General features: G+C 43.5%; 88 protein-coding genes, 2 tRNA genes, 3 pseudogenes and 2 riboswitches (2 of these 95 running past the window's edge). Of the genes and pseudogenes, 16 read left to right on the forward strand and 77 right to left on the reverse strand.

From position 1 onward, the window contains the following. Both CCC70_RS12180 and eutJ read left to right on the forward strand, forming a co-directional pair. On the forward strand, positions 1-945 hold the 3' portion of the coding sequence (locus CCC70_RS12180; protein WP_287084943.1) for a glycogen debranching protein. 1,188 nt of this gene lie to the left of the window's left edge; 945 of the gene's 2,133 nt are visible here — the last part of the coding sequence; its start codon lies beyond the left edge, outside the window; its stop codon occupies positions 943-945. Between the two features lie 59 nt (positions 946-1,004). Then, positions 1,005-1,829, forward strand: a complete 825-nt coding sequence (eutJ, locus tag CCC70_RS12185; RefSeq protein ID WP_015524418.1) for an ethanolamine utilization protein EutJ — start codon at positions 1,005-1,007, stop codon at positions 1,827-1,829. Here the strand turns inward: eutJ and rlmD (CCC70_RS12190) are convergent. From rlmD (CCC70_RS12190) to eno, 19 genes are all read right to left on the reverse strand, one after another. After that, positions 1,826-2,998: a 23S rRNA (uracil(1939)-C(5))-methyltransferase RlmD gene (gene rlmD / locus CCC70_RS12190; protein ID WP_278603326.1), complete on the reverse strand. Its 1,173-nt coding sequence runs from the start codon at positions 2,996-2,998 to the stop codon at positions 1,826-1,828. The two genes, eutJ and rlmD (CCC70_RS12190), sit on opposite strands and share 4 nt — an antisense overlap. A 102-nt stretch (positions 2,999-3,100) precedes the next feature. After that, on the reverse strand, positions 3,101-3,946 hold the full coding sequence (locus tag CCC70_RS12195; protein ID WP_278603325.1) for a class II fructose-bisphosphate aldolase: 846 nt from the start codon (positions 3,944-3,946) through the stop codon (positions 3,101-3,103). Positions 3,947-4,106: 160 nt separating this feature from the next. After that, a complete protein-coding gene (gene iolE / locus CCC70_RS12200; RefSeq protein ID WP_021650721.1) occupies positions 4,107-5,006 on the reverse strand; it encodes a myo-inosose-2 dehydratase in 900 nt (299 codons plus the stop codon). A gap of 26 nt (positions 5,007-5,032) precedes the next feature. Continuing rightward, complete coding sequence (iolG, locus tag CCC70_RS12205) at positions 5,033-6,046, reverse strand: inositol 2-dehydrogenase (RefSeq protein WP_015524414.1); 1,014 nt, start codon at positions 6,044-6,046, stop codon at positions 5,033-5,035. Between the two features lie 675 nt (positions 6,047-6,721). Next, the gene (locus tag CCC70_RS12210; RefSeq protein WP_173753273.1) at positions 6,722-7,765 is read right to left on the reverse strand and encodes a LacI family DNA-binding transcriptional regulator; all 1,044 of its coding nucleotides are present in this window, start codon (positions 7,763-7,765) and stop codon (positions 6,722-6,724) included. A 15-nt stretch (positions 7,766-7,780) separates the two neighbouring features. Further along, entirely contained in the window at positions 7,781-9,367 is a 1,587-nt protein-coding gene (locus CCC70_RS12215; RefSeq protein WP_287084944.1) for a response regulator transcription factor, read from the reverse strand. Continuing rightward, positions 9,367-11,106, reverse strand: coding sequence for a cache domain-containing sensor histidine kinase (locus tag CCC70_RS12220; RefSeq protein WP_287084945.1), 1,740 nt, complete (start codon positions 11,104-11,106; stop codon positions 9,367-9,369). The genes CCC70_RS12215 and CCC70_RS12220 overlap by 1 nt, the downstream gene beginning before the upstream one ends. Positions 11,107-11,241: 135 nt before the next feature. Next, positions 11,242-12,630 (reverse strand): MFS transporter, encoded by a 1,389-nt coding sequence (locus CCC70_RS12225; RefSeq protein WP_442859730.1) that lies wholly within the window; start codon positions 12,628-12,630, stop codon positions 11,242-11,244. Between the two features lie 216 nt (positions 12,631-12,846). Beyond that, a complete protein-coding gene (locus tag CCC70_RS12230) occupies positions 12,847-13,794 on the reverse strand; it encodes a substrate-binding domain-containing protein (RefSeq protein ID WP_287084946.1) in 948 nt (315 codons plus the stop codon). A 119-nt stretch (positions 13,795-13,913) separates the two neighbouring features. Further along, positions 13,914-15,065, reverse strand: coding sequence for an iron-containing alcohol dehydrogenase (locus tag CCC70_RS12235; protein ID WP_195656816.1), 1,152 nt, complete (start codon positions 15,063-15,065; stop codon positions 13,914-13,916). Between the two features lie 95 nt (positions 15,066-15,160). Then, positions 15,161-15,946, reverse strand: coding sequence for a 5-deoxy-glucuronate isomerase (locus CCC70_RS12240; protein ID WP_147603457.1), 786 nt, complete (start codon positions 15,944-15,946; stop codon positions 15,161-15,163). A 16-nt stretch (positions 15,947-15,962) separates the two neighbouring features. Continuing rightward, positions 15,963-17,894: a 3D-(3,5/4)-trihydroxycyclohexane-1,2-dione acylhydrolase (decyclizing) gene (gene iolD, locus CCC70_RS12245; RefSeq protein WP_173753282.1), complete on the reverse strand. Its 1,932-nt coding sequence runs from the start codon at positions 17,892-17,894 to the stop codon at positions 15,963-15,965. 18 nt (positions 17,895-17,912) lie between these two features. Continuing rightward, on the reverse strand, positions 17,913-18,947 hold the full coding sequence (gene iolC / locus CCC70_RS12250; RefSeq protein ID WP_173753283.1) for a 5-dehydro-2-deoxygluconokinase: 1,035 nt from the start codon (positions 18,945-18,947) through the stop codon (positions 17,913-17,915). A gap of 410 nt (positions 18,948-19,357) precedes the next feature. Beyond that, positions 19,358-20,386, reverse strand: a complete 1,029-nt coding sequence (locus CCC70_RS12255; RefSeq protein ID WP_022426319.1) for a LacI family DNA-binding transcriptional regulator — start codon at positions 20,384-20,386, stop codon at positions 19,358-19,360. Positions 20,387-20,524: 138 nt separating this feature from the next. After that, complete coding sequence (larC, locus tag CCC70_RS12260; RefSeq protein WP_287084947.1) at positions 20,525-21,916, reverse strand: nickel pincer cofactor biosynthesis protein LarC; 1,392 nt, start codon at positions 21,914-21,916, stop codon at positions 20,525-20,527. Beyond that, a complete protein-coding gene (larB, locus tag CCC70_RS12265) occupies positions 21,917-22,660 on the reverse strand; it encodes a nickel pincer cofactor biosynthesis protein LarB (protein ID WP_287084948.1) in 744 nt (247 codons plus the stop codon). It lies immediately after the preceding gene. A 149-nt stretch (positions 22,661-22,809) separates the two neighbouring features. After that, positions 22,810-23,547: an ABC transporter ATP-binding protein gene (locus tag CCC70_RS12270; RefSeq protein ID WP_092072899.1), complete on the reverse strand. Its 738-nt coding sequence runs from the start codon at positions 23,545-23,547 to the stop codon at positions 22,810-22,812. A gap of 12 nt (positions 23,548-23,559) precedes the next feature. Next, positions 23,560-24,336 (reverse strand): ABC transporter permease, encoded by a 777-nt coding sequence (locus CCC70_RS12275; protein WP_044961662.1) that lies wholly within the window; start codon positions 24,334-24,336, stop codon positions 23,560-23,562. Between the two features lie 139 nt (positions 24,337-24,475). After that, the gene (gene eno, locus CCC70_RS12280) at positions 24,476-25,771 is read right to left on the reverse strand and encodes a phosphopyruvate hydratase (protein ID WP_044961624.1); all 1,296 of its coding nucleotides are present in this window, start codon (positions 25,769-25,771) and stop codon (positions 24,476-24,478) included. 488 nt (positions 25,772-26,259) lie between these two features. Between eno and CCC70_RS12285 the strand changes: the two genes are divergently transcribed. Further along, positions 26,260-26,751, forward strand: coding sequence for a DUF2798 domain-containing protein (locus CCC70_RS12285; RefSeq protein ID WP_021651751.1), 492 nt, complete (start codon positions 26,260-26,262; stop codon positions 26,749-26,751). Between the two features lie 125 nt (positions 26,752-26,876). Here CCC70_RS12285 and CCC70_RS12290 read toward each other — a convergent pair whose 3' ends face one another. Both CCC70_RS12290 and CCC70_RS12295 read right to left on the reverse strand, forming a co-directional pair. Then, on the reverse strand, positions 26,877-28,208 hold the full coding sequence (locus CCC70_RS12290) for an MATE family efflux transporter (RefSeq protein ID WP_022426323.1): 1,332 nt from the start codon (positions 28,206-28,208) through the stop codon (positions 26,877-26,879). Positions 28,209-28,219: 11 nt separating this feature from the next. Beyond that, a complete protein-coding gene (locus CCC70_RS12295) occupies positions 28,220-29,209 on the reverse strand; it encodes a guanosine polyphosphate pyrophosphohydrolase (protein ID WP_287084950.1) in 990 nt (329 codons plus the stop codon). Positions 29,210-29,501: 292 nt separating this feature from the next. On the opposite strand from CCC70_RS12295, the pseudogene CCC70_RS12300 reads away from it, so the two are divergent. Then, a pseudogene (locus CCC70_RS12300) lies at positions 29,502-30,687 on the forward strand (IS110 family transposase); the annotation flags it as partial. Between the two features lie 183 nt (positions 30,688-30,870). Here the strand turns inward: CCC70_RS12300 and CCC70_RS12305 are convergent. The 22 genes and pseudogenes from CCC70_RS12305 to CCC70_RS12410 form a co-directional block, all read right to left on the reverse strand. Continuing rightward, positions 30,871-31,731, reverse strand: coding sequence for an alpha/beta hydrolase (locus CCC70_RS12305; RefSeq protein ID WP_015524395.1), 861 nt, complete (start codon positions 31,729-31,731; stop codon positions 30,871-30,873). Between the two features lie 342 nt (positions 31,732-32,073). Further along, a complete protein-coding gene (gene gnpA, locus CCC70_RS12310; RefSeq protein ID WP_287084952.1) occupies positions 32,074-34,236 on the reverse strand; it encodes a 1,3-beta-galactosyl-N-acetylhexosamine phosphorylase in 2,163 nt (720 codons plus the stop codon). 32 nt (positions 34,237-34,268) lie between these two features. Continuing rightward, on the reverse strand, positions 34,269-35,384 hold the full coding sequence (locus CCC70_RS12315) for a phosphotransferase enzyme family protein (RefSeq protein WP_015524392.1): 1,116 nt from the start codon (positions 35,382-35,384) through the stop codon (positions 34,269-34,271). An 89-nt stretch (positions 35,385-35,473) separates the two neighbouring features. Beyond that, positions 35,474-37,498 carry a beta-galactosidase gene (locus CCC70_RS12320; RefSeq protein ID WP_287084954.1) on the reverse strand — a complete coding sequence of 675 codons (2,025 nt, stop codon included), beginning with the start codon at positions 37,496-37,498 and terminating at the stop codon, positions 35,474-35,476. Between the two features lie 172 nt (positions 37,499-37,670). After that, positions 37,671-38,501, reverse strand: a complete 831-nt coding sequence (locus CCC70_RS12325; RefSeq protein WP_021651760.1) for a carbohydrate ABC transporter permease — start codon at positions 38,499-38,501, stop codon at positions 37,671-37,673. After that, positions 38,494-39,393: a carbohydrate ABC transporter permease gene (locus CCC70_RS12330; RefSeq protein ID WP_022426329.1), complete on the reverse strand. Its 900-nt coding sequence runs from the start codon at positions 39,391-39,393 to the stop codon at positions 38,494-38,496. Before CCC70_RS12330 ends, CCC70_RS12325 begins: the two co-directional genes overlap by 8 nt. Before the next feature lie 90 nt (positions 39,394-39,483). Next, positions 39,484-40,773 carry an ABC transporter substrate-binding protein gene (locus CCC70_RS12335; protein WP_118608895.1) on the reverse strand — a complete coding sequence of 430 codons (1,290 nt, stop codon included), beginning with the start codon at positions 40,771-40,773 and terminating at the stop codon, positions 39,484-39,486. 318 nt (positions 40,774-41,091) lie between these two features. Next, positions 41,092-41,604, reverse strand: a complete 513-nt coding sequence (locus CCC70_RS12340; RefSeq protein WP_118608894.1) for a hypothetical protein — start codon at positions 41,602-41,604, stop codon at positions 41,092-41,094. Positions 41,605-41,691: 87 nt separating this feature from the next. After that, positions 41,692-42,627: a helix-turn-helix domain-containing protein gene (locus CCC70_RS12345; RefSeq protein WP_287084955.1), complete on the reverse strand. Its 936-nt coding sequence runs from the start codon at positions 42,625-42,627 to the stop codon at positions 41,692-41,694. Positions 42,628-42,784: 157 nt separating this feature from the next. Next, positions 42,785-43,885, reverse strand: coding sequence for a glycerol dehydrogenase (locus CCC70_RS12350; protein WP_287084956.1), 1,101 nt, complete (start codon positions 43,883-43,885; stop codon positions 42,785-42,787). A gap of 180 nt (positions 43,886-44,065) precedes the next feature. Further along, positions 44,066-47,272, reverse strand: a complete 3,207-nt coding sequence (locus CCC70_RS12355) for a hybrid sensor histidine kinase/response regulator (RefSeq protein ID WP_287084957.1) — start codon at positions 47,270-47,272, stop codon at positions 44,066-44,068. 232 nt (positions 47,273-47,504) lie between these two features. After that, positions 47,505-47,595, reverse strand: a riboswitch (cyclic di-GMP riboswitch). A gap of 493 nt (positions 47,596-48,088) precedes the next feature. After that, positions 48,089-48,580 carry an IS110 family transposase gene (locus CCC70_RS12360; RefSeq protein WP_110925741.1) on the reverse strand — a complete coding sequence of 164 codons (492 nt, stop codon included), beginning with the start codon at positions 48,578-48,580 and terminating at the stop codon, positions 48,089-48,091. Between the two features lie 200 nt (positions 48,581-48,780). Continuing rightward, positions 48,781-49,137 (reverse strand): annotated as a pseudogene (locus CCC70_RS12365) (23S rRNA (uracil-5-)-methyltransferase RumA); the annotation flags it as partial. Between the two features lie 272 nt (positions 49,138-49,409). Continuing rightward, positions 49,410-50,534: a Fic family protein gene (locus CCC70_RS12370; RefSeq protein WP_059085452.1), complete on the reverse strand. Its 1,125-nt coding sequence runs from the start codon at positions 50,532-50,534 to the stop codon at positions 49,410-49,412. A 20-nt stretch (positions 50,535-50,554) separates the two neighbouring features. Continuing rightward, positions 50,555-51,904, reverse strand: coding sequence for a hypothetical protein (locus CCC70_RS12375; RefSeq protein ID WP_195274657.1), 1,350 nt, complete (start codon positions 51,902-51,904; stop codon positions 50,555-50,557). Positions 51,905-51,980: 76 nt separating this feature from the next. Then, positions 51,981-52,325: a hypothetical protein gene (locus CCC70_RS12380; protein WP_059085450.1), complete on the reverse strand. Its 345-nt coding sequence runs from the start codon at positions 52,323-52,325 to the stop codon at positions 51,981-51,983. Positions 52,326-52,587: 262 nt separating this feature from the next. Then, a complete protein-coding gene (locus CCC70_RS12385) occupies positions 52,588-53,829 on the reverse strand; it encodes an IS66 family transposase (protein ID WP_287084960.1) in 1,242 nt (413 codons plus the stop codon). 292 nt (positions 53,830-54,121) lie between these two features. Then, positions 54,122-54,481 carry an IS66 family insertion sequence element accessory protein TnpB gene (tnpB, locus tag CCC70_RS12390; protein ID WP_015524382.1) on the reverse strand — a complete coding sequence of 120 codons (360 nt, stop codon included), beginning with the start codon at positions 54,479-54,481 and terminating at the stop codon, positions 54,122-54,124. After that, on the reverse strand, positions 54,471-54,857 hold the full coding sequence (gene tnpA, locus CCC70_RS12395; RefSeq protein WP_059085448.1) for an IS66 family insertion sequence element accessory protein TnpA: 387 nt from the start codon (positions 54,855-54,857) through the stop codon (positions 54,471-54,473). The genes tnpB and tnpA overlap by 11 nt, the downstream gene beginning before the upstream one ends. A gap of 161 nt (positions 54,858-55,018) precedes the next feature. After that, positions 55,019-57,058, reverse strand: coding sequence for a hypothetical protein (locus tag CCC70_RS12400; protein WP_287084961.1), 2,040 nt, complete (start codon positions 57,056-57,058; stop codon positions 55,019-55,021). Further along, positions 57,055-60,561, reverse strand: a complete 3,507-nt coding sequence (locus CCC70_RS12405) for a hypothetical protein (protein WP_287084962.1) — start codon at positions 60,559-60,561, stop codon at positions 57,055-57,057. Before CCC70_RS12405 ends, CCC70_RS12400 begins: the two co-directional genes overlap by 4 nt. Continuing rightward, positions 60,558-61,199: an HsdM family class I SAM-dependent methyltransferase gene (locus CCC70_RS12410; RefSeq protein ID WP_287084963.1), complete on the reverse strand. Its 642-nt coding sequence runs from the start codon at positions 61,197-61,199 to the stop codon at positions 60,558-60,560. The genes CCC70_RS12405 and CCC70_RS12410 overlap by 4 nt, the downstream gene beginning before the upstream one ends. Positions 61,200-61,290: 91 nt before the next feature. Here CCC70_RS12410 and CCC70_RS16740 point away from each other — a divergent pair. Further along, positions 61,291-61,497, forward strand: a pseudogene (locus CCC70_RS16740) (IS30 family transposase); the annotation flags it as partial. A 396-nt stretch (positions 61,498-61,893) separates the two neighbouring features. On the opposite strand, the gene CCC70_RS12415 reads toward CCC70_RS16740, so the two are convergent. The 6 genes from CCC70_RS12415 to CCC70_RS12440 all read right to left on the reverse strand — a co-directional run bounded on the left by CCC70_RS12415 (position 61,894) and on the right by CCC70_RS12440 (position 69,737). Then, positions 61,894-64,338 carry an ABC transporter permease gene (locus CCC70_RS12415; protein ID WP_287084965.1) on the reverse strand — a complete coding sequence of 815 codons (2,445 nt, stop codon included), beginning with the start codon at positions 64,336-64,338 and terminating at the stop codon, positions 61,894-61,896. After that, positions 64,335-65,009 (reverse strand): ABC transporter ATP-binding protein, encoded by a 675-nt coding sequence (locus CCC70_RS12420; protein ID WP_118071954.1) that lies wholly within the window; start codon positions 65,007-65,009, stop codon positions 64,335-64,337. The genes CCC70_RS12415 and CCC70_RS12420 overlap by 4 nt, the downstream gene beginning before the upstream one ends. Before the next feature lie 177 nt (positions 65,010-65,186). Next, complete coding sequence (locus CCC70_RS12425; protein WP_173746131.1) at positions 65,187-66,452, reverse strand: sensor histidine kinase; 1,266 nt, start codon at positions 66,450-66,452, stop codon at positions 65,187-65,189. Beyond that, the gene (locus tag CCC70_RS12430) at positions 66,428-67,117 is read right to left on the reverse strand and encodes a response regulator transcription factor (RefSeq protein ID WP_287084967.1); all 690 of its coding nucleotides are present in this window, start codon (positions 67,115-67,117) and stop codon (positions 66,428-66,430) included. Before CCC70_RS12430 ends, CCC70_RS12425 begins: the two co-directional genes overlap by 25 nt. Positions 67,118-67,136: 19 nt before the next feature. Then, a complete protein-coding gene (gene rlmD / locus CCC70_RS12435) occupies positions 67,137-68,786 on the reverse strand; it encodes a 23S rRNA (uracil(1939)-C(5))-methyltransferase RlmD (protein ID WP_287084969.1) in 1,650 nt (549 codons plus the stop codon). A 3-nt stretch (positions 68,787-68,789) separates the two neighbouring features. After that, entirely contained in the window at positions 68,790-69,737 is a 948-nt protein-coding gene (locus CCC70_RS12440) for a 3'-5' exoribonuclease YhaM family protein (RefSeq protein WP_092071451.1), read from the reverse strand. Between the two features lie 307 nt (positions 69,738-70,044). Here CCC70_RS12440 and CCC70_RS12445 point away from each other — a divergent pair, with 307 nt between their 5' ends. From CCC70_RS12445 to CCC70_RS12455, 3 genes are read left to right on the forward strand one after another with little or no spacing between them, the layout of a single operon-like run. Next, complete coding sequence (locus CCC70_RS12445; protein WP_287084971.1) at positions 70,045-72,426, forward strand: endonuclease MutS2; 2,382 nt, start codon at positions 70,045-70,047, stop codon at positions 72,424-72,426. Positions 72,427-72,441: 15 nt separating this feature from the next. Next, positions 72,442-73,143, forward strand: a complete 702-nt coding sequence (locus CCC70_RS12450) for a response regulator transcription factor (protein ID WP_015524367.1) — start codon at positions 72,442-72,444, stop codon at positions 73,141-73,143. Then, positions 73,140-74,549 (forward strand): sensor histidine kinase, encoded by a 1,410-nt coding sequence (locus CCC70_RS12455; protein WP_287084972.1) that lies wholly within the window; start codon positions 73,140-73,142, stop codon positions 74,547-74,549. The genes CCC70_RS12450 and CCC70_RS12455 overlap by 4 nt, the downstream gene beginning before the upstream one ends. A gap of 101 nt (positions 74,550-74,650) precedes the next feature. Here CCC70_RS12455 and trmL read toward each other — a convergent pair whose 3' ends face one another. From trmL to CCC70_RS12470, 3 genes are all read right to left on the reverse strand, one after another. Then, positions 74,651-75,151: a tRNA (uridine(34)/cytosine(34)/5-carboxymethylaminomethyluridine(34)-2'-O)-methyltransferase TrmL gene (gene trmL / locus CCC70_RS12460; RefSeq protein ID WP_015524365.1), complete on the reverse strand. Its 501-nt coding sequence runs from the start codon at positions 75,149-75,151 to the stop codon at positions 74,651-74,653. A 72-nt stretch (positions 75,152-75,223) separates the two neighbouring features. After that, on the reverse strand, positions 75,224-75,835 hold the full coding sequence (locus CCC70_RS12465) for an AIR synthase-related protein (RefSeq protein ID WP_110103447.1): 612 nt from the start codon (positions 75,833-75,835) through the stop codon (positions 75,224-75,226). Between the two features lie 104 nt (positions 75,836-75,939). Next, the gene (locus tag CCC70_RS12470) at positions 75,940-77,625 is read right to left on the reverse strand and encodes a B12-binding domain-containing radical SAM protein (protein WP_287084973.1); all 1,686 of its coding nucleotides are present in this window, start codon (positions 77,623-77,625) and stop codon (positions 75,940-75,942) included. A gap of 376 nt (positions 77,626-78,001) precedes the next feature. Between CCC70_RS12470 and CCC70_RS12475 the strand changes: the two genes are divergently transcribed. Further along, entirely contained in the window at positions 78,002-78,682 is a 681-nt protein-coding gene (locus CCC70_RS12475) for a Crp/Fnr family transcriptional regulator (RefSeq protein ID WP_021651802.1), read from the forward strand. Here the strand turns inward: CCC70_RS12475 and CCC70_RS12480 are convergent. The 3 genes from CCC70_RS12480 to CCC70_RS12490 form a co-directional block, all read right to left on the reverse strand. Further along, complete coding sequence (locus CCC70_RS12480) at positions 78,679-80,502, reverse strand: DUF6020 family protein (RefSeq protein ID WP_287084974.1); 1,824 nt, start codon at positions 80,500-80,502, stop codon at positions 78,679-78,681. The two genes, CCC70_RS12475 and CCC70_RS12480, sit on opposite strands and share 4 nt — an antisense overlap. A gap of 102 nt (positions 80,503-80,604) precedes the next feature. Continuing rightward, the gene (gene trxA / locus CCC70_RS12485; protein WP_021651804.1) at positions 80,605-80,904 is read right to left on the reverse strand and encodes a thioredoxin; all 300 of its coding nucleotides are present in this window, start codon (positions 80,902-80,904) and stop codon (positions 80,605-80,607) included. Between the two features lie 49 nt (positions 80,905-80,953). Continuing rightward, complete coding sequence (locus CCC70_RS12490; RefSeq protein ID WP_173753351.1) at positions 80,954-81,856, reverse strand: NAD(P)/FAD-dependent oxidoreductase; 903 nt, start codon at positions 81,854-81,856, stop codon at positions 80,954-80,956. Between the two features lie 312 nt (positions 81,857-82,168). Here CCC70_RS12490 and CCC70_RS12495 point away from each other — a divergent pair, with 312 nt between their 5' ends. Next, positions 82,169-83,353 carry an iron-containing alcohol dehydrogenase gene (locus tag CCC70_RS12495; RefSeq protein ID WP_287084975.1) on the forward strand — a complete coding sequence of 395 codons (1,185 nt, stop codon included), beginning with the start codon at positions 82,169-82,171 and terminating at the stop codon, positions 83,351-83,353. 130 nt (positions 83,354-83,483) lie between these two features. Continuing rightward, positions 83,484-83,556: transfer RNA gene (locus tag CCC70_RS12500), tRNA-Phe, on the forward strand. A gap of 104 nt (positions 83,557-83,660) precedes the next feature. On the opposite strand, the gene CCC70_RS12505 is transcribed toward CCC70_RS12500, so the two are convergent. Then, positions 83,661-84,740 carry a 3D domain-containing protein gene (locus CCC70_RS12505; protein WP_287082499.1) on the reverse strand — a complete coding sequence of 360 codons (1,080 nt, stop codon included), beginning with the start codon at positions 84,738-84,740 and terminating at the stop codon, positions 83,661-83,663. A 162-nt stretch (positions 84,741-84,902) separates the two neighbouring features. On the opposite strand from CCC70_RS12505, the gene CCC70_RS12510 reads away from it, so the two are divergent. Further along, positions 84,903-85,592 carry a lysozyme family protein gene (locus CCC70_RS12510; protein ID WP_173753355.1) on the forward strand — a complete coding sequence of 230 codons (690 nt, stop codon included), beginning with the start codon at positions 84,903-84,905 and terminating at the stop codon, positions 85,590-85,592. Positions 85,593-85,757: 165 nt separating this feature from the next. Next, a tRNA-Gly gene (locus CCC70_RS12515) sits at positions 85,758-85,830 on the forward strand. Between the two features lie 165 nt (positions 85,831-85,995). On the opposite strand, the gene CCC70_RS12520 is transcribed toward CCC70_RS12515, so the two are convergent. From CCC70_RS12520 to CCC70_RS12570, 11 genes are all read right to left on the reverse strand, one after another. After that, positions 85,996-87,180, reverse strand: a complete 1,185-nt coding sequence (locus tag CCC70_RS12520; RefSeq protein ID WP_015524356.1) for a phosphoribosylaminoimidazolecarboxamide formyltransferase — start codon at positions 87,178-87,180, stop codon at positions 85,996-85,998. A gap of 38 nt (positions 87,181-87,218) precedes the next feature. Further along, positions 87,219-87,932, reverse strand: a complete 714-nt coding sequence (locus CCC70_RS12525; protein WP_118609036.1) for an IMP cyclohydrolase — start codon at positions 87,930-87,932, stop codon at positions 87,219-87,221. An 86-nt stretch (positions 87,933-88,018) separates the two neighbouring features. Further along, positions 88,019-88,100: riboswitch (ZMP/ZTP riboswitch) on the reverse strand. A 97-nt stretch (positions 88,101-88,197) separates the two neighbouring features. Then, positions 88,198-88,914, reverse strand: coding sequence for a peptidoglycan recognition protein family protein (locus CCC70_RS12530; RefSeq protein ID WP_287084976.1), 717 nt, complete (start codon positions 88,912-88,914; stop codon positions 88,198-88,200). Positions 88,915-89,026: 112 nt separating this feature from the next. Continuing rightward, complete coding sequence (gene guaB / locus CCC70_RS12535) at positions 89,027-90,481, reverse strand: IMP dehydrogenase (protein WP_015524354.1); 1,455 nt, start codon at positions 90,479-90,481, stop codon at positions 89,027-89,029. 68 nt (positions 90,482-90,549) lie between these two features. Further along, complete coding sequence (locus CCC70_RS12540) at positions 90,550-91,053, reverse strand: DUF6106 family protein (protein ID WP_044961649.1); 504 nt, start codon at positions 91,051-91,053, stop codon at positions 90,550-90,552. A gap of 113 nt (positions 91,054-91,166) precedes the next feature. After that, a complete protein-coding gene (gene groL, locus CCC70_RS12545) occupies positions 91,167-92,786 on the reverse strand; it encodes a chaperonin GroEL (RefSeq protein ID WP_022426640.1) in 1,620 nt (539 codons plus the stop codon). 47 nt (positions 92,787-92,833) lie between these two features. Then, on the reverse strand, positions 92,834-93,118 hold the full coding sequence (gene groES / locus CCC70_RS12550) for a co-chaperone GroES (RefSeq protein ID WP_015524351.1): 285 nt from the start codon (positions 93,116-93,118) through the stop codon (positions 92,834-92,836). A 297-nt stretch (positions 93,119-93,415) separates the two neighbouring features. Then, complete coding sequence (gene codY, locus CCC70_RS12555) at positions 93,416-94,201, reverse strand: GTP-sensing pleiotropic transcriptional regulator CodY (RefSeq protein ID WP_015524350.1); 786 nt, start codon at positions 94,199-94,201, stop codon at positions 93,416-93,418. A gap of 146 nt (positions 94,202-94,347) precedes the next feature. Further along, positions 94,348-96,420: a type I DNA topoisomerase gene (gene topA, locus CCC70_RS12560; protein WP_021651815.1), complete on the reverse strand. Its 2,073-nt coding sequence runs from the start codon at positions 96,418-96,420 to the stop codon at positions 94,348-94,350. 75 nt (positions 96,421-96,495) lie between these two features. Further along, on the reverse strand, positions 96,496-97,383 hold the full coding sequence (gene dprA, locus CCC70_RS12565) for a DNA-processing protein DprA (protein ID WP_110103465.1): 888 nt from the start codon (positions 97,381-97,383) through the stop codon (positions 96,496-96,498). A 25-nt stretch (positions 97,384-97,408) separates the two neighbouring features. Beyond that, positions 97,409-98,980, reverse strand: coding sequence for a YifB family Mg chelatase-like AAA ATPase (locus tag CCC70_RS12570; protein WP_287084977.1), 1,572 nt, complete (start codon positions 98,978-98,980; stop codon positions 97,409-97,411). 184 nt (positions 98,981-99,164) lie between these two features. Between CCC70_RS12570 and CCC70_RS12575 the strand changes: the two genes are divergently transcribed. Further along, a complete protein-coding gene (locus CCC70_RS12575; protein ID WP_015524345.1) occupies positions 99,165-99,380 on the forward strand; it encodes a helix-turn-helix domain-containing protein in 216 nt (71 codons plus the stop codon). 105 nt (positions 99,381-99,485) lie between these two features. On the opposite strand, the gene CCC70_RS12580 is transcribed toward CCC70_RS12575, so the two are convergent. From CCC70_RS12580 to CCC70_RS12605, 6 genes are all read right to left on the reverse strand, one after another. Next, a complete protein-coding gene (locus tag CCC70_RS12580; RefSeq protein WP_287084978.1) occupies positions 99,486-100,244 on the reverse strand; it encodes a hypothetical protein in 759 nt (252 codons plus the stop codon). A 60-nt stretch (positions 100,245-100,304) separates the two neighbouring features. Further along, complete coding sequence (locus CCC70_RS12585; protein WP_022426636.1) at positions 100,305-102,263, reverse strand: fructose-bisphosphatase class III; 1,959 nt, start codon at positions 102,261-102,263, stop codon at positions 100,305-100,307. A gap of 98 nt (positions 102,264-102,361) precedes the next feature. Next, the gene (locus CCC70_RS12590; RefSeq protein ID WP_287084979.1) at positions 102,362-106,855 is read right to left on the reverse strand and encodes a PolC-type DNA polymerase III; all 4,494 of its coding nucleotides are present in this window, start codon (positions 106,853-106,855) and stop codon (positions 102,362-102,364) included. Continuing rightward, positions 106,855-107,919: a flavodoxin-dependent (E)-4-hydroxy-3-methylbut-2-enyl-diphosphate synthase gene (gene ispG, locus CCC70_RS12595; protein ID WP_021651821.1), complete on the reverse strand. Its 1,065-nt coding sequence runs from the start codon at positions 107,917-107,919 to the stop codon at positions 106,855-106,857. The genes CCC70_RS12590 and ispG overlap by 1 nt, the downstream gene beginning before the upstream one ends. 84 nt (positions 107,920-108,003) lie before the next feature. After that, entirely contained in the window at positions 108,004-109,152 is a 1,149-nt protein-coding gene (locus tag CCC70_RS12600; RefSeq protein ID WP_118609042.1) for a toxic anion resistance protein, read from the reverse strand. 71 nt (positions 109,153-109,223) lie between these two features. Further along, a complete protein-coding gene (locus tag CCC70_RS12605) occupies positions 109,224-110,459 on the reverse strand; it encodes a 5-bromo-4-chloroindolyl phosphate hydrolysis family protein (RefSeq protein ID WP_118609043.1) in 1,236 nt (411 codons plus the stop codon). A gap of 149 nt (positions 110,460-110,608) precedes the next feature. On the opposite strand from CCC70_RS12605, the gene CCC70_RS12610 reads away from it, so the two are divergent. After that, positions 110,609-111,634 (forward strand): branched-chain amino acid aminotransferase, encoded by a 1,026-nt coding sequence (locus CCC70_RS12610; RefSeq protein ID WP_118609044.1) that lies wholly within the window; start codon positions 110,609-110,611, stop codon positions 111,632-111,634. A gap of 147 nt (positions 111,635-111,781) precedes the next feature. Here CCC70_RS12610 and CCC70_RS12615 read toward each other — a convergent pair whose 3' ends face one another. Together CCC70_RS12615 and thyA are read right to left on the reverse strand one after the other, a co-directional pair. Next, complete coding sequence (locus CCC70_RS12615; protein WP_015524334.1) at positions 111,782-112,276, reverse strand: dihydrofolate reductase; 495 nt, start codon at positions 112,274-112,276, stop codon at positions 111,782-111,784. A gap of 23 nt (positions 112,277-112,299) precedes the next feature. After that, entirely contained in the window at positions 112,300-113,148 is an 849-nt protein-coding gene (thyA, locus tag CCC70_RS12620; protein ID WP_015524333.1) for a thymidylate synthase, read from the reverse strand. A gap of 224 nt (positions 113,149-113,372) precedes the next feature. Between thyA and CCC70_RS12625 the strand changes: the two genes are divergently transcribed. After that, on the forward strand, positions 113,373-113,903 hold the full coding sequence (locus CCC70_RS12625; protein ID WP_118609045.1) for a VanZ family protein: 531 nt from the start codon (positions 113,373-113,375) through the stop codon (positions 113,901-113,903). Positions 113,904-114,032: 129 nt separating this feature from the next. Here CCC70_RS12625 and CCC70_RS12630 read toward each other — a convergent pair whose 3' ends face one another. Beyond that, complete coding sequence (locus CCC70_RS12630) at positions 114,033-114,461, reverse strand: hypothetical protein (protein WP_092071388.1); 429 nt, start codon at positions 114,459-114,461, stop codon at positions 114,033-114,035. Positions 114,462-114,498: 37 nt separating this feature from the next. Beyond that, positions 114,499-115,343 carry the 3' portion of a 4-alpha-glucanotransferase gene (gene malQ / locus CCC70_RS12635; RefSeq protein WP_118609046.1) on the reverse strand. 700 nt of this gene lie beyond the right edge of the window, so the window shows 845 of its 1,545 coding nt (coding positions 701-1,545); the start codon falls outside the window, past its right edge — the gene reads right to left on this strand; the stop codon is at positions 114,499-114,501.

Genomic DNA, 115,343 nt, shown 5'->3' on the forward strand with positions numbered 1-115,343 from the left:
CTGTATCAGGTTGGTTCTTTCCCTGCCAGCCGCAGATGGGCTGAGTGGAACGGCCGTTACCGTGACTGCCTCCGTTCTTTCCTGAAGGGAGATTTCTGGAACGCCTGGGATGCTGCATGGAGCATTTCCGGTTCCGGTGACCTGTATGGCGGTTTTTATTCCGATCACAATGACAACTATGCAGGATACAATTCCTGCGTCAATTTCCTCACCTGTCACGACGGATTCACCATGTACGATCTCTATTCCTACAACGAGAAACACAACGAGGCAAACGGCTGGAACAACACAGATGGTTCCAACGACAACCGCAGCTGGAACTGTGGAGAAGAGGGTGATTCCACCAATCCGGAAGTCCTTTCCCTCCGCTTCCGCATGATCCGAAACGCCTGCGCGGTACTGATGTCCAGCCGCGGAACCCCGATGTTCCTTGCAGGTGACGAATTCGGAAACACCAAACACGGAAACAACAACACCTACTGCCAGGATAACGAAATCTCATGGATCAACTGGAAGCTTCTGGAGAAAAATCACGATCTTTTTGAATTTTTCAAATTTATGATCCGGTTCCGTAAAGACCACCCTGTTATCTCCCGGAAGCTTCCCAACGCAGTATGCGGTATGGAAAATATCCACACTCATAACATTGACGCAAGGGATGTGACCATTCCAAGAGATGCCCACACCTTCGCTGTAAGCTTTGCAGGCTATGATAAGAGCAAAGGCACTGATGACCTGATCTACATTGTGATCAACGCATACTGGGAGGACGTAACGGTCACACTTCCGGAGCTTGCCCGTCCCGGTGCATGGTATCTCTGTGTCAACACGTTCGGTGACGGAAATGGCCGTTATTTCTACGAAAAAGGCCAGGAGCCACGCATTGAACACGATTTCTGCATGCGGCCCAGATCCGTTGCCATCTTTACCGGCCGCAATTATTAGAATTTATATCAGGGGCAAAATTCTTTTTGTCCCTGTCTGAAAGAAATGGAGTATTTTGAATGGAATTAAAAAACAGAACTTTGTCCAATTTTGCAGAACTTGTAGAAACAGGTGAATGTAAAAAATTCCGCGGTCGTCTGAAGACAGGCATCGACCTTGGTACTGCCAATACCGTTCTTGCCGTTGTCGACCGGAATAACCGTCCCATAGCCGGAATTTCCGCACCATCCCATGCGATCCAGGATGGAGTGATCGTCAATTACTATGAATCTGTCCAGCTTGTGACAAAGCTTAAAAATGAGCTGGAGGAAAGGCTTGGCACAGAACTTACTTACGGTGCTGCTGCCATCCCTCCGGGAGTTTCTGAAGGCAGTGTCAAAAGCATCGGCTATGTTCTGGAGGGTGCCGGTTTCGAGGTTACAAATATCGTGGACGAGCCTACTGCCGCAGCTGCTGTCCTTAAGATCACAGACGGTGCTGTTGTGGATGTGGGTGGCGGCACAACCGGTATCAGCATCCTGAAAGACGGAAAAGTTATCTACACCGATGATGAGGCTACTGGCGGCAGCCATATGACCATGACAGTCGCCGGTCACTATAAGATTCCTTATGAGGAAGCCGAAGTATTGAAAACTACTCCGGAAAAAGAAGACGAAATTTTCCCTGTGATCAAGGCCACTGTAGAAAAAATGGCTGTGATCACCGAGAAATTTCTAAAGGGCTATCAGGTTCCGGCTGTTTATGTAGTTGGCGGTTCTTCCATGTTTAAGGAATTTACTACCGTTTTTGAAAAGAGGCTGAAGCTTCCGGTATACCGTCCGGTCCATCCGCTTCTTGTTACGCCCCTTGGCATCGCATATCACTGTGAGCTGCCAAAAATCTAAGCTCTTCCCGGTCTGGTCCTACGATTCTCCAGAAGGCAAACAACCTCCACTGAATCGGTGAGCGGGAACATATCAACCGGCTGCATCTTCTTTACCAGGTAATCTCTCTTAGTAAGGCAGGCAAGATCTCTTGCCAAGGTTTCCGGGTTGCAGGATACATAAACAATTTTTTCCGGTGAAAGAGTCAAAAGGGAGTGAAGGAATTTACGGTCACTTCCGGAACGTGGCGGATCCATGAGAACAACCTCCACCTTCTCTCCCTCTGCTGCCATTCCTTCCATAAACCATCCTGCATCTCCCGGAACAAAACGAACATTACGGATCTTGTTTTCCCTGGCATTCATTCTGGCATCACGGATAGCATCACGGTTCAGTTCTACACCAATGACATCCCTGGCATTCCCGGAAGCGATGATCCCGATAGTACCTGTGCCGCAGTAAGCATCGATCACCCTCTCTTTTCCTGTCATTGCCGCAAACTCCATAGCCTTTCCGTAAAGTACTTCTGTCTGCACAGGATTTACCTGATAAAAAGAAGATGGAGAAATACGGAAGGTCAGTCCCATAAGTCGATCTTTGATGAATCCCGGTCCGTAAAGTACGATATTGCGGTCTCCAAGTACCATGCTTGTCTGTCTGTCATTGACATTGAGAACCACCGTAGTGATCTCCGGATGCTTTTTACGGAGAGCTTTTACAAAGTTATTCTTAGATGGAAATATTGGAGAAACCGTAACTAATACCACCATGATCTCTCCTGTGGAAAAGCCTCTCCGCACAAGCACATGGCGGAGAAGTCCATATCCTGTATCCTCATCATAGGTCTTGATCTTAAAGGATTTCAGCATACCACGTATGGTACGGATGATTTCCTGACTTTTTTTATCTTCGATCATACAGTCATCTACGGAAACGATCCTATGACTCTTCTCCTCATAAATCCCAGAAATTACGTTTCCCTTCCGGTCACGGCCAAAAGCTGCATGAACTTTGTTTCTGTAATAATAGGGATCTTCCATTCCAATGATCGGCTCTACTTTTCCGAATTTTTTCAGAAGGCCTTCTGTAATTCTCTGTTTCCTGCGAAGCTGCTCCTGGTAGGATACACCCTGATAACGACAACCGCCGCATTTCTTCGCAACTGAACAGACAGTCTCTTTCTGTTCCATTTTTATCTCTCCTCTTTTATGGGCACAAAAAAGATGTTCCCAGTTATTTTCACTGAGAACATCTTATCAGACCTTTTCTTTTTTTACAAGAAAATCCTTGACCTACTCCTGATATGGCTCATTAAATACAAGAATATGTCTCTTCACATTCTCGTAAGTACCCTGGACCATAGCCTCATTGAGATCAAAGAAATTATGCTTGTCTGTTGATTCCATATATTTCTCCACATGAGCTGTCAGGCTGTTAAAGCTTGCTGTGGCAATATTCACCTTACGGATGCCAAGAGAGATCGCCTTCTGGAAATCTTTATCGGTGATGCCACTGCCGCCATGAAGAACCAGCGGAATATCCACTTTCTCATGGATCTTCTCCAATACATCAAAAGCAAGCGTCGGCGCTACCGGATAATTACCATGGGCATTCCCGATGGCAACCGCAAGCGCATCAATACCTGTCTCTCTTGCGTAAACGACCGCATCATCCGGATCTGTGCAGCGGATACCGTGGTCACAACTTCCATCCTCACTTCCGCCCACAAGTCCCAGCTCAGCCTCAACTGTAGCGCCGTATTTACGTGCTTTCTCCACAACGGCCTTTACTCTGGCGATGTTTTCTTCAAAAGGAAGCGTAGAAGCATCCAGCATAACCGATGTAAAGCCAAGCTCCAGAGCCTTGTCAACCGTCTCAAAAGTAAGACCATGATCCAGATGGACAGCCACATCCACCTTAGCCTCCTTTGCAGCCTGTACCATCATCGGTCCCATCAGGTGAAGCGGAGAATTTTTCAAACGCACCTCCGCGATCTGAAGGATGATCGGAGTATCCAGTTCTTCTGCTGCGCGGATCGCACCTCTTACCATTTCCATATTACCAACACTGAAAGCACCGCAGCCAATATTTTTCTCTTCGGCACGTCTCAGCAGATCTTTCATTTTCACAAGTGCCATGATTCGGCCCTCCCGTCCTGTTTATCGTACACTGTTTGCATCTTCTTACAGAAAAAAGCGGTGTCAAAGCACTACTGGCTGATACCGCTTTTTCTATGCAAAGCGGACATCTTTATTCCGCTTAACTGTACATCAGCATGCACCTATTTCCCTGTCGTAATTATAAGCCTGTCTTCTCAGCAATGAATTTTCTTGCACGGATCGCATACTCAAGCGGATTAGCCTTAGCCGGATCCTGCTCAGCCTCAACAACCATATATCCCTCGTAGCCTGCATCCTCGAGAACCTTGAAGATCGGATCATAGTTGATGCATCCATCTCCCGGAATCGTGAAGGCACCGGCTCTTACGCCTGCAAGGAAGCTCATGTTTTCTTTCTTAACCTGCTCAACAACTTCCGGACGGATATCCTTCAGATGAACATGTTTAATCCTGTGAACATATTTCTTTACAACCTCAAGAGGATCCTCTCCACAGTATGTAAAGTGACCGGTATCAAAAAGAAGACTTACATATTCAGGATCTGTATTCTCCATCATACGGTCAACCTCAGCAAGGCTCTGTACAACAGTACCCATATGATGATGGAAAGTAAGAGCAATACCATACTCCTCTTTTGCGATCTTACCAAGCTTGTTCATGCCTGTGCAGAAGATATCCCACTCTTCGTCATTCATCTCATATTTATGTCCGAAAACCGGAGTATCCATCTGGCCCTGAACACTGTGACTCTGCTCAGATGCGCCAATCACTTTCGCACCCATAGCTTTCAGGAAAGTAAGCTGTGCACGGAACTCCTTCTCAACCTCCTCAAACGGTTTGGTGATCAGGAAGCTTGAGAACCACTGGTTACAGATCTCAACACCACGAAGTTCAAGGGCCTTCTTAAGGACCTCAGGATCCTTCGGATACTTGTTACCCACCTCGGAGCCTGTGAAACCGGCAAGAGCCATCTCACTGACGCACTGCTCAAAAGTATTCTCTTTGCCAAGATCCGGCATATCATCATTTGTCCATGCAATTGGTGCAATACCAAGCTTTACTTTATTCTTATCAAACATTGGTCAATTCTCCTTTTTTATTTGAATTATTCCATAATCTCAGAAATCTTAACCGGTCTGTGTTCCTCACTGGATTTCTTAGCTGCAAGACCCATTAATACCGGCTTCAGACCATCATAAACATTAAGAGGTGTCTCTTTGTCATTAACGATCGCATCAATAAATGCTGCAACCTCTTTACCATAAGCGTCCATGTATCTCTCAAGGAAGAAGAACATCGGCTTCTCGCCTGTAACACCCTCAGCATTGCTGATCACTGTGGAAGACTGGCTGTCATTGGAAATAGCAGCCATACCATCAGAACCGAAAACCTCGGCTCTCTGATCATAGCCATAGGAAGCTCTTCTGCAGTTATCGATAACAGCAATAGCGCCATTCTCCATCTGAAGAGTGATAACAGCTGTATCAACATCCCCAGCCTCACCAATAGCCGGATCAACCAGATTTGCGCTCTGAACATAAACCTCTGTAGCATCGCAGCCTGCAAGATAACGAACCATATCGAAATCATGAATTGTCATATCCAGGAACATGCCACCGGAAACCTTAACATAATCAATGCTAGGCGGCTCAGGATCGCGGGAAGTGATCTTGATGATCTCCGGTTTACCAACCTTACCAGCTGCAACAGCCTGCTGAAGAGACTCAAAGTTATGGTCGAATCTTCTGTTAAAACCAACCTGATATTTCAGATTTGTGCCCTCAAGAGCATCGATAACCTCTTTGATCTTGGCAATGTCATGATCGATCGGTTTCTCACAGAAAACATGCTTGCCAGCCTTGATAGCCTCTACAGAAATCGGAGAATGAGTATCTGTAGAAGAACAGATCAGAACTGCGGAAATCTCAGGATCGTTGATGATCTCCTTATAATCCTTAGTCGTGTGCTCAACACCCATACTCTTAGCCCATGCAGCAGTCTCATCATTTAAGAAAGGATCTGCAACCGTCTTGATCACCGCATCCGGCACCCTTGTTGTGATACTGGTAATATGAACTCTACCAATTCTACCTGCTCCGATAATACCAACTTTAATCATAGTTTTGATCTCCTTTTGATTTATTTTCCCAATGTAATCTCTTTGCGTGTCCGAACACGCTCTTTATGCTTAATATAATATCATCGCAACGCACAAATCGCAACCCCTAATATTGTACAATATTACCATCTTTTTTCTATTAAAAATGACGAGAACTATTTTTAGCCACAATATGTAATATTTTTAGGTTAACTTCACCGAAAACATTTCCAACACATTCCCACACAATCGTCCCAAATCTCCCACACCCCACCACCCTCCAAGCATCCAGCACAGCATCACAGCTCACATCCCTTCAAACATCCAGCGCAGCGCCGATGCCCAAACTCTCCCTGCAAACAGGCGCAAACTCAGCCCTTGCAGTCGTCCAGCGCAGCGCTGACGACCCACAACCTATCGTCAAACGACATTTTTTCTCGCTGGAAGCACCAGCCGCGGAAGGGGATGCTGTCTGGCTCTGCTTCTGCAGGAGGGGAGCTGATTCTTGGACGGCGGGAATCTGCGTTGTTTTTCAAAAGTCCGCTGTCTGAGCGGCAGCAGGCCGCGAGTTCGGACTTTTGAAAAACGCTTTTAGCAGATTTCCGGCGTCCTAGAAGCCAGCCCCCGACGAAGCCGCAGACCAGACAGCATCCCCTTCCGCGGCGTCCCTCCGCACAAAAAAGGAGACACCCCACTTCAGTGTCTCCCCTCCGGAATCGTATACTCATTCCTTATATATATTTCCGTAAAAATCTTCGCCCTCTCCGGCGCTTCCCCATTAAACAGCAGTCGGAACAAAATCATCACCGGCTCATACCCCTGTATCCTGGCATCCTGCCCGATCAGGAAATGAATAAACCCTTCCCTCATCAGCTCATAATTCCGCCCCATAAAATCATTGGCAACCATCTTCACCCGACCAGCTTTCCCCGCTCCGGCGATTGCCTCACACACCCCCTCCTCACCATGAGAAGTAAGATATATCCCGTCAAGATCCGGAACATCCTTAAATATCCCTTCCGTAATCTCCCTGGCCCTGCCATTCTCCTCAAAGCAATACTCCGGCCCAATGATCTCAATCCCAGGATACTTCCGCGCAATTTCCTCACGGAATCCAACCACCCTGCTGCTCAAAGAAGTATTGGTACTATAGCCGGAAATCACAGCAACCTTTCCTTTTCCACCGGTCAGCTCCCCCATAAGCCCCGCAGCCGCACGGCCACACTGCACACCGTTCTGCCCTACAAAGCAAAGCCGTTTCGTATCCTCCACATCCGAAGTAAACGTCACCACCGGGATCCGAAATTCCTCCACAAACCGGTCAATTTCCCTTTTCACGCGTTCCTCATCCAAAGGAACCATGGCAATACCACGAACCTCTTCCATCCGCATCTTCTCCATGGCGAGAATAACATCCTCCGCATTCTGATGCTCGATCTTATGGACCAGGACTGTACCACCAAGATTATCCACCTCAGCGCACGCCTCCTGGATTCCCTTCAGAACTTCTTTCATAAAAGGTGTTTCCGCACCCTGCAGGATCACGCCGATCTTAATATTATTTCTGCTCATGGATAGAGCACGGCCCAGTTGATTCGGCTTATACCCCATCTCATCAGCGATGGCACGGATCCTCTCAGCAACCTCCGGACGGATCCTGCCCCTGTTATTTAACGCTCTGTCAACAGTACCTCTGGAAACACCGGCAGCTTCCGCGATCTGCCTTATAGTAACTCCCATACTAAGCACCTCTTTCTATGATAATCCGGATTCTTTTCTGTATTCCGCAGGACTTAAGCCCGTAAACTTCTTAAATATCTTGGAAAAATAATGATAATCTCCAAACCCGGAACGCAACGCCACATCCTTAACTTTACAGTTCGTCTCTGAAAGAAGCTTCTTTGCACAGTCGATCCGAAGCTCCTGCACATAATTGGAAAAACCGATCTTCATCTCCTGTTTGAAAAGATAACTGAGATAAGCAGGATTCACCTCCGCCGCATCTGCTGCATCCTGAAGGCTGATCGGCGCTTCATAATGTTCCCGGATAAACTCCAGAGCTTTTTTCACAGCAGCAGAGGTCCCCTCCGGAACAGCATCCTCTTCCCCTACAAAAAGCTGTGAAATACAGGCACTGCCCTTTTCCCTGAATTTCTCAAAGCTTTCGATATCTCCATACCAGATGGGCTCTTTCTCAATTCCGGCTGTCTGATTCAATTTCTTAAGCCACTGTACCAGAAGTCTTCCGTCGGTATAACGATCCTGACAGTCAGCGAGAACCTGTGTCCAAAGCTCCTCCGCTTTCTTTCGGTCTTTCCCTGCCTTCAGCCTGGAAATCTGCCCTTCCAGCTTCTCAGCACTTTCCGGTAAAACACTGTCCGCTTTCTTCCGTCCTTCAAAATAAAGGATCTCTTTTTTCTCATAAAAATGCAGCTTCATCATTTCTCTGGCCTGCTGATAAGCCTGGCGGATCCCATCCTCTCCCATGCAGACACTGCTGACACTGATACCAAAATCACAAAGATCCTCCTGACAGTGCCGGTAGCAGATCGCTGCTGCCTCAGTCAGTCTCTGCTGCATAGCCGATGTCCTGCAGTCTCCGGAAAGATCAAGAAAACAGCAAAAAATCCCTGCGCCAAGATAGACCACTTCCGTAAATTCACTTTCTGTCCCAAGAAGCTCCTCCGTACGTTCCAGCAGTCTGTGACGGAAATGATGGGAATACTGTTCCACTTCCAGCGGCGTCCATTGTCTTTCCCTCTCTGCCCAGTTCTCCATAAACATACAGATCACAGCACTGTTAAAATATTTCCCGGCGATTCCGGCTTCCACACGCTTTTCCTCACGTGCCTGATTTTTCAGTATCCCCGAGATCAGTCCGTTAAAAAAATAATACTTCAGAGCGTGACTTCCCAGATGAATCAGCTTTCTCGTCCGTGCCTGTTCCTGACTTTTTTCTCTGCGCTTCTCGATCAGCCGGGCTGATTTTTCCAGAGTATCATAAAGACTATCCTCGTCCAGACTGTTCTTTAATACATATTCATCCGCCCCAAGACGCATGGCCTCTTTTACATATTCAAAATCATCATGACAGCTGAGCACGATAATATAGATATCCCTGTTTTCCTCACGAATCTTTCTGATCAGCTCAATTCCATCCATCACAGGCATGGTAAGATCCGTCACAAGAACATCGATTTTTTCTTTCTGAAGGAATCCATAAGCTTCCTCCCCGTCTTCTGCATCATCCACGATCTCATATCCTGCTTTTTCCCAGGAATCCAGGGTTTTGAGATAGCTCCTTACAAGAAAATCATCATCTGCCACCAGTGTTCTGTACATTAATTTTTTCTCCCTTCTTCAGGCATATCATAGATCGCAGGCAGAAATACCGTGACCTCTGTACCGTTTCCACTGCTTACGTATTCCATTCCTCCCTGTGTCCCGTAATAAAGCTCCAGGCGTTCTTTTACATTAGGAATCCCCACTGCGGAAAGTCCGTTTGTTTTTTTTGCATGACTGTTAAAAAGATCTCGGATCTGCTCTTTTGTCATTCCTCTGCCGTTATCCTTTACTATGAGGATCAGCTTTCCTTCACTTACGTTTCCGCTGATCCAGATTTTTCCTGTTTGCCGCTTGATGTCGATCCCGTGAAGAAGAGCATTCTCCACAAGCGGCTGAAGGATCAGTCTCGGAATATAGCACCGGTATGCTTCCTCAGAGATCTCATATTTCACCTGAAAGCTTCCCTGATAGCGAAAATCCTGCAGATGGATATAATTTTTCAGTATATGGATCTCATCGGCAACAGAAAGGAAGCTTCCCTTTTTGTTGATACTGGCCTGCAGAAGCTCCACGAAATCTCCAATAAGCCCTGCCAGCTCTTTTTCCCCTTTCAGAAATGCCGCAAATTTGATGGAGTTCAATGTATTATACATAAAATGCGGTGTGATCTGATACTGCAGTGCTTCCAGCTCTGCATCTTTTTTCTGCTGTTCCTCTTCGATCACCTGGGCGATCAGAGCTTCGATATAATCCAGCATGTGGTTGAATTCTTTTCCGAGGGTTCCGATCTCATCAGCAGTAGTCACTTCTGTACGGAGGCTCAGATCTCCCTCACCAACCTTCTCAACCGTGCCAGTCATGGATCTGAGCGGTCCGCAGACTACTCTGGAGAGCCACAGTGCCAGCAGCACAGCTGCCACAAAAACTGCACCAAATATTCCGATCAGAAAGAGCCGCATCCGGGAAAGTCCGCTTAAAACTTCTTTTTTCGGTACCTCCAGATATAAGCCGCAGTCTGAAAAGCTACCTCTGCTGAAAAAAGAGATCACACCGTTTTTTTCTGCATAGCCTTCCATTTTCGGAACATTCTGCTCTGTAATCTCCGGAAATGTTTTTCCAATGTCACTGTAGTCTCCGGATGTCACGATTTCATCATTTCTGTCTACCAGAACTATTCTGGTGATCTTTTCATCATTGACAGCTTCCAGATATTCGTAATAAATTGCCCGTTCCCTGATATCTGCGACAACATACCCCAGAATCTCTCCGTTATCATCCTCTACCTTCTGGATCACAGAAAGAAAGCTGCTGCCTTCATGGATCGGAGATTCCACAAGAACCGGAAAGGAATCCAGTTCCTGTATTTTTTCCAATTCCTCGATATGTTCTCCTGAAATCCCCTGCTTGTTTATCGGAAATTCCTCAGAAGTCACAGCCATTTTTTTGTCTGGAAAGACAAAGTAAAGGGAGTTGATATCTTTATATTCCCGACTGTGTTCCCGGAGAAGCCCAGCCATATTTTCCAGGCTGTTTTCATTTCCTGTACAGCTGTAGTCCTTCGCATTATTCCGTATATCTGTATCCCAGGCAGTTCTCGTATTCACATAATAAATCTCTTTCAGGGATTCGTCCAGATCTTTTATAGTCTGCTGCATCCGTCCATACAGGATACCTGAATAATTTTCTTCAATCATCCCTGCTGCCCGAAAATAAAATACCACCGTAAGAGAACAGGCAGTAAACATGGTTACTGTCAGGATCGCCAGTAATATCTTTGCCCGGATACTTTTTAACATAGAACTCCTCCCTTCCGTAAAGCGGATATACGCCTCTCTATGCTATATGCCCATAAACGCAGGAAACAGCAGGAGTGTCCTACCCCTGCCTGATTTCCTGTTTTGCGGTTGAATATATGTTTTACAATAAAATGTTTATAACTGTCCGTGTGCCTCGCGCTCGGTAAGCTCCTGCATGATCGCCGGATACATTTTGTCAAGCTTATATCCGAAAAGCGTTACAATGATCACTGCTGCAATGAGGATCGGTCCAAATTTATAAAGAGAAACGATCATCTCCAGTGCTGTTTCCGGCTGTGCAGTTATTCCTGCAGATGAGCTTACATATCCGGAACTGCTTAAAAGACCTGTGATCACTGCGGAGGCAAGACCTGCGCCAACTTTTGTTCCGATGGAACCGCCTGCAAAGATCAGACTTTCCTGACGGATATGGTTTTTCCACTGTCCGAACTCTACCACATCACCAACCATACTGAATACAACTGCGTTCAGTGGAGCAAGTCCGATGGCACGTGTGACACAGCTCATAACCATGAAGCCGAAGCTGTATGGATTCAGGAAAAACAGAATCTGGCCGCCAAGTGCAACAAATCCGCCGACAAATGCGATATTTCTTTTTCCGAATTTCTTGATCAACGGTGAGCAGATGAAGATTCCCACTACCAGAACCAGGGTTTCTGTAAGGAACAGTGTGCTGTACATCCATGTATCATTGTTGAAAATATATTTGCAGTAGTACGGAAGAATGGTTCCTGTGATCGTAAAGGATACACTCTGTACTGTCCACAGAAGCATTACTGCCCAGAAATACTGATTTGCAAAAAGTGCCTTCAGCATTGTCGGAATCGGAAGCTTCTCATCTTTCTTTCTTGCTTCGATCTGAACCTTTTCCTCACATTTGAAGAAGCAGAGAAGCAGAAGTGCAAGTGCAAGCACTGCCCATACACTCATAACCTTGATCCATGCAGCCTGATCATTTCCAAGAAGCTTTACAAGCGGCAGTGTACAGGTTGCTGCAACGATCTTTCCGATAGGTGACAGTCCCATTCTCAATACACTGAGTTTATCTCTCTCTGATGATTCGCGGATCATCATTGAAGAAAGGCTTCCATATGGAAGATTGATCGCTGTATAGCATATGGTCGTACAGAAGTTATAGGTTACAAAGAGATACAGAAACTGAAGCATCCCTGTTGTACGCGGCACTGTGAAAAGCAGTACTGCTGACAGCGCAAACGGAATGCTCATCCACAGAAGCCAGGGTCTTGATTTTCCCCATTTGGAATTGGTCCTCTCTACAATGACACCCATGACCAGATCGGAAAATCCATCAAAGCATCTGGAAAGTAACATTACCAGTCCTACTGTTGCTGCGCTTATCCCTACATAATCTGTGTAAAACAGCGTCAGCAGTGTTCCGATCATTCCGAACACGATATTACATCCTACATCTCCTCCAGCATAACACAGCCCTGTTGATACCGAAAGTTTTTTCTTCTCCATCTTATTATCCCGCCCTTTCATTTCTTTTCGTTTTTTTATTTTCGCTTTCCTTTTGATGATTCTATTTTATCGAAAATACGGGATTATCATAGTATGAGAAATTTTAGTTTTTTCGGTATTATTTTTACCTGACTGTTAAATCTGTACCAAAGTTTTTCTGATTCTGATATCTCTACATCCTTCTTTTGTCCTATTTTTATGTTTTGTGTTTTATTTTTGGATGGAAACCTGCTTGTATCAGGGATGAGAATGTCCGTCATCCTTCATATATGTATCAATATTTTCTTCGGTAAGCACCTGGGAATCCAGAATCTCATCTTCTCCTGTTCCCTCTCCATCCAGATCCTTCACAATATACCGGATGGTTTCATAACCGATCTGATAACCGGACTGCGCGCCAAGCGCCACGATACGCCCATCCTGAACCGCTTTCAAGGCATCTTCCTGAGCATCTACGGAAACAATAGAAATCTCCCGTCCTTCAGTTGCCTCTGAAAGTCCCAGGGCCGTCACTGCACTTGTGGCCATGATTCCGTTAAGATCCGGATACTTCACCAGGATCTCATCCACATCCTTCTGGGAAACCCGCATATTGCTGTATCCGTTCCGAACCATTTCAATGGTGATCCCAGGCTCTTTTTCCATATATTTTTCAAATCCGGCAACACGCATCCGGTGTCCAGCCTGCTTAAAATCACCGGCGATCACGCCAATCTTTCCTTTATGATCCAGAGCCTTTGCAAGCTGCTCGCCCAGCTCATAGCCTAGTTTTTCATTGTCAATTCCAATATAAGGGATTTCTGAATCCTCTATGGGAGTATCACAGGCATATACAGAAATCCCCTTTTCTCTTGCGAAATTTAAATAATCTTCGCATTCATAGGAATCTATAGGAGAAACTGCCATCGCCTGGATATCGGTTTTCAGAAGATCCCGGATCATATTTTTCTGAACCTCTTCTTCTGTTTCGGAATCCGGAGACAGAATCACCACATCTGCATGATATTTTTCTGCCGCATCTTCCATTCCGTCGCAGACAGACAACCAATATTCACTGCTTTTAGATTTTGTAACAACACCGATCGTTACCTGCTCTTCTTCTGTTTTCTTTGCAGAAGAAGAGCATCCGGAAAGGCTGCAAACTCCTATGACTGCCACCAGAATACAGATATACTTTTTTCTCATGAAGGATATGCCTCCTTTTCTTTTGCAGCTATATTTGCCACGGGAAAAAAGACTCCGGAGCCTTTTTCTCCGGTCCGGAGTCTTTTCCTATCTGGCAATGCAGGGTTTACATTTACATTTTACCAGAGTTTTCTGTAGATTTCTTTTACTTCCTCTTCTGTTACATCACGCATGGTATTCTGAGGACTTCCACTGTCCATGGCATCATGTGCCATTTTGTCGATGACGTTGAAGAACTCTTCTTTATTGATACCGAACTGCTCCAGAGTCGGAGTATCCAGTTCATTTACAAGTGACTCTACTGCTTTCAGGAATTTCTCAGCCGCTTCCTGATCAGAATCAGTTGCATCCGCCACACCAATATCACGTCCCAACGCTCCGAATCTGTCGTATGCTCCAGGAAGTGCAAAGGTAAGGCACTCCTTCAGAAGCATGGCATTGGAAAGTCCGTGTGCTACATGGAACAGTGCTCCGATCGGACGGCTCATTCCATGGATAATGGTAACAGATGCATTGTTAAATGCGATTCCTGCCTCAAGAGCAGCGACAGACATCTGTACACGAGCTTCTTCATTCTTTCCGTCTTTATATGCAACCGGAAGATATTTAAAGATCCTCTTTACTGCAGATACTGCAAAAGTATCGGAAAGTGTCTGTGCTTTTCTGGATGTATAAGCTTCCACACAGTGGCAAAGTGCATCAAGACCTGTTGCTGCTGTGATCTTTGGAGGTGCAGTCATAGTAAACTGCGGGTCGATAATGGCAAGATCCGGCATGAGAACTTTGCCTTTAAGAAGCATCTTGATGTCTTTTTTGGTATCCGTGATGATCGTGAACTGTGTTGCCTCAGATCCCGTTCCTGCTGTGGTAGGGATCGCCGCCATTGGCGGCATCTTTACATCGATCACTTTTCCCATGTAGTCGGAAATGCTTCCACCGTTTACTACCAGTGAGCCGATGGCTTTCATGGAGTCAATAGGGCTTCCGCCTCCCAGAGCTACCAGGAAGTCACAGTTCTCATCTTTATAGATCTGTAAGCCTTTTTCGATCATGGTATCTGTTGGCTCACCGCAGATGTCAGAATAAATGCTGTATGCAATGCCCTGATTTGTCAGCGCCTTCTCAACTTTTGCACAGTTTCCCAGGTCGATCATTACTTTATCGGTTACGATCAGAGCTTTTTTACCAAGGAGTTTCAGTGCGCCTTCTGCCATGTCCAGTGCTCCGGAACCGGAAATAATTTCTCCAGGTACAATAAATTCTCTTGCCATTGTCAAAATCTCCCTTCAGTCAGTACAATTTTTTTCATAATAGCAGCAGGTCTGCTGCCTGCTATTTACAATCCAGTATCAGTATCTCCAAATCCTTAAAACTCGGCGTCATGAAGCCAGGTATATCTCTCATCCTCGCAACGGTCTGTCTGCAGCCACGGATTTCCGTCAATATGGCGGATCATCCAGCATGTATACATCTGATATCCAGGTGCAACTGCCTGCGGATGAAGCTCTCCTCCTGGAATTGCGGAAAAGCTCTCATCTGTACTCTTAAATACCTGGTCACCGACAAAGCTTGCTCCAAATCCTTCCGGATGATCAAATTTGAAAAAGTATGTCTCAGGCTGCGGATGTCTGTGCGGCAGGTATCCGGACCAGTTTCCTCTGTCATTGAGAACCTCACCAAGTACCATATTGGATTCCGGTGAAATGTCGTGATCAAAAATCGTATTTACTCTTCTCTTTGCCACGTTTCCGAATTTTCCTACGCAGGAATATCCCCATGGAGCGTCTTCCGGTTTGTAAAGCCTTGCGCCGAAATCTTTCTCATTCTTTGTGCACTGGACAAGGATCTGCGACTCCGCATTTGCCACAACTGCGATCTCAGTTCCTGTACATCCATGAACACACCAAGGTCCCTCTGTGAACACATCTTTTCTGGTTGCTGCTGCTTCATTTCCGTTCCATTTATAGGTGATATTTCCGGAGAGGAGGAGAACTGCTGTCTCCTCACCCTCTCTTAAAAATGTTCTTGTCTCCCCTGCCTTCATACGGTAAACACGGATGTCCATCATCATGGCCTTGTACTCATTATCGTATGTTGTAAGAATCTTTTCGCCTTTTTCGTCATATTCCGGATAACCAAATACTTTACTCATTTTCTTACCTCCCAGATTAGTACAGTCTTGCCTCTTCACGGCCCTTCATAACTCCTTCGCAGGCCTTTCTTACGCTTTCTTTCTCAGATGTTGTTGCGATTCCTACATCCCACCAGGACTCATATCCGTCTGTCATAGTCTTCGGGATAACCTTCAGATCAAAGAGGCATGCGATCTCCTGCTTTTTGGCATCTTCCAGAGCATCTACCAGCTCCTGGATGGTGCGGCAGGTATAGGTCTTCAGGCCATAGCCTTCGCCGATCTTTGCATAATCTACAGGGATCAGATCTCCGGTCGGTTTCTTGCCGTCTGTATAACGGAACTCTGTTGCAAGGCTTCCGATTCCGTGGTTCATCTCAAGGTTGTTGATGCAGCCAAATCCGCAGTTATCGAATACCATGATATTGACTTTCTGTCTCTCCTGCATGATAGTCATGATCTCACTGTGGAGCATCTGGAAGCTGGAATCTCCAACTACGCAGTATACTTCATTATCCGGCTCAGCAAATTTCACACCGAGGGTAGCGGCAACCTCATATCCCATACAAGAATATCCGTACTCTGCGTGATATCCGCCACGTTTGTCTGTTCTCCACATACGCTGCATACAGCTTGGAAGGGAACCGCCTGCTGTGATGATGGTTGCATCTTTGTCGATAGTTCTGTTGATCGCTGCAAGTGCTGCTGTCTGTGTGATCTTTCCGTTTGTAAGCTTTACATATTCCGGGATCGTACGAGGATCTCTTGCCTTGATCAGCGGCTCAAAATCATCTCCTGTGTACTCAATGCTTCCAAGGCGCTCCATCTCTTTATCCCATGCAGCTTTTGCTTTCTCGATCTCATCTGTGTATGCAGATTTATATCCTCTTGCACGAAGCTTTTCTGCTAGTGCTTCTACGGTAGCTTTTGCATCACCCACTGCTTTTACTGCATCCATCTTGTATGCGTGGAATCTGCAGTTGTTGATACTTACAAACTGAACATCCTCATTCTGGAACAGATGCTTGGAGCTTGTTGTAAAGTCAGACATTCTGGAACCGATAGAAATTACCACGTCTGCGTCTTTACCGATGATGTTGGAAGCGTAGGTTCCTGTTACACCGATACCGCCAAGACAGTACGGATTGCCGGACTGGCAGGCACTCTTTCCGGCCTGTGTCTCGCCGAATGGGATCTTGAATTCCTCGCAGAATTTCTCAACAGCTTCTCCGGCTTCTGAGTAACGGACACCACCACCAACAACGATAAGCGGTTTCTTCGCTCCTGCGATGACCTCTGCCACATCCTCAAGCTCTTCCTCTACTGCAACCGGTCTTGTGATCCTGTGCACTCTCTTCTTGAAGAAGTACTCCGGGAAGTCAAAGGACTCACCCTCAACATCCTGGCAAAGTGCGATGCAGCATGCACCTGTTTCAGCCGGATCTGTAAGAACTCTCATTGCATTGATCAGAGCGGTCATGACCATCTCCGGTCTTGTGATCCTATCCCAGTATTTGCAGACTGGTTTGAATGCATCGTTCGTACTGACGGCAAGGCTGCTGCTCTGCTCCAGCTGCTGGAGAACCGGGTCAGGCTGGCGAGATGCAAAAGTATCTGCCGGGAATACAAGAAGCGGAATATTATTTACAGTTGCTGTTGCACATGCTGTTACCATGTTTGCAGCTCCAGGTCCGATGGAGGAAGCGCATGCAATGATTTTTTTGCGGTTGCTCTGTTTTGCAAAAGCGGTAGCAACGTGACACATACCCTGCTCATTTCTTCCCTGAAGAACCTTCAGCTGTCCCGGATTTGTATCCAGTGCCTCACCAAGTCCTACAGCAATACCGTGTCCGAAGATCGTGAAAAATCCTTCTACGAATTTTGTCTCCACTCCGTCCATGGAAACATACTGATTATCCAGAAATTTTACAATTGCCTGTGCAGTTGTCATTCTTACTGTGTTTGCCATTTTTTCCACTCCTTTTCTTTATACTCTTGCGATCATTTCGCCGAATTTTTCTTTTTCATCTTTAATGAATGCGTGAACTTCATCCGGTCCCGGAAGGGAATCGGAGCAGTTGTTGCTCTTAACCATCATGGATGCCTCAGCAGAACCAAACTCCAGGCAGTCAATGATCTCCCAACCCTGATACAGTCCATACAGGAATCCGGAGCCGTATCCGTCACCGCCGCCGAAGCCTTTTCTTGCCTCAACCGGGAATGGCTTGATGCTGAACTTCTGTCCGTCAACTGTGTAGGCTGTGGAACCCTTCATACCGTGTTTGATGACAACGATCTTTGCATTTTTTGCCTGCCAGTAAGCTGCACTCTCCTCATCAGTCATGCCTTCTTTGATCAGTTTCTCTGTAAGGTCAAACTCTTCTCTGGAGCCCATGATGATGTCAGCTTCCTTAGCTACGATGGAATAGTAGATGGAAATCTCATCTGCATTCTTCCAGTTGTACTCTCTGTAATCAATATCAAAAATGATCTTTGTGTTTACTTTCTTAGCAAGCATAACCGCTTTGATCGCTGCTTCTCTGGAAGGGCTCTCTGCGAGAGCAGTTCCGGAAATGAGGATCGCTTTTGCATTTTTGATATAATCCTCGTGGATGTCGTCTACATGAAGCTGCAGATCTGCGATACGGTTACGATACATGAGGATGCTGCTTTCCTTCGGAGAAAGCATCTCGGTAAAGGTAAGTCCCAGTTTCTCTCCGTTTGTGCACTTTGTGATCTGTGAGGTATCGATTCCTCTCTCATTGAAATAATCCACTACATACTCACCGAACTGATCGTCAGAAACCTTTCCGATGAATCCTGCTTTCAGGCCATGTTTGGTAACACCTACAGCGATGTTTGCAGGAGATCCTCCTACAAATTTCTCAAACATATGTACTTTCTTCAGGGGTTTGAACTCTTCTTTCACCTGATCGTTGTAAGCAGGGTTGAAATCAATGGCAACTCTTCCAAGGAGTACCAGGTCCATTGGTCTGGATTCATCAAATTCGATATACTTCATGATCTTACCTCCGTTTGTTTGATGGTTTATTTTTTACTTCTTTTTTATGTGCTTTTTTTACTTTGCGTGCTTTTTTCTTTTGTTTAGCGTGCTTTCTTGCGTGTTTCTTATGATGTTAATATAGCACTGTTTTACAATTTGGGCAAGTACTTCTTTTCATTTTTCTTTTTTTCAGTTATTCTATACAATTTTTGTAGTTTTGTTTTGTTCAAAGTAGCTATTATCTGCATGTGCATTTGCGTGTTGATATTTTTAGCACGCTATTAGCACGCAATCAAATGTATCCAGACAGTTGTTTTCTTGGAATCTATATTCCATATCGTAGTATCTTACAGATTTCCTGTAATATAAAAAAGCCTGCAGTTTTCATCCTGCAGACTATTTTATATGATACTTTGCACAATACATGTTCAAAGGTTATATTTTGTTTTGATCTTGATATCTGTAAAGAGATATTCTCTCTCCGGCTCCTGTCCTTTTGTCAGGATATCCGCCAGGATCCTTGGCGGTTCATACCCCTGGACATATCCATTCTGGTCGATCAGAAAATCCACATGATCATTCTTCAGTGCCCGTTCATTCTTCGGAGTCTGATCGTAGATCACAACGTAGGGCCTGCGGTCAAGTCTCAGCTTTTCAAATGCCTTACCCACTCCTGCCTGGCCTCCGGATACCACCAGGATCCCGCTGATCCCTGAAGTACTCATCATGGCATTTTCTATAATGTGCTCCACCTCAGCTGCTTCATCAAAGCTTCCGTGAACACCTGCGATCTCCAGATGAGGAAAAGCCCGCTTGGCTTCCTCCACAAAGCCATCCACTCGCTGATTATCAACATGATTGCTGAAATATCCGGTGATGATCAGGATCTTTCCATTTCCTCTTGTCAGCATTCCAAGAAGTCCGGCTGCGGTACGTCCGCTCTTGCGGTTATCCATTCCCACAAAACAGGTTCTTCTCGTTCCTACAATATCAGAGTTAAAGGTTACTACTGGGATATTCTTCTCTTCGATCAAAGCATTCAGTTTCTCCCGGACAGTCTCACTGTCTACCGGCATGATCGCAAGTCCCCGGATTCCTTCCTGTTCCAGTTCCTCAATGGCCTGCAGCTGTTCCTCTTCATCAACGGAAAGACCCTCTTTCAGGATCAGCTGGATCCCTTTTTCTTTCAGTTCCACGGCTGCCTTCTCAATACCACGATTTACTTCCTGCATAAAAGAAGATCTGGCAAGCTGTGTCACCACTCCGATCTTCAGTCTTTCATCTTTAGCTGTTCTGGAATGTTTCCGTTCTTTCTGTACATATCCCATCTCGTCCGCCAGACGGCAGATTCTCTCTGCCACCTCCGGATTGATCCGTCCTCTGTGGTTCAATGCTCTGTCCACGGTTCCCCTGGAAACCCCTGCCTGTTCTGCAATCTGCTGTATTGTTACCGCCATAAATCCTTCTCCTGCCTCTGCCTTACTGTGTCGTTGCCAACTGTTCCGTCCGGCAATAATCTTTCTATATACATTTATATAGTTTTTTCGAAAAGGTGTCAATATGTAAGTGCATTATACAAGGCAACCAACCCGATCTTATCCCCGCACAGCCATATGATATACTTCTTTATAAGAAATCCCTGTTTTTTCACAAAGTTTTTTTACGCTTTCGTATTCCGGATAATAATATTCCTGTCCGTCAAAAGTGCAGACCTTCACTTCTACATTTCCCAGCGGGGTTGTAACCGTTCTTTTCTCTCTTTTCAGAATGGTTCTCTCCATCTCCTGGCGACGGATCCCAATGGTTGTCGTTTCTCTGAAAATGATCTGCTCCATCGCTGAAACCTGTTCTTTTTTACATAGAACGGTAAGCAGCCATGCCGGACGGTTTTTCTTCATAAATACAGGCATGTAATTGGCCTCTCTGGCTCCTGCCTCATACAGAAGCTCCATAACATAGCCAAGCGTTTCTCCTGTACAGTCATCAATGTTAGATTCCAGCTTTATAATGGTGTCTATTTCCGTACAAGCATCATTGCCTGAAGCCTTCTCCCCGGATTCCCGGATCAGCATGGCACGGAGAATTCCCGGGCACTCATACTGGCGCTTGCCTGCTCCGATACCGATCTTCTCCACCGTAAAATCTTCAGGCAGTTTTTCTGATGTAAGGAATGCCGCCACAATAGCTGCTCCTGTAGGCGTTATCAGTTCACCCTGCACCGATGTGATATGCAGCTTCAGCTGATGAACACTTACAATATTACTTACCGCCGGTACCGGCACCGGAAGGATTCCGTGCTGACAACGAATCGTTCCGCTACCCTCACAAAGTCTTGGAACGATCACTTCCTCCACATCCAGATCATCCATACAGATTGCAACAGAAAGAATATCCACAATGGAATCCACTGCACCCACTTCATGGAAATGGACCTGATTCACCAGTACATTATGGGCTTTTGCTTCTGCCTCGGCAAGAATCTTAAAAATTCTTTTTCCATAGGATTTTGCACGATCTGTCATATCTGCATGGTCGATAATCTCCATGATCTCGTTAAGGCCACGGTGTTCATGGTGATGGTGTCCGTGGTGGGAATGCATCGTTTCTGTATATATATGACTGTTTCCATGGGTTTCCTGTACATGATGTTCATGAGAATGGGGATGCTCATGGGCTTCCAGGGCTTCATGACTATATTGATAATGATGTTCCTCATGATCCTGGCTGTGAGAATCTCCATCATGCCCATACAGATATTTCATATCATGATCATGATTCTCATGATCATGATCCAGTAGTACATCAAAATCACAGGCATCGATCCCTGATTTCATCACACGGCTGATCTTTATGTCGAAACCTTTTACCGGCAGACTTTTAAGAGTTCTCACCAGTTTTTTCTGATCTGCACCCAGATCCAGAAGAGCCGCAACTGTCATATCCCCGCTGATCCCGGAGGTACACTCCAGATATAATTTGTTTCTCATTTATTTTCCCTCCGCAAGGCGATTGATCTGGGTTGCCAGATATCCTGCCCCAAATCCGTTGTCAATATTCACTACTGCAATTCCGTTGGCACAGGAATTGATCATTGTCAGAAGCGCTGACAATCCATGAAAGCTGGCGCCATATCCCACAGAAGTAGGTACCGCGATCACCGGACGTTTCACAAGACCACCCATAACACTTGCCAGCGCACCCTCCATTCCTGCTACCGCAACCACACAGTTAGCCTCCTGTATGGTATCCAGCCTGGAAAAAAGTCTGTGCATACCACTGACTCCCACATCATAGATCCTCTCCACATGTGTGCCGAAATACTCTGCTGTCTGGGCAGCTTCCTCCGCAACAGAAATATCTGCTGTTCCGGCTGTACACACTGCCACCTTTCCGATATGCTCCTTCGCTTTTTCAATCTTCAAAATTCCGGAAACCGGGTCATAAACCACATCAGGAAGAACCTTTTTTACCAGTTCATACTGATGTTCTGACGCCCTTGTTCCAAAGACTTCTCCATCTTCCTCATAAAGCTTCTGATAGATATTCAAAAGATGTTCGTCTGCTTTTCTCGCACAGTAAACTACCTCCGCAAAACCGGTCCGCGCTTTTCGGGTAGTATCCAGCTTCGCATAATCCATTTCTTCATATCCCTCTTTTTTCAGAAGGTCCTCTGCATGTTCCACAGAGAGCTGGCCTTTTTTTACCTTTTCAAGGATCTGCTGTAAAGTCATCTTTTTTCCTCCCTGTTTTCTTCGTAATATAATAACACAATAGCCAGACATTTGCATCATTTCCGCAAATCGTCTGGCTATCTGCTATTCAAACCGTTCACTGTCCGGTTCTTTTTATTTATGCGACTGCCTGGGCCGCCTTCTGTTCTTTATCTGATCATCTCCGCATATTTGGCCGAGATCTCATCAATATCTCCATATGCGATCAGTTTTCCTTTTTCAAGTATCATTGCTTTATTGCACAGGCGCTGTACCTGTTCCAGAGAATGGGATACAAACAGTACCGTAACTCCCTTATCAAACATACTTAAGACTTTCTTTTCACTCTTTTTCCGGAATTTGGCATCTCCTACAGAAAGGACTTCATCAAGGATCAGGATATCCGGTGATACCAGTGTGGCAATGGAGAATCCAAGTCTTGCCTTCATACCTGAAGAATAATTCTTAATAGGGACATCGATAAATTCCTTCAGTTCAGAAAACTCAACGATCTCATCAAATTTCGATTCCAGAAACTTCTTGGAATATCCGAGCATCGCACCATACAGAAAAATATTCTCACGTCCTGTATACTGCGAATCAAAACCGGCTCCCAGTTCCAGAAGAGGGACCAGACGTCCGTTTCGGACCACCTTGCCTTCGGTAGGCTTGAATACACCGGCAATTACTTTGAGCAGAGTACTTTTTCCTGCTCCGTTAAGTCCCAGGATTCCTACACGGTCACCTTTTTTCACCTCAAAATCAACATTCTGAAGAGCCCAGAATTCATTATATTTAATTTCTTTTTTTAAAAATTTAATCACGTAATCCTTCAGGCTGTCTACCTTTTCTTTACTGAGATTAAACTTCATACTTACGTTATCTACAACTACTGCAGGTTTTTCCATATTTTTCTCCTGTTAAATATAAAGGATAAATTCATCCTGTTTCTTCTTGAAACAGAACATTCCGATGGCAATCGTCACAAGGCTGAATACCAGTGCGTATGCCGCATAATGAAGATTCATCGGCTCTCCGAACATTCCCGAACGAAAAACATCGATGGTACAGTACAGCGGATTATATTTCAGGATCCATGAAAAACCACTTTTCAGCAGTCTGGACGGATAATAAAAGATCGCACAGGTATACATGATCAGCATCAGTGCTACTGACCACAGATATTCCATATCTCTGAAAAAAACGCCAATCGTAGCAAGGATCATTCCACAACCATAAGACAACAGAAATACCAGGATCAGCGCGATCGGGATCTGGAGCATATAAAGTGTCGGCTCCACACCAAGTACTGCTCCTACCGGAACCAGCACGATCAGTGAGATCAGGAAGATCACATAGTTAAAAAGTACACTTGACAGCGGATAGAGATATTTTGGCACATAAACTTTCTTGATCATTGCCGAATTCGCTCTTACTGATTTCAATGCCGCTTTTGTGGCACTGGAATAGAATGTGTACAAAAGACGTCCTGTCAGGATATATACAGGAAATGTCCGATCCTTGTTTCCAAACAGGGTACCGAATACGATCGTCAGTACGATCATGGTAAGCAACGGCTCAAGAAGAGACCAGATGATACCAAGATAGGAACGTCTGTACTTCAGTTTGATTCCTTTTTTTACAAGCTCTCCCAGAAGAAACCTGTAACGCATAAAAGTATTTACGTATTCTTTCATAGCATCTCCAATATTCAATTTTATTTTTTCACACGGCTGTAAATCATAATATACTATTTTGAGAAATCTGGCAACCTTATTTTCGCCAAAAAAAGGCACGCCAAAGCGTACCTTTTTGAGAAATGTGTTAGTTATGATCTTATCTCTTGATATTGAATGCCCGGAATCCCGGATATACTGCTGCATCACCAAGCTCTTCCTCAATACGGAGAAGCTGATTATATTTTGCCACACGTTCGCTTCTGGAAGGAGCTCCTGTCTTGATCTGGCAGGTATTCAGTGCCACTGCAAGATCTGCAATGGTTGTATCCTCTGTCTCTCCGGAACGATGGGAAGAAATCGCTGTATAGCCAGCTTTATGTGCCATTTTGATGGCTTCCAGAGTCTCAGATACAGAACCGATCTGATTCAGTTTGATCAGAATAGAATTTCCGCAGCCAAGGCTGATACCTTTCTCAAGACGCTCTGTATTTGTAACAAACAGGTCATCACCTACAAGCTGTACTTTTCCTCCAAGTTCTTTTGTCATGATCTGCCAGCCTTCCCAGTCTTCCTCATCAAGGCCATCCTCAATAGAGTAGATCGGATATTTTTCGATCAGATTTTTCCAGTGATCAACAAGCTCCGCAGATGTAAATTTCTTTCCGCATTTCGGAAGAACATACTCCCCCTTTTTGTTTCCTTTCCACTCACTGGATGCAGCATCCATGGCAAGTACAAAATCCTTTCCAGGCTCATATCCTGCTTTTTTCACTGCTTCAAGGATGTACTCAATGGCTTCCTCATCGCTTCCAAGGTCTGGTGCAAAACCACCTTCATCTCCAACGCTTGTTGCAAGGCCTTTTTCTTTCAGAAGTGCAGCAAGAGCGTGGAATACCTCCGTACACCAGCGAAGTCCCTCTTTAAAGCTTGGTGCTCCTGCCGGCATGATCATGAATTCCTGAACATCAACGGTATTCGCAGCATGTGCACCACCGTTTAGGATATTCATCATCGGAACCGGAAGTCTGTTTCCGTTCACCCCACCAAGAAATCTGTAAAGGGGGATGTCAAGAGAAATCGCAGCCGCACGTGCGCACGCAATAGAAACCGCAAGAATGGCATTTGCGCCCAGTTTTGATTTGTCCTTTGTTCCATCTGCTTTGAGCATGGCAGCATCCACTGCATAAATATCAGATGCATCCATTCCTGCCAGCGCATCATTAATTACTGTATTGATATTTTCAATGGCCTTCGAAACACCTTTTCCTCCAAAACGGCTTTTATCCTGATCTCTCAGCTCAAGTGCTTCGAATTCTCCTGTGGACGCTCCGCTTGGTGCTGCTCCTCTTCCGACCGTTCCATCTGCCAGATAAACCTCTGCCTCTACGGTCGGATTTCCTCTTGAATCAATAATCTCTCTTCCAATGACCTTCTCAATCTCTAAATAATCCATTTGATATTTATCCTCCTGTCTGGTCTTTTCGCCCTGTCCGTAACTCCTGTTCAGGCCGCATTTTGTCAGGGGATACGGCCCGCCACAAATTTTACGCATTAGTTAGAATCCGCTAACCGTTTACAAGTTTACTATATCTAACTTTAACGGTCAAGAGGAGTTATTGCCATTTTTTTCTCAATTACTCTTCTGATATTTCTATGTTTTTTCAGAACATTCCGCAGGATGTTGCGAATTTTACTTATTGACAAGGCTTTGCTGCTTATGATATCATAATCGCCGGTATCAAGCGGATATTCGTAAACCGCTCTGCTGCCTGTTTACAGCCAAATAACTGCTTCGCAGTTTGATCTGGTCAAAAAACCGAATATGGTTTATGACAAAATCCTGTCATATATTGGAAACGCACATTCTCCTGAATGATTAACGAACAACACATGCTCTGAGGTTTTACATTATCACTTAATCATTTTAAAGGAGGATTTTTTATGCCAAAAAACAAATTTCAGGAAGTTATCTTTACCCTTATCATGGTATTTTTCATGGTTTACGCCATGATTTGCTACAACATTTCCCTGAACACAGGGAGTATGACAAACCGCGTGTTCCTTGACGCTTTTCATGAACTGGTGATCATGGGACCGATCGCATTTATCCTTGACTTCTTTATTGTATCCAAGCTTGCTTTTGGTTGTGCAATGCGCATGGTAGATTTCAAAAGCTGTCATCCCTTCAGCAAGATCCTTGCGATCTCCGTTCCTTCCGTTGCTTTCATGTGCCCATTAATGAGTCTTGCCGCAACCATTCTCTTTAAGGATGCAGGAAATCAGTTCGTAGCTGTATGGCTTCAGACAACCGCATTCAACTTCCCGATGGCATTCTTCTGGCAGCTGATCTATGCAGGTCCGATCGTACGTTTTATTTTCAGACATATCTTTCCTGAAAAGGAAAACGTAAAAGAAGCGACAGCAACTATGTAAAATTAAAAAAAGCACATTGCTATGGTTGAACCACCCCAAAAGTCATACTTTCCGGTGGCGGCTCATTCCATACAATGTGCTTTTTATTTTTCACGCGAATCTTTCTCATCGGATCTTCGAATCTCTCAGACTGTTTTCTTTAATTCAGGCATCTTAAGTATCTTCACGATCAGCGGGATCACCATAATGACCCAGACTATCGGTTCTGCTACGATCACGCCGGTATATCCGAGAAGTGGCACCAGAGTCACCGCGATCACTACTTTTCCGATCATCTCCAGCGCACTGGAAACCAGAGGGATCACCGTTTCTCCAAGGCCCTGCATAGCATTTCTGAGGACACTGATCACAGCCGTTACGAAATAAAAGATCGTATCAAATTTAAGATAATTGGCGGCATTGCGGATCACCGTTTCATTATGGCTTCCTGTGACCAGATAGATCAGCTGTTTTCCAATGGTAAAACTGAAGATCACAGTCATCACGGACCAGATACAGGTATACAGAACTGCAAGACCGATTCCATGGCGTACCCGGTCCATCCTCCCTGCACCTGCGTTCTGGCCGCAGAAGATCGCCATGGTCTGGCCGAACACGCCAAACATGATCATAAACATCTCTGTGATCTTACGAGCTGCTGTATGTGCCACAATGATATCTCTTCCCAGCCGATTGATGGAGGTCTGAAGTGCCAGTGTACCAAGATTTACAAGAGAGCTTACAAGTCCCATAGAAAGTCCGGCACTCAGCATATTTTTCATCATATTTCTTTCGAGACCGAAAAAATCCTCTTTTTTCAGCCGTAGGATCTCATACCTGCGGATCATGTAAAACCAGCATATCAGAAATGCCAGCGTCTGTGAAAGTACCGTGGCAACGGCCGCTCCCTGAACTCCTGCTTTTACTACCAGAATAAAAAACAGATCTCCTGCGATATTTAAAGTTACAGACACCGCCAGGATCACAAGAGGCGTCACCGTATCCCCAAGTGCACGCAGAGATGCCGCGCAGGTATCATAAAGAAACGTTGCCAGCATACCTGCGATAATAATAAAGATATACTGCCTGGCAGTTCCCGTCAAATGATCCGGAACATTCAGGAACCTCAGGATCGGATGCAGAAACAAAAGTCCCAAAACAGTCAGGATCAGAGAAATCACGCTGCCCATTACAAGAGACAGCGCAAAAGATTTTCGTACTTCTTCCCGGTTTCCGGCACCGAATTTCTGTGCGGTGACAATGGCAAATCCATTTGCAAGGCCCATCAGAAAACCGATGATCAGCCCGCTTAAAGGACTGGTGGCCCCTACTGCCGCCAGCGCATCTTCTTTAAGAAAGCTTCCCACGATCCGGGTATCTGCCAGGCTGTACGTCAGCTGCAAGAGATTTCCCAGAAATACAGGAAGCGCAAAGGACAGGATCAATGTGGAAGGCTTCCCTTTTGTCAAGTCTTTCATGTCATCCTCCCTCAGTCAACGATATCATTCTGAAAACGAGAAAGATGCTCATAAGGAAGGATCATCCTTCCGCGGAACAGTCCGCAGCCATCATTGATCAGGCTGTTGTTTACCGCACCAAACATATTAACGTCCAGCGCAGCAAGATCCAGTCCAAGAAGTCGCATACCCCGCTCATAAGCCTCATCAAAATAGATACATTCCCCCTGGGGAATCGCGTCCCTTCTCCTGCGTTCACTTTCCTGTTTTTTCTCATAGCTTAAATGGTTGGCGGAACCAATCTCCGCAACATCATCCATATCTTTAGTCCGCAGCTGTACTTCCATATAGCTTCGGGAACTGTTATCATAAAATGTAATGTGCAGAGACTGATAATCATCCTCACTGTTGTTACAGATGTAATCCCTATAGTAAGGCTTTGCTTCCTTGCTGAGCAGTGGCGATGTACTTTCCTGCACTCCTCTGGCCGGCTCTGCGGTAAATCCTCTTTCTTCCAGAAATCCCGGAAGTATATTGGCAATCTCATAAAGATAACGAAGCTCTTCTTCTCTGACATTCTCACCATTTTTCAGATGACATCTGGGCATGGCGATAACGATCCTGTAAGCAATAAAATCGCGGAAACAGCTTAACCGTTCCTTGATCTGGGATACGGAAGGATATTCCCCATATTCTTTATAGTAGTCATAAATAAATTCTACTACATATCCGTTAAATTTTTCCTCCGCACGGATCAGGGATTTGATTCTTCCCTTGAAGGTAAACGCCAGAAACGGATATTCCCCTGCCATATATTTATAAAATTCCCGGATCCTCTGAGACTGGGCAGTGAGGAAATCATTATGCTCCAGAAGCTCCTGGATCTGGATCAAAAAATTACAGTGTACCAGATCGATCTCATTGTGTTTTTCCTTCGCCTCTGTCCTAAGATCCCGAATGTATTTCTTCAGTATCCGGAGAAGAGTATCTCCGGAATACAGATAATCGTTTAATGTTATCATTTGTGTTTCTCTTTTCTACTACAATATATTTATGGTTAATATCCCTTACAGCCAGTAAGGAATTATCCATCTTGTTGCTTAAGCTGTATAATGGTGGAGCAATTGGTATATCGGCTTCCTTTCTTGGACTTCGCGTCCGTAAAATAGACTGATAACCAGCTCCTCATTCGCAGCGTTCGTTTTATGCAGTTGAATCGTCGTAGGCGCATTCGTGTCACACCACAGTAGATTGAATAGCAATGAGTAAAACTGGCACTTATCCATTGCAATAATCTTAAGGAGTGACAAATTTATGAACGCAGTAGGTATCGATGTTTCTAAGGGTAAAAGTATGGTTGCTATCATGCGGCCTTTCGGTGAAATTGTTTCCACCCCCTTTGAAATCAAACACACAACCAGTGACATTAATTCACTTGTAGAACTCATCAACTCTGTTGAAGGTGAGTCACGAATCGTGATGGAACATACAGGACGTTACTACGAAGTCCTTGCCCATCAGCTTTCAGAGGCTAACCTTTTCGTCAGTACCATTAACCCCAAACTTATCAAGGATTTTGATAATGATTCCCTTCGTAAAGTCAAATCTGATAAAGCGGATGCCGTTAAGATTGCACGCTATGCACTTGACAAATGGCAAAATCTTAAACAGTATAGTGTTATGGATGAATTACGCAATCAGCTTAAAACCATGAACCGTCAGTTTGGCTTCTACATGAAGCATAAAACAGCCATGAAGAATAATCTTATCAGCATCCTTGACCAAACCTATCCTGGTGTTAATACTTACTTTGACAGTCCTGCACGCAATGACGGCAGCCAGAAATGGGTTGATTTTGCATCTACATACTGGCATGTGGACTGTGTCCGTAAAATGTCCCTGAATGCCTTTATTGACCATTATCAAAACTGGTGCAAACGCAAGAAGTACAACTTCAGTCAGTCAAAAGCTGAAGAAATCTATGGAAAAGCAAAGGAACTTGTTCCTGTACTTCCAAAGGATGCCCTTACAAAGCTTATTATCAAGCAAGCTGTAGACCAGCTTAATAGTGCCTCTACAACTGTTGAGTCACTACGCACTCTCATGAATGAAACTGCATCCAAACTCCCGGAATATCCTGTCGTTATGGCTATGAAAGGTGTTGGAACTTCTCTTGGTCCTCAGTTGATGGCTGAGATCGGAGATGTTTCCCGTTTCACTCACAAAAGTGCTATTACTGCATTTGCCGGTGTAGATCCCGGTGTTAATGAATCTGGAACCTATGAACGAAAAAGTGTTCCTACCTCAAAACGAGGTTCCGCTGATCTAAGAAAGGCTTTATTTCAGGTATGGATGTCCTAATTAACGCATCCTCAAGATGATCTTTTATCAGTTCTTAGATAAGAAACGGACTCAAGGCAAGCCTTACTATGTCTATATGACTGCAGTGCAACAATCTAAGAACTACTACGGACGAGTGAAAGAATATCTTTCATCTCTTTCAGAATCTAATTATCATAATATTTTCAGACCAGCACTGGTGTGGTGGCCTTATTTTGATACCCTTTTCAACCTGTATAAATTTTCATGTTTTTCATTTGCTTGCTTTTTATTTGCAGCTATTTTTTTTTCAGGATCACATATTTACAACAACTGCTGGACGATCTGTGCTCCTGTCTTTTATTTATTTCAGTTTTTCATGGAAAAACTCTGCGATCCGGTTCCACACCTCATCCTGGAAAAACTGGATATCTGCATGGTCTGCACCATCCAGTGTCAGCAAAGTGACATCACAGTCTTTTTTCTCCAGAAGTCCGTATAAAGTTTCCGACTGAACATAAGGAACGACCTGATCGCAGTTGCCATGGATGATCAGAAATGGCGGTGCATCCTTCGTAACCTTGGAAACCGGACTGCTCTGGTATGCCTTTTCTTTATTTAACATGGAATTAAATCCAAGCAGAAGGGATTCTGCGGAAGAAGCACATTTTTCTGCAGATTCACATGGAAATGCGGAAAGATCCGTAGGCGGATACCATGGGCAGGCAGCCTGTACCTTACTGGATTCTTCCAGATACTCTCCCACATCCAGAGCCGGATCATTGTCCAGCGCAGCCATACAGGTAAGATATCCTCCGGCAGACTCTCCCATAACTCCTATCTGCTCTTTGTTGATGCGGAACCGGTCTGCATGGGCTTTCAGATAACGGATAGCTGCCTTTACATCCTGCAGCGGCATGGGATACGGGCCCTGATTGGAAGTACGATACTCCACACTTGCCACTACAAAGCCACTGGATGCCAGTCTGCTCAGATAAAGATTATGTGCGGATTTATCCATCATCAGCCATGCGCCTCCGCAGATCCAGAGGATGCAGGGATAGATTTTTCCATCTTTTGTTTCCGGGTAGATTATATCCAGTTTCAGATCCCGCCTGCAATGTCCGAACCAGGAATCCACCTGTGCGTAAGTAATATCATTTACTGTAATATACTGAGGCTTCTCTACTGAAAGCTTCAGTGTCTTTTTTTCTGCTTTTATCATAATCTATCTACCTCTTTTCTTCTGATCATTTTAGTTTGTCTTTGAAATATTTTTCTTCTATTTTATCACAATACTGCTTTTTCTGCTTTTATTTTTCGGAGAAAAAGCACTCTTTTTCTGCAAAACAGGGTTTTGATCTTTTTGTTCATAAAGCTCTCCTCTTTATAAGCAAAATTGTTTGTCAACAATAATAAAAAGCTGTTATAATAGATTTTCTCTATTGTAACAGCTTTGTTTTCCTACTTTTGGAATGGATTTATTATATTATAAGTTTTTTTCTCTGTCAACGCCCTCAGACAATTTCACAGCTTTTCTTTATCAGTAAACCTGTATCCTGCTTTCTCAGATCTGATACCAGCGGATCTCATTAGCTTCCAGATGAAGGTCAAAGCTCCGTCCGTCCCCTGTGTAAACGGTGGTATCCTGTGGCTCATAGGTGTTGTTTACCACACAGTATTTCTTATTTTTCACATAAGCATGTACTTCCACATTATAATTGGAAGAAAACCAACGGTGAAGCTCACCTTCCGCTGCCGCTGACCAGAGTACGGCTCTGTAAAGAATACGGCTGTTGCAAAAGCTGTATGGAAGTCCGCTGATATAAACGCCCCGGCCTTTTCCGAAGGTTTTTACTGCCATCTGGACTTCCTGATCTTTCTGGATAAGGATCTTCGTATCCGGAAGTGCGAAGATATTCTTTTTCCCCTCACCGAAATCTACGGTTTCGTCTGTATCCTCCAGGATAAAATGCTCTTTATGCTCTTCCCAGTTGTATTTATCTGTATTAAGATTAAATCCTCTTTCTTCCTCTACACCAAGAATATCATCCAGCTGGAAGAATTTTCCCTGCCACTGATGAGCCGCTGGCTCGCCCACTCCAATGAATCCGCCTCCATTATAGACAAATTTCCGCACAGCTGTAAGAATCTTCGGATCTGCCCAGTTCTCGCCACCGGACTGCGCAGTGTCCGCATCACCTACATTGATGATCACATCAAAATCATTCAGCAGATCTTTATCCTGACGGATGTCATCAAAGCTGATAAAGGACACATCAAAAGGCGCACCACTTAATGCCTCGATGATTCCGAAATAGGAATAATTCTGCTTGTAATAGATGGCATGATGTACCATATGGTTTCCCCAGGAGCGCATTTTTCCCCAGCAATTTAAAACAGCCACACGTTTTACGCAGTACGGTGTGGTTCCCTGGATATTGTCGTAGAGCACACGGAATTCCTGGCAGACTTCCTTGATATACTGTACAAAATCCGGAAATTCCAGAGCCAGCTTCAGATAACCGCCGTATCCAATTCTCTGGATCGGACTTCGAAGGATAGCTCTTCTTGCAGTCACCCAGTTTACTTTTGCCTCTTTTACAGGATCTCCGCCCTCATGGAAGGTGTCCGGGAAAAAGTACGGCAGAAATCTTCCCTCTGTATATTTTACATGTTTAATATCACTGAACAAACGTAAGGTCGCTCCGTTTCCGACGCTTCCCACTACCGCATCCAGCCCGATGGAAGCAAACTCATCCATAAAGGGCTCCATACCGATCCAGTGATCGCCCATGAACATCATGGCCTCTTTTCCGTATTCATGGACAATGTCTACCATTTCCTTTGCAAGCTTCGCCACTTCCCGTCTCTGGAAAGCCTGGAAATCTTTAAATTCTTTCGACGGGATCCGATAAGTGTTGTTCATATATCCCTGATCAATGATAAACTCCGGGCGGAACTTATATCCCACTTCCTGCTCAAACTGTTCCAGGATATAGGGACTCACCGAAGCGGAATATCCGAACCAGTCTACATATTTTTCCCGTGCCATCTCATCAAAGATCAGTGTGAACTGGTGAAAAAAGGTAGTAAATCGTACTACATTCACATAATCATGGGAATCCAGAAATCTGCGGAGGCGATCCATGGAATGTGCACGTGTTGCGGGCTGACGCACATCAAAAGTGATCTGAGGCTCTACATCCTTCCAGTCATTGACAACTGCATTGTACATATGTACCGGATCCCACATGATATATGCAAGAAAACTTACCGTATACTCATGAAACTCTTTCGCCGGCCTGATCACAACATTTCCGTTTTTTTCATCGTATGACCATTCCTCTGTACTGACAGCTTCCCCTGTAGTCCGGTCAATGACTTCCCACCATCTTCTGATATCATCTCTTGTATTCACCGCCAGCATATCCGGATACAGATGATCCATCAGATGGATTTCCAGAGTATCCGACACTGCCGTGTGAAAGGATGTCATGATATACATCTGCTGGATTTCTTCCGGATGGGCCTTTGCCCAGGCATTATCCTTTCTGGTGGTATAATAAGTTGCATAAATCTTTGCGCCGGTTTTCTTCAACTCTGCCGGAAATTCCGTTCCGTCACAGTCACGGATGGCATCTGCACCCCACTCGTCCAGCATTTTCAGTGTCTCCGGAATCACATCCAGATCTGTCGGAATAGTCACTCTTCCTTTTGTTTCGCTCATCGCTTTACCTCCATTGTAAAAACCCCTGTTTTTTATTTCTGATATTTTTTCACGATCGTCTGCATAGTATCCCATTTCTGTTCCATATCTGCCACCAGCTTAAACTGTGTGCGGCAGCGGTCCAGATTATGTTCTTCCCGGTCGATCTTAAAATAATGATCTCCTTCCAGATAATCGGTAAGAAAGCGAATGCCGCATTCATAAGTCATCACCTTAGCTCCCATGGGAAGCATCTCGATCTCTTTTGCACTGAGCTTATCTCCACAGCTTTCCAGAAAGCCTTTTACATAGATTTCATAGAGCTCCATATCACAGGAAACTTTGCTTAAATCTTTCTCATCCTCCAATGCAGTGCTGGCCCCGAAACGAATGGAATCTCCAAAATCATTCATGGCAAGTCCCGGCATAACCGTGTCCAGGTCCACTACACAGATTCCTCTTCCTGTTTCCAGGTCGATCATAACGTTATTCAGCTTCGTATCGTTGTGTGTTACCCGAAGGGGCACCTCACCTTTTGCCAGAAGCTCACCGAATACATTTGCCAGATACTCATGCTGAAACGCAAATGCGATCTCTTCTTTTACGGATGCGGCACGATGGCGGCTGTCCTTCTCTATGGCATTTTTCAAAGTCTGAAAACGTTTCTTTGTATCATGGAAATCCTTTATCGTTTCATGCAGGGTCTCTGCCGGGTAATCTGCCAGCATTTCCTGGAATTTTCCAAATGCAACTGCACTTTCATAAAAATCCTCCGGTTTTTCCGCCAGATCATAGCTTACTGCATCGGTAATAAAAATATAAGCTCTCCAGCATTCTCCGTTTTCATCTGTCAGGAATGCCTTCCCGTCCTTTGTCGGAATCAGGTTCAGAACCTCCCGTTCCGGATCTCCCCCCTTCTGAAGAACTTTCTTTTTCAGATGCCCGGTAACTCCGGCAATGTTCTCCATCAGTTCTTCCGGTTTCTGAAAGATCTCCCGATTGATCTTCTGAAGGATCACCTTAATGGACCCCATCTCTCCGATCCGATATCTAAGCATATAGGTTTCGTTGATATGCCCGCTTCCGCAGGGGCCGCAGGAAACCAGTTCTCCGGTAAATGCAAACTGATCCGCTATTCTTTTTATCTCTTCTTTTGGTGTACCTGCCATTTTACCTTCTCTTTCCCAGACAGCAGTAAAAAGCATACCGTCCGAAAACAAATATACTTTATACTTTTGCTGTGATTTTTTTACTTTGATTATTTTTTCCGCTTTAAGATCCTGGTGGCAAGCGGAGCAATATTTTCATCTGTTGATCCGTAGAGAACTTCGTAATCCCCCGAGACAGAAACTGTTTCTGTCTTTTCTCCGAAATTCTGGATAAACAGATATTCCGTATCCTCATTTTCTCTGGTTGTCACAGAAATACCTTCCGGTATAAATGCAAGCGGCATCTTCACACCTGCTTCCTCTGCTGCCCTTCCCAGAAAGTCCTCATAAAAGGCTGCTTCCATATCTGCCGCCACATAATAAACATGGCCCTTTCCGTATTTCTTGTGAGTCAGTACCGGATACCCCTGATAGAAATCCCTTCCATAACGCAGCAGTACTTCCGCATCGGAAACCTTTGCAAGCTCACAGAGATTTTTGCAGGTATAGCTTTCTGTAATTCTGAGATGATTTCCTGTTTCCGGGATACCTACGTTTTCTTCCCAGTCATAAAGTGCATCGATCTCTTCCGTACGGATACCAGCTGCTTCCATCAGTCCGTGAGGGGTTCCCTCCAGATAGCATTTATCTGTTTCATCTACAAGTCCGGACCAGTAGGAAATTACCAAAGTACCACCGTTTTTTGCAAAAGTGCGAAGCTTTTCGGCATATCCATGATAAAACATGTAGGCCATCGGTGCCGTTACCAAACGGTACCGGGACAGCTCATGTTCCATATTGATGATATCTGTATTATAGCCTTTTCTTCGGAGAGCACGATACTGTTTCAGTACAGTTTCCTGATAATGCATATCCTCGTTTCGAGGTCCCTGCGCATCCTTCAGCGCCCAGTCATTTTCCCGGTCATAGAGAACAGCCACCGGAGACTTCGTCACGCTTCCAGCAGTTTCCCGGATCTGCTCCAACGCTTCTCCTACCTCTGTCACTTCGCGGAAAATACGAGTATCATCCCCACCGTAGTGATCGATCACCGCACCATGGAATTTCTCAGAGGCTCCCTGGCTCTGACGAAGCTGGAAATACAGAACACTGTCTGAACCATGAGCAACTGCCTGCAGAGAGGCAGCCAGATGTATTCCTGGTTTTTTCAGCTTGTTGATAGGCTTCCAGTTGGTCGCAGAGGGACAGGATTCCATCAGAAGAAACGGTGCTTTCTTGATGCTTCGCATAAGATCATGCTGCATGGCTCCGTCCAACGCTGTGGTATAATTGTCTTTTTTATGCCAGCTTGGATAATTATCCCAGGATGCAATATCCATAACATCCTTAAATTTTTTATAGTCCAGTCCGTTGTAGTCATACATCAGATTGGCAGTTGCCGGAAGCTCGGAACCACCTGCACGGATCGCAGAAATCTCATGCTTCATAAAATCCACAGTCCTGTCTGTAACAAAACGTTTCCAGTCCAAGGTAAGTGCATGAAGAGCATTTTCCCCCTTTGGCGAAGGACTTTCGATCTGATCAAAGCTGTTATAGGTATGGCTCCAAAACGTTGTGCACCAGCTGGAATTTAAATTTTCGATGGTCCCGTATTTTTCTTTCAGCCATTCCCGGAATTTTTCCCGGCACAGAGGACAGTGGCATTCTCCGCCATATTCATTGGAAATATGCCACAAAAGCACTGCGGGATGTTTTCCGAAACGTTCAGAAAGCTTCTTATTAATATTGTAAACTTTTTCCCTGTATACTGGAGAAGTATAACAGTGATTATGTCTTCCACCGAAAAATCTTCTTGTGCGATCCGGATCCATGCGAAGAACTTCTTCATATTTATCTGCCATCCATTTCGGTCTTGCTCCGGATGGTGTGGAAAGTATCGTATAAATTCCTTCTTTATACAGATTATCGATCACTTCTTCCAGCCAGTCAAAGTTATATCTTCCCTCTTCCGGCTCCAGCACTGCCCAGGAAAACATTCCCATGGAAACGGTATTGATATGGGCTTTTTTGAAATATTCGATATCTTTTTTCAGAATATCCGGTCTGTCCAGCCACTGCTCAGGGTTGTAATCGCCGCCGTGCAGATAATGGTCATATCTGATCTGCTCTGCCATTTTTTTATCTCCTTATGATTTGATTCGCATCAAGCGGACAAAAGCATCCGCTTTGCTACGAAGCTTTATACCAGACAACTGCTCTGGTCAAGAAAAGGATCCTGCATAATTCAGTTAAAGCATATTATACAATATACCTAAAGATTTCAGCAGCATCCTTTTTGTTTTAAAATTATTTTACAGCTCCAGTAATACCCTCTGCGAACTGTTTCTGTAATACGAAGAATACGATCATGGTCGGAATGGAACAGAATAATACGCCGCACATCAGCATGCCGTAATCCGTTACATATCCTGTGATCAGATTGGCGATCAACATCGGCATGGTCATCGCCTTATTATCTGTCATGATTACCTTCGGCCACAGATAGGAATTCCATGCATTCATAAATGTGATAACTGCTGCCGCCGCATAAGTAGATTTCATAGTCGGGATAAACATCTGGAAAAAGATCCTTACCTCGCTTAATCCGTCAATCCGTGCTGCCTCAATGATATCGATAGGAAATGCTCTGGCATTCTGACGGAACATCATGATCATAAATGGTGTGGAAATGATCGGAAGGATAAAACCTACCGCTGTATTTAAGAGTCCGGCTTTTGAAAACATCTTAAATAAAGGAACCATCGTTGCAACCTGCGGAACCATCATTGCAAGAAGCAGGGTGGAAAACAGTCTGTCTTTCCATCTGTCATGATATACCTCAAAGCCATAACCTGCGATAGAACAGATCAGAAGGCAGATCACTGTAGTAAGAACTGCATAAAACAGAGAGTTTCCAAGAGCTCTCCACAGCGGCTGCTGTGCAGTCAGGTTTTTAAAGTTCTGCATAAAATATGTACCCGGAAGGATACGGCCTCTGGATACATCTGTGGATGTATTGGTTGCCGCAGAGATCATCCAATACAGTGGAAATACAGAGATAAATGATACGATGATCAGAAAAATATATGTAGGGATCAATCTTCTCTGAATTGCGGATTTATTCTTTTTCTCAGTCACGTGTATCACCTACTTTCAAATTGATAAAGGCCAGGATCGCTACCATGATAAATATGATAAATGACATTGCTGCCGCATATCCGAAGTTTGGCACGTTGATGAAGCATGTATTATAAACATAATGGGACATTGTGATGGTTGAGTTCGCCGGGCCACCTTTTGTCAGGTTGACAGACTCATCAAACAACTGCAGTGTACCATTGATCGACATAATAAATGTCATGATAATTGTCGGTTTCAGAAGTGGTACGGTAATTTTCCAGAAGGTCTTCCAGCCATTGGCACCATCGATCTTTGCTGCCTCGTATACAGAATATTCAATATTCTGAAGACCTGCCAGATAGAACACCATGTTATATCCTGTCCATCTCCAGATCAGTGCGATGATGATCACGATCTTTGCACTTGTGGAGTTACCCAGGAAGTTATAGCCAGTTGTTAAAATTCCAAGTTTGATCAGGATGCTGTTGATCAGACCGTCTGTTGCAAACATAGAACGGAAGATCAGAGAATAAGATACAAGAGATGTTGCACATGGAAGAAATACACATGTACGGAAAAAGCCTTTAAATTTCAGATCCTTGTTATTCAGAAGCTGTGCAAGCAGGATCGCAAGGACCAGCATGATCGGTACCTGAATAATAAGATACAGGAAAGTATTGACGATGGACTGCTGGAATACCTTATCCATCATGATACGTTTATAGTTACTGAAGATCGGATCCGCAAACCTCATGTTTGCTCCGGCACCTGTCTGTAAAGAAATGATAAATGCACGGATCATCGGATAAAAACTCATGACAGCGATCATGATCGTTGCCGGTGCCAGAAAGATCCAGCCTGCCGCTCTCTGTTTCGCTACCAGAGACATGCCACTTTTTTTGGAATTCACAGGAACTCCTCCTTTCAAACATCTAAACCTTTACATAAGACAAGGGACTGCATGCAGTCCCCTGCTTTGTATTTCTTTAATATTTCAGCTTTACTCTGTCATCTTGAATGCCAGTGTATCCTGTGCTTCCTGAAGTGCAGATTCTTTGTCTGTGCCATTTACGATATTAACAACAGCTGTGTTGATGCACTCTCTTGCCTCATAGTGGTACGGAGTTTTTGTAAATTCCGGAATGTGTGAAGAGTACTCTACAATTGTTGAGAAGATCGGCTGGTTATTGAAGAACTCGCTTGGCTCATTGTAAACCTCAGACTCACCAGCCGGCAGGTAGCAGGAAATTGCACCTGTTTCCGGAAGGATTGCATCATAGAAGTCTGTGCTGGAACCAAATGTGCTTGCAAGGAAGTCCTCAGCAAGCTCTACATTCTTGCAGTTGGATGTAATGTACCAGGAAGATCCGCCATTGTTTGCATAGTTTGTAGCTGTATCAACGCCGTCAACCTTCGGCATTGTTGTGATCTGCCACAGACCCTTCTGATCCTCTGTTCCCATCAGTGTAGCTGTGATCCAGTTACCGTTAACGATACCGGCAGCCTCTCCGCCTGTGATTGTGGAGATGTACTCATCCCAGTTATTTACTAATTTAACAACATTGTTCTTTACAAGATCCACATAAAGATCTACGCATTTCTCTGCTACATCGTTGCCAACGATATAAGCCTCTCCGTCATCATTTACGAAGTTTGCTCCACAGGACTGGATCATCATCATCAGAGTATCGCCACCTGTTGCTTCACTTGTAAGGAGATATTTACCTGTTTTTTCGTGAACGTCTTTTCCGATCTCCATGAATTTGCTCCATGTGATATCTGTAAGATCATCAATGGTATATCCTGCTTCTTCCAGGATATCTGTACGATAGCAGGCAATTGTTGCACCGTTATCAAACGGAACTCCGTAATGTGTGTCATCTACCATGGAGTAGGACTGTTTCAGTTTTCCGAAATCATCCCAGTTGATATCCATATCCTTCAGATCTGTAAAAGCATCCGGATAACTCTTCAGATATTTCTGATAGCTGTTGTCCTGCATCAGAACGATGTCCGGAAGTGTGCTGTAATCTCCGGCGTTTGCTGCTGTTGTAAGTTTGGTCTGGCAGTCATCAGAAGATGTCTCAACTACATCAACCTTGAATCCTTCGTGATCCTTTGCATACTGCTCACCTGCAATATTCATAGCCTTGATGTTGAAGTTCTGATCCCATGCCCATACAGTCAGGGTGTTATCGTCATCACCTTTTGCATATACTGCTGTAGTAGTTGCAGCAAAAGACATTGCCATGATACCTGTCATTAATACTGCGAGTAATTTTTTCTTCATTTACTTTTCCTCCTTTATTAAGCATTTCCCGTTTGCTTATGAATAAATTATAGCATCCGTATTTCCTCTATAGTTTGCAGAATTGTTCATATAATGTGCAATTTCAACCATTTTATTGATTGTGCACTATTATCCAGCTATATTTTTACAAAAATATGCACTTTGAGGATTTTCTCTTTTTACGTTCGTCAAAATTTCAAAAAAAGCCTCCTTTTTCGACATTATGCAAACATTTTTCGTCAAAAAAGAAGACTTTTGTTTCTATTTCATAAAATTTCATATTGTTTTTTATACATGTTTCACAAGCATTTCTACATATTATGCAAAATAAACCCTTTCAGGGAACTGTGTTTTCATCGTATGCAGCATTTCCTCTGTCAGATCCAGAAGAAGTTTTATTTTACGTCCATCTTCCTGAATGATCATGGTATAGTAAGGCACATCATCTTCATAAGAGGTATAATCGTATTTTTTCAGTTTCTCCGTTCCGGTATTCTTTTTATATTTTGCCACTTTTTCATGATAGTGAGGTGCTGTCACTTCCATCTCCTCAAGATTCAGCACGTGAGCTGTTTTACGATATTTTTTTCCATAGATCACATCTATGGTCAGTTGTCCGTTTTCCATGGTATATTCATAGTCTCTCTGGCTGAATATGTCATAAACAAAATATAGCAGCGCCAGAAGAAATCCCGGAAGCATAAATGCCTGAGAGATCGTGATACCCATCAGTACAAAAATCACCGCAAAGATCACCATTACTTTTCTGAGAGTTCCTGACATATGTTTCTTTTTTCTGGAGACCTGCTCCACAATCCTGTAATCGTACATTTCTTACCTCTTTCTATCCGCCTGATCCACATACAGTCTGATATTTCTATTCTGTCGTGACAGATCCACAGATCTGGTTTTGTTGTTTTACCAGCCTTCCTCTGAATGGATGTCAAACTTAAGAAGCTGCTGTTCATAGTTCTCCGGACGTTTTCTCCACTCCAGAGGTGTCATTCCCGTAACCTGACGAAAATTCCGGTTAAATGTGGAATTGGTGGTAAAACCACACTTATGTGCTATATCTGCAATTGGCTGATCTGTTTTTTTCAGATAATCACAGGCCGCCTGGATACGGATCGTATTGATGTATTCCAGCGGGCTCATCTTCATATAAGTCGTAAATATCCGGCGCAAATGAGTTTCACTGATATGACAGTATTCTGCCAGTTCGTCAATACGAAGATCCTCCATATAATGATCAGAAATATATTCCTGGAACCTGGAGATCATATCCATGACTTTTCCTCTGCCTTCGCTGTAACGTTCTTCGCCTGAATCCCGGTTTATCCTTGCGATTTCCACAAGAAGCGATGCCAAAACTCCCTTAGCTTCTTCCAGATAAAATTCCTCTCCATCCCGCATGATATCCAGAATCTTAAGGATCTTACCTGCCATGGATCGGTTTTCTTTTTCATTCAGAAAAAGTGATCTGGAGTTGATCCGCTGAACGATTTTTTCTTTTTTTACTGAATTATTAATAAATTTATCCAGGAATCCTTCTACATCAATAAAAAGATACTCCCAGCGGCTGATAGTTCCAATATCACTGTTTGTGGTATGTGGATAATTGAATGGGATCACCGTAAAATCCCGGTCATGAAACTGTACCTTATCCTCTCCAAGTATCATAAATCCCTGTCCTTCATAGCAGAATCCGATTTCCAGATAATTATGAAAATGGAGATAATCGATATCGTTCCCATAATTCTGAACCCACTTCTGTCCAAGCAATGCAAGGATGGGGCTCCCCTCCGGCATCTTATAATATCGAAGCTCCATTTTGGGTTTTCGTTTTTTTGCCACAGATATTCCTCCGTATGTTTTCTGTTCCAATATTTACTGATCTTTCTGTTATATTACAGCCATACATAAAAAAAAGCAACCTGCAGGATAACAATACTTGATAACTCTTGTTTCTGCAGATTGCAATTTTTATATCAGCTATTTACTTTTTATCTGTTTATTCCTCATCCAGGTAATATCTTCCATATGCATCTGCCGCTTTGATTGCTGCAAATACAGTTTCCGGTGTAACTTCAAATGGCATGTTGTGAAGTGTATCATTCTCCGCACATGCAGTTCTGGCAACTTCCATAAGCTGCTCATCCGTTACCTTCCCAGCTCCAAGCTCTGCCAGAGTAACAGGAAGTCCTACTTCAATGCACCATAAGATGATCTCTTCCAGATCTTCCTGAGGAATATTCTCCAGTACCAGCTGTGTGATGGTTCCGAATGCGACTTTTTCTCCATGATACATATGATGGCATTCTTCCAGTACAGTAAATCCGTTATGGATCGCATGTGCACCTGCAAGTCCTGCACTTTCAAAACCAATTCCAGAAAGAAGTGTATTAGCCTCAATCACTTTCTCAACTGCCGGTGTGCATACTCCTGCTTCCAGAGCTATCTTAGCTTTTACACCCTCATCCATCAAGGTATTAAAGCAAAGTTCAGCCAGTGCCATGGCAGCCTCTGTTGTCTTACCTCCCGCACAGGAAGTCGCTCCGCTTCTCTTGCATGCCCTTGCCTCAAAATATGTTGCCAGTGCATCTCCCATACCAGCCACAGTAAGACGAACCGGTGATTTGGCGATGATATCTGTATCCATCAGAACAAGATTCGGATTCGCCGGAAGAAACAGATATTTTTCAAAAACTCCTTCTTCTGTATAAATAACAGACAAAGCACTGCAAGGGGCATCTGTAGATGCGATCGTCGGACAGATAAATACCGGTGTTCCCGCATAGTATGCAACTGCCTTCGCTGTATCAAAGATCTTTCCTCCACCAATACCAATGGTAAGATCACACTGCTCATCTTTTACGATCTTTACCAGACGATCAATCTCACTGTTACAGCATTCTCCGTTAAAATAATCAAAAACCACCTCACAGGTACTCTCAGCAAAGCTCTCTTCGATCGTTTTACCGATTCTTTTATATCCGCCTTTACTGATCAGAACCAACGCTTTTTTTCCGCTCTTTGCAGCATAAGTTCCAAGATTCTTCATTTCTCCCGCACCCTGTAAATATTTGGACGGACTGATTAAAATTTTCGCCATTTTATACTTCCTTTCTTTGTTTTCAGAAGTCAGCCTCCGCATCCGGCTTTTGTATTTATATTATAATTGCTGTATTTTTTTATTGCAAGGAGTATTTGAGGATTTATGCAGCATCACCTGAGTTACTGTTACTGTTCACTCTGTTCCTAGTAATATACTTTGTGATCACATGAAAATCAGTTACAGCCAGCTTTCCAGAACATCATTCAGCTTATTCATATCCAGCGGTTTCGCGATATGTCCATTCATGCCTGTATTTTTGGCCAGCTGTACATCTTCTGCAAAAGCATTGGCAGTCATGGCAACAATAGGCAGTTTTCCCTTTTCACCCGGAAGGCTCCTGATTGCTGCAGTTGCCTCATAACCATTCATGACAGGCATTTGGATATCCATAAAAACAAGATCATACAATCCTTCCGGGGAAGCTTCCACTTTTTCAACTGCAATTTTCCCATTTTCTGCCGTTTCCACTTTTGCACCTGTCATCTGTAAAATTTCACCAGCAATTTCTCTGTTCAACTCATTATCCTCAACCAGCAGAATCCTTTTTCCCGTGTAGTCTGATTCTGACAGCTTCTCCAGATAATTTCTTGCTATTTTTTCTTTTCTTCCTGAAGTAAACTGCCGCAGTGTTGCCGTCAGCCGAGAACGGAACAGCGGTTTTGCAATAAAAGCATCTACACCTGCAGCCTTTGCTTCTTCTTCAATTTCGCTGAATTCATAGGATGTCAGTACAATGATGGGGATCTCTTTTCCTATCCGTTTCCGGATCTGTCTGGCAGTTTCTATACCATCCATCTCCGGCATCTTCCAGTCTAAAATAACAGCAAAGTAATCATCTTTCAACTCATGCCGTGCATAACAGCGCTCAACCGCTTCCCTGCCAGAGAGAACCCATTCACCCATAATACCGATTTCCTTTAATGTTGCAACTGTACTTTCACAGCATGTCCTATCATCATCCACAACCAGGACCGGCAGATTCATCAGATCTCTGTCCTGTTCTTTTTCTTTTTCCTGAAGCTCCAGATAAATTGTTACTGTGATTTTAGTTCCCTTGTGCAAGGTACTGTCCACTTTAATAGTGCCATTCATCAGGTTCACAATATTTCTGCTGATTGCCATTCCCAGACCAGTTCCCTGGACTCTGGTTGTCCGGTGGTCATCCGCGCGGCTGAACGGCTCAAACATGATTTTCTGGAATTCCGGTGACATACCGATCCCATTATCCTCAATCGTAAATTCATAGCATCCAAGTTCTGAAAATCCATTTGGCTTTTCCTCTATGGAAAAAATAATATTCCCGCCATCCGGTGTATACTTGATCGCATTACTCATCAGATTCACAAATACCTGCTGAATTCTCAAGCTGTCACCACAGACAGCCTCATGTTCAATATGATTGATGTGTATATCAAAATTATGTTTATGTTCATCAAGCACCGGTTTCGTGAGTGTAATAAGATTATCTACCAGCTCTGACAGATTGAAATCTTCCTGTGCCAGTGTCATTTTTCCACTTTCAATGCGTGCCATATCCAATACTTCATTGATCAGCCCCAGCAAATGGCGGCTTGATTCTGTGATCTTGCCGAGGCATTCAATGACTCTGTCCTGGCTCTCAACATTTGCTCCTGCGATTGCTGTCAGACCCACAATCGCATTCATTGGTGTCCGGATATCATGGGACATATTGGAAAGGAATTCTGTTTTCGCACGATTTGCATTTTCTGCGGACCGGTAAGCTTCTATCAGTGCCTGACGGGATTCAATCTCTGCTTTCTTCTCCTGTGTCACATCCATGGATGCCAGCAATACCTTTTCCAACTTTCCATTCTTCCATTCCAAGGGAATATAAGAAGCGATTTTATAAGTCTTTTCATCCAGGCTGCAATACTCAAACTTATAAATATCATTTTCACTTTTCAGTTTTTTCCGAATATTATCCGGGGCTATCAGGATATCTATAGCTTCCAATGGTTCCAGTGTCTTATATTTTTCAAGAACCTGCATCTGAAAATCATGATAAAATCCCAGAGGTTTATATATCATCTGTCCATTCAGATTGTAGAATTCATATCTGTCATTTTCCAGATCACAGACAACAAAGCGGTCAACCAGACGCACTATGCTCTGGATCAGCTGCTCCATGGAAGCATTATCTGCTGCCATCTGCAGATGCCGTGCGCTCTCTACCTTTGTCTCTGTGATATCACGCAGAAAGATCATGGCATATTCTGAATCCTCTATTTCGCCACGTATGACCACATTGCGGACCCATCGTTCTTCTCCATTCAGAGTGATACGGCACTCTAAAGCCAATTCGGTTTCCAGCCCCTTCAGCCTTTCTGCAATATAACCACGGTCGTAAAAAGAGGATACCGCCTTCTTATCTGTCTCCACAACATAGGAATCCACAAAATGCCGGATCAATTCATCCCACGTATGACTCTGTTCAAAGACGGTCATCAGGGACGGTTCAACCTTAAAGGTATCAAAAGTATTCGCTTCCAGATTCACATAATACTCGCACAAATCTGCTTTCGTAAAAGCCCGGTGGAAAGCAGCAGATTTTTGTGCCTGCATGATTTCTTTTTTCTCCCCATCAATGTTAATAAAAATCCCGGCAATCCTGCTGGCAGAACCATCCAGACGGCGTATTACTTCTGCCGATGCCCGAAACCACTGGTATTGATTATCCTTCATTCTCATACGATACTCTACCTGGTATTTTATCTGGTTCGTCTTATCCTTAATTGCCGCCTGAAGCTGCACCATTACTCTTTCTTTATCCTGTGGATGCAGAAGATCTGACCAGGATTCCAGTTTATTCGGAAAGTCCAGGGTGTCATGATAGCCAAGCATTTTTCGAAATTCATGACTCCAGTTTGCATTCACAATCTCACTGTTTTCGTCACAGTCAAAATACCAGAAGCCGGAACAGATAGCCTCATTGAGCAGTGCCAAATTTATATGATCCCAGTTGACCTGTACGGACATAACCCAGATCTGTCTGCCCGCCTCATCTGTCGCATCCTCTTTACAAAGCCGTACATTATTCACTGTACCGTCTGCTGCAAGGATCTGTGCTTCCCCTGTTCCGTGAAGCTGCAAAAAACGGTCTCGCTCCAGTATATCTTCCTCGTCATAAAAGAAATTTCTCAATGAGCCTTTTGTCTGTTCCATGAAAGTATCGAATGTATATCCTGTACTATGCAACAGCAGATTATCCACAGACAAAATAGACAGGTTTTGGTCATAAGATCCTGTCATTATACCTACCCCGCCATTATTTTCCAGTGTTTTCTGTACGGCCTGTGACATGACCTGTGTCTGCCCCGTTACAGTCTCACCTAAGGAATATATTTTGTCTTCATAATTTTTCATTTTATAAAAGTCCTCTCTCCGTCTTATGCCTTCTTCATCCTGCTTTTATCTGTATACAGAAAACCTGTCCCTGCTAGTTTTGTTACCCATTTTTGCATACAAAAAGGACATCTGCCAAAATCTGCCAGTGTCCCTACTATATTCTTTAAAATCACACATCTATATAGTATAAAAGGTATCGGAATCTCTTCTGTTCAAACATCTTCTCCATATATTATGATGATATGGAAACAGTGGCAACCGGCTGACATGGTCAAACTTTCTGACTTTAGTCCCTTCTGGCTTTGCGACCCTGCCTTTCAACAGGTTTGCCTTTAAAATAATTTTCATTTTTTCCAAAAATAAAATACCATGTGGTTTTTCTTACGTCAATAATATTTTGGTGGAAAATTTACATATATTTTAACCGAATCAAGTAACTCCCCTGTGGAGGTTGCGAAAAGCAATAAGCAGTGGGTGAGGACCTCTCTATTCTTTTTAGTGCATGTTCAACAAAAATCCTTGATTTTACTGACTTTGCTGAACAGTTAATAAGTTACATATATCTACAAAATAGAGTTTTCTGGATATGAAGCGACTTCATGGAGTCCATTTCTGATGATTTTAGGTACAAGAAATAAAACGTCTTTGTTTCTTCTTATGAAGGCCTTCCTGTTTCCCAAATCCACCTACAGTAACTAACCTCTCATGTCTACCAGGATCACCATCCTCTGACGAGTCCTAAATTGTCGGGTAGAAACACCTATTACTAGGTATATCCCCCACAGATCCGTACGTGCCCAATTCAGGCATACGGCTCTTCACGACACTTATGCCTCAGATTATCCATATAGGCTCACGGCTGTATACCAGGTCTCTTATTTCGGCATAAATGCCTTCTGGCATGTATGGGATTGAATATCTCCCATCCACAACTAGTTTTGCGATTGTTTTTGGATCTTTTGAATCTGTTTTCTTTGGACTGTTATCATCAAGTTCCTTGATCTTCTTAACCGAGAATGGATTGACCATTACTAATCTTTTCTGATGATCATTTACATACTTCGCAAACGCAAACCAGTAATGACCTGTTGGCTCGCAGCCGATCAGAACTGCAGTCTTTTTATTCTCAGTCTTAAGTGTCTCTGCCCAAAGGTTGAAAGAATTGAACCCTTCCAGATCGTTATGAAAAGAAAAAATACGTTTTGTAAGTTCGCGTCCTCTGTTATCAAAAGCTCTTGCATAATGTATCTGGCTTCCTATATCAACTCCGACAACCATTGTTGAATCTGTTACTTGCTCAATCTTTTCATTCTGTGTATAATTCATTTGGAACCTCCAGTGCTTGATTGTTTTGTTTACATCCGCCAAGATGCAACTCAATCATACCTTGAGGTTCTTTTTTATTCAATTGGCGCTTTTAATGAATTACAGGAATGCTCCTTTCAAGCATATTCAGCACTTATATATTGCTTCCCAAATATTTTAAAGAAAAGCGTACCACTATTTTAATGATACGCTCATCATTATTAAATCACTTCAAAATGCTTCAATGCATCCTTTATTGCTTCAACCTTCTCTGGAGTTGGATGCTTCCTCGGCTGTTTCAATTTCTCTACCGCATTAGGAGCATCGTACATCGGCAAGCCTAAATCTCTCTTTACCTCTGCAATATATGCGGTATGTACTTTGAAGCCGTATTTAGCTTCTATGTACTCCTTTATCATTTTGTAGGTCACTCGTTCTTTGGGCTTATAGCTTTCTGCTCTTTTAGCAATATTATCAAGTGGAACTTTTCCCTCACCCTCGCCAAACTCAACTTTTACGTTGATATGTCCGTCTGGCTTTTTGTGGGAAAGCAGTACTACCGTCTCCACATGCGGTGTCGTTTTTCACTGCTTTAACAGTACGCGAACCCGCATAGTTACTGAGTTTTTACACCCTTTGACAGGTTACTAATATCTGCAATCATAAGGTTAAGACATGGCGTACAGACCGTTTGACTTTGTAAACGTGTGGCGGGTACGCCGATATTTTGTAACACTTTTATAATACAAAATTATTCTAAATACTGCTACCATATTTGGTAATATATCAGTACGCCGATTTGTTTTGGGCATTTTTGCGAATGGCATTAACACCCTTTCAATGTTCACTTTTATTGAAACCGATATTTTCCTTTTCCATGTCCTGTTACAGGTACGATTACCTCACTATCAACCAACAGTTTTATTAACTTGGAAGCTCTTGATGGCTTTAATCCAGTAATTTCTTCAACTATCGTTCTTCCGAAACAATTTTCTTTTCCACATTTTGAAAATATTTCTACTGTATGATTTATTGTTTTTTCTGAAATCGTATCTGAGAAAGAAAGTAATTTATTTCGAATGTCCACTTTTGTGCTTTCAATGTCCACTTCTCCACTCTTAATGTCCACTTTTACTCTTTCAATGTCCACTTCTGCAAACCTTCCACTAATGTGCATCGTACGATTATGAAGTTCATTCTTCTCATCCAACAATAAATTTCTTAAAAACAATTCCAAATACTCGGTTGTTTCATGAACACCATTTTTCAAATCGTTATAATTGGCCCTAACAAGTGCATTTCTAAAATACCATGCATTCTCCGCAAAAATGTCGTTAGTTGCATCAAATCCAAGTGTTCTAAGATACTTAATAAAAAATACTGCCGTAGTTCGTGTGTTTCCCTCTCCGAATACATGTATCTGCCATAATCTTGATACAAAAAACGCCAGGTGGTGAATAATTTCTTCCATGCTCAAGTTTTTATAACTAAACTTCTTTTCCTCTGCAAAATCATAGTCCAAGGTTGCGCGAAGTTCTGATGCACTTCCATAAAGAACCGTTGCTCCATTCAGCACCCATTCCTTTTTTGTAATATTATAATCTCTCAGTTTTCCTGCATGTCCATAAATCCCAGCAAACAACTTTTTATGAATAGAGATATACTCATTCGGAGTAAAACTAAATGCTTTCTCCGATAAAATTTTTGCAATTCTAACAGCAACTTTGTCGGCCTCTTCCGTACGGTCGTCTGTATCTGCTTTTGGATTTTCTTCATAATACGTATTTAGAAGTTCCTGCGCTTCATCAATCGAAATATCACCTTCAATATTCTTTATTGCAGTATCAATCAAATACTTCGAAGGCTTTAATCCATCCACTGCTTGAAGTCCGATAGCTGTATGCCAGGCGTAACCTTTGTCTCTTTTACTTGGTTCGGATTGCCTTATATACTCTTTAAAAGGATCTTTATCCATCAAATTTCCTCCATTCATTTTTACCAATACCAGCTCTTTCTGATACTGTCTTGCAAAGATTTTTCCTTTTCTTCAGCACTTTTTTCATGCTGACGTTTTCCCAGATATTCATCCTCAGTCTCTATAGACGGATCATACCAGTCAGCTTTCTTCAGCGCCCATTCAATCCATTCTGGAGTAATATCTTCATTTCCACTATCTATCATAGCCTGAATATATTCTCTTATTTCCTTTGCAATTCTATAGTCTTCAGCTTTGTTTACAAGTTCTTTTACAAGACGAATTTCTTGTTCTTTTCTTTGTCTATTTTCTTCTCTACATCTCGCTTCTTCAACTCTCTTACGTTCTGCCTCTTCACGTGCTTCTCGTACAATTCTATTCTCTTCTGCCTTCTCATACAGGGTAACCAAAATATCACCCAGTCTATCTTCTAATTTTTCAGAATCGTTATCTCTAATGTAGCTTCGCTCCCCAAACTCAATACGAAGTTTACCATTATATACCTTGTCATATTTTCTAATTTGCGGTTTTGAAGCCCATCTATGATTTTTGATATCATCATTATACTTTACGAGCTCCTGTGCCTCTTGCTTAGTCATTTCATGCTTTACTTGGTCTTGACTCTCAACCATACGAAATCTAACAATATCATCTCTAATTTTCACAGACAAATCACTATTAATACTTCCACCTAAAGATTCAATTGATTTGAATACGGTATCTAATATAGCAATTGCACGTGACATACACTCATCAGACATTTCCTTAAAGAATGCAGGTTCGTTTTCTGGTTTATTATGTCTTGGATTATAGTATGGTCTACTCTGTGCTTCTTTCAGTTTTGACTTATAATCTGCAATATCCTTCTTGTATTGGACCAACATTTTATGCAATCGTGTACTTTGACTTATCTGCAGATTGCATGCATATTCTAATACTTTATTTCTTTCCGTCTCATCCAAATAATCAAGAATTCCATCCGGCCACTTAGGTATATTCTCCATTTTTTTCTGTGATAAATCTTCCTCGACTGCTACGTCCAATTCTTCTGTTACGTCAGTATGCACTTTCTCTACTACTTCTGCCTTAGCTTTCCGAATACGCTTAACAACCGCGTCTTTCGTTATCAATGAAATTTCTGTATCTTCCAATCCAGAAAATTCTACAATCTCATTCGATACATCTTTTCCCATATTCTTCTTAGTCCAATAACCAGAAGAAGGAAAAGATATATTTTCTACTTTACAAGTTGCTATCAGTTTACCATAATTCAAGTTATATTTTCTGGCTACCCCTGCAACTGAAAGAGCCCATATTTCATCATAGAGCTGCTTACGAGTCAATTTAACTATTCCTTTTTCATTCTCCATCCTGGCAGCTCCTTTCCTGCATATTTTTTGTCAACATCTTTGTATTTTCCCAGCGAAAACGCATATTCATAAAGCTCTAATCCTGCTGATCCTCGTTTTCGCTTAATAGAAAAACCAAATCTTTTTTCATTTCTTCAAACTGTTCTATTATAGTATTTAGACTCTTTTCTATATTTTGAACTTGTACTTCTGATGTTTTCCCATACTTATATGCAATCAATCTCTCACCAATTATGTGATAGGACCAACTCTCAGAATATGTTCTATCTCTTTCTTCATTGTGAATTGCAAAACCGATCGGTAAAAGATCATTTCTCATGCCGATACTAACCGCCATAGGGGATATGCCTAGGTAATCTGCCGCTATCTTACATGTTATTTTACTCATATTTCTAATATCTTCATCTGTATATTTAGGCATAATTTATCTCCTTTAATAAAAATATTTTTCCGCCCTGAACAAGAAAAACTTTTTAAGCTATAAGTAAGTCGCCTTAATCTAAAAAATCAAACTGAGATGCTTTTGATGCAGTTTTGAACCCATCATTTCTATCATGCTTTCCTTCTTCGTTTATTTCTGTTAATATATCTTTAATTTTACTTAGGCCACTTATCTTAAATTGGTATACGGTAAACTATCCGTACTGCTCTAACTTTAAGCCGCCGTTTCCGGCGGCAAGGTTTTAAATATTAGTTGCTTTTGTTTTACTCCGGCATATTGCTGGAAGTTTTTCAGACCATGGCAGGATATCATCTATAAAACTATATTCCCTGTCATCCTGGTGGTCCTTCAATACAGTCAGGACATGTTCAAGATACCGAAAAGGATTCAGATTGTTAGCTTTTGCCGTTTCTGTGATGCTGTAGATAATAGCACCGGCATTTGCGCCATCCAGACTGTCGATCAGCTTCCATGTATGCTTATGGAGACAAAAGCTACGCAGAGCACTTTCTGTCGCATTGTTATCCATAGGAATATCACCGTCTTCCAGAAAGGCTTTCAGAGAAACTTCCTGATTGATACAGTAGTTGATCCCATCCAGAGTCTTTCCTCTGGAAAGCTGATTTTTAATCTGGATCTCTTTTGCCCATGCAAGGAAGGCCTCTACAAGAGGTCTGATATTGGCCTGACGGTACATCTTTCTGACTTTTGCAGGCTGTCCCTCCATCTGGTTGTCCAGATGATAGATTGCTGCGATCCGGCTGACTGCTTCGTAAGCTACAGTCTCTTTCGCATTTTTCTGTGCTGCTTTCGGCAGGGCTTTCAATGCCTCCGCAAACCTGCGCCTTGCTTGTGACCAGCAGCCGGCAAAGACGATGTCTGGATTTTCCCTGTCCAGCTTCCTGTATGCAGAGTAACCGTCGCATACTACGATCCCTTTAAAATCCTTCAGGAATTCTTCCGGATGGTCCGCTTTTATGATTGTCTGGTTGTCCTTACCAGCGTAGACTGCCACATGATGTTCTTCAACAGTATAGACTGCCGGCTGCACACGTACCCTTTTATATATCTCGTCTGGAAGCTGTTTCCATCCATCTGTGCCAAAGACATCCTGGAGTTTTTCTTCTGACAGGGTATGGACGATCACTTCAATCGGAAGATCTTTTAGATCTGCCTCCCGTTTTCCTTTATTTTTACGACGCGGCTGTATCACATCTTCCTCAACAGGCTCAACCACATACAGTGTTTCCGTAAGTGCTTCAGCCTCATTAAATATAAGCTCCAGTTCCAGCTGTCCGGAGATCGTTTCCAGTTTTTCGGAAGAACGGCCGTAACGCTTAGTGTTTGCGTCAACGATCTGCTCGATCAGGCGCTCCATGTTTGTATTCAGCTGATGAATCTGATCCTGCATGGACAGGATGACTGCCATAAGTGTTTCCCTGCTGAAATTATTCAGTTCTTCTTCTGTATATACTTTTGCCATGGATGCCGTTCTCCTTTATCTGATGTTCCTATTGTAACGCAAAGATAAAGAAAAAGCGAATCAGGCAGACAGGGTATTCGTCATTTTTACTAATAGATGAATACTCTGAAAAACTCAAAAAACTATTAGTTTTTCGGGCTTTTCAGAGTACTTATCCACAAGCCCTGTAAAGGGGCCTGAAAGTACTCCTGAATAAATGAAGGCAGCGGAATTATGAAAAGTGGATAACTCTTTTTCGGGACTTATGATGATTGGAAGATGTTTTTTTATTTTCTCTGTTTTGCACAGGATCTTATAAGATCTTATCCGGTCTGACTTCCTGGATCGGATGGCGTGCAACAATTTCCAGTCCCTGCATGAGATATTGGTACTGCTCTGGGGTGATCTCCAATGCTTCTTCTTTTGTGCGGGGCCAGTTGAATGCACCCAACTCCAGTCTTTTGTATAGAAGCAGGAAGCCGTCGCCTTCCCAGACCAGCCCTTTGATGCGGTCAGTACGTCTTCCGCAGAACAGGAACAGAATATCTTTTTGATACGGATCCAGCTGAAAATTGAACTTGATAATGGATGCAAGCCCCTCCATACCACGTCTCAGATCTGTGTAACCGGTAGCGAGATAGATCCTGCGGAACCCGGAAGCATCATTCAGCATGAAAGATATCTCCGATACGTGACAGGAGTTCTGCTGAAACGGAATTGGATATCTCTACAGAGACCGGTCCTTTTCGGAGGATGATATCCGGATGGAATCCATTTCTGACAGACTCCTGTTTTATTGGAATGCTGATCTCTGCGAACGAAATCTTTTGTGGGCTGGTTTCATCTGCCGGGTCTGTGATAACCGAAAGGTCCTTTGATGTCGAAGCAGCAAAAGCTTCTTTTCTGAGAATCCTTTGCCAGTAAAAGAATTGTTTGTCTGAGATCCCATTAGCCCGGCACCATTCAGTTTTATTCATACCGCTGTTCAAACATTCATTCATGATCTGGGTCCAATGTTCAATGCGGACCTGACGTGTGATCTTATCCATAAGATCCTCCTTTAAAAAACTTTTAGTTTTACAAAGGGATTATCTCATGGTTTTAGGTGAAAAGCACGGTACTAACTATTTACCGTATACAAAAATCCAGCGATTATACCAAGCGTAAAAACGAAGAAGGCCGCTAGTACTGCGCTAGTGACCTTCATTGTTTATACGCTCTTTTCTTCTTTCACAATATATTCCCTTAAATACTTAAACGGAAACGGAACAACCGTTAACATTCCATACCTTACAAACTCTACTCCCATAAGTGGCAACACTTTCTTAAAAATTAACTTACTGCCTTCTACCGCCTGTATCTTACGCACTACGCTGGCTCTCTCAATTGTGTATTTCATTCCATTACCAATTTCACCAACTGAATATTTTGCATGCGTATCATCATAATCAAAATAATTAATGTCTATATTTCCGGAAAGATACTCGCGTCTCTCTTCTTCTCCACGCAGGTAGGCATATAGCATAATACCGGTATTCTCAAAAACATAGCGCACAACTTCTTTCTTTGTTGTAATTCCTTTGAATAATCCCATTACATTGGCTTTCGTGTATTCTGCATTCACGTCGATATGCGGGATAACTATATCCAATTCTGCGTGTACTTTTATTTTATCTGTTGTATCCATTACTAGACGAAGCCAAGTTACTACGTCTTTTCCTGGAAATCTACCTTCACTAGCTACATTCTTAAGCACATCACCCATCGCAGTATAATCAGGCATAGAATACATATTAGTATCCTTTATAAGATTAATATTACCCTCTGCATCTTTTACTAAACCTATAACACCTCTATAATCATTTTTATTCTCTTCATTCAAACCGAAATAATCCATGTATTTATCATACTCTGTCATGGTAAAAAGATTTCGTTTCAATGCTTCAATTTTAAATGAACCGTCCGGATGAATGGTCATGAAGTAATATGTACCGTCTACAACTACACCAAATAACCAGTCTGCTTTATATCCGTATTGACTCCAATCCACCAATGTAATTTTACCAATAGCAATGTCCTTTTTAATTACAAGCTCTTTCAGAATATTATAAACTGCCGCTGATGATTGGTGTTTAAAATTCTCTACTGTAATATGCTGAACAACATAATCCTCCATGCTTTCTTGATGCGGGTCCACTTCCGAATCTGAATAGAAGGATTTATCATGTATATATCGTACGTTAAGCTTCTTCTTTGATAATCTTTTACCAACGCTGCATTTTGCCTCTGGAATAATTTTATTAATACCATCCGCTACATCCTGCAAATAATCTTCAGAAGTTTCAGTGTGTACAGCATCCACTATATTAATTCCAGAATTCAAAACTTCCTTTTTAACAATATCCTTATATAACTCCAACGACGCACGCTTATATTCCAAAACTTCGTCAATACTATATTGTTTAAATTTAACGCGAATATACTTACCAAATTCATCATGTAAGGCATTCAAAATATCATATAAAACACCCATCTTGGTACATGAAAACGTTTCATAATCCGTAAAGTCAAAGAATGTAATGCTACCCCTTTCACCATCTACGGGTTTTATAATAAAGTTTTCTCTACGGTCTTTATTTTCATTAGATACTCGTTTTAAAGTATTATTGTTATAACTGAACTCATATTGCGGATAATCCTGTAGCTTTCTTTTTTCAAATTTCATTTGCTTCTTAAGTGCCAGCGCTGTCATCCTATGTGCTACCAAATTCACACACATATCATCTCCGACTTTCACCTCAAGGCACTGCATACCCCAAATAAAATTCTTCTTATCCTTATTCAGCCATGCAGGTCGAAAACATAATAATTTCCCTGACAGATTATTAAAAGATATCATTTCATCAACCGGACTCGTTAGCGCATTCAAAAACAATTGTGTCAACAAATACTCCGGTATACTGCTACTTGTCATAGATTTTATAGACAAACTATCTCCATCCTCTTTTGCATTCAACAAACGTACAAACTCAGCTCTGGAAATAGCGTTTTTAGGAAGCATAACCCAAAAACTCTTTCCGCTTTCAAATTGCAGAGCTGATATCTTTATATCATCAATATCTAGAAAAGTAGCTCCACCTTTTATATATTTATCCGATGTTGTAACATAATAAAAATCATAATCTTTGTCAATGTTGGAATATTCAAACGAAGCCAGGAGTTCATTCGAATAAAGTTTCTTTATACTCATTGCAAATATCCCTCCCGATTTATTTTTGCTATGATTTCTGTTCCTATTTCTTTTCTATCCAACCGATATAAATATGGTATCTCAATAATTCTACCATTATCACTAGACGTAATCTGCATATTGTGATCAAGCATAATATTGATTATTACCGCTCTCTTTCCTCCACACTTATCTAGCTTTTCCAGGACGTTTTTCTTTTCTTCTTCCGCAGATATTAACATGGTTTCTTTCCATAACTTGAAATCAACATACACGCCATTACCTAGGGTATAATCAAACAATTCAAAAAACTCCGGTGGCATTTCCTGCAACGTTACTCCTGCATATTGTTCTAAAATATATTTACCAACAACTTCGCCTAAGGCACCTTTATAAATATTATTAAACATAGGTGGCGTCAATATAAACTCACTAGGAACAAAGCTCGTTGCATATCCATGCTTTTCAAACAATGCTTTCACTCCTGGGATTTGCATAATCTCTTTCAAATGCACCTCATCCTCTGACATCTTTTGTGGAAGACTACCGTCAAACTTGATATTTATATTTTTATTATAGTCTCCTTCTTGCTCATAAGAATAAGCTGTAATTTCTCCCGGCGCACACATATATACAAGCTGATATTGCGAATTCTGTTCTACGTTTTTTCTGCTTAGTGTAGGCCTCATAAGGCATAGCTCACGCAATGCTTTCCAATAATCTATACTATCCTCAGTCCAATTGCGCTTCAGCTCATTTATAATCTGCATTGCCTTCAGTGCTAATGTTCCGGCACGATTTTCCATTACGGCAATATCCGAATTTTCATTTGCCTGACCATTATAATATGTTTTACCCACTTTAACTAATTCTGCAAATTCAGGATTCAACATTCGTTGCTCCACAACAGACAAATCGTAATCTGTTAAAATGGTATTATCCACATAAATATATATATCCGGATTCTTAAGACCAGTTCTACATATTCTTCCTACTGCCTGTATTAATGTTCGAATCGCAAAATTATTTACAGAATCTGTTTTATATGGTTCTCCCTTTTTTCCCGAAAAAGTATATCCACCACTGAAGCATATAAATGCATCTTTAATTACTGCAATCCCATCTTTACGAGAAACTTCTCCTCTTTCCATCAAGAATTCCATCTGATATACAAAACGAATTAAATCTTCAGCTTCAATTCCCTTTTTGCTATCCACATTCACCAGAAGATTCGTCGGCTTCTCAAGATATATGCAATCGAAATCCTTTTCCATATCTCCTCTATCGTAATCATTAACTGCTACAATAGTAGCATTCCCCGGTGCTTTATATTGCAAATTTTGTCCCGCACCAACTGTATTATAGGAAGATATAACAAAGAGTTTTTCTCCCTTTGACAATCTCTGTATAAACTCCGCACGCTTAGCATCATAATCTTCACTATTTATACTGTATAACAAGTCTTTACCTTTTAATCCCTTGATACCATAAAGCTTAATAATAGCGTCTGCGAATTCCTCTAATAATTTAATATCAAAAAGCCCCTTATTCTCCTGCGGCAATTTATTATTAAGACATAAGAAGGATTTAACCGAATCATTTAAGATAAATGCCTTCATTACCTTTACAACACGAATAAAGTTATTCTTTGCATATTCAACGCGCTCAAATGATATTGATAATTTTTCCGCATACTTCTTTATAAGTGCTTCGTTTCCGTTAAATATCTCTGATAATTCAACTCTATCATCCGCATTATAAGAAACTGGCTCCACATGAATATTTACTTTATCATAGTTTGCAACAAAAGTTTGAAATGACTCCTGTAATCTACACCTATCTGCTTTTGGCATCACATAATATTTATCCTGCAACATCCTTTGAAGATATTCTAAGTCATAATTGCCAACAACCGTTTCAAGTGTTGCGGTAGCTGAAATACCTATAATTTGAGCCTTTTCAGACAAGTGAAGTAAAATATGTTCTGGTGAATCCTGAAAATCAAATAACTGAATCTCCGAACGCATACTATGATTAGGATCATCTATAAAATCATAATAGCGAAATCCCCTATTATAGACAGAGCGGTCAAAATACTTTAACGACATTTTTCCATTGCTGTCTTTTTTATCTTTCTTCGACTTTACCTGGCCTCCCATTGCGATAGGCTTCAAATACCTTATCTGTTCTCTTGATAAATGAAACTCTGTCAGCACTGACTCAATTGCATTTTCAAACGTATAATCATCGTCACCCGGCCTTTTATCCTCATCCTTATGATGCTTATAATTAAACGAAAGATTTCTAGCTCCATTCTGAAAATAAGTCAAGCAGCCTTTAACACTGGCAAGCAAACTTAATACGCCACCTTCTTTCTCTGTTAGTCTTCTTTTTGTAAAACGCAACCAGTTCTGTTTTGCCTTCATATCGGTATCTATATCAATAAAAGCATTTTCTCCCTCAAATACCGAATGAAACTGTAAGTCATTGAAAATAAAATTACGGCTTCTATCGCCTTTACCATCTTCTTCTGTTTTGAAGCTATATTGCATCGCAAAACGGTCATATGTTTCATCAAACACACCACCAAATCCTTCAATAATTTCCATAGGATTTTTCGCGTTTTTGTGTTCATCAAGATATGCTTGTTGTAACTTCGATGCAGTAGTAAGCTCTGCCAGAAAATCTCTCGTCTTCAAAGATGCATATACACGATGAAACAGACCTAAATAATCAATATGATTTTCTAAGCCTCTTGTTATGATCTGATTAAGTAACCTGTCTCTTGTTGCATCAAACTCATCTATAAAAATAATTGCATTTTTTGTAATATCATTATTGTAAAAGCTATATGTAGGTTCAATAATAGTAGTGTTTCCCAAGAAAAACTTATCCATTGACATAAAAAATATTCGCTTCGCTCTCGTATATACCGCCGGATACAATTCTCCTATCCAATGATATTCCGGATTATTAGCGATATTCTTTAACTTTTCCTTTGGTGTTCTGAACTGCTTCAGCTCGCTTTCTATCACCTTACGAAAGGCACCTTCCTGCTGCTTGCGAATTGCATCCTCTGCGTTCTTGCATAAAACATTTATAATGTCCTTACTGGTTCCTTTTAATTCACGCTTTTTATCTCTGTATTCGTTTAATAGTTTTACTGAACCATGTAAATCCTTAAATTCTTGTTTCATAGTGATTGCTGCTGGAATTTTTCTGGCACGATATAACTCATCCAATTTTTCTACAACCATATCTGCATTAGCTTCTATTCGCAAACAATATTTATCATAATCATCTGCTTTACCGCGCTTTGCAAAATGTTCACGCAACTCCTTATCCGGCAAATTTTTCTTAAGAGTTGTAACAAAAAAAATCTTCTTATCCTTGAATTCCGGCGAATCATAATAGTCGACCATAAACTCAAGTACACTATATGTTTTTCCGAAGCCGGTCGGCATATCTAGCAAGAACAATCCCGTATCCGTTGACTTGCAAAAATTTACAATCGCCTGTTTCATAGTATCCTCCAAGTTTTTCTTAGTATGGTGTGAAGATTAAAGTCCTTCAAAAGCTTTTCTCTTACCTGTGCTGTTACACCAGTATCTGTAAGTACACTATCCGGAAGAACTACACCAACACGTCCACCTGTTTTTACAATAGACATGATATGCTGTAAGAAGTTAACCTGATTATCGGATGTTTTTACAAACTCAGGTCTATTAGCTGCAACCTCCACACTTCCTTGAGGTCTTATTCCAAATGGTGGATTCGCTAGTATCACCTTGTACATCTTATCTGATGTATCAATAAGAGAATCCTGATATGCAATAGGGCTCTTGTTTACACCGATATCATGTAAGTAAAGATTCATTGATGCAAGTGTTACTACAAGTGCAGTATTATCTGCTCCAAATAAAGCATGATTCTTAAGGAACTTCTGCTTTTCAATATCCTTGCTCTGTCTCTTCATATGCTCATAAGCTGCAAGCAAGAAACCACCCGTACCACACGCAGGATCGGTTGCCCTTACAAAATTGATACAATCACACGATTTCCCCTTTTGTACTCGTGAACGATGAACACTATGTGCATTATGAACGATACGCACAGTGTGCAAGGTTTGTGCATAATCGAACGATAGCTTTTGTGCGCACATCGGCAGGTCTCCTTTCCTAGGATTTAGGTATTGCAAACTAGAATTTGTCAGCCTAATTGCTTTTTGATTTCAGCTTTCACTTTATCCAAATCAAGGTATAGGCTTCGCACAACTGAACCAGAGCAAGGTAACTCTGATAGCTAACCATATCAATAGCGTGGCAAGAGCCAGTTTAAACGGCTGTACCCCATTTAAACTGGCTCAGTTACTGATAGACAGAAAACTATTGGAACTTTGCGATCTTAAAGATATACCCGCGGATCAGGTGATATTAAAACCCACGCTGTTAAAGCACTAAATATCACATTCATTTCCGGCATCGTATTCTCCAGACCGGTGGAAGTTACCCTTGCAAAGAACAGCCAGCGGTCCTTTCGTGATGTTCCAAGCCCGTAAAAACACGGTGTTTTCTCCTTATATTATAGTTTTGTTTTGTGTAAATATCTATATCTTGTAGAAATTAATTCTGCAGAAATCCTTTTACTTATCAGTACTAGCACATGGTGGAAGTTACTTTTTCATTCAACCGTTATAAAATGCAAGCAGCCTGTATGCTTCATTACACACAGGCTGCTTAATCAAATTTATTATAATTGATGAAAAATCGGTTGCATTTTGTCAAAAGTACAAAACTTTTTGAAACCAAGTGCTTTTAATTCCTGTTATGATACTGAGGATATCCCAGCAATACTTGCTATCCCTGATACCTTATTCTTTCTACCAGCGTTTCCTTTTTCAGATTACTGCTTAAAACGCAGGAAAGTACAATCTGCAACAGACCGACCAAAAAAATCATAATAAAAATTGGTACGATTGGAACATGATAGATATTCATTCCAAATATTCCATTATGTTTTGCATAGGAAAAAAGTGCATAGCCGAGCGGCAGACCAATGATCAAAGCTACGCATATGGTACCAACCGTAAACATCATTCCCTGTAACTGCAGACATAAATTTAATTGTTTATTTGTCATACCCACAGCCTGTAATACACCATATTCCTGCTTTTTTGTCGTAATATTCATGATTATGGTGTTTGCCATATTCATAAAACCGATGAGTCCTACAACCACCATAAACAGATAACAGCCAAGCTTCATCATGCGAGCTGTGAATTCTGCAGATTGTAACTGTGCATGATAGGTATCCATTTTTATATGCGAAGTATTAGAAATCAAAGTATTCAGACTCTGTTCCACAGATGCAACATCTTTTTTATCACAGTCCACCCACAGATAGCCATAGGCTGTTCCCCTCGGATTCATGGAACGGTATACACCTTCCGGAATGACAAGATAAGTGTCCGCGCTTACAAATGATCCTGCAATCTTTCCCTGATAGGTATAGGTTTCACTTCCATTCTCAAAGTCAAATGCAATGGATTCACCCGGAGCATATCCATCTTGTTCCATCCACATCAACCAACCAAAGAAAATTTCACCATTCTTTACCGCCTGATCATAGTCCATAGAGCCAATATCCCCGTCTTGGCGCATAAAATCAAAATCATTTTTACTCACAATATCAGCCGGAAATCTTGTTCCGTTCAGATTTACAGAGACAATCTCTCGCGTCATGACATCTGTCACTCCTGGAATGCTTTTGATTTCTTCAATCATTGAATCATTCAATGGATTATCCGTCAGAATCGTATCCAGATTATTCTCCGGATATCTTTCATCGTACTCAGCAGAATAATCAAGCTGCAGTTCAAATTGTCCATGATTAACGGAAAGACGTGCTTCATGCTCCGTATCAATATTTCCTACATAATTAGAGATAATCACAAACAATGCGCAGGAAAGCCCCAGTGTGAAGATGGTACCAATGGTTCTTTTTGGATTACCCGTTATATTTGCCATTGCCATAGAAAACACGGTGACATTTTTTCTGCCATTTCGTTTTCCTTTTTTGTGTGTTTCTGCATTTTCTAAATACCGTGTTGCTTCGATAGGTGAAATCCGTGAAACAATTTTCATTGGTTTACGCAGCGCCAAAGCAACGGTAAAAAATGACACGAAAATACATAGAAGCATAACAGGCAGGGAAAACAGTGGCATCTGCTGATTTTGGACTCCCATAGAGCCAGTTCCGGTTAATACAAGGTTTCCCTGTTCTACCAGCCAGTTAAAACCGCATTTTGCAATCAGAAAACCAAGAAGCAATCCAACTGGTATTGAAGAAATTGTCAAAAACATACCCTCTCTGAAGATCAGTTGTTTCATCTGCTTTTTTGTCGCTCCCAGAGCCTTGATTTTTCCATACTCTTGTATCTTGTTGGCAATACCGACCTGAAAAATATTATAAATGACCACAACAGAGAAAAGTACAATTGCAAGAATCAAAACCCCGCATACCGCAATCGTTTCATAACTCGGCTGCAAGACCCATTGCAAATAGAGATCATTGACTATAACGTTTTTTTCTTCGATCCCACAAGCTGCTGCAATCTGCTTTATAACAGAATCAATATTATTCATAGATACATTTGCAGAATCATTTAAAGTAAAATAAATATTATACTGTCTGTCATTCTCTGCGACGTGCTCATCATAAAACTCCTGTGATCCGAAAGCAACATAAGATGCCTCGATGGTATACTCATCCCGATCATATAGGATTCCGCTGACAACAAATTCTTCCGGCTTATATTCTGACTGCATCCCTGCGCGGTAATCCAGTGTAACCGTATCTCCGATCTTTACATCACCATACCCCATTGCACGAAAAAATGCTCTTCCTGCGGCAATTTCCTGCATTTTTTCCGGATACTTTCCTTCCTTCAACTCATATTCTTTATTATAAGGAAGCATTTTTCTTGCAGTCTCATCCATGCAGACAAACCCGCCTTTTTCATTGCCTTTTATGATACCTTCGGTGCACATAGTGCCTGTAGCATCTATTTCCGCACGGCGGTTTACTTCTTTTAACTGCGATCCGTCTGCGGAAACAAACAGACCATAATTGCTTCCATATGATCCTGCCGCCTGACTTTTCTGTAAATGAATTACCCCATTTCCCACAGTACTGATGATAACAAGCAGCATCGTGGTCAGACAGATTGCCATCATGATCAGTATACTTCTTGTCCTGTTCCTTTTGTCATTGCTATATGCAATCCTGCTTATTGTCTTCATCTGAAATCCACCACCTGTCCGTCCTCAATCACCAGAATACGGTCAGCGACCTGTGCAATTTCGTCATCATGGGTAATCATTACAATTGTCTGTCCATATTTTTTTGCTGTCATCTTAAGCAGAGCGATTACCTCATCACTGGTCTTAGAATCAAGATTTCCTGTCGGCTCATCTGCAAATATAATTTCCGGACGATTCACCAGTGCTCTTGCAATTGCTACTCTCTGCTGCTGTCCTCCGGATAACTGATTTGGCAGATTATAAATCCGGTTTTCAATCCCCAGAGTTGCAATAATATCATTTACATACGCTTCATCCACTTTTCTTCCATCCAGCCCCAGTGGCAGTACAATATTTTCCCAGACATTAACAGATGAAACCAGATTAAATGCCTGAAAAACAAATCCGATTTTTCTTCTGCGGAAAACAGCAAGGGCATCTTCCTTCATCCTGTATAAATCTTTCCCTGCTAAAGTAACACTGCCTTTTGTCGGGGTATCAAGCCCTCCAAGCATATGAAGTAATGTACTTTTACCGGAACCTGACTTTCCAACAATTGCGACAAATTCTCCCTGCCCAATCTGAATGTCCACCTGATTGACCGCTTTGACCTGATTCTCACCTGCGCCATAAAACTTACAAAGCTGCTTGGTTTCTAATATCACACTCATGTGTTGCCTCCTTTTCACTTCTGTAAAGCGTACCTTTTCAGCACGCTTTCTTTGCCTGTTTATATATTTGGTCATTTTTCAACCTACATCCAAATTGTATCAGGACAATCTTTCATTTCACTTTCAAAAAACGAGCAGAAATCTTACAGAATTGTAAGATTTCTGCTCACTTAAAATTTAACCAACATATGGTAATTGAATCACAAACATGCTTCCTTTTTTCTTTTTGCCGGAGGTTACCGTAATCGTACCTGCGTGTTTTTCGATAATTTCTCTCGATAGAAAAAGTCCGATTCCTGTACCACTCTTTTCCATGACCTCCTTGGAACTTCCTCTGTAAAATCGTTGAAAAATTTTGTGATACTCATTCTGTGGAATACCAATTCCCTGATCCTCAATTTCCATTCTTACAAGATCGTTTCTTTTTTGTAACCGGATAAATATTTTTGAACCACACGGACTGTACTTGACCGCATTATCCAGAACGTTGATCACAGCTTCACCAAGCCACCTTTTATCCTGCATAATCGTGCATGTTTCCAGCTCTTTTTCATAGTCAAAAACGAATTCAATTTCTTTCTCATCCGCTTTAGGATAAGTGCGGTTCACAGCAGATATGACAGTATCCATAAGCGGAAGTTTTTTCTTATTAATCTGAATCAGTCCAGTTTCCATCTTGGATATTTCAAGAAGCGACTGCAATAATGTCTCCAGTCCATCCAGAGCACTCCGACAACGGATACGAAACTCCTCCTGTTCTGTGGCACTTAAGTCATTCTGCATCAGCACACTAAAACATGTATCCAAAGCTGCAACCGGTGTCTTTAACTGGTGAGAAATATCAGAAACCATTTCTTTCGTGTTCTCCTTTTCTGCCCTTGCTTCTTCCTTTATCAACTGAATATGATGTCCGATTGCTTCAAGCTGGTCATTCAATTTTTCCAGTTCTGCATGATTTTCCGTTTTCAGTAAATCATCAAATTTATTTTCACGGAATCTGATCAGAATTTCTTCCAACTGGTCTAAAATTTTCTGATGACACGCATCTTCTTTTTTCTTCCAATAAAGTAAAAAAGTCAAAAGAAGCACGCATATCACAGTGCTTACAGCACCGGTCACCATAACCTGATGCCGGAATTGCGAATAAAATGCATTCCCTTTATTCCCCCAGTATCCATATTGCTCCAATAATCGCCTTCCCTGTTCGTTAGTTTCAATATCCTTATCCTTAAGCAATTCCGAAACAGCATCCAGCCCGGAAAATTCTTCCTTTGCAGCAATCTCTGTCATAAGATTCATTTTATATTTATAATCTTCATAAAACACATACGTGGTAAAGCAATTTAATATTGCAAACACTAATATGACCGGCAATACCAAAGACAAGGCTGATGTGAGTTTCCTGTGATATCTCTTTGTCACTGCCTTACCTCCTGATTCCATATATACCCAAGACCTCTGATATTCTTTATATAGACCGGTGCAGCCGGATTGTCTTCGATTTTCTCACGGAGTCTTCTGATATTGACAGCGATTGTATTTTCATCCACAAAATCCCCTTCCAGATCAAACACATTTTCCAATATTTGTGTTTTTGAAAGAATCTGTTTCGGATTCTGAAGAAAAAAAGTCAGCATTTTCAACTCCGTTTTTGTCAGACTGATTTCACGACTCTTTATCAGGACTTTCATTTCTCCTGCGATAAATACGATATCTCCCGAAATCATCTTTCCGGCTTCCGGTTTCTCCTGTCTGCGGCGGAAATGTGCTTCTATTTTCAAAAGAAGTACCGAAAGACTAAACGGTTTGGTAATATAATCATCCGCCCCTGCTTCATATCCCATAACCTGATCCATCTCCTGATCTAGTGCTGTAAGGCAAATAATGTATGTATTATAATTGCATCTTATCCACCTTACAAATTCCAGTCCATTCCCATCCGGAAGATTCACATCACAAATGGTAACATCCACATTATTATCACTTGCAATTCTTTTCGCTTTTTTCACTGATTCTGCTGAAAAAACCTCATATCCGGATTTTTTCAGTGAAAATGTAATTCCACGATTTAAATTTTCATCATCTTCAACCACGAGTATACCTGGCATAGCATCTGACCTCTCTTTATTAACTATTCATCTTAAAATGCTTCAATGCCTCCACAATTGCACTCTCTTTATCTTCTGGACACTGCGGTTGCCTGCTATCTTCATTTTTAGGTAAATTATAATTCTTTCCAACCTCAATTCCGCATTTTCTCTTTACCTGTGAGATATACAGATTGGAAACCTTCATGCCAGCATTATGTTCAGCCACATACTTCTTTATCTCATCATATGTAGCCTTAGTCTCTGCAGATGTTATATCCATATCATCAAGTTCAATCGTGACATTAATGTAATCATCCGGCTTTTGTTTCAGTTGGGACAAAAGAACCACAGTCTCCACATGGACTCCCTGCGGAAACATATCAGTAGTAGAAACCCGCACCAGTTCATAATCCTCCGCACACAGCACCTTCAGATCCCTCGCCAGTGTCGCACTGTCACAGCTCACATACACAACCCTCTCCGGCTTCATTTTAAGGATTGTATCCAGAAGCACCTCATCACAGCCCTTCCGTGGCGGGTCTACCACGATAACGTCTGCATAAACGCCATTCTTCTCATACTCTCTCGGTAGCACTTCCTCTGCTTTTCCGACAAAAAACTCTACATTCTCAATGCCATTGAGCTTCGCATTCTCTCTTGCATTGTCAATGGCCTGTGGTACGATCTCCACGCCGCGGACGAATTTTGCTTTCTGGGCCAGGAACAGGGAGATAGTTCCGATTCCACAGTACAGATCCCATACAGTTTCATTTCCCGTAAGGCCGGCATATTCCAGAGCCTTTCCATACAGTTTTTCGGTCTGGATGGGATTAACCTGGAAAAAGGACAGGGGAGAAATCTGATAGGAAATATCTCCGATGCTGTCCGTTATATAGGACTGTCCCCAAAGGAGACGAAGCTGATCACCCAGGATCACATTGTTCCGTTTTTTATTAACATTGATGGTAATGCTGGTCATTTCCGGAATTTCACAGAGTGATTCCACAAGAGCCTTTTCTGCAGGGATCTTATCTCCGTTTAAGATCAGACAGACCATCATCTCATCTGTATGGAAGCCATAACGAATCATAATATGACGTACAAGACCTTTTCCCGTGGCCTCATCGTAGGGCTGTACATGATATTTTTCCATGTGTCCGATCACACGGTCCAAAACCTCTTTATTCTGTTTCACTCCCAGAATACATTCTCGGTTATCAATGATGGAGTGGGTTCTTCCTGCATAAAAGCCTGTGATGATCTTTCCGTCTTTATTTTTTCCTACCGGAAACTGTGCCTTGTTTCGATAATGATAGGGGTCTTCCATCCCCATGATCGGTTCCATATCAAGATTCTGAAAACCTCCGATCCTTTCCAGATGTCCACGAACCTTTTTCTCTTTAAATTTCAACTGCTGCTCGTAGGATAATGCCTGAAGCTGGCATCCTCCGCACTGGCGGGCAATGGAGCAGGCAGGTTTCACACGGTATGGAGACGGTGTGATCACCTCCATCAGACGGCCATAGCCATAGTTCTTTTTTGCCTTGATGATTTTGGCTTTGATCCGGTCTCCGATCACGGCGTCTTTCACAAAAACGGTGAAGCCATCGGCTTTCCCGATACCTTCACCGTCAACTCCGCAATCCTCTATATCTAAAGTGAGTATATCGTTTTTACGGAATTCCATGTATTAAATATCTCCTGTTCTTCTTAAATTGGACTCAAAAAGCCGGTTGAAACCAAGCCATTCTTTTTTGCCTTTGTCTGCGTGGAAAATTTCTGTCAGTGTCTCCATCCTTGCATCTGTATTGTCTGCCAGATTCAGGGCAACTGCCTCTGCAAGTGCCGGCTTCTTGGGAGAACCGTACTCCAGCTCACCATGATGTGCAAGAATACAATGGATCACCTGATTCTCAAGCTTCTCCGGAAAATCCGGGATCTCTTTTGCAAGATCATGTACCATCTGTGCCCCGATCACAATATGTCCCAGAAGCTGTCCCTCATCTGTATAATCATTCATCGGAAAAGCAGAAAGCTCCTTCGTTTTGCCCACATCATGAAGAAGTGCGGTTGTGATCAGAAGATCACGGTTTAAAACCGGATATGCATTTGCCATGTAATCACAGAGACGTGTCACTCCAAGAGTGTGTTCCATCAGCCCGCCAATAAAGCCATGATGTACGGTCTTGGCTGCAGAATGTCCCTCAAATATCTTCATAAATTCCTGATCTTCTACAAAAAGCTTCTTCAGAAGCTGGGAAAGATAGGGATTCTTCACACTGTTGATAAGCTCTCGCAGCTGGCTCTGCATATCATCCACACTGTTCTCACTGGTAGGAAGATAATCTGCCGGATCATACTCCCCTTCTCCTGCCTTGCGTGCTCTCTTGATATTCAGCTGCATGGCGCCTGCAAAGCTTGTCACATCTCCCATGATCTCAATGTAATCCAGCGCATCAAACTCATCAATTCCCAGAGAATTGGGATCCCAGATCTTACCATCGATCACACCTGTTTTATCCTGAAGGATCAGATTCTCATAGGGCTTGCCATTCTTCGTTGTAGCTGCCTGTTTCTGTTTGCAGAGATAGATCCCGTTTACTCTGTCTCCCTCATGTAATTCATTTAAAAAACGCATAAAATTCTTGCCTTTCTGTTCTTTTTACTTTCAAAGCAGACATACTCCCAAACACATCCGCTTCACACTTTGCATTCATAGCCAGACTTTCTTTATGATCTTTGGCCGCATCCCGGTCCGGGCTTTCTGGCATTTCTGCACAGTTTCCACTTACTTCCGGGCTTTATTCAGTATAATAACACATTTTACTTTCCTTTGCTATGGAAATCATGTAAAATAGGAAACGAAGTGTTTTTTTGCATATCCTGTGTTACGCAGAAAAACACAGAATCAACAGAAGTAACAAAAAGGAGTAACTATAGCAACAATGAACAAAAAAGCATACAAAGCACTTGAATACTATAAAATCATAGATCTGCTCACAGACAAGGCCTCCTCCCCCATGGGAAAAGATCTCTGTCGAAAGCTTACCCCTTCCACAGACATTGAGGAGATCCGGTCCATGCAGCTGCAGACACACGATGCCCTTGCACGCCTGTTCAAAAAAGGCGGCATTTCCTTCGGCAGCGTCAAGGACATCCGCGGCACATTAAAACGTCTTACTGTTGGCAGCGCCCTGAATGCACCGGAGCTGCTTTCTGTCTGCAGTCTTCTTGAGAATACCGGCCGTGTAAAGGCCTATTCCAGAAGTGACCGTGATGACGGAATGACCGATTCCCTTGACGGAATGTTTGCGGCACTGGAACCTCTGACACCCCTTAGCACAGAGATCCGCCGCTGTATCCTTTCTGAGGATGAGATCAGTGACGATGCCAGCAGCACGCTTCGTCAGATCCGCCGCAGCATCAAAGCCACCAACGACCGGATACACACCCAGCTTTCTTCTCTGGTTGCAGGAAGTGCCAGGAATTATCTTCAGGATTCCGTTATCACCATGCGCGACGGTCGCTACTGTATCCCGGTAAAAGCTGAATATAAAGGCCAGGTTCCCGGTATGATCCACGACCAGTCAGCCACTGGCTCCACCCTTTTCATTGAGCCCATGGCTGTTGTCAAGCTGAACAACGACATCCGCGAGCTGGAGCTGAAAGAGCAGAAAGAGATCGAAGTGATCCTTGCATCCTTAAGCCAGCAGGTAGCTGCTGAGCTGGAGGCTATTCACGCAGATCTTTCCATCATGGTACAGCTGGACTTTATTTTTGCCCGTGCCGCACTTGCCATGGACATGAACGCCAGTGAACCTGTTTTCAACACAGAAGGCCGGATCCGGCTTCGCCAGGCCCGTCATCCACTGATCGATAAGAAAAAAGCCGTTCCTATTGATATCCGTCTCGGGGATGATTTTGACCTCTTGGTTGTCACCGGACCAAACACCGGTGGTAAAACTGTTTCTCTGAAAACCGTAGGTCTTCTTACCATGATGGGACAGTCGGGTCTCCATATCCCGGCGCTGGATCGTTCCGAACTTGCACTTTTCCGCGAGGTTTATGCTGATATCGGAGATGAGCAGAGCATTGAACAGTCCTTAAGTACCTTCTCCTCTCATATGACAAACGTGGTTTCCTTCCTGAAATCCGCAGATCAAGATTCCCTGGTCCTCTTCGATGAGCTTGGTGCAGGTACGGACCCTACAGAGGGTGCCGCTCTTGCCATTGCGATCCTGTCACATCTTCACGAGCAGGGTATCCGTACCATGGCAACCACCCATTACAGCGAACTGAAGATCTATGCCCTCTCCACTCCAGGTGTGGAAAATGCCTGCTGTGAATTCGATGTGGAGACCTTACGTCCGACCTACCGCCTTCTGATCGGTGTTCCGGGAAAAAGTAACGCATTTGCCATTTCTTCCAAGCTGGGGCTTCCGGATTTCATCATCGACAAAGCAAAGGAACAGATCAGCGAGCAGGATGAATCTTTTGAAGATGTTCTGACATCCCTGGAGCAGAGCCGTGTCACCATCGAAAACGAGCGTGCTGAAATTGCCCGTTACAAAGAACAGGTAGAAGATCTGAAAAAATCTCTTCAGGAAAAAGAAGAAAAGCTGGATGAACGTAAAGAGCGGATTCTCAGAGAAGCCAATGAACAGGCACATGCGATTCTCCGCGATACCAAGGAATACGCAGATCAGACCATGAAGCTTTTCCATAAATTCCAGAAGGATCACGTAGATACCGCTTCCGTAGAAAAAGAGCGCCAGAACCTGAAAAAACGTATGTCAAAAGCCGAAAATGGAATGTCTTCCAGACAGCAGAAGCAAAAGCCAAAGAAACAGCTGAAGCCATCCGATCTTTCTCTTGGCGATACCGTAAAGGTGCTCAGCCTGAATCTGAAAGGAACAGTTTCCAGTCATCCGGATTCCAAAGGATATCTCTTTGTGCAGATGGGTATCATCCGTTCCAAGGTTCATATCTCCGATCTGGAGCTTGTGGACGAGCCGGTGATCACCACTCCGTCCATGCAGCGTACCGGCGCCGGAAAGATCCGTATGTCCAAGGCAGCCAGCATTTCCACAGAGATCAATCTTCTGGGAAAAACCGTAGATGAGGCAGTTGCAGAGCTGGATAAATATCTGGATGACGCCTATATCGCACACATGAAATCCGTCCGTATCGTTCACGGAAAAGGTACCGGTGCCCTCCGCAAAGGTGTCCACAATTACCTGAAGCGCCAAAAGCACGTAGCTTCCTTCCGTCTCGGCGAATTCGGAGAAGGCGATGCCGGCGTGACCATTGTAGAATTCAAGAAATAAAAAGGAGCTGAAGCCATGGCTACAAAACAGAAAATCCTCATTGTTGACGATGACAACAACATTGCAGAGCTGGTTGCTCTCTATCTCACAAAAGAATGCTTTGAGACTAAGATCGTAAATGACGGCGAGGAAGCCCTGAAGCAGTTCCATATTTTTCACCCGGATCTGATCCTTCTGGATCTCATGCTTCCGGGCATTGACGGATACCAGGTATGCCGCGAGATCCGTCACACCTCCGATGTACCGATCATTATGCTTTCCGCCAAGGGAGAAACCTTTGACAAAGTCCTGGGACTGGAACTTGGAGCAGATGATTACATCATCAAGCCTTTTGACTCCAAAGAGCTGGTGGCACGTGTCCGTGCGGTACTGCGCAGATTTCATGTAAAATCTCCGTCTGCCGCGCCAAAGGAAAAATGTGTTTCCTATCCGGATCTGGTGATCAACCTGACCAACTATTCTGTAACTTATATGGGACACCAGATCGATATGCCGCCAAAGGAGCTGGAGCTTCTCTATTTCCTGGCAGCTTCTCCCAATCAGGTTTTCACAAGAGAACAGCTTCTGGATCACATCTGGGGCTATGAATACATTGGCGATACCAGAACCGTAGACGTTCACATCAAACGTCTACGTGAGAAGATCAAGGATAACCCAAACTGGGCTCTTTCCACAGTCTGGGGGATCGGCTACAAATTTGAGGTAAAGGATTCATGAAACAGCATCTTTATACTAAACTGCTGATCCTGTACTTTATGCTGGGCGGAATCTGCTTTCTGCTGCTTTCCTCCGGTGGCTCCTACCTGGTAGAAAAAAGGCTGGAGCGCTCTACCGGAGAGTCCCTTTACCGCACTGCCAGCCAGCTGGTTTCCAAAAATGAACTTCGTCAGGCTGTAAAAAGCCCCAAAAACAAATCCCTCACCCTGGCTCTTTCCTCTGCAGCAGCCTTTCAAAATGCAGATTTCTGGGTTATGGATACAGATGGGAACGTTCTGATAAACACAAACCAGCAGTCCTCTGATTCCGGTGATATCACCGTCAGGAACTTCCGACCGGAAGATTACGAAGATACCTGCTATTCCTCCGGTACGTTTTACGGGACATTAAAAACCACACAGCTAAGCACAGTCGTTCCCATAAAAGATACGGATCTGGTGACTGGTTATCTGGTGATCCACTACCCTATGAAAAACCTCTACGAAAGCCGCAGCAATATCGTAGAGGTTATGATCCTGATCTTTATTGTGATCTATGCACTGTTTTTCAGTTTTCTTCTGATCTATTTTTACAGAGTCCACAAACCTCTGAAAGAAATCTTGAAGGGTGCCCTGGAATTTGCCAACGGAAATCTTACCTACACGATCCCCGTAGATTCTGAAGATGAGATGGGATATCTTTCCCACTCCCTGAATTACATGGCAGACAAGCTGAACAAAAACGGAGAGTATCAACGACAATTCATTTCCAATGTGTCCCATGATTTCCGCTCGCCTCTGACCTCCATCAAAGGCTATGTGGAAGCCATGCTGGACGGTACCATCCCACCGGAAATGCAGGAACGTTATCTGAAAGTCATTGCTTTTGAATCCACCCGTCTGGAGAAGCTTACCCGAAGTCTCCTTACCTTAAACGAACTGGATGTCAAAAAGCGTATGATGCATATGCGGCGTTTTGATATCAATGAAACGATCCGTACCACAGCCGCCACCTTTGAGGGAACCTGTTCGGAACGAAACATCCGTCTGGAGCTCCTCCTTGCGGGAAAAGAGCTTTTTGTCCGTGCAGATATGGAACAGATCCAGCAGGTACTATACAATTTATTGGACAATGCAGTAAAATTCAGCAACGACAATTCTTCTATCACACTGGAAACCACAGTCAATCATGGCAAGGTTTTTGTCTCAGTCAAAGACCATGGAAGCGGAATTCCAAAGGAAAGTCTTTCCAGGATCTGGGATCGTTTCTATAAGATCGATGCCTCCCGTGGAAAAGACCGCAAGGGTACCGGGCTTGGCCTTGCCATTGTAAAAGAGATCATCAACGCTCATAAGCAGAATATCAATGTGATCAGCACCGTAGGTGTTGGAACAGAATTTATCTTTACACTGGAAAAAGCAAAATAAAACATCAAAAAACCTCTGATCCGGAAGGCTGTAAAAGAAATATCTCTCAATATCTCCTACAGTATTTCCGGATCAGAGGTTTTTATTTACTCTTTGCAGGCTTACTTCCAGTCGTAATTTCTAAGATGGCCTTCCAGATTCATATGCGTAAAATTATGCTGTCGCAGCGCCTCATAAAGCACAATGGCAACTGAATTGCTTAAATTCAGGGAACGGATATCTCCGATCATCGGGATCCGCACGCAGGTTTCCTGATTGTTTACCAGGATATCCTCCGGGATTCCCGCACTCTCCTTGCCAAACATAATGAAACAGTCATCCTCATACTGCACATCTGTATAAGTCTGAGGTGCCTTGGTGGTTGCGTAATAAATCTTTGCTCCCGGATTCTTTTTGAGAAAATCCTCATAGTCTAGATATCTGGTCACATCCAGATGTTCCCAATAATCCATACCTGCACGCTTGATGGCCTTTTCATTCAGGCGAAAACCAAGCGGTTCGATCAGATGCAACCTGGTTCCTGTTGCCACACAGGTTCTTCCGATATTTCCTGTATTTGCCGGAATTTCCGGCTCATGGAGCACAATATTCAAAACTCCCATTTATTTTTTTCCTCTTTTCTACATAGCATTAAATATACAAAATATGCATTCGCAATCCGCTTCGCTGCTTGCTCATGAGATCAAAAAGCCAAGCTTTTTGGTCTCATCTTCTGCCGGGCGTTCCAGATATCTGGCATTTCCGCCGCTGTAAAGAAGCCTGTTATTTCCGGAATCGGTCTGACCGATCACTGCTGCCATGATCCCCTCTCGCCGCAACTGCTGCACAAACGCATCACCGCCATGGATTCCCATAAGAATACTTCCGCCTGAAAGCAGCTTGTACGGATTCACATCAAGGATCTCACAGATCTCTATGGTTTCCTGTCGGATGGGCACACTTCGAAGATCTGCACTAAGACCTACTCCGGATGCCTCCGCCATTTTCCAGAGGGCAGCAAGAAAGCCGCCTTCTCCCATCCGATATCGGGCACTGGCTCCGGATTCTTCCGCCATTTTCCAAATTTTATCATTCTCTGTTCCTGTTCCGTAAACCTCAGGAAGCTTTACAGCATCCTCGAGAAACCGTTCTGCAAAAAACTCCCGCAGCCTGTCATGATAATTCTTTGTGATCCATGCAGTTCCTTCTGCTGCCACAGGGCCTGCCACGATCAGCTCGTCTCCCGGCATAAGCCGTCCGTCTATCTCTGCCTGAAGCGCCTCCAGTGCTTTTTTTCCAAGTTTCATAACTGCCGCCTTAATAAAGGATAAGCGAAAGCACAGTCGGAACTACCATTGCCAGTACCAGAATAACTGCGATGATCGCTGTGATCACTTTTCTTTTTTTCGGATCAAACATTCCCATAATTATTATTCACCTCATCTGTAATATCCGTTAATTGCGCATTGTTGGTCAAAGGATCCCTGTCTGTATAATCAAAAAGAAGCTTCTTTCCGTCCCGGAACACCTCGATATGGGCGGTTTTCGGGATTTTTTTCGCTTTCCGGTAATCCCAGATCAGCCGCTCATACGGCTTCTGGTCTGAAGCAAAGGATGGCCTGCTCTTTAAATTCTCTCGAAGATAAAGATCTAGGAGCATTACATCGGAAAGTGCTTCCGACGGAATCTCTTTCTGTTCTCCGGCAAACTCCATAAGGATCTCATAGCGCCTCATCCTGGAATGAGAGATCTCCGAGTATCCTTTTTTCTCATAAAATCTGCCAAGTGCCTCATACATCCGGAAAGGATCGTCAAAATACTTCTCCAGAAATACAAGGGTATTTTTGAACTGCCCACTATTATAATACACTTCCACCATACTTTCCACCATTTTCAGCCTTAAAATCTCCCCGTAGGTCAGCCAGGCTGTGGAAAGTACCTCATAGGGTTCCCGATCCTTGTAAAGAATCTGATATTCCCCTGTCATTTCCATCATGTGTGAGCCCTTCAGCACTTTCAGAAAACCAAGCTGAAACTGTTCCGGACGCAGTGCGTAAACATCGCAGAAGGACTTGTGGAAGCTGTCGTATCCCTCATAGGGAAGTCCTGCGATCAGATCCAGATGCTGGTGGATATTTCCAAAGCTGTGGATCTGTTCTACAATCCCTTTCAGCTTTTCAAAATCCATGGTTCTCCGAATGGCTTTGATGGTCTGAGGATTGGTAGACTGTACACCAATCTCCAGCTGGATCAGGCCCGGACGCATGGTTTTCATCAGCGCCAGCTCCTCCGCACGGAGAAGATCTGCTGAAATTTCAAAATGAAAATTGGTGATCCCGTTATCATGCTCCGTAATATACCTCCAGATCTCCATGGCATGGTCATGCTTGCAGTTGAAGGTACGATCCACAAATTTGACCTGAGGAACTTTATTATCAATAAAAAACTGCAATTCCTTTTTTACAAGCTCAATATCACGGAACCGAAGCTTCTTATCTATGGAAGAAAGGCAGTAGCTGCAGGAAAAGGGGCATCCCCTGCTGCTCTCATAATAAATAATGCGGTTTTTAAACTCTGTAAGATTGCTGTATGCAAACGGAACTTTACTTAAATCCATCAATTCCCGCCAGCCCGTGTGTACAATATCCCTGCCTTTGTTTTCATCACGAAAAGCCACTCCACGGATCTCGCTCAAAGTTTCCGGTTTTCTTTCTATATAATAACCTGCAAGTTCATGGAAGGTTTCCTCTCCTTCTCCCACCATCACTCCAAAAAACGCAGGATTCTTTTTCAGAAATTCCACCGCATCGTAGGATACCTCCGGGCCTCCTGCCCAAAACTCCACCTGTGGAAGAATTTTCTTAATATCCGGCACCAGTTCCCTGACAAAAGAAATATTCCAGATATAGCAGGAAAAGCAGATCACATCCGGCTGCTCCAGATAAATATCTTTTAAAATGTCATCCCTGAGCTGATTGATCGTGTACTCTTTGACCACAACCCTGGAGCTGTATTCTCCGGAACAGGATTTCAAGTTATATACCGCAAGATTGGAATGGATATATTTTGCATTGCATGCTGCAAGTAAGATTTTCAAATTTTATATTCTCCTAACTTCTGCCGGATAATTTCTTTCCCCGGCAGTTTTCATTATTTCTCTGTTGATCCTTTTCGCTTTATGATTATAACGTTCCCGCCACCGGATGTAAATAGAAAAACAGGGGTTACTGTTCACTGGTAATATTCCGCGAGGTGTTTTTTGTGAGCGAAGGTCACAGAAAACCCGAGACATACCGCGCGAATTTATGCGATCAGCATAAATTCTGTGCATCGCGAAGCGTGTTGCTGAGAACGGAGTGAACAGTAACAAACAGGGATTTCCCTCCTGCCGCAAAAATGCCGTTTTTGTTGTATTTCCATCCAAACAGCGTTAAAATGAGTACTATATATTTTTATAAAGGAGTAATCTTTTTATGGATCGAAACAGCTGTCTGAATTATTTTCAGGCGTTTCCCTTCTGGGAACATATGACGGAAGAAGATCGGAATTTTCTTCTTGATAACATTCGCGAGCTTCATTACCCGGCAGGTGCTGCCATACAGTCTGAAGAGCGCCAGTGCCTAGGAACTCTTTTTCTTCTGAAGGGAGTTCTCCGTGTTTATCTACTGTCCGCTCAGGGAAAAGAGGCCACCCTGTACCGTTTAAGGGACAGTGACATCTGCACTCTTTCCGCCTCCTGCATGCTTTCTGCCATTACATTTGATGTACAGATCGATGCAGAAACAGACTGTGATCTGCTTCTGCTTCCGGCAGTTCCTTTTTCCCGGCTGATGAAAAACAATATCTATCTGGAAAATTTCATCTACAAACGGACAACTGAACATTTCTCAGATGTGATCGCAGGAATCGAACGGACATTTTTTATGACCCTGACTCAGAGAATCGCAGCCTTTCTTCTGGATGAAGCTGCAGATACCGGTTCCGATGAGCTCGCTCTCACACAGGAAGCCATCGCCCGCTCCATCGGAAGTGCCAGAGAAGCTGTCAGCCGCAGCCTTAAAAAAATGAATAAAGACGGCTCTATCCAGATCTCACGGGGATCGATCCGCATTCTGGATAAAAGACGTCTTTATGAAATGATGAATACTTTTTAATTTGAAGATGTTTTAGGTGCCGGCTGCAGGATCCACCAGAACAGCATCGGCATAATAGTCATTACCGGCCACATATAACGGATCATCCCATTTACAGGAGACACAAGACATATCAGTATATTCAGCACCGGTATGGCAAAGATCAGGAGTTTTTTCCATTGCTTCTTCACCAGAAGATATCCCATCAGCAACAGAGTAAGCCAGGTATACGTTCCTGCACTTAAGATAAGTCCCAGGCCAGGTGCGCGCATCCATAATTCATCATAAAGCCTGAATAGATACTGGATTTTTTTTGGTCCAACATAACTGACATCGATCCCGGATTTTTTCTGATACAGTTTATCTATGTAAAACCGGTACACGCCCTGCTGTCCTCTTCCCATATGGAACGGATCATTATAACTGTAGATATTATTCAATGTCGCCTGGATATATACTCCCGGATGACGACGGAACATGGCAAACCAGGCTTTAAAATAATCTTTCATGTATCCATCCAATTTAGGATCATTATCATCATCTCTGAACCTGAATGTAATTTTCACAGGATCCGACAGTTCCGGATTATACTTCTCGGCAAGAACATCATAATCCAGGATCCTGTTGATCGCTTTCTTCTCACTTGCGGTTACATCATCCGGATATTCTCTCAGATATCGGGCAGTCTGCTGAAACGGTACCGAAAGCATTTCACATCGGGATCCAGGTGCCACGCCAAGGGCAGGTGCTACCCCCTTTTCTACGCCCAGATAACAGGCAAAAACACAGACAGCCACAATAAATGCATATTTCCTCGCGCCCTTTACCAGGAAGAAAAACAAAAGGATCAAAGAAGGCAAGACTAGATGAATGCCATTATTTCGGGTAAGACAAACACTGATTCCCAGAAGAAATAAATATACTGCCTTTCTCTTGGAAAAGGAATGACAAATATCTATATACACTGCAAAATACAAAGTAATGACTGCCGTATATAATCCATCTTTGATCACTGCCTGCGCATAGCTTCCAAATATGGGAACAAATGCAAACAACAGAACAGTACCAAAAAGTATCCATTTTGGAGCCTTCCATCTGTACAGATAGCGGACTACCGCACTGTAACACCAGATTTCCACAGAAGTAAACACAATGACGATCAGAAATACTCCAAAATTATAACACCAGACAGTTTTTCCAAGTGTCAGCAGTCCACCCATGATCATCGTCAGGACCCATGGATGATGATTGTCCAGCGGCATGGCTCCCAAAAATACATCCAGCTGCCGAAATCCATCTGCCGGGATCGAACCTGGGAGAAATGCCAGGATAAACGGTGTCCATCCAATGATCATAGATATCTTTGCCAGGCGGAACCACATTACTTCTTCCTCTCTGGCCGGGATACGCCCACAGGCCTTTCGGAAAAACTCCATCTCAGGAATCCTCCAAAAATAAGTGATTCCCATATCACAGATAATATAAAATCCTATAAAGCATCCGGCTGAGATCAGGATCTGTTTCTTTGCGCCAAACAGAAAATCCCAGTTTCCATTTGTAAAATAAGAAGTTCCAAGAAGCATTCCCGCCGAAAAGATCACTGCCAAAACATGTGCCTGCCAGTTTCTGTATTTCCGGTAGCCCTCCCATCCTTTCACGTATAAAATAAGAAGCAGGATCCATGCAAGCAAGCTCGTGCATCCCAATCCATTATAAACATCGCTCATTTTTTCTACAGAAGTATTTCCATCCATTGGAAGGCCCGTAAAAGAAAAGGCCAGCGCTGTGATCATTGCCGCGATCACAGGCACTGCATTCTTTTTTATTATTTTCTCATCCATATTTTTATTTACCCTTGTCTAAAATTTTCAGTAAACCAACAATGCTCCGGAAACCATTTCGGTTCCCAGAGCTGTATCTATTTTTTCTGTTTTCTGTTTTGGTTACTGAAGCGCTGCCTCAAGCTCTGTCTTTGATGTCAGTCCCACAAAACGTGCGGTCTCTTTTCCTTCTTTGAATACCAGCAGTGTAGGGATACTCATGATCTTGTACTGCTGTGCCAGTGATGGCTCTTTGTCTACGTCAACCTTGCCAACCTCATATCCGGCTTCTGCAAGTTCTTCCACGACCGGAGCCTGACGTCTGCATGGTCCGCACCAGGTTGCCCAAAAATCTACCAGTACCGGCTTTTCTGCCTTTAATACCTCAGTTTCAAAATTGTCTGTTGTAAAAACTTTTGCCATGATAAAATTCCTCCTTGATCCTGTATTTATTTTTAGTATCAGCTTATGCTTACGCCTTCAGAAGCTTACGCACATACTGACAGGCGGAAAGTCCTGCCTGGGCACCGTCATGAACAGCTTTTGCCACCTGGAGAAGTCCACCGGTGCAATCACCTGCTGCATACAGTCCCGGAACTGTAGTCTCCATCTCTTCATTGACCCGGATATTTCCTTTTTCATTCAGTTCTGCTCCGATCTGGCGGGCCATCTCCGAGCTTCCGGCTGTACCAAGTGCTACAAAGACTCCCTCTGCCGGCACAAAAGAATCTGCTCCGGTACCTGCTTCCTGCATGGACACATCACTTTTCAGGCGGATGCCGGAAACACGCTCATCCCCTTCGATCGCCTGGATCTTCATGGTGTTAACCGGAAGCGGATTTTCTCTTGAAAATTCCGGTTTCTTTCCATCTGTAAAGATCGTCACACGGGAAGCGGTATGAGAAAGTTCTTCTGCTTCATGAAGAGCAAAATCACTGTTTCCAAGCACTGCCACTTCTTTTCCTCTGTAAAAAAATGCGTCACATACTGCGCAGTAGCTGACACCTTTTCCCTCAAATTCCTTTACTCCCGGAATCCTGGCAGAAGCTCTCCTGCTTCCGGTTGCCAGGATCACGCTGCGTGCCTCAAAATCTCCTGCGGTAGTTTTCACCTCAAAAGTATCAAAACCACCCATTCCCACAACCTGGGCATCCAGGATCCGTACTCCAAGTGCTCTTGCCTGGGCAAGACCTCTTCCGAAAAGTTCTCTGCCGGACAGCGGCTGCTCCAGTCCGTAATAGTTCTCGATCTTCTCCGCTTTTTCCAGTGAACCGATCCCTGTATTTATGATCAGCGGATCCATATTTCCTCTTGCCGCATAAAGTGCTGCCGAGATCCCGGCCGGACCTGCTCCTATGATAATGATATTCTCCATTTCAGACACCTGCTTTCTTCTTCGTTTGGATCTGTTCTATAATATACGCTTCGCATTGGTCTGTTTCTGTGATCAGGTCACTTTTCCTTCACAGAAGTCATTATACCACATTCCCCCAAAATTACACCTTTTTTTCAATAGCTTTTATTTGCGTCTGTTTCTCTTCTATGCTATTATTATAACGACTTTAAACCAATTAAATGAATCAAGATGATACCCCTGCGGGATTATAAATATCTGCTTGACCTGTAAGGAAACAGATTCCTTATATTTATCAATAGATCATGAATCATAAAAAGGAGCCTAATCTCTATGAGAAATTTTGAATATTTTACCCCTACCCGGATTATTTTCGGAAAAGATACACACCTTAAGATCGGCACTGTTCTAAAAGAGCAGAACTGCAGCAAAGTACTGATCCATTATGGCAGCCACAGTGCAGTAAGCTCCGGTCTGATCGATGAGATCCGATCTTCTCTGGATGAAGCTGGAATTCCCTATGTCACTCTTGGCGGTGTGGTTCCCAATCCCCGTCTCTCCAAGGTACGTGAAGGTATTGAGCTTTGCCGCAAAGAACAGGTTGATTTTCTTTTGGCTGTTGGCGGTGGCAGCGTTATTGATTCCTGTAAGGCCATCGGCTATGGACTTGCCAATCCGGATACAGATGTATGGAACTTTTTTCTCCGCACCCAAACCCCAAAAGCCTGTCTTCCTGTAGGCGTTATCCTGACGATCGCAGCTTCCGGAAGTGAAATGAGCGGATCCTGTGTGATCACCAATGAAGAGGGCTGGCTGAAACGGAGTAGTGCCCGCAACGATCTGTGCCGCCCACGTTTTGCTATTTTAAATCCCCGCCTCACCTATACCCTGCCGCAATATCAAACCGAAAGCGGCTGTGTGGATATCCTGATGCATACTATGGAACGGTACTTTGTAAATATCGAAACCATGGAGATCACTGACAGTATCAGCGAATCTCTGATGCAGACCGTGATCTATAACTCCCGGATCCTGATGAAGGAGGCGGATAATTATACTGCACGGGCAGAGATCATGTGGGCCGGCAGCCTTTCCCACAATGGACTGACCGGCTGCGGAACCGGCGGTGGTGACTGGGCCTGTCACCAGCTGGAGCATGAACTGGGCGGCACCTACGATGTGGCTCACGGAGCCGGTCTTGCCGCTTTGTGGGGAAGCTGGGCACGTTACGTTTATGATGCAAATCCGGAACGCTTTGCCCAGTTTGCAGTCAATATCTTTGACATTCCCTGCAGTACCGACTTCAACAAAACTGCTCTTGCCGGCATAGAAGCCATGGAAGATTATTTCCGTTCCATCCAGATGCCTACCAGCCTTCATGAGCTTGGTCTTGATCTTACAGAAAAGGAGATTCATGATCTGGCGTTTAAATGCAGCTTTGAAGACACCCGTACCATCGGTGTGTTCAAACAGCTGAACATGAAAGATATGGAAAAAATCTATCTTGCTGCCAGATAAATCTGTAGCCATAATATTGCAGATGTTTTTTTGAAAATCAGATTTTTCAGAAAAACATCTGCTTTTTTTATTTTTTCCTTGCATTCTCTACATAAATGTGTTAAAGTAACAAAGTACTCGAAAGAGACATGCCCAGATAGCTCAGTTGGTAGAGCAGAGGACTGAAAATCCTCGTGTCGCTGGTTCGATTCCGGCTCTGGGCATTATTTTTTTACTCTGATCGCAGAATAGCCTCTGCTGGTCAGAGTTTTTTTATACAAAAAACTGCTGCAAATCCCTTGTGGAATCTACAGCAGTCTTTTTCTGATCACTGAAGCAAATAAACTTCTGTATAAAACACGCCCTTCTGCTCTGCTTCGGAGTGTGTTGCCACATATACATCAATGCAATTGGTCCGGATCGCTCCTCCACAGTCCTCTGCAACATAAACCTGTCCATTGATCACTACTTTGGAACCGTATGGGATCTGACTCGGATCCACTGCGATCGTACGGTTGGTAGTGGCCGTTACTCCTGTGGAAGTAATTCCATTCGCCCATGGTCCGCAGCAGATGCTGCACGGACAATAATGCGTGATCCGGAATGTTCCCAGTGGTTTCAGTGTCGCGTCAGAAGATACTGATACCGGCGTTCCGATCTGTACGCCAGCTGCGATACTTCCGGAACCACCTGTGGAAGTTACACCATCCACCGCATCCGCAAAAACGCCCTCCCCGGAACTCTTAGTAAGGGATCCTGCTTTTGTATTCTTTTCCTGCTCTGCCTTGGCCACTTCCGTAGCCTGATAACCTTCCAGACAGCTGGTCGGAATATAGCCGACGTGATCTGAACCACTGTCATCTGTGTAAACGATCCTGCTCCAGATAGCATCTACCGTACCTGTTCTTTTCAGCTCATCATCCTGAAGAACCTCTCCTACAACCTCTCCGTCCTTCTTGCCGGGATAATCCAGGATATCACTGTCCTGTGCCGCTGTAACTGTATCCGTAAATTTATTTACGATCTCCGTATCACTGAGCACGCTGTCCGAAACATAACCGATGATCTTGTCCTCACCTTTCTTTTGGAAGGTCACCTTGCTCCAGCCATTGTCACAGACTGCAACTCTTTCAAGTTTCGTTCCCAGGATCACAGAACGCAGCTCTGTACCACTGTCTCCCGGATTGGACCGGATTTCCGTATTTTTCGCTGTAACATAAAGCGTATCACTCTTCGCCAGAGCATTTACTGTATTTCCCGCCCCATCATCGATCTGAAACTGCTGAGGTGATTTTTTCTCCTGTGTATATGTATCCATTGTTGCTTCATATCCCAGTACCTCTGCTGATACGGATGCAGGGAAAAGCATAGAAGCACATAAAATAACTGCCAGAAGCTTTTTTCGCATGAAATCTTGCCTCCTTTTTTCCGGCATTCTACGGTTTGTCCCGACTATCATAGCATATCAGATCATATTTTGCAATTTCACAGGACAGTCTTCAGAAATTTTTAACAAAAAGATCATATTTTTTAACTGGTCAAATCTATCCGTAACGGATACAATACTTATATGAATACAAAACACAAGAAACCAACCCTTACTAAAAAACAGCGCCACAGACTCCGTGTACAGCAGGTGCGAAGGCAGAAGATCTTTCTGACATGTCTTTTTCTGCTGATCGTGGGCTGTATCCTTCTGCGTTTTTCCAAATTTTCCGGCAGGCAGGAGAAAGCCCATCAGATCAATGCAGCCTGTGAAGCTTATCGCGATGAGGTTTCCAGCGAAGCAGCACAATATGATATGTCCGACTATGTAGACCTGATCCTGGCTGTGATGATGCAGGAAAGCTCCGGACAGGGTACCGATCCCATGCAGTCCTCAGAAGGAGCCTACAACACCAGATATCCTCAGCAGCCCAATGGTATCACAGATCCTTCTTACTCTATTTCCTGTGGCATCCAGGAACTGAAATATGCTCTGGAAAAGGCCGTCTGTACCGGTCCGACTGATCTTTCCAAAATCCGTCTGGCTCTGCAGGCATACAATTTCGGAGCCGATTCCTATTTTGCTTATCTGGAAGAAAACGGTCAGACTGTGTGGACGGCCCAAAGTGCTCAGGCCTTTGCTCAGATGGCAAGCGGCAACACACAACGTGATGAAGATGATCCCCTTCATGATCCTGCCGGTCCATGGGACTATGGTGACCAATACTATCCGGATCATGTTTTGCGCTATTACCACTTAGACAATAACTCATAAACCACCAAATATTGTCATATACAAGTTCTATTTCAGATGTCTGGAATAAACTTTATATGTTGTATATAATTTCAAAAAAATTCCAAAAAACATTTGACAGAATATAAAATCTATGCTAATATATGTCTTGTCGCTGAGGGAAATACTTGAAGCGATAAGGCATATGCGATAGTGGCGTAGTTGGTAACGCGCGACCTTGCCAAGGTCGAGACCGCGGGTTCGAGCCCCGTCTATCGCTCTTCAGAACTCTGAGTTTTTCAGAGTTCTTTTTTTATTTTTAAAACTATCCTTTTTCGATCAAAAAGTCCCGAGTCTGATCTCTTTTTTCCAGAAATCCAGATTCGGGACTTTATATTTTTTATCTTTTATTTCAGCTGCATATCATGGCCAAGGCATGCATCTTTTAGTGATGGAAAAGGCGGATTCCTGTAAATGCCATCACCATTCCATACTTATTACATGTATCGATAACTGCGTCATCACGTACAGATCCACCCGGCTCTGCAATATATTTTACACCGCTCTTATATGCGCGCTCGATATTATCACTGAACGGGAAGAATGCATCGGATCCCAGTGTCACGCCGGTAAGACCATCCAGCCATGCTCTCTTCTCTTCTTTTGTGAACACTTCCGGCTTCTCTGTGAATGTCTTTTCCCATGCCCCATCTGCAAGGACATCCATATATTCCTCACCAATGTAAACATCAATGGCATTATCTCTCTCCGCACGTGTGATCGTGTCTTTAAACGGAAGCTCCAGTACCTTCGGGCACTGACGGAGATACCAGTTATCTGCCTTCTGGCCTGCAAGGCGTGTACAATGTACACGGGACTGTTGTCCTGCACCAACGCCGATAGCCTGTCCGTCCTTAACAAAGCATACAGAATTGGACTGTGTATATTTCAGGATGATCAGAGAAACCTTCATATCTCTCTTGGCTTCTTCCGTAAGCTCTTTATTCTCTGTTACAATATTGGAGATCAGCGCATCATCAATTGCCAGCTCCTGGCGGCCCTGCTCAAAAGTGACTCCAAATACCTGTTTGTGCTCCAAAGGTTCCGGAACATAGTTTTCATCGATCTGGATCACATTGTAATTGCCTTTTTTCTTCTGCTTCAGAATTTCAAGAGCCTCCTCTGTATATCCTGGTGCGATCACACCATCAGAAACCTCTCTCTTGATCAGCATTGCGGTATCTTTGTCGCAGACATCAGAAAGAGAAATAAAATCACCAAATGATGACATACGATCTGCACCTCTTGCTCTTGCATACGCACATGCAAGCGGGGAAAAATTCTTCCAGTCCATATCATCTACCCAGTAGATCTTTGCCAGTGTCTCATTCAGCGGAAGTCCGATGGAAGCACCTGCCGGAGATACATGCTTAAATGAAGTTGCTGCCGGAAGTCCGGTTGCTTTCTTAAGGTCACGTACCAGCTGCCAGCCATTAAAGGCATCCAGGAAGTTGATGTATCCCGGTCTTCCGGAGAGTACCTGGATCGGAAGCTCACTTCCATCTGCCATATAGATCTTTGATGGTTTCTGATTTGGGTTACATCCGTATTTTAACTGTAATTCTTTCATGAAAAAGCTCCTCCGTTCTCTGTGATATCCCTATTTTCTTATTTATTCTTGTTTACGATCCTGGATTCATAATTTCCTGTCTCAATGTCAATAAAACGAACAAAGAGAGAAACTTTATTATCCTGGTTCAGGCTCTTCCAGAGGAGATCCGCAAACTCATCAATATCGTTTGGGATCTCTACCAGCTTCGGCTCTCCCTCGAAACTTGGAAGTGGATTTCCATCGCATTTATAAGTATGGATAAAACGTCCCTGCCCTGCTGCCGCATTCTCGTAGGCAAATGTATAACGAAGACAGGAATCCGGATTTCCGTTATTGCTCTTTAAAATAGACATCGCATAATTGAATTTACCGTTTTCAACATGAAGAACGCCTGAAATACGAGGTGTATAGTTCGGCGCATCCGGCTCAAACTCTCTGCTGCGGAGAGACTGTTCAAAGGTGAGCTGTCTGTCCATTCCCTCATAGATCGTATCTGTCTGATCACCGTTTGTTACGATGGTCTTATTTCCAAGGACACGTACCGGTGCATAAATGATCAGGCTCGGGTCTGTAAGCTTGGATGGATCAAAAGCCTGTGTACGGATTCCTTCCCCATCCTCAACAAAAATACGGTTTCTGCTGTTCTCGCTTCTTCCCATAATAAAATATGCAGTAACTGCATGTTTCCCGTCAGCGGAACGTCCGATCACAATTCCTCTTCCCGGATAGGAATTTTCTTTCAGTTCTTTTTCAAGTGAAAATGTCGTCATTTTTCACAATCCTCCTTGTCTAATGTAAGGCCCGGGGCTTATCCCAGGATATGAACGGTAACAAAAAACCGCCTGGACACCCCTTATCAGGCTGCCCAGGCGGTCGGCTTCTCACTTCACTGCACTCCCTGTAGGTAATCCTACTTTCCGCCAGTCATGCAGCTTCTGCTGTTATACTACAATACTTCTTCTTAATTTTCAAGCCCCTATTTTCAGAAATTATTTTTCCAGACTTCTTGTTGCTCACAAAATAAACAATAACACTTTATTTCCCCTGTAATGCATAATCTGTCTGGATCTGTGCTGCAATGTCTGATTTCATCTGGATCCATGCATCGGGATTTTCCACGTAATACTTCGGACAGTCTTTACCTGTGACATCATAATGACGGATCACTTGATCCGAAGTCAGTCCAAAGCGTGTACAAAGCCACGCTGTCAGCTTTACCGCCGAATCATAGGTTGCTGTATTAAACTGCCCTGTTTCATCCGGATGGCAGCATTCAATGGATATGGTATCTACATTTCTGGAATTTGTGGCATAGGATATTTCCGAAGTGGGAATACATTGTACCACTTCTCCCTCCAACCCTATCACAAAATGACTGCTGACTTTGTTGTCCTGCGTTGTCGCAAGATTTTCAAAATAATTCCGGTTGGATACGGCAGTAGATCCCGGATTGGCCGTATAATGAATGGCTATATAATTTACCTGTTCGATAGAAATCTGTGGTCTGGAATAGGAATTCGGTGTCAGAAGCTCCACATCAATAAAAGGTGCTCCTTCTGCCTGCCATTGTTCCGGTCCGCCATTTCCGCTGGCATTCCCGGATATTTCTTCCTGTCCGGACTGAGTTTCACTCTGTTCCATGCGCATCTCAAAAAATGCGTATCCTAACGCACACGCAGCAAAAGCAACGATCACAATGATACATATCAGCACAATCCTCTGCAGGATCTTGATTGGGTTCTTTTTTCTCAAAGACTTCTTTTTTCTTCTGGAAGACCCGGAGGAAGTTTTCTTTACGGAAACAGGCCGCCCGCTATGGGACGGCCTGGGTGACTTTTTACCGGTCTTACCTTTTTTTCCTTTATTATTCATCTACACTGTAGTTTGGAGCCTCTTTTGTGATGTGGATGTCATGTGGATGTGACTCTTTAAGAGATGCAGCTGAAATCTTGATGAATCTGCCTGTTGTCTTAAGCTTCTCAATATTTTCTGCTCCACAGTAACCCATACCGGATCTTAAACCACCGATCAGCTGGAATACGGTATCCTCAACATGTCCTTTATACGCAACACGACCCTCAACACCCTCCGGCACAAGCTTCTTTGCATTCTCCTGGAAATAACGATCCTTGCTGCCATTCTCCATAGCTGCGATAGATCCCATTCCACGATATACTTTATATTTTCTTCCCTGATAAAGTTCGAATGTTCCCGGGCTCTCGTCGCATCCTGCGAACATGCTTCCCATCATGCAGACATTGGCACCTGCTGCGATGGCCTTGGTGATATCTCCGGAATATTTGATACCGCCGTCTGCAATGATCGGGATTCCGTAGCTGTTAGCCACTTCATAACAATCCATAACTGCAGTAACCTGCGGAACACCAATACCTGCAACAACACGTGTTGTACAGATAGATCCCGGTCCGATACCAACTTTAACTGCATCTACTCCAGCCTCGATCAGAGCCTTGGTAGCTTCACCTGTTGCAACATTACCTGCGATTACCTGAAGCTCCGGATATGTTGCCTTGATTTCGCGGACTGCTTTTAAAATGTTTTCTGAATGACCATGTGCAGAATCAATTACGATCACATCTACATTAGCCTTCACAAGCGCATCAACACGTGCAAGCACATTTGCTGTGATGCCAACCGCAGCACCACAGAGAAGTCTTCCCTGTGCATCCTTGGCTGCAAGCGGATACTTGATCTGTTTCTCGATATCCTTGATGGTAATGAGTCCTTTTAAATTAAAGTCATCATCTACAATGGGTAATTTCTCCTTACGGGATTTCGCAAGGATCTTCTTGGCATCCTCAAGTGTGATTCCTTCCTTAGCTGTGATCAGTCCTTCTGAAGTCATGCACTCCTTGATCTTTCTGCTGAAATCTGTCTCAAATTTAAGATCACGGTTTGTGATAATACCTACCAGTTTTCTGCCTTCTGTGATCGGAACACCGGAAATACGGTATTTCGCCATCAGGTCATTGGCATCCTTCAGTGTATGCTCTGCTGAAAGATAAAATGGATCGGTGATAACACCGTTCTCAGAACGTTTAACTTTGTCAACCTCTTCTGCCTGTGCCTCAATGGACATATTCTTGTGAATGATACCGATACCACCCTGTCTGGCCATAGCAATTGCCATTCTGTGCTCTGTAACTGTGTCCATTCCCGCACTCATCATGGGGATATTCAGCTTTACTTTCTTGGTTAAATACGTTGAAACATCAACCTGATTCGGAATTACTTTAGAATAAGCCGGAACCAGCAGGACATCATCAAACGTAATGCCTTCACCAATAATAGTACCCATTGCATTTCCTCCCTTTGTGTAAGATATTTTAAATTTGTGAACTAGTGTAACAAAAAACAAGATTCATGTCAATCCAAAAAAACTTTACTCGGTGCAGAATTTTTCATGGTATTGGCAAGTTCATCATCCAGCTCCAGGATCACCTTGCAGGTTTCTCCGCTGTCTCTTACGATCATGGCATAGCGCTTATGATCCTCAATACCTGAGGAAAAGTCTATGGTTTTCATCTTCTGATTTCCGTTGTAATAATCCATTCTGTGGGATTTCAGAGGTGCCACAAGATCAGCCTCCGCAAGCTGAAGTGATTTTACTCTTTTCCTCTTTGACTTGGACATGATCATATCAATATCCAGTTCCCCGTTAACAAACAGATATTCATATTCCAGGTCTGTTTTCGGAATTACAAAATAGCATGCAACACCAAGAGCGATAGCCGGAACCAGAAGAAGTGCATTCAGCACCAGACCTCCCAGAACCATGATCACGGTCAGTACAATAAGACCGTATTTTATAACAAGATCCTTCCCTGTCTGTTTCTTCTTTACCAGAAGTTCTGAATATAAGTCACTCATTTGCTTCTTCCTTTCGTAATTTACTGATTTCTTTTGATTATAACACAAAAAGAGAGCCGCGTCCATGACGCAGGCCCTCTCATTTTGTAAATTATTTACCTGCCTGCTTGAAATTACATCATTCCCATTCCCGGGTTTGGTGCCGGAGCAGGAGTATCCTCTTTGATCGTAGAAACTACAGCCTCTGTTGTAAGAAGTGTAGATGCAACACTTGTTGCGTTCTGAAGTGCACTTCTTGTAACCTTTGCAGGATCAAGGATTCCATTTTCAACCATGTTTACATATTTCTCATTCAGAGCATCAAAGCCTGTACCTACCTCAGACTCTCTTACCTTGTTGATGATAACAGCGCCTTCCAGTCCTGCGTTTGCAGCAATGTGGAACAACGGAGCCTCAAGGGCTTTCAGGATCACATAAGCACCTGTCTTCTCATCTCCCTCAAGTGTTGCTGCAAGTTTTGCAACCTCTTTGGAAGCATGGATGTAAGCAGATCCGCCGCCTGCGATGATACCTTCCTCAACAGCTGCTCTTGTTGCTGCAAGAGCATCCTCAAGACGAAGCTTTGCTTCTTTCATCTCTGTCTCAGTAGCAGCACCTACACGGATAACAGCTACGCCGCCTGCCAGTTTTGCAAGTCTTTCCTGAAGTTTTTCTTTATCAAACTCGGATTTTGTCTCCTCGATCTGCGCACGGATCTGAGCAACACGTTTTGCGATGGCATCTTTATCGCCAAGGCCGTCAACGATAACTGTATTCTCTTTTGCAACCTTAACGGATTTTGCACGTCCGAGCTGCTCCATTTTAGCTTCCTTCAGATCAAGACCGAGCTCGTCAGAGATCACCTGTCCGCCTGTCAGGATCGCAATATCCTGAAGCATCTCTTTTCTTCTGTCACCATAGCCAGGTGCTTTAACAGCTACTACCTGGAAGGTTCCTCTCAGTTTGTTAACGATCAGGGTTGTGAGAGCCTCACCCTCAACATCTTCTGCAATAATGAGAAGCTTTGCACCAGCCTGAACAACCTGCTCAAGAAGCGGAAGGATCTCCTGGATGTTGCTGATCTTCTTATCTGTGATCAGAATATACGGATCATCAAGAGTTGCCTCCATCTTCTCCATATCTGTAGACATGTATGCGGAAATATATCCACGGTCAAACTGCATACCTTCAACAAGGTCAAGCTCTGTATGCATGGTCTTGGACTCCTCAACAGTGATAACACCATCCTTGGAAACCTTCTCCATAGCGTCTGCAACCAACTGTCCAACCTGCTCATCACTTGCAGAGATTGCGGCTACATTAGCGATCTGAGCTTTTCCGTTGATTGCCTGGCTCATGTTCTTGATTGCTTCTACTGCAACATCTGTTGCTTTTTTCATTCCTTTTCTGAGGATGATCGGGTTCGCTCCTGCTGCCAGGTTCTTCATTCCCTCATGTACCATTGCCTGTGCAAGTACGGTTGCTGTTGTAGTACCATCACCAGCTACATCGTTTGTCTTGGATGCAACCTCTTTGATGATCTGAGCACCCATATTCTCGAATCCGTCCTCAAGTTCGATCTCTTTTGCAATGGAAACACCATCGTTTGTGATAAGCGGAGCACCGAAAGATTTGTCAAGTACTACATTTCTTCCTTTCGGTCCAAGTGTTACTCTTACTGTATCTGCAAGTTTATTTACACCAGCTTCAAGTGCTGCTCTTGCTTCTGCGCCGTATTTGATCTCTTTTGCCATGATAAAATGACCTCCTATTTATATTGATATACGATAAGATGTTTATATTATTTAATGATTGCCAGGATATCTTCCTGCTTTACAATAATATAATCCGTTCCATCCATCTTTACTTCTGTTCCTGCATATTTGGAATAGATAACAGTATTTCCGACTTCTACTTCCATTTTTACTTCTTTCCCGTTTACAACTCCGCCAGGTCCAACTGCAATAACCTCTGCCTGCTGTGGTTTCTCCTGTGCCTGTCCCGGAAGCACGATTCCGGATGCTGTTGTCTCTTCTGCTTCAACCTGTTTTAATACTACTCTGTCGCCTAAAGGTACTAACTTCATGATCTATGTTCCTCCTTTATAAGTTCCATCTTCGTCTGCTAGCACTCACTTTATACGAGTGCTAATCACTATGGCTATATTAGTGAATTTCACATATTTTCGCAACCCTTTTAAGATATGGTTTTTCTATATTATTCTGGTTTTATCTCTTTTATACTCTTGTTTTCTCTTGTTTTCTTAATTTCATTATTTATTTTGATTTTATGAAACAGACAAAAAAGAGACTCCCACGCTAGCGGGAAGTCTCTTTTGTCACGTTCTTTATCTTATATCAAGCATCTGACAGTGCTGATCACATTATGCCTTCTTGCTTCTCTGTGCTTTTATCTCCTCAAGCTCATCAAAGATCACTTCATTAAGAACTTTAATGTAAGTTCCCTTCATACCGGATGAACGGGATTCGATCACACCTGCACTCTCGAATTTACGCAGTGCATTTACGATCACGGATCTGGTGATACCTACACGGTCAGCGATCTTGCTGGCAACCAGGATACCCTCATCCCCATCCAGCTCATCAAAAATATGGATGATCGCCTCAAGTTCTGAGAAGGACAGTGTACTGAATGCCGATTTAACGATCTGCTGTTTTCTGTCTTCTTCTGCGTTCTCGTCATGAACCGCACGCATCATTTCCAGGCCAACAACTGTTGTACCATACTCGCTGACGATAATATCCTCAATATCATAGGGATGATCATTGCGGTACATGAATAACGTTCCCAGTCTCTCACCTGCAATATCGATCGGATTCACGATTCCCTGATAATTTCCGGGTACATGCTCAAAGCCAAGTGTCTGGAGATTGACATTCTCCTTTGTGGAAAGAACACCAAGAAATCTCTCATTCAATAACGGGTCGATATGTCCGCCGATCTTGTCATCGATCAGCTCTGTGATCTCATCCACACCCGGGCAGATACTGACTCCCAGAACCTTACCTTTCTTACTGAGTACCAGGATATTGGAACTTAAGGTTTCCATGAGCACCTGGCAAATGTCGTTAAACACTACCTTGCTTGAGCTGCTGTTATGCAGAAGCTTATTGATTTTTCTAGTTTTATCTAGCAACTGAACGCTCATTTTTCCTCCTTTCACTTTCGTACCTTGAAAGAAATCGTTTTTCTAGTCTAATATTACACGTTATTCTGGAAATTTACAAGACATTTTTATATTTTTTTTATTTTTAACGGGATTTTCTGAAAATTAATAGAAAAGCATTTATTCAATCAATCTTCATCTTTTGGTTTTTGTTCCACATATCCGCAGGTTTCCTGGCTGCAAACCAGCTTATTTCCCTTTTCGAGCATATAATTACCACATTTCGGACATTTCTTTGCAGAAGGTTTCTGCCAGGACATAAAATCACATTCCGGATTATTCTCACATCCGTAATATTTTCTGCCTTTTTTCGTTTTTTTCATGACAATTTCGCCGCCGCACTTCGGACATGCAACACCGATCTTCTCATAATATGGTTTTGTATTACGGCAGTCCGGAAATCCGGGGCATGCAAGAAATCTTCCATGAGGACCGTACTTGATCACCATGTTGCGGCCACAGTTGTCGCAGATCACATCCGTAACCTCATCCTGTATATCAACTTTCTCAAGCTCTTTCTCAGCCTCATCCACATCATGCTTCAGATCCGGATAGAAGTTACGTACAACCGTTTTCCACTGTACGGTACCTGCTTCCACGCAGTCCAAAAGCCCCTCCATAGTTGCTGTAAAGTTTACATCCACAATACTTGGAAAAGCCTGTTTCATAATATTATTAACAACCTCTCCAAGCTCTGTGACGTAAAGATTTTTCTGTTCCTTGGATACATAGCGTCTGCTGATGATCGTTGTGATGGTCGGCGCATACGTACTTGGACGTCCGATTCCAAGCTCTTCCATAGTCTTTACAAGTGAAGCCTCTGTGTAATGTGCCGGCGGCTGTGTAAAATGCTGCTCCGGCTTCAGTTCTTTCAGCTTCAGCTCCATACCCTTTTCCAGACTTTGACTTAAAACATTGCCCTTTTTGTCATCGCCCTCTTCTGTGTACACAGACATAAAGCCATCAAAGGCAACCTTGGATGCTGCAACCGTGAACACATACTCACCTGCTCCGATCTTGACAGACGTGGTCTCATAACGTGCCGGTGCCATTCTGCTCGCCGCAAAACGTCTCCAGATCAGCTGATATAAACGGAACTGATCCCTGGTCAGGGATTCCTTCACCAGAACTGGTGTCCTCGCAATATCTGTAGGACGGATCGCCTCATGAGCATCCTGTATCTTCTGTCCGTTTTTGATTGCCTTCTCTGTCTGAGAAACATAATCTAAACCATACTGCTCAGAAATATAGGTTCTTGCTGCTGCATCTGCTTCCTCTGAAATTCGAGTGGAATCTGTACGCAGATAGGAGATCAGACCTACCGTACCACTGCCTTTTACATCCACACCTTCATATAACTGCTGTGCCAGGCGCATAGTCTTCTGCGTAGAAAAATTCAATGTCTTGGCAGCTTCCTGCTGCAGAGTACTTGTGGTAAACGGAAGGGGCGCGTTTTTGATCCTCTCACCTTTTTTTACTTCTGTGATCTCATATTTACAGTCTTCCAGACTTTTCAGAATCTCATCCATTTCCTGACGGTTTCTGATCGGAAGTTTTTTATCCGTTCCATAGAACTTGGCTGTCAACGGTTTCTTCTCACCCTTTACCTGAAATTCACCCTCCAGGCTCCAATATTCTTCAGGAATGAATGCATTGATCTCATCTTCTCTGTCACAGATGATACGCAGTGCCACAGACTGTACACGGCCTGCACTTAAACCTCTTTTTACCTTGGCCCAGAGCAGCGGACTGATGGTATAACCTACCATACGATCCAGCATACGCCTTGCCTGCTGTGCATCTACCAGATTCATGTCCAGTTCCCTGGCCTGCTTGATGGACGCCTTAACTGCTGTTTTTGTTACTTCATTAAATGTGATCCTGTGCATCTTTGCAGTATCTGTCTTCAAAGCCTGCATCAGATGCCAGGAAATTGCTTCTCCCTCACGGTCAGGGTCAGTTGCAAGATAGATCTTATCTGCTTTTTTTGCTTCTTTACGAAGTTTTGCAAGAAGCTCACCTTTTCCTCGTATTGTGATATACTTCGGTTCAAAATCATTGTCCACGTCAATACCAAACTGGCTCTTGGGAAAATCCCTCACATGACCGTTGGACGCTTCTACTGTATAATTTGCCCCCAGAAATTTCTTTACTGTCTTCATTTTAGCAGGTGACTCTACTATCACCAGATTTTTGGCCATTTTACCTCTCCTAATCTCATTCTGCCTTCCTGTCCGGCTTAAAAACTCCTGCTAAATCTCCGGGCAAAAAAGCATTTATTCAAGTCTGATATAATACTGTCTCCCGGTTTCCTTCACAAGCCCCATCAAAATAAGCTGTCCCAGGATCCCGGCTGTTTTTCCCGGTGAAAAACCGGTTTTTCTGATAATATGATCCAGATTTTTTGGTCGTAAATCGAGACAACTATACACCAAATCCAAATCCGTTGCAAGTCCCAACTTGCTTTTTTCAGACAAATTTGTCTTTTTTTTCACAGATAATCCCCACTCATCCAGAAGTATTTCCGGAGAGTATGCAATTCCTGCTCCGTCGTAGATCAGCTTGTGACAGCCTCTGCTCAGCGCATCATTTACCGCTCCCGGAATGGCGTATACCATCTTCCCCTGTTCCAGTGCACAGGCAGCTGTGATCAGTGATCCGCTCTTTTCTTTTGCTTCCACCACAAGCACCAGATCTGCCAGTCCGCTGATGATCCGGTTCCTTGCCGGAAAATAATATGCCCTGCCTTTGGTACCTGGTTCATATTCGCTGATGATCCCTCCGTTTTTTTCGGGGATCCTCCGGTAAATACCTCTGCTGGATGAAGGATAACAGATGTCCACACCATTTCCCAGCACGGCAAAGGTCGGGGTACCACCTTCCAGGGCACCCTTGTGGCCCTCAGCATCAATGCCGGCCGCCATACCGCTGATCACCTGCACCCCATGTTCGCTTAAGAATTTTCCGTAATTAAAGGCCTGTATCCGTCCGTAAGGACTGCACAGCCTTGCTCCCACGATCGCCGCTGTAGGTTTGGCATCATCCGGAAAGCTTCCAATGTAATATAATTGTTTTGGCATACCGGGAAGTTCCTTAAGTCTTGCCGGATAAACACTACTGTCCTTCCGGGCACACCGGATCCTTGTTTGCTGTATTTCTTCCATATAAAATACCTTCCTTTTTTCTGTTTTATGACCAGTATTTCTTATCATATGCCCGGTAAGCCAACGCCTCGCAGATATGTTCTTCCTTTATCTTTTCGGAAGATTCCATATCTGCGATGGTCCTGGCCGTTTTCAGGATCTTATGATATGCTCTGGTACTGAATTGAAACTGCTCATATGCCTGCTCCAGAAGTTTGTCTGCCCCTCCCGTCATTACACAGTATTTTTCCAGTTTTCTTCCGTCAAGCTCCCCATTGAAGCAAAATTTTTCCTTTTTGTAACGTTCTCTCTGGATCTCCTGTACTGCTTCCACCCTCTTTCTTATTTGCGCAGAGGATTCCCCTGCAATTTTCTTTTTCATTTTTGAAAAACTCACTGCCGGAACTTCTGTGCAGATATCAATACGCTCCAGGAGAGGCTGGCTGATTTTTCCAAGATAATGCGTGATCTCCCCTGACGTACAACGACATCTGTTCATATCCGGGTAAAATCCGCAGGGACAGGGATTCATCGCTGCCGCCAGCATAAAACTGGCCGGAAAAATATAAGTTCCGGCAGCTCTGGACAGATGGATCTCCTTATCTTCCAGCGGCTGACGCAGGATCTCCAGGCTTTTTCTGGAAAATTCCGGCATCTCATCCAGAAAAAGAACACCTCTGTGTGCAAGAGTGATCTCACCCGGCCCCGGTATCCTGCCGCCACCTGCCAGAGCCTGAGGGGAACTGGTATGATGCGGACTTCGAAAAGGCCTCTGCCGGATCAGCGGATCTTTTTCCGTGAGAAGTCCTGCCACACTGTATACCTTAGTGATCTCCAAGCTTTCCTCAAATGTCATCTCCGGCATAATGGTAGGCAGACGTCTTGCCAGCATGGTCTTTCCGGATCCTGGCGGTCCGATAAAAAGAATATTATGAAAACCGCTTACTGCGATCTCTGCTGCCCGCCGGGCTCCTTCCTGCCCGCAGATGTCCGCAAAATCAACCTTTGGTTTTTCCGGTTTATTTTCTGTTTTTTCTTTTTCCTGATACGCAGCTGTATAAGTGTTTGGGTCTCTCAGACATCGGATCATGTCATTCAGACTTTTTACTCCAAACACCTGCATATCCTTCACCAGATTCCCCTCCCGGATATTTTCCTCCGGAATAACGCAAAAGCGTAAGCCCAGCTCTCTTGCGCGGATCACCCGAGGCAAAACTCCGGCAACCCCATGGATCTCTCCATTCAGACTGATCTCTCCTACGATCATAACTCCTTCCAGAAGATCCGGTTCCAGAATTCCGGCAGCCGCAAGTACTGCAGCTGCCACAGGCAGATCAAAACCGGCTCCTTCCTTTTTCATATCGGCAGGTGCAAAATTTACAGTTACTTTTTTTGGTGGCAGACAAAGCCGGTTGTTCTTAAATGCAGTCCGGACTCTTTCCTGGGCCTCTCTCACCTGGGCAGAGGGAAATCCTACCATAGCAAAAGAAGGCAGACCATCACTGACATCTGCCTCAACCTGGATCTCACGTACTTCCATTCCGTAGATCGCTGCTGATAAAACACTCGCAAACAAATACATTCCTTTCTGCGAAAAAAACGGATCCCGATCTTCCATCTTTTCGTCTTTTCAGGTCAGGCGGATATTTGAAATCCGCATTGGTTAAAAACAAGGGAATTTTCAGATAGACATTTTCTGAATTTTAGAAGATAATAAATTTAGTATAGTCCATTTTGCTCTCTTTTGCAAGGGTGCATTTCGTTCTGTTTTATACTTTCAATAGAAAGAAGAGGTGAGCACAATGAAATTTCAGCGTATTCAGGATTTACGTACAGACGCGGATCTGTCCCAGAGAGAATTAAGTGAGATTCTTCATATCAGTCAGCGTTCTTATTCCCATTATGAAACGGGATCCCGTAATATTCCTATCGAAATGCTTATCCGGCTGGCAAATTATTACGACACCAGCATCGATTATCTCGTCGGCCGCACAGACCGCAAAAAAATGATCAAATAAAGAGATCCCCGGAAATGTGGAACAATTTCGGGAATTCCTGTATCGGGATTCCCTGATTGCCAAAATCCGGGGATTCTTTATTTTACCGTGTTTTATTTTTTTTGATCATTCCGTATAATAGGTTTCTTCTTCTCCGTAGGGAATCTCATATTCTTCTGTATTCTCATCAGAAGAATCTTCACTGCTTTCGCTGTAGGATTCCTGTTCATAGGAACTTTCGTTGCTTTCATTATAGGAAGCATCTTCTTCGGAATTTTCGGATACTTCCAGGGATGGCTCCTGCCGGGTCATAATAGACTCTGTTTTCGGATAGGTCAGAGATCCATCTCCCCGTTCATATGTTTTTACCTTCACATAAAGCTCACCACTTTTATCGAAAACAAACTCTCCCTTTGCCTTATTCCCTTCGGAATCCTTAAAACGGAACTGTGTGGCATTTCCTGCTACCTCTGCAGTCACATCTGCTTCTGCGGTCATGGAAGGATCTTTTCCATTCACTCTCTTATAGGTAAAGGAAACAGATTTCAGACTGATATCATAAATATCGATCATTGTCAGCCCGTCTTCGCTGTACCAGATCCCTTGATAATTTTCCGGTTCAAATGCCGGAAGGATTGTCGGGACCGGTGTCAATGACGGTGTCGGTGTCGCTGTCGGAACCGGTGTTGCTGTTGCTGCCGGAGTTGCTGTCACCTCCGGAATACTGTCCAATGCAGCCAATGCGGCCTCTCTTCGTTGTTCTTTTTCCACTTTATCCCTGTGGGAAACATACAGCATCCCTCCCAGTCCTGCCAGAATAAACAGAATGATCAACAGGATCAGAACTGCTCTCAGCCGTTTTTTTCTTCTTTTGTTTTTTCTCATCTGCATCACCTCTGTTTACTATAGCATACAGGAAACCCTTCTTGTATTTCTCAATTCTGCTTATTTTTTCTCTTTGATGATACCTTTTCTGTAAGCTTCCAGAAGCTGGATCAGCTCACTGATCCTTTCCTTCAGAGCAGTTCCGGTATCGGTATCACCGACCAGAGTACGTTTGTTATTGTAGTGAACTGCCACCCTGTTGGAAACAATATCCTGCTCCTTGGCTACCGCTTCTTCCGCAGAAGTAAAAGGCTCATGAGCAGACAGGATCAGCCCGTAGGAATTATAAACCAGTGTATAACCGGCAATCCCCGTAACCTTCTGATATGGTCTGGAAAAACCGCCGTCGATAACAAGAACTTTGCCATTGCATTTTACAGGACTCTCTCCCTCACTCTGGTGAACCGGCACATGCCCGTTGATGATGTGACCTTTTTCCGGATCCAGTTCAAATTCACGGAGCAAATCATCTACAACATTCTCATTTTCCAGAAGATGATAGTAGGCATTTTTAGTTTCTTTATGTGTTTCCTTATCTTTAATAAAATAACGTTCAAAAGTGGTCATCTTGTCTTTTCCGAACAGCGGTGAATTCGGAGCTGCCCAGATATACCACATAATATCCCTGCCTTTACGCTTTTCATCCTCATTTACAGAGAAAAACGCCCGGCGCACATAAGTCTCAAGAACATCGTACAATTCTTTTCCTTTGTAGGTTTTTCCATAAATCTGGACTTCTTTCAGACTTCCATCCTCATTAAGCGGAATACTTCCATGGAACAGAAGATTTCCATTATAAGTTTTATAAAGGCCTCCCTTGTCCAGAAGAAGCCGGACATGATTCTGCAGTTTCTCGCAGTTTCGGAACGCGGAATCCAAGCGTTCCATTACATCCTTTTCCTCTGTAGTAAGTTCATATGGCTTTTTCCAGTCAATAGTAGGAAAATATGTATCGGTCAGCGGATATTCTTTTCCGTCCGGAAGTGTGATCATTCCCTTTTTCGGATCGATCCTATGAAGCAAACAACGCTTTTCCATATGGAATTCTTTGTGCCTGCGGATCAGCTGCCCCTCCAGCTTAAACTGGATAATGGCAATAGCCTTGTGCATTTTCCGTCCAAGCTCTTCTTCCAGAATACTATAGTTATTGGCATCTCCCTTCATCTCAAAAGCAGTACATGGATCATCCTTATAAGCCTCCATTGCAAAGGTTGCCAGAGGCATGAGATTGATCCCATATCCATCCTCAAGAATATCCATATTTCGGTAACGGATGCTGTTCCGGATCACTGTTGCAATGCAGGCTTTCTGTCCTGTAGCAGCTCCCATCCAGACCACATCATGATTTCCCCACTGGATATCCAGCGAATGATATTTCATCAAACGATCCATGATGAAATGCGGGCCCGGACCTCTGTCATAAATATCTCCCAGCACATGAAGATGATCCACAACAAGACGCTGGATCAGTTCTGCCAGGGCAATGATAAAATTCTCTGCCCGGCCGATCTCAATGATCGTATTGACGATGGCATCGTAATATGCTTCTTTGTCCAGAACTTCCGCTTTCTCTGTGATCAGCTCCTCGATCACATATGCATAGTCTGCAGGAAGTGCCTTACGGACCTTGGAACGGGTATATTTGGATGCCGTTGTCTTGCATACTTCAATCAGACGATAAAGTGTGATCTTGTACCAGTTCTCCATGTCTTCTTCCTGTTTTTTTACAACCTCCATCTTTTCCTTCGGATAATAGATCAGTGTGGCAAGAGAACGTTTGTCGCTGTTGCTTAAGGTATGTCCGAATACATCATCGATCTTTTTTCGTACAGCCCCTGATCCATTCCGAAGAACATGGGAAAACGCATCGTATTCTCCATGAATGTCCGACATGAAATGCTCGGTACCTTTCGGAAGGTTTAATATAGACTGCAGATTGATGATCTCTGTTGAAGCCTTTGCTATAGTAGGATACAGCTCCGCAAGTCGCTGCAGGTATCTTAATTCTTCTTTTTTCATAGTATCTGGTATCCTCCTGGGAGTTCTCACTGCCAGATCAGCCTTCAGGATAAACGGCAGTATTTTTTATTTATTGTAAGCCCTTCCGGTATCATATATCAACCCGTAAAATCAAACAGTGACATCTGATTGGACTGCGGGATATCTCCAAAAAGATCCATATCATCCATCAGATCGATAACGGTCTTGCTGACCTTGGTACGATCACGGAAATCATCCTTGGAAAGGAATCTGCCTTTTGCGGCAGCATCCACAACTGCCTCTGCTGCCTTATCTCCAAGACCCTCTATGGTATCCAGAGCAGGCATCAGTTTATCTCCGATGATCTGGAACCGGTGTGCCTTTGCCTTATAAAGATCGATTGGCACAAAATCAAAACCTCTGGCGTACATTTCCTGTACGATCCTCATATCCTTCAGTGTATCCTGTTCCTTCTTGGATGCCTCATCACCTTTTTTCCGAATCTCCGCCATATAATATTCCAGACGTTCTTTTCCCATGCACATCAGTTCATAGGAAAAGGAAGTGGCACGGATACTGAAAAATGCTGCATAATAAGCCAGTGGATGAAACACTTTATACCAGGCGATACGATACGCCATCATAACATAGGCTGCCGCATGGGCTTTCGGGAACATGTACTTGATCAGCTTACAGGACCAGATATACCAGTCCGGAACATCATGCTCTTTCATAGTCTGGATCCATTCCTCACGAAGACCCTTTCCCTTACGGACACTCTCCATGATGGTAAACGCCAGACCACTTTCCACTCCTTTTCCGATGAGATAGATCATAATATCATCTCGCGTACAGATTGCTGTGGAAATGGTAGCTGTACCATTCTGGATCAATACCTGGGCATTTCCAAGCCATACATCCGTGCCGTGGGAAAGTCCAGCAATACGTACCAGGTCGGAAAAATATTTCGGCTTGGTATCGATCAACATCTGCATGGCAAAGTCTGTACCAAACTCCGGGATCCCGAGGCATCCCAGCCTGCAGCCGCCGATATCCTCTGGGCTGATCCCCAGAGCCTGCGTTCCCGCAAACAGGGACATGACATCTCTCTGGTCCAGCGGAACTGTTCTTGCACTGATGCCGGTCAGATCCTCCAGCATACGGATCATGGTCGGATCATCGTGTCCAAGTATATCAAGCTTCAGAAGATTTCCGTCAATGGAATGGTAATCAAAATGTGTGGTGATAATATCACTGTTCACATCATTGGCCGGGTGCTGCACAGGTGTAAATTTCTCAATCTCCTCACCCATAGGCAGTACGATGATACCTCCCGGATGCTGGCCAGTGGTACGGCGGACACCGGTACAACCCTTCACGATACGGTTGATCTCACAGTAACGCTTGTGTTGCCCCCGTTCCTCATAATAGTTCTTCACATAACCAAATGCGGTTTTTTCCGCAAGGGTACCAATGGTTCCCGCCTTAAAGGTCTGCCCTTTTCCGAAGATAACCTCTGTATACCGGTGGGCATTGGCCTGATATTCACCGGAAAAGTTCAGGTCGATATCCGGCTCCTTATCACCTTTAAAACCAAGGAATGTCTCAAAAGGAATATCAAAGCCTTCCTTGTTCATCCTGGCACCGCATTTCGGACAGATCTTATCCGGCATATCACATCCTGCCATACCCGCGTATTTTTTCACCTCAGGGGAATCAAAATCACTGTATTTACAGTCCGGATTCGGACAGAGATAATGAGGCGGCAGAGGGTTTACCTCCGTGATACCGGACATGGTCGCTGCCAGAGAAGAACCTACAGAACCACGGGATCCAACCAGATAGCCGTCCTCATTGGACTTCCACACAAGCTTCTGTGCAATGATATACATTACCGCATAACCATTGGAGATAATAGAATTCAGCTCCCTGTCCAGACGGTCCTCCACGATCTTCGGCAACGGATCTCCGTACATTTCGTGGGCCTTCGTAAAACAGATATTCTTAAGATCCTGCTCGGAGTTCTCAATGACCGGTGGAAATTTATCCGGATGGATCGGTGATATCTTCTCGATCATATCTGCGATCTTATTGGTATTGGTGATCACCACCTCTTCCGCCTTTTCACTTCCCAGATAGGAAAATTCCTCCAGCATTTCCTCCGTTGTACGAAGATAAAGCGGGGCCTGGTTATCTGCATCAGAAAATCCGTTTCCTGCCATGATGATCCGTCGGTAAACCTCGTCCTGAGGATCCATAAAATGCACATCACAGGTGGCAACCACCGTTTTTTTGAACTGTTCTCCAAGTTTTACGATCTTCCGGTTTATCTCTTTTAAGTCTTCCTCAGAATTGATCATATCATGTTTTTCATCCGCAAGCATAAACGCATTGTTCCCAAGAGGCTGGATTTCCAGATAGTCATAAAAATTTACCAGTCTGGCGATCTCCTGATCCGGTGCATTGCGAAGAAGTGCCTGATAAAGCTCTCCTGCCTCGCAGGCACTTCCCACCAGAAGGCCTTCCCTGTATTTTTCCAGCACACTTTTGGGAACCCTTGGTCTTCTGTGATAGTACTTTAAATGGGACTGGCTTACCAGCTTGTACAGATTGATCCTTCCGGTCTCATTTCTTGCAAAAACAATAGCATGGTATGTGGGCAGCTTTCGGATGGTATCCGGTGAAACCGCACCCTGCCTGTTCATCTCATCCACATCAAAAATATCTCTTTCTTCCAGCATCTTTACAAACCGCACAAAAATCTCTGCGGTACATGCCGCATCATCCACAGCTCTGTGGTGATGGTCAAGAGAAACACCTACTGCCTTGGCTACCGTATCCAGTTTAAAACGGTTCAGGGCAGGAAGAAGGAATCTAGCCATACCAACGGTATCTACATAAGTAAAATCATCCGAAATCCCCTGCCGTTTACAGTTTTCAATAATAAAGCTCATATCAAAGTCCGCATTATGGGCCACCATCACACAGCCCTCACAGAATTCCAGGAATTTCGGCAGTACTTCCTCTATCACAGGTGCATCCAGGACCATGGAATCATTGATGCTTGTCAGCTGCTCAATACGGAACGGAATGGGCACTTCCGGGTTTACAAAGGTGGAAAAACGATCTGTGATCTGTCCTTTTTCCACTTTTACCGCGCCAATCTCAATGATCCTGCAGGTTAGTGCTGAGAATCCCGTAGTCTCAATATCAAAAACAACAAAATCTCCATCCAGCCGCTGCCCTTTGGAATTGGTGACCATACCCTTCAGATCGTCTACCAGATACGCTTCCATTCCATAGAGCACCTTAAAATCAGACTCCTTTGGAACACAACCGCCCCAGGCATCAAAGCAGTGATTTGCCTCCGGGAAGGACTGCACCACGCCATGATCCGTGATAGCGATAGCCTTATGTCCCCACTCATAGGCACGTTTTACCAATGCCTTTGCATCGCTGACACCATCCATATCGCTCATCTTGGTGTGACAGTGAAGCTCCACACGCTTCTGAGGACTGGTATCCATTCTTGTGCTAGTAAAATTGGCGATTTTCTTGATACCTGTAATATTTCCAATAGTAAGCTCACTGTCAAAACGGTCAATGGTGGTAACTCCCTTCAGCTTCAGGAATGCGCCTTTTTTTACACTTTCTGTCACTTCCGGAACCTGCTCGTTACGCAGAAACATCTTCACAACAATACTATCCGTAAAATCGGTCACAGGGAAGATCAGGATCGTTTTCTCATTTCGGATCTCACGAGCTTCCACATCCATAACCTGACATCGGATGATAACCTCCCCCATCTCACCGGTAATGCTCTCCAGCGGAATCGTTTCTCCATCAAAATCTCTGCCGTAAACCACATCCGGATTGCTGTCCCTGCGGAATCCGAAGCTGCCGCGGAAATCTCCCTTCTGAACCTTCTGCTGTTTTTTTTCAAAGGATTTCTTCTCGTTTGTCTTTTCGCCCTTCTTATCTCCTGAGGTTTTCTTTGTCTCTTCCTTGGCTGTATCCTCCTGCTTCGGTTCACTTTCCTGATCCCCGCTGAGTTTGGCATGCTTCAGGACATTTTCCACTTCCTGTTTGATCTGAAGTGCAGCATTTTTCCGGTATTTACTCTCTTTCACTTCCACAAAATCCAGTTCCACTTTCAGATCCATACCGCAGCGTTCACAGAAAACCTTATGAAAATATTCAACAAGTATTTCGCTTTTCTGTCTGGAAATAACCGTATCCGGAAGCTCCATACGCAAGGTATCTTTTCCTGTAAAAATGATTTTTGATCTGCGGAACAGATTGTACTCCAGCATGTTATAGTTGCGCAGCTCCATCTCCATACTGGAACGGTAGCTTTCCAGAAAGTTCTCCGGTGTATACTGCTCGGAAAGATGAAATTTTTCCACAACTGTTACAGTCATGGGAATCCCCGGAAAGCACTGCCGTTCGATCTCATCCTCCAGCGCAAAAATATTCTTCTTGTGTATCCAGCGGCTGCTTTCGATATAAACCCTCAGATGAGTTCTTCCGGGGTTCATGGAAACCTTTGTCACAAATACCATGTCCAGAAGTTCTTCCAGCTCTTTCTTCACTTTAAGATGCGGAAATACATCAAAAAAATCTTTCTCCATTATGACTCCTGCTCATTCCAGGTAAGAAGTTCCTGACGAAGTGTATCCAGAAGATCCGTTTCCGGTACTTTTTTTACAACCTCTCCATGCCGGATCAGAAGACCAACACCATCGCCTCCTGCAATTCCGAGATCTGCTTCCTTCGCCTCTCCCGGTCCATTTACCACACAGCCCATAACTGCAACCTTAATATCAAGAGGAATATCCTGTACCATGGTCTCTACCTGGTTTGCAAGGCCGATCAGATCGATTTTTGTTCTTCCGCAGGTCGGACAGGAAACAACCTCCACTCCTCCTTTGCGAAGTCCCAGCGTTTTCAGGATCCTTTTGGCTGATTTCACTTCTTCCAGCGGCGCGCCTGTCAGAGAAACACGGATGGTATCTCCGATTCCCTGATACAGGATGATTCCAAGCCCGATAGCTGATTTGATATTTCCCGAATACAGAGTTCCTGCTTCTGTAATTCCCACATGAAGAGGATACTGTGTTTTTTCTGCGATCAGTTCATGGGCTCTGGCGCACATGAGAACATCAGAAGATTTGATGCTGATCACAAGATTGTCATATCCCATCTCTTCAATGATGTGCACCTTATCAAGAGCACTCTCCACAAGTCCTTCGGCTGTAACACCGTGATATTTTTCTACCAGTTCTTTTTCAAGGGAACCGCTGTTTACTCCTACACGAATAGGGATATTCCGTTCCTTTGCTGTATCCACAACTGCCTGGATCCTCTCTTTGGAACCGATATTTCCCGGATTGATACGGATCTTGTCCGCACCGTTCTCCATGGCTGCAATGGCAAGGCGATAATCAAAATGGATGTCCGCAACCAGCGGAATATGGATCTGTTTTTTGATCTGGGATAAAGCCTTCGCAGCTTCCATAGTAGGAACTGCGCAGCGGATAATATCACAGCCTGCTTTTTCCAGTGAAAGGATCTGCGCAACCGTTGCTTCTACATCTTCAGTTTTCGTATTGGTCATGGACTGGATAAGGATCGGATTTCCTCCTCCGATAACACGATTTCCAATTTTTATTACTTTTGTATGATCTCTGTACATAAAAATCTCCTTTATGAATCCTGAAAGGCAGGTGTCTTCAAACGCCCTGCCTTTCCTTTCCGAACTATCTTTTTACTCTTACTCCTAACGTCGGATCTCCAGCAGCTTTGTTTTCAGTTCGTTTTCCATACGTCTCATATCTGCCTCTGCTGCCTGACGTTTTTCACGGCCTTCCTGCTGGATCTTCATCACATCATCCAGTGTCTGGATCAGTTCCTGATTGGTTTTTTTCAGAGTTTCAATATCTACAATACCACGCTGGGATTCCTTTGCAGTTTCCACAGATGCCAGGTGAAGCGTTTCCGCATTTTTCTTCAGAAGTTCATTGGTAAAATCCGTAACCTGCCGTTGTGCCTGTGCGGCTTCTGTGGAGTGCGCGATCCCTAGAGCCAGCACCATCTGGCTTTTCCAGAGAGGAATGGTATTTACAATGGTTGTCTGGATCTTCTCGATCATCGTCGTATCATTGTTCTGGATCATGCGGATCTGCGGTGCAGTCTGCATAGAAATGGTTCTGGTAAGCTCCAGATCATGAAGCTTTTTCTCAAAGCGGTCACATTTGCTTTCCAGATCATTGGCAGCCTGTGCATCTTCCGGAAGTCCGCTTGCCGCTGCCTTCTGATGCAATTCGTTGAGCTTGCCTTCTCTGACTTCCCTAAGCTTCTTTTTACCCGCAAGAATGTACATGGAAAGTTCTTTAAAGTATGCAAGGTTCTGCTCATACATTTTATCCAGCACGGCAGAATCTTTCATCAGACGCATCTGGTGCTGCTCCAGAGCTTCCGTGATCTTCGTCACATTTCCCTCGGCCTTTGTGTAACGGTTTTTCAGAGTTTCCACCTTCGCTGTCTGTTTTTTGAAAAAGCCGAAAAATCCCTTTTCCTCTGTGGCATCAAAATCCTTCAATTCTCCTACCACATTTGCAAGAAGCTCCCCTGCCTCCCCAAGATCCTGTGTCTTCACATTTACCAGCGCTGCATCAGAAAAATCTGCCATCTTCTTCTGAGTGCCGGCTCCGTACTGCAGGATCTGGTTTGTATTTTCAATATCGATCTTTGCTGCAAAATCTTCTACGATTTTCTGTTCCTGGGGAGATAACACCGGTTCCTCTACTGCCGGCTCCTGGGGTTTCTCCGGTTCTTTTTTTGTAATTTCTTCTTTTTCTTCCGTGAGATCCGGTTCCAGAGTCAGCACCGGTGCTTCTACCTCAAAGTCTTTAAATTCTTCTCCCATAAGCATTCTCCTTGATCAGCTGTACCTTCCGGCAGATGTCTGTATTCCAGCTTCTGATCTGCTCGTTGTACTTATTTCATTTCCGCATTCTGTTTCATTTTTTTGAAATCATCCTCTGTCAGCCCCTCCTGTGCCAGAACCGTATGCAGCACAGAAATATCGGTGGATACATCCCACGCGGTATCCCGGAATATGGAATCCAGAAGTTTCTCAAATGCAATATTCAGTGTATCAATGGTTTCTTCAATTTCTTTCTTGGAAGCCGTGATATTCTCACCCTGTACAGGCTGTCCATCCATATCCTCATAAGCATCCAGAAGCTTCACAGTCATAGGCAGATAGTAGTCCATCATTTTCTTAAGATCCGGAATCACCTCCGGATGCTCTCCTGCACGCTCAAAAATTTTCTGAACGATCATTTCCATCCTGGAAATCTTTGCAGAAATTTCTTCTCCGGGAATGGCGTCATTGCTCTCACGGATCTTTACCAGAAATTCATTTCCTTTTCTCAGGACTTCCTGGGCTTCCGGACTCATATTCTCCTCCAGCTGAACCTTAGGATCTGCTTCCTGTTTACGAAGCTCCAGCTGCTTCTGTGTTTCCAGATACTGCTGATAGGTCTCATTACTGGTGATCAGACAGGTTCCCTGCTCATCCACATGGCCTTCCAGAAACCAGCCCTTCTGGATCATTCTGCTGATATCTTTTTTTACAAATTTCTCGTTCTTTCCTGCTGCCTGAGCAAGCTTCTGAAAATTACAGTAGGTGTGGTCTCCCAGCGCACGGATATATTTCTGGAAACGTCCCAGTCTTCCGAGACGGCTTGTTCCTGCTCCCAAAAGAGCACCGCCACCTGCTGCGCCTGCACACATCACTCCAAGCACACCTGCTGCAAGTGCACCGCTGTGTCCAATGCCCATCCAGATCAGAAGCACCATGGCTCCAAGCCCCATGCCACTTAAAAGTATCCCACCGGAAACTGCCATCATCATGCCTTTGAGATTCTCACCGGTAGTCTTTCCGTAAAGCAGTTCCGACTGTTTCCTTGCAGCCTGCTGCTTTGCTTTTCTGCTTCTTCCGTAATAAGGGCTCTGGTATGTATAGCTTTTCTTACGGAATTCCGGATCAGCACCCGGATCAAACACGGAATTCAGCGCATTTTTCAGCGCTTCGCTTCCGGAATCAATGGCCTTATTTACTGTCTGGTTGATCGTATGGCTTAATTCGTGATAGCTGTTTGAATTCACTGCATTATCTACAATATCCTGAATCTTTTTTCCAAGGTCTTCAAATTCGTGATTGTCCATTTTTCCCTCCAGTCCATAGATAATTTTTATTATATCGAAATCATATTAAAATTACAAGCAAATGAAAAAAAGGAACAAAAAACTATTGAAGTCATCACGTAAAAGTTTTACAATGGTAAAAAGTAAAAATTGTAAACGGAGGAATCGTTATGGAAAAAAAGAACATCGACTGGTCCAGCATCGGATTCGCTTACATGCCAACCGACTACAGATACGTGTCTAATTTTAAAGATGGAAAATGGGATGAGGGTACTTTAAGCACAGACCCTAATATCGTACTCAACGAGTGTGCTGGTGTGCTTCAGTATTCCCAGAGTGTATTCGAGGGTCTGAAGGCATACACAACAGAAGACGGACATATCGTTACTTTCCGTCCTGACCTGAACGCAGAGCGTCTTGCTGCATCTGCAGCAAGACTTGAAATGCCGGTATTCCCGAAGGAAAGATTTATCGACGCTGTTGAGCAGGTTGTTAAGGCAAATGCTGCATGGGTTCCGCCATATGGTTCCGGCGCAACACTTTATCTTCGCCCGTACATGTTTGGTTCCAACGCCGTGATCGGTGTTAAACCGGCTGACGAATATCAGTTCCGTATCCTTACAACACCGGTTGGTCCGTACTTTAAAGGCGGCGCCAAACCGATCACGATCCGTGTCAGCGACTATGACCGTGCCGCACCTTGCGGAACCGGTAACATCAAGGCTGGCCTGAACTACGCAATGAGCCTTCATGCTATCGTAGATGCTCACAAACAGGGCTTTGATGAGAACATGTACCTTGATCCCAAGACTCGTACAAAAGTTGAGGAGACAGGCGGAGCAAACTTCATCTTCGTTACTAAAGACGGCAAGGTTGTAACACCGAAGTCTGACAGCATCCTTCCTTCCATCACACGTCGTTCTCTGATTTACGTTGCAAAGGAGTACCTTGGACTGGAAGCTGAAGAGCGTGAGGTCTACTTTGATGAGGTTAAAGATTTTGCAGAGTGTGGTCTTTGCGGTACTGCTGCAGTTATCTCTCCTGTCGGAAAGATCAATGATCACGGCAAGGAAATCTGCTTCCCAAGCGGAATGGAGAAGATGGGACCGGTTATCCAGAAGCTGTACGACACACTGACCGGTATCCAGATGGGACGCATCGAAGCACCGAAAGGATGGATCCACGTAATCGAGTAATTATCGGATTTTCGTCATTATACATAACATTAAGCACAAAAAAACAGACCGCCGTATTTTTTTCGGTGGTCTGTTTTTTTATTATTTCTTCATTGTTTTTCTGTACAAAGCGGGCATTCTCATTCTGCTTTATGATCTGTGCTCACATTATCTATCTTTTCTCTCGTATTTCACAAACGCATATTCCAGATCAAAGTATGTCTGTTCTTCACTCTCCGCTGTGATCTCCCAGTCCGGGTCCTCATCCAGGTTTGGGAAATACGCATCCGCTTCATATGCAAAATCGATTTTTGTCACATGAGCTGTATCACAGTACGGGAGCATCTGTTTGTAAATACTGTCTCCGCCGATACAGTACACATCCTCTGCCGGATATTTCTCCACTTCCTTCAGTGCTTCCTCGATGCTGTGAACGATCACCGCACCTTTTACCTGATAATCCCGGTTGCCGGTGATCACAATGTTGGTTCTGTTTTTCAGAGGAAGTCCGTTTGGAAAAGACTCCAGTGTTTTTCTTCCCATAACAACCACTTTTCCTGTAGTTTCCTCACGGAACATCTTCATATCTGCCGGAATACTTACCAGAAGTTCATTATTTCTTCCGATTCCCCAGTTTTTATCTGCTGCAACAATAATATTCATTCTTTCTTCCTTTCTTTATGCAATTATACTGCAATGGGAATATTTTTGATCTGTGGCCATGTCTCATAATTCTCCACGATCAGATCATCGGTGGTGAATTTATAAAAATCCTTTATCTCCGGATTCAGTTTTACTGTCGGTGCAGGATACGGTTTTCTAGAGATCAGTTCTTTAATTACCGGAATATGACGATCATAAATATGGCAGTCTGCGATCACATGAACAAGCTCTCCGGCTTCCATATCGCAGGCCTGTGCGATCATCATGAGAAGAAGAGAATACTGGCACACATTCCAGTTGTTTGCAGCCAGGATATCCTGCGATCTCTGGTTCAGCACCGCATTAAGGACCAGCTTGTCTTTTCCGGGTTCCTTGGTTACATTGAAAGTCATGGAATAGGCACATGGGTAAAGATTCATCTCGTGGAGATCCTGATGTACATAAATATTGGTCATGATCCTTCTGCTGTACGGATTGTTCTTAAGATCAAAAAGAACTCTGTCTACCTGATCCATCATTCCCTCTTTATACTGATGCTTCACACCTAACTGATAGCCGTAGGCTTTTCCGATGGAGCCGTTCTCATCTGCCCAGCTGTCCCAGATGTGGCTGTGAAGATCATGGATATTATTGGATTTCTGCTGCCAGATCCATAGAATCTCATCCATTGCACTCTTTAACGCTGTTTTTCTTAAAGTCAGTGCCGGAAACTCCTTCCGGAGATCATAACGGTTCACAACACCAAATCTCTTGATGGTATAAGCCGGAGTTCCATCCTCCCACACAGGACGTACCTTCTCACCTTCTGTGCTGGTTCCGTTTTCTATGACATCTTTGCACATGTCAATGAATATATTATCTGCAAGACTCATTTGTTGATTTCCTCCTGTAATTTTCTTCTATTCGATCCCGGGCTGCTTTTTTCTTAAAAATGCCCCTGAAATTTATTTTATATTCTAACACATTTCAGTCCTTACTGTCCACTTCCCCTTTAACCTCCTATCCCATTTAACCTTCTCTCCCTGTTTTTCCTTTTCCCTGTTCTTTTTCTGTATTTTTCTGGACTTTTCCATGCGGGAGTGCTATATTAAGAGCCATGAAAATACTGATTACCTTATTAAAACCTTTTTCTTTTGCACCTGCGATCCTGATGATGTGCGTGATCTACTCTTTTTCCGCACAGACCGGAGATGTTTCCGGTGCCCTGAGCTACAAGATCAGCTACCAGATCGTAGAAACCAAAAACGAAATATTAGCTTCCGGCAAAAGCCTGGAACAGCTTTCCCAGGAAGCTGCCGGTATCGAATTTTATGTCCGTAAAGCTGCTCACATGACAGAATACTGCCTGCTAGCCATATCTATTTCCTTCCCCCTCTATGTATACGGAGTTCGGGGAATCTGGCTGATGCTCCTTGCCGGATTTGTATGTGTGGGATTTGCCGGACTGGATGAATACCACCAGTCTTTTGTAGACGCCCGCGGACCTTCCGTAAGGGATGTAGGAATCGACAGCTGCGGAGCAATGATCGGAATTTTGCTGGTGCAGGCATTCTGCTGGTCTACCTTACATACCCCCAACAGAAAAAAATCTCGAAAAAAACGCAGAAACGCGCAAAGACGCAGATAACTGTTTTGCGATCTACCTGATCTAAAAAACGGAACATACATAAGGATTTTTTTGCCTTATGATGTTCCGTTTTTGCTATTACTAATCGTCATATCTCAGCAGGCATTTTACTCTCACCTGCATCCGGTTTTATTTTTCGTCTTTCTCCTCCGGTGCGTCATCCAGATTTTCCGCAAGATGCGCCCGCTCCGCAATTGACATTTTTTTCTTTGCCACGGTTTCCGGATTTTGAGAAGCTTCCTCTGCCGCTTTTTTCGCAGCAGCTTCTTCCAGCTCATGTTTCTGTGCGCCAGCCTTTGCAAGATTACGGATCGCCATGATCAGAAGCACTGCTCCGATCACAACAAAAATACCTCCCGCTGCCAGAAATACCACACCGGAGTCTTCTGCTCCGCTTATGACACTGGCGCAGAGACGATATCCTGTATACACAAGATAGCCTCCTGCAAAGATCCACAGAAGACTGCTTCTTGTGGAAGAATTTCCCTGTCCGGAATTCTTTTCCTCAGCAGTTTCCTGCTGCAGCTCTTCCTTATTTTCTCTTTTCTGTTCTTCCATGATGTATTTCTGTCCTTTCTGATATCCTTATATTTCTCTATTTGTCAGATATCTTTTCCCTGTCAGCTTCTGTTTTTTCCTTCTCTTCCGTTTCTTCTTTTACAAGTCTTCCATAAAGCTTTGTCATTTTATAAATCTTTTGAATAATTGTTTCATTGAGCTGGCCTTTTTTCATACGCCACTTCCAGTTGTCACCAAGAGTTGACGGTTCATTGATCCTTGCCTCATTTCCAAGGCAGAGATAATCCTGTACCGGGATCACACAGCGATCTGCAACACTGGACATCGCCGCACGTATCATGCTCCACACTGCCGCAGTCTCATGCTTGCCCTCACAGCCAATATAGGCCCTGGCAAAATTTCGATCATGCTGGCTCAGATTGCGGAACCATCCTCTTGTTGTCTCATTGTCATGAGTACCTGTGTAAACAATGCAATTCCTTTCATATCTGTGCGTCAGATACGGACTGTCCTCATTCTCGTCAAAAGCAAACTGCAATACCTTCATTCCCGGGAATCCGGATTCTTCCACCATCTCGATCACACTGTCTGTAAGGAGACCAAGATCCTCTGCGATCACATCCAGCTTTCCAAGATTCTTTTCAAGCGCACGGAACAGATCCATTCCCGGTCCCTTTTCCCAGTGACCGAACTGGGCAGTTTTATCTCCGTACGGAATGGAATAATACTCATCAAAGCCTCTGAAATGGTCAATCCTTACCACATCATAAAGCTTCATACAATTTGCCATTCGGCGTGTCCACCATGCATAGCCTGTTTTCTTGTGATATTCCCAGTCATAAAGCGGATTTCCCCAGAGCTGCCCTGTGGCGGAAAAAGCATCCGGCGGGCATCCGGCAACGCCAATCGGAATATTTTCCT

Source organism: Blautia sp. LMAG:89, assembly GCF_008679485.1.
Taxonomy (GTDB): domain Bacteria; phylum Bacillota; class Clostridia; order Lachnospirales; family Lachnospiraceae; genus Blautia_A; species Blautia_A fusiformis.

Excerpts from the sequence above, each read along its gene's own strand:
- iolD (WP_173753282.1), bottom strand. The coding sequence starts at position 17,894 with ATGGCAAACACAGTAAGAATGACAACTGCACAGGCAATTGTAAAATTT.
- CCC70_RS12525 (WP_118609036.1), bottom strand. The coding sequence starts at position 87,932 with ATGACGACATTTTCACTTGAAAAAGAACTGAAAGAAAATTCCTATCCG.
- CCC70_RS12495 (WP_287084975.1), top strand. The coding sequence starts at position 82,169 with ATGAGAAATTTTGAATATTTTACCCCTACCCGGATTATTTTCGGAAAA.
- CCC70_RS12335 (WP_118608895.1), bottom strand. The coding sequence starts at position 40,773 with ATGAAGAAAAAATTACTCGCAGTATTAATGACAGGTATCATGGCAATG.
- CCC70_RS12295 (WP_287084950.1), bottom strand. The coding sequence starts at position 29,209 with ATGATAACATTAAACGATTATCTGTATTCCGGAGATACTCTTCTCCGG.
- CCC70_RS12215 (WP_287084944.1), bottom strand. The coding sequence starts at position 9,367 with ATGTACAGAACACTGGTGGCAGATGATGATTTTCTTGTAAGGAGCTAT.
- CCC70_RS12275 (WP_044961662.1), bottom strand. The coding sequence starts at position 24,336 with ATGAAAGAATACGTAAATACTTTTATGCGTTACAGGTTTCTTCTGGGA.
- CCC70_RS12375 (WP_195274657.1), bottom strand. The coding sequence starts at position 51,904 with ATGGAGAATGAAAAAGGAATAGTTAAATTGACTCGTAAGCAGCTCTAT.
- CCC70_RS12270 (WP_092072899.1), bottom strand. The coding sequence starts at position 23,547 with ATGGAAAAACCTGCAGTAGTTGTAGATAACGTAAGTATGAAGTTTAAT.
- groL (WP_022426640.1), bottom strand. The coding sequence starts at position 92,786 with ATGGCAAAAGAGATCAAATACGGCGCAGAAGCAAGAGCAGCACTTGAA.
- CCC70_RS12195 (WP_278603325.1), bottom strand. The coding sequence starts at position 3,946 with ATGGCACTTGTGAAAATGAAAGATCTGCTGAGACGTGCCGAAGAGAAA.
- groES (WP_015524351.1), bottom strand. The coding sequence starts at position 93,118 with ATGAAGTTAGTACCTTTAGGCGACAGAGTAGTATTAAAACAGGTTGAA.
- eno (WP_044961624.1), bottom strand. The coding sequence starts at position 25,771 with ATGGATTATTTAGAGATTGAGAAGGTCATTGGAAGAGAGATTATTGAT.
- CCC70_RS12520 (WP_015524356.1), bottom strand. The coding sequence starts at position 87,180 with ATGAAAGAATTACAGTTAAAATACGGATGTAACCCAAATCAGAAACCA.
- larB (WP_287084948.1), bottom strand. The coding sequence starts at position 22,660 with ATGACTTTACAGCAGATCCTTGAAAAGGTAAAAAAAGGCCAGCTCTCT.
- CCC70_RS12450 (WP_015524367.1), top strand. The coding sequence starts at position 72,442 with ATGGCTACAAAACAGAAAATCCTCATTGTTGACGATGACAACAACATT.
- CCC70_RS12235 (WP_195656816.1), bottom strand. The coding sequence starts at position 15,065 with ATGGCAAGAGAATTTATTGTACCTGGAGAAATTATTTCCGGTTCCGGA.
- CCC70_RS12590 (WP_287084979.1), bottom strand. The coding sequence starts at position 106,855 with ATGGAGAAAGATTTTTTTGATGTATTTCCGCATCTTAAAGTGAAGAAA.
- CCC70_RS12445 (WP_287084971.1), top strand. The coding sequence starts at position 70,045 with ATGAACAAAAAAGCATACAAAGCACTTGAATACTATAAAATCATAGAT.
- CCC70_RS12575 (WP_015524345.1), top strand. The coding sequence starts at position 99,165 with ATGAAATTTCAGCGTATTCAGGATTTACGTACAGACGCGGATCTGTCC.
- CCC70_RS12430 (WP_287084967.1), bottom strand. The coding sequence starts at position 67,117 with ATGCCAGGTATACTCGTGGTTGAAGATGATGAAAATTTAAATCGTGGA.
- CCC70_RS12405 (WP_287084962.1), bottom strand. The coding sequence starts at position 60,561 with ATGAAACAGGCGATTGTAAATTTTTGCAAGTCAACGGATACGGGATTG.
- CCC70_RS12505 (WP_287082499.1), bottom strand. The coding sequence starts at position 84,740 with ATGCGAAAAAAGCTTCTGGCAGTTATTTTATGTGCTTCTATGCTTTTC.
- CCC70_RS12605 (WP_118609043.1), bottom strand. The coding sequence starts at position 110,459 with ATGGACAATCACGAATTTGAAGACCTTGGAAAAAAGATTCAGGATATT.
- larC (WP_287084947.1), bottom strand. The coding sequence starts at position 21,916 with ATGAGAAACAAATTATATCTGGAGTGTACCTCCGGGATCAGCGGGGAT.
- CCC70_RS12600 (WP_118609042.1), bottom strand. The coding sequence starts at position 109,152 with ATGGGAGAAGAATTTAAAGACTTTGAGGTAGAAGCACCGGTGCTGACT.
- CCC70_RS12630 (WP_092071388.1), bottom strand. The coding sequence starts at position 114,461 with ATGGAAGAACAGAAAAGAGAAAATAAGGAAGAGCTGCAGCAGGAAACT.
- CCC70_RS12385 (WP_287084960.1), bottom strand. The coding sequence starts at position 53,829 with ATGGCAAAAGTATATACAGAAGAAGAACTGAATAATTTCAGCAGGGAA.
- CCC70_RS12290 (WP_022426323.1), bottom strand. The coding sequence starts at position 28,208 with ATGAAAGACTTGACAAAAGGGAAGCCTTCCACATTGATCCTGTCCTTT.
- CCC70_RS12610 (WP_118609044.1), top strand. The coding sequence starts at position 110,609 with ATGGAAAAAAAGAACATCGACTGGTCCAGCATCGGATTCGCTTACATG.
- CCC70_RS12415 (WP_287084965.1), bottom strand. The coding sequence starts at position 64,338 with ATGAAGACAATAAGCAGGATTGCATATAGCAATGACAAAAGGAACAGG.
- CCC70_RS12370 (WP_059085452.1), bottom strand. The coding sequence starts at position 50,534 with ATGGATAAAGATCCTTTTAAAGAGTATATAAGGCAATCCGAACCAAGT.
- iolC (WP_173753283.1), bottom strand. The coding sequence starts at position 18,947 with ATGAAGTATATCGAATTTGATGAATCCAGACCAATGGACCTGGTACTC.
- rlmD (WP_278603326.1), bottom strand. The coding sequence starts at position 2,998 with ATGGAACAGAAAGAGACTGTCTGTTCAGTTGCGAAGAAATGCGGCGGT.
- CCC70_RS12580 (WP_287084978.1), bottom strand. The coding sequence starts at position 100,244 with ATGAGAAAAAACAAAAGAAGAAAAAAACGGCTGAGAGCAGTTCTGATC.
- CCC70_RS12320 (WP_287084954.1), bottom strand. The coding sequence starts at position 37,498 with ATGGCAGAGCAGATCAGATATGACCATTATCTGCACGGCGGCGATTAC.
- CCC70_RS12380 (WP_059085450.1), bottom strand. The coding sequence starts at position 52,325 with ATGCCTAAATATACAGATGAAGATATTAGAAATATGAGTAAAATAACA.
- trxA (WP_021651804.1), bottom strand. The coding sequence starts at position 80,904 with ATGGCAAAAGTTTTTACAACAGACAATTTTGAAACTGAGGTATTAAAG.
- CCC70_RS12465 (WP_110103447.1), bottom strand. The coding sequence starts at position 75,835 with ATGAAACTTGGAAAAAAAGCACTGGAGGCGCTTCAGGCAGAGATAGAC.
- CCC70_RS12355 (WP_287084957.1), bottom strand. The coding sequence starts at position 47,272 with ATGAAAAATTATGAAGACAAAATATATTCCTTAGGTGAGACTGTAACG.
- CCC70_RS12220 (WP_287084945.1), bottom strand. The coding sequence starts at position 11,106 with ATGTTAAAAAGTATCCGGGCAAAGATATTACTGGCGATCCTGACAGTA.
- CCC70_RS12360 (WP_110925741.1), bottom strand. The coding sequence starts at position 48,580 with ATGAATTATACACAGAATGAAAAGATTGAGCAAGTAACAGATTCAACA.
- CCC70_RS12400 (WP_287084961.1), bottom strand. The coding sequence starts at position 57,058 with ATGAGTATAAAGAAACTTTATTCGAATGAACTCCTGGCTTCGTTTGAA.
- CCC70_RS12225 (WP_442859730.1), bottom strand. The coding sequence starts at position 12,630 with ATGAAAGGGCGGGATAATAAGATGGAGAAGAAAAAACTTTCGGTATCA.
- thyA (WP_015524333.1), bottom strand. The coding sequence starts at position 113,148 with ATGAGTCTTGCAGATAATATATTCATTGACATGTGCAAAGATGTCATA.
- CCC70_RS12615 (WP_015524334.1), bottom strand. The coding sequence starts at position 112,276 with ATGAATATTATTGTTGCAGCAGATAAAAACTGGGGAATCGGAAGAAAT.
- dprA (WP_110103465.1), bottom strand. The coding sequence starts at position 97,383 with ATGGAAGAAATACAGCAAACAAGGATCCGGTGTGCCCGGAAGGACAGT.
- CCC70_RS12475 (WP_021651802.1), top strand. The coding sequence starts at position 78,002 with ATGGATCGAAACAGCTGTCTGAATTATTTTCAGGCGTTTCCCTTCTGG.
- eutJ (WP_015524418.1), top strand. The coding sequence starts at position 1,005 with ATGGAATTAAAAAACAGAACTTTGTCCAATTTTGCAGAACTTGTAGAA.
- CCC70_RS12510 (WP_173753355.1), top strand. The coding sequence starts at position 84,903 with ATGAATACAAAACACAAGAAACCAACCCTTACTAAAAAACAGCGCCAC.
- CCC70_RS12255 (WP_022426319.1), bottom strand. The coding sequence starts at position 20,386 with ATGGCGGTAACAATACAGCAGATTGCAGAACAGGCAGGGGTTTCCAGG.
- CCC70_RS12285 (WP_021651751.1), top strand. The coding sequence starts at position 26,260 with ATGCCAAAAAACAAATTTCAGGAAGTTATCTTTACCCTTATCATGGTA.
- codY (WP_015524350.1), bottom strand. The coding sequence starts at position 94,201 with ATGAGCGTTCAGTTGCTAGATAAAACTAGAAAAATCAATAAGCTTCTG.
- CCC70_RS12340 (WP_118608894.1), bottom strand. The coding sequence starts at position 41,604 with ATGTACGATTACAGGATTGTGGAGCAGGTCTCCAGAAAAAAGAAACAT.
- CCC70_RS12315 (WP_015524392.1), bottom strand. The coding sequence starts at position 35,384 with ATGGCAGGTACACCAAAAGAAGAGATAAAAAGAATAGCGGATCAGTTT.
- ispG (WP_021651821.1), bottom strand. The coding sequence starts at position 107,919 with ATGTACAGAGATCATACAAAAGTAATAAAAATTGGAAATCGTGTTATC.
- gnpA (WP_287084952.1), bottom strand. The coding sequence starts at position 34,236 with ATGAGCGAAACAAAAGGAAGAGTGACTATTCCGACAGATCTGGATGTG.
- iolG (WP_015524414.1), bottom strand. The coding sequence starts at position 6,046 with ATGATTAAAGTTGGTATTATCGGAGCAGGTAGAATTGGTAGAGTTCAT.
- CCC70_RS12410 (WP_287084963.1), bottom strand. The coding sequence starts at position 61,199 with ATGTGCGCACAAAAGCTATCGTTCGATTATGCACAAACCTTGCACACT.
- iolE (WP_021650721.1), bottom strand. The coding sequence starts at position 5,006 with ATGTTTGATAAGAATAAAGTAAAGCTTGGTATTGCACCAATTGCATGG.
- CCC70_RS12625 (WP_118609045.1), top strand. The coding sequence starts at position 113,373 with ATGAAAATACTGATTACCTTATTAAAACCTTTTTCTTTTGCACCTGCG.
- tnpA (WP_059085448.1), bottom strand. The coding sequence starts at position 54,857 with ATGGATAAGATCACACGTCAGGTCCGCATTGAACATTGGACCCAGATC.
- CCC70_RS12440 (WP_092071451.1), bottom strand. The coding sequence starts at position 69,737 with ATGCGTTTTTTAAATGAATTACATGAGGGAGACAGAGTAAACGGGATC.
- CCC70_RS12480 (WP_287084974.1), bottom strand. The coding sequence starts at position 80,502 with ATGGATGAGAAAATAATAAAAAAGAATGCAGTGCCTGTGATCGCGGCA.
- CCC70_RS12210 (WP_173753273.1), bottom strand. The coding sequence starts at position 7,765 with ATGGGAGTTACTATAAGGCAGATCGCGGAAGCTGCCGGTGTTTCCAGA.
- CCC70_RS12230 (WP_287084946.1), bottom strand. The coding sequence starts at position 13,794 with ATGAGAAAAAAGTATATCTGTATTCTGGTGGCAGTCATAGGAGTTTGC.
- rlmD (WP_287084969.1), bottom strand. The coding sequence starts at position 68,786 with ATGGAATTCCGTAAAAACGATATACTCACTTTAGATATAGAGGATTGC.
- CCC70_RS12585 (WP_022426636.1), bottom strand. The coding sequence starts at position 102,263 with ATGAAAAAAGAAGAATTAAGATACCTGCAGCGACTTGCGGAGCTGTAT.
- tnpB (WP_015524382.1), bottom strand. The coding sequence starts at position 54,481 with ATGCTGAATGATGCTTCCGGGTTCCGCAGGATCTATCTCGCTACCGGT.
- CCC70_RS12570 (WP_287084977.1), bottom strand. The coding sequence starts at position 98,980 with ATGGAAGATCGGGATCCGTTTTTTTCGCAGAAAGGAATGTATTTGTTT.
- CCC70_RS12540 (WP_044961649.1), bottom strand. The coding sequence starts at position 91,053 with ATGAGTGACTTATATTCAGAACTTCTGGTAAAGAAGAAACAGACAGGG.
- CCC70_RS12455 (WP_287084972.1), top strand. The coding sequence starts at position 73,140 with ATGAAACAGCATCTTTATACTAAACTGCTGATCCTGTACTTTATGCTG.
- CCC70_RS12350 (WP_287084956.1), bottom strand. The coding sequence starts at position 43,885 with ATGGCGAAAATTTTAATCAGTCCGTCCAAATATTTACAGGGTGCGGGA.
- guaB (WP_015524354.1), bottom strand. The coding sequence starts at position 90,481 with ATGGGTACTATTATTGGTGAAGGCATTACGTTTGATGATGTCCTGCTG.
- topA (WP_021651815.1), bottom strand. The coding sequence starts at position 96,420 with ATGGCCAAAAATCTGGTGATAGTAGAGTCACCTGCTAAAATGAAGACA.
- trmL (WP_015524365.1), bottom strand. The coding sequence starts at position 75,151 with ATGGGAGTTTTGAATATTGTGCTCCATGAGCCGGAAATTCCGGCAAAT.
- CCC70_RS12305 (WP_015524395.1), bottom strand. The coding sequence starts at position 31,731 with ATGATAAAAGCAGAAAAAAAGACACTGAAGCTTTCAGTAGAGAAGCCT.
- CCC70_RS12420 (WP_118071954.1), bottom strand. The coding sequence starts at position 65,009 with ATGAGTGTGATATTAGAAACCAAGCAGCTTTGTAAGTTTTATGGCGCA.
- CCC70_RS12240 (WP_147603457.1), bottom strand. The coding sequence starts at position 15,946 with ATGAGTAAAGTATTTGGTTATCCGGAATATGACGAAAAAGGCGAAAAG.
- CCC70_RS12490 (WP_173753351.1), bottom strand. The coding sequence starts at position 81,856 with ATGGAGAATATCATTATCATAGGAGCAGGTCCGGCCGGGATCTCGGCA.
- CCC70_RS12425 (WP_173746131.1), bottom strand. The coding sequence starts at position 66,452 with ATGGAATCAGGAGGTAAGGCAGTGACAAAGAGATATCACAGGAAACTC.